The sequence below is a fragment of the Lentibacillus daqui genome (genome assembly GCF_027186265.1).
Classification (GTDB): Bacteria; Bacillota; Bacilli; order Bacillales; family Amphibacillaceae; genus Lentibacillus_C; species Lentibacillus_C daqui.
Map to the genome: position 1 here is coordinate 1325653 of NZ_CP114176.1, position 115343 is coordinate 1440995.

103 protein-coding genes, 3 rRNA genes, 9 pseudogenes, 2 riboswitches and 2 other annotated features (2 of these 119 only partly in view) are annotated in these 115343 nt (G+C 40.5%); of the genes and pseudogenes, 72 read left to right on the top strand and 43 right to left on the bottom strand.

Features of this window, described 5'->3' with window-relative positions; genetic code table 11:
* Positions 1–304, bottom strand: the beginning of a protein-coding gene (deoD, locus tag O2S85_RS06705) for a purine-nucleoside phosphorylase (RefSeq protein WP_269411909.1). 404 nt of this gene lie to the left of the window's left edge; the window shows 304 of its 708 coding nt (coding positions 1–304); the start codon lies at positions 302–304; the stop codon falls past the left edge of the window.
* Positions 305–541: 237 nt separating this feature from the next.
* Between deoD and O2S85_RS06710 the strand changes: the two genes are divergently transcribed.
* The 3 genes from O2S85_RS06710 (at position 542) to O2S85_RS06720 (ending at position 2676) form a co-directional block, all read left to right on the top strand.
* The gene (locus tag O2S85_RS06710) at positions 542–805 is read left to right on the top strand and encodes a phosphocarrier protein HPr (RefSeq protein WP_269411910.1); all 264 of its coding nucleotides are present in this window, start codon (positions 542–544) and stop codon (positions 803–805) included.
* Between the two features lie 197 nt (positions 806–1002).
* Complete coding sequence (locus tag O2S85_RS06715; protein WP_269411911.1) at positions 1003–1491, top strand: cation:proton antiporter regulatory subunit; 489 nt, start codon at positions 1003–1005, stop codon at positions 1489–1491.
* A 6-nt stretch (positions 1492–1497) separates the two neighbouring features.
* The gene (locus O2S85_RS06720) at positions 1498–2676 is read left to right on the top strand and encodes a cation:proton antiporter (protein WP_269411912.1); all 1179 of its coding nucleotides are present in this window, start codon (positions 1498–1500) and stop codon (positions 2674–2676) included.
* Between the two features lie 107 nt (positions 2677–2783).
* On the opposite strand, the gene kapB is transcribed toward O2S85_RS06720, so the two are convergent.
* Positions 2784–3179 (bottom strand): kinase-associated lipoprotein KapB, encoded by a 396-nt coding sequence (gene kapB / locus O2S85_RS06725; RefSeq protein ID WP_367747678.1) that lies wholly within the window; start codon positions 3177–3179, stop codon positions 2784–2786.
* Between the two features lie 153 nt (positions 3180–3332).
* Between kapB and O2S85_RS06730 the strand changes: the two genes are divergently transcribed.
* Both O2S85_RS06730 and O2S85_RS06735 read left to right on the top strand, forming a co-directional pair.
* Positions 3333–3521: a hypothetical protein gene (locus O2S85_RS06730; RefSeq protein ID WP_269411913.1), complete on the top strand. Its 189-nt coding sequence runs from the start codon at positions 3333–3335 to the stop codon at positions 3519–3521.
* A 77-nt stretch (positions 3522–3598) separates the two neighbouring features.
* Positions 3599–4165, top strand: coding sequence for a superoxide dismutase family protein (locus O2S85_RS06735; RefSeq protein ID WP_269411914.1), 567 nt, complete (start codon positions 3599–3601; stop codon positions 4163–4165).
* Between the two features lie 86 nt (positions 4166–4251).
* Here the strand turns inward: O2S85_RS06735 and O2S85_RS06740 are convergent, their stop codons facing one another.
* The 9 genes from O2S85_RS06740 to O2S85_RS06780 all read right to left on the bottom strand — a co-directional run bounded on the left by O2S85_RS06740 (position 4252) and on the right by O2S85_RS06780 (position 12135).
* Positions 4252–5421 (bottom strand): MalY/PatB family protein, encoded by a 1170-nt coding sequence (locus O2S85_RS06740; RefSeq protein ID WP_269411915.1) that lies wholly within the window; start codon positions 5419–5421, stop codon positions 4252–4254.
* Between the two features lie 186 nt (positions 5422–5607).
* Entirely contained in the window at positions 5608–6951 is a 1344-nt protein-coding gene (locus O2S85_RS06745) for a glucose-6-phosphate isomerase (RefSeq protein ID WP_269411916.1), read from the bottom strand.
* Between the two features lie 116 nt (positions 6952–7067).
* On the bottom strand, positions 7068–7463 hold the full coding sequence (gene yugI, locus O2S85_RS06750) for a S1 domain-containing post-transcriptional regulator GSP13 (RefSeq protein ID WP_269411917.1): 396 nt from the start codon (positions 7461–7463) through the stop codon (positions 7068–7070).
* Between the two features lie 104 nt (positions 7464–7567).
* Positions 7568–8569, bottom strand: coding sequence for a potassium channel family protein (locus O2S85_RS06755; protein ID WP_269411918.1), 1002 nt, complete (start codon positions 8567–8569; stop codon positions 7568–7570).
* A 96-nt stretch (positions 8570–8665) separates the two neighbouring features.
* On the bottom strand, positions 8666–9238 hold the full coding sequence (locus tag O2S85_RS06760) for a thioredoxin family protein (RefSeq protein WP_269411919.1): 573 nt from the start codon (positions 9236–9238) through the stop codon (positions 8666–8668).
* 144 nt (positions 9239–9382) lie between these two features.
* Positions 9383–9970, bottom strand: coding sequence for an ECF transporter S component (locus O2S85_RS06765; protein ID WP_269412500.1), 588 nt, complete (start codon positions 9968–9970; stop codon positions 9383–9385).
* A 165-nt stretch (positions 9971–10135) separates the two neighbouring features.
* Positions 10136–10286: riboswitch (FMN riboswitch) on the bottom strand.
* A 142-nt stretch (positions 10287–10428) separates the two neighbouring features.
* Positions 10429–10788: a TraR/DksA C4-type zinc finger protein gene (locus O2S85_RS06770; RefSeq protein ID WP_269411920.1), complete on the bottom strand. Its 360-nt coding sequence runs from the start codon at positions 10786–10788 to the stop codon at positions 10429–10431.
* A complete protein-coding gene (locus tag O2S85_RS06775; protein WP_269411921.1) occupies positions 10763–11182 on the bottom strand; it encodes a hotdog fold thioesterase in 420 nt (139 codons plus the stop codon). Before O2S85_RS06775 ends, O2S85_RS06770 begins: the two co-directional genes overlap by 26 nt.
* A 17-nt stretch (positions 11183–11199) precedes the next feature.
* Positions 11200–12135 carry a 1,4-dihydroxy-2-naphthoate polyprenyltransferase gene (locus O2S85_RS06780; protein WP_269411922.1) on the bottom strand — a complete coding sequence of 312 codons (936 nt, stop codon included), beginning with the start codon at positions 12133–12135 and terminating at the stop codon, positions 11200–11202.
* Positions 12136–12305: 170 nt separating this feature from the next.
* Here O2S85_RS06780 and O2S85_RS06785 point away from each other — a divergent pair, with 170 nt between their 5' ends.
* From O2S85_RS06785 to ytkD, 7 genes are all read left to right on the top strand, one after another.
* Positions 12306–13694: an isochorismate synthase gene (locus O2S85_RS06785; RefSeq protein WP_269411923.1), complete on the top strand. Its 1389-nt coding sequence runs from the start codon at positions 12306–12308 to the stop codon at positions 13692–13694.
* A complete protein-coding gene (gene menD, locus O2S85_RS06790; RefSeq protein ID WP_269411924.1) occupies positions 13694–15436 on the top strand; it encodes a 2-succinyl-5-enolpyruvyl-6-hydroxy-3-cyclohexene-1-carboxylic-acid synthase in 1743 nt (580 codons plus the stop codon). Before O2S85_RS06785 ends, menD begins: the two co-directional genes overlap by 1 nt.
* On the top strand, positions 15426–16247 hold the full coding sequence (gene menH, locus O2S85_RS06795) for a 2-succinyl-6-hydroxy-2,4-cyclohexadiene-1-carboxylate synthase (protein ID WP_269411925.1): 822 nt from the start codon (positions 15426–15428) through the stop codon (positions 16245–16247). Before menD ends, menH begins: the two co-directional genes overlap by 11 nt.
* A gap of 39 nt (positions 16248–16286) precedes the next feature.
* Entirely contained in the window at positions 16287–17105 is an 819-nt protein-coding gene (gene menB / locus O2S85_RS06800) for a 1,4-dihydroxy-2-naphthoyl-CoA synthase (protein ID WP_269411926.1), read from the top strand.
* 124 nt (positions 17106–17229) lie between these two features.
* The gene (locus O2S85_RS06805) at positions 17230–18681 is read left to right on the top strand and encodes an o-succinylbenzoate--CoA ligase (protein WP_269411927.1); all 1452 of its coding nucleotides are present in this window, start codon (positions 17230–17232) and stop codon (positions 18679–18681) included.
* Between the two features lie 107 nt (positions 18682–18788).
* Positions 18789–19109, top strand: a complete 321-nt coding sequence (locus O2S85_RS06810) for a hydrolase (RefSeq protein WP_269411928.1) — start codon at positions 18789–18791, stop codon at positions 19107–19109.
* A gap of 301 nt (positions 19110–19410) precedes the next feature.
* Positions 19411–19884 (top strand): RNA deprotection pyrophosphohydrolase, encoded by a 474-nt coding sequence (gene ytkD / locus O2S85_RS06815; protein WP_269411929.1) that lies wholly within the window; start codon positions 19411–19413, stop codon positions 19882–19884.
* 66 nt (positions 19885–19950) lie between these two features.
* Here ytkD and O2S85_RS06820 read toward each other — a convergent pair whose 3' ends face one another.
* The 4 genes from O2S85_RS06820 to pckA form a co-directional block, all read right to left on the bottom strand.
* Positions 19951–20757 (bottom strand): ABC transporter permease, encoded by an 807-nt coding sequence (locus O2S85_RS06820; protein ID WP_269411930.1) that lies wholly within the window; start codon positions 20755–20757, stop codon positions 19951–19953.
* On the bottom strand, positions 20747–21553 hold the full coding sequence (locus tag O2S85_RS06825) for an ABC transporter ATP-binding protein (protein WP_269412501.1): 807 nt from the start codon (positions 21551–21553) through the stop codon (positions 20747–20749). Before O2S85_RS06825 ends, O2S85_RS06820 begins: the two co-directional genes overlap by 11 nt.
* A 13-nt stretch (positions 21554–21566) precedes the next feature.
* Positions 21567–22565: an ABC transporter substrate-binding protein gene (locus tag O2S85_RS06830; protein ID WP_269411931.1), complete on the bottom strand. Its 999-nt coding sequence runs from the start codon at positions 22563–22565 to the stop codon at positions 21567–21569.
* 252 nt (positions 22566–22817) lie between these two features.
* A complete protein-coding gene (gene pckA / locus O2S85_RS06835) occupies positions 22818–24413 on the bottom strand; it encodes a phosphoenolpyruvate carboxykinase (ATP) (protein ID WP_269411932.1) in 1596 nt (531 codons plus the stop codon).
* Positions 24414–25300: 887 nt separating this feature from the next.
* Here pckA and O2S85_RS06840 point away from each other — a divergent pair.
* From O2S85_RS06840 to asnB, 3 genes are all read left to right on the top strand, one after another.
* Complete coding sequence (locus O2S85_RS06840; RefSeq protein ID WP_269411933.1) at positions 25301–26686, top strand: YdeJ family lipoprotein; 1386 nt, start codon at positions 25301–25303, stop codon at positions 26684–26686.
* A 179-nt stretch (positions 26687–26865) separates the two neighbouring features.
* Positions 26866–26974: riboswitch (SAM riboswitch) on the top strand.
* Between the two features lie 162 nt (positions 26975–27136).
* Positions 27137–28336, top strand: a complete 1200-nt coding sequence (metK, locus tag O2S85_RS06845) for a methionine adenosyltransferase (protein WP_269411934.1) — start codon at positions 27137–27139, stop codon at positions 28334–28336.
* 129 nt (positions 28337–28465) lie between these two features.
* Positions 28466–30376, top strand: a complete 1911-nt coding sequence (gene asnB / locus O2S85_RS06850) for an asparagine synthase (glutamine-hydrolyzing) (protein ID WP_269411935.1) — start codon at positions 28466–28468, stop codon at positions 30374–30376.
* A 25-nt stretch (positions 30377–30401) separates the two neighbouring features.
* Here the strand turns inward: asnB and O2S85_RS06855 are convergent, their stop codons facing one another.
* Together O2S85_RS06855 and O2S85_RS06860 are read right to left on the bottom strand one after the other, a co-directional pair.
* Positions 30402–31250: a C39 family peptidase gene (locus O2S85_RS06855; protein WP_269412502.1), complete on the bottom strand. Its 849-nt coding sequence runs from the start codon at positions 31248–31250 to the stop codon at positions 30402–30404.
* 70 nt (positions 31251–31320) lie between these two features.
* Positions 31321–31848 carry a gamma carbonic anhydrase gene (locus tag O2S85_RS06860; RefSeq protein WP_269411936.1) on the bottom strand — a complete coding sequence of 176 codons (528 nt, stop codon included), beginning with the start codon at positions 31846–31848 and terminating at the stop codon, positions 31321–31323.
* Between the two features lie 121 nt (positions 31849–31969).
* Here O2S85_RS06860 and O2S85_RS06865 point away from each other — a divergent pair, with 121 nt between their 5' ends.
* Complete coding sequence (locus O2S85_RS06865; protein ID WP_269411937.1) at positions 31970–33034, top strand: tetraprenyl-beta-curcumene synthase family protein; 1065 nt, start codon at positions 31970–31972, stop codon at positions 33032–33034.
* Between the two features lie 51 nt (positions 33035–33085).
* On the opposite strand, the gene mnmM is transcribed toward O2S85_RS06865, so the two are convergent.
* Positions 33086–33643 carry a tRNA 5-(aminomethyl)-2-thiouridylate-methyltransferase MnmM gene (gene mnmM / locus O2S85_RS06870; RefSeq protein WP_269411938.1) on the bottom strand — a complete coding sequence of 186 codons (558 nt, stop codon included), beginning with the start codon at positions 33641–33643 and terminating at the stop codon, positions 33086–33088.
* A 338-nt stretch (positions 33644–33981) separates the two neighbouring features.
* Positions 33982–34198, top strand: a binding site (T-box leader).
* 59 nt (positions 34199–34257) lie between these two features.
* On the opposite strand from mnmM, the gene leuS reads away from it, so the two are divergent.
* Positions 34258–36675, top strand: coding sequence for a leucine--tRNA ligase (gene leuS, locus O2S85_RS06875; protein WP_269411939.1), 2418 nt, complete (start codon positions 34258–34260; stop codon positions 36673–36675).
* A 53-nt stretch (positions 36676–36728) separates the two neighbouring features.
* Here leuS and O2S85_RS06880 read toward each other — a convergent pair whose 3' ends face one another.
* Both O2S85_RS06880 and O2S85_RS06885 read right to left on the bottom strand, forming a co-directional pair.
* Positions 36729–37844 carry an NAD(P)/FAD-dependent oxidoreductase gene (locus tag O2S85_RS06880; protein WP_269411940.1) on the bottom strand — a complete coding sequence of 372 codons (1116 nt, stop codon included), beginning with the start codon at positions 37842–37844 and terminating at the stop codon, positions 36729–36731.
* A gap of 121 nt (positions 37845–37965) precedes the next feature.
* A complete protein-coding gene (locus tag O2S85_RS06885; protein WP_269411941.1) occupies positions 37966–38733 on the bottom strand; it encodes a YybI family spore inner coat protein in 768 nt (255 codons plus the stop codon).
* A gap of 328 nt (positions 38734–39061) precedes the next feature.
* Here O2S85_RS06885 and O2S85_RS06890 point away from each other — a divergent pair.
* The 5 genes and pseudogenes from O2S85_RS06890 (at position 39062) to rrf (ending at position 45800) form a co-directional block, all read left to right on the top strand.
* Positions 39062–40359: pseudogene (locus tag O2S85_RS06890) on the top strand (IS91 family transposase).
* Positions 40360–40527: 168 nt separating this feature from the next.
* Positions 40528–40653, top strand: a complete 126-nt coding sequence (locus tag O2S85_RS06895) for a hypothetical protein (protein ID WP_269411942.1) — start codon at positions 40528–40530, stop codon at positions 40651–40653.
* Between the two features lie 243 nt (positions 40654–40896).
* Positions 40897–42462: ribosomal RNA gene (locus O2S85_RS06900) — 16S ribosomal RNA — on the top strand.
* Positions 42463–42614: 152 nt separating this feature from the next.
* Positions 42615–45533, top strand: a 23S ribosomal RNA gene (locus O2S85_RS06905).
* Positions 45534–45684: 151 nt separating this feature from the next.
* Positions 45685–45800, top strand: a 5S ribosomal RNA gene (gene rrf, locus O2S85_RS06910).
* Together the 16S, 23S and 5S rRNA genes form the textbook arrangement of a ribosomal RNA operon.
* Positions 45801–45990: 190 nt before the next feature.
* Here the strand turns inward: rrf and O2S85_RS06915 are convergent.
* From O2S85_RS06915 to O2S85_RS18900, 3 genes and pseudogenes are all read right to left on the bottom strand, one after another.
* Entirely contained in the window at positions 45991–47334 is a 1344-nt protein-coding gene (locus O2S85_RS06915) for an RNA-guided endonuclease InsQ/TnpB family protein (protein ID WP_269411943.1), read from the bottom strand.
* Positions 47321–47946 (bottom strand): annotated as a pseudogene (locus tag O2S85_RS06920) (IS607 family transposase). Before O2S85_RS06920 ends, O2S85_RS06915 begins: the two are co-directional and overlap by 14 nt.
* Before the next feature lie 191 nt (positions 47947–48137).
* Positions 48138–49089 (bottom strand): annotated as a pseudogene (locus O2S85_RS18900) (transposase); the annotation flags it as partial.
* A 152-nt stretch (positions 49090–49241) separates the two neighbouring features.
* Between O2S85_RS18900 and O2S85_RS06930 the strand changes: the two are divergent.
* The 5 genes and pseudogenes from O2S85_RS06930 to O2S85_RS06950 all read left to right on the top strand — a co-directional run bounded on the left by O2S85_RS06930 (position 49242) and on the right by O2S85_RS06950 (position 55295).
* A pseudogene (locus O2S85_RS06930) lies at positions 49242–50003 on the top strand (MerR family transcriptional regulator).
* Between the two features lie 59 nt (positions 50004–50062).
* Positions 50063–51550: an MDR family MFS transporter gene (locus O2S85_RS06935; RefSeq protein ID WP_269411945.1), complete on the top strand. Its 1488-nt coding sequence runs from the start codon at positions 50063–50065 to the stop codon at positions 51548–51550.
* A 111-nt stretch (positions 51551–51661) separates the two neighbouring features.
* A pseudogene (locus O2S85_RS06940) lies at positions 51662–51829 on the top strand (MmcQ/YjbR family DNA-binding protein); the annotation flags it as partial.
* A 151-nt stretch (positions 51830–51980) separates the two neighbouring features.
* Positions 51981–53405: a dipeptidase PepV gene (gene pepV / locus O2S85_RS06945; protein WP_269411946.1), complete on the top strand. Its 1425-nt coding sequence runs from the start codon at positions 51981–51983 to the stop codon at positions 53403–53405.
* A gap of 78 nt (positions 53406–53483) precedes the next feature.
* Entirely contained in the window at positions 53484–55295 is a 1812-nt protein-coding gene (locus O2S85_RS06950; protein WP_269412503.1) for a M3 family oligoendopeptidase, read from the top strand.
* 129 nt (positions 55296–55424) lie between these two features.
* Here O2S85_RS06950 and O2S85_RS06955 read toward each other — a convergent pair whose 3' ends face one another.
* Positions 55425–56198: a MurR/RpiR family transcriptional regulator gene (locus O2S85_RS06955; protein WP_269411947.1), complete on the bottom strand. Its 774-nt coding sequence runs from the start codon at positions 56196–56198 to the stop codon at positions 55425–55427.
* A gap of 130 nt (positions 56199–56328) precedes the next feature.
* Between O2S85_RS06955 and pfkB the strand changes: the two genes are divergently transcribed.
* The 4 genes and pseudogenes from pfkB (at position 56329) to lacD (ending at position 60144) form a co-directional block, all read left to right on the top strand.
* Positions 56329–57252 carry a 1-phosphofructokinase gene (gene pfkB, locus O2S85_RS06960; protein WP_269411948.1) on the top strand — a complete coding sequence of 308 codons (924 nt, stop codon included), beginning with the start codon at positions 56329–56331 and terminating at the stop codon, positions 57250–57252.
* Positions 57253–58629: pseudogene (locus O2S85_RS06965) on the top strand (PTS fructose transporter subunit IIC); the annotation flags it as partial.
* A 105-nt stretch (positions 58630–58734) separates the two neighbouring features.
* Positions 58735–59163: pseudogene (locus tag O2S85_RS18905) on the top strand (PTS sugar transporter subunit IIA); the annotation flags it as partial.
* A 15-nt stretch (positions 59164–59178) separates the two neighbouring features.
* Entirely contained in the window at positions 59179–60144 is a 966-nt protein-coding gene (gene lacD / locus O2S85_RS06970; protein WP_269411950.1) for a tagatose-bisphosphate aldolase, read from the top strand.
* Between the two features lie 115 nt (positions 60145–60259).
* Here the strand turns inward: lacD and hemQ are convergent.
* The 3 genes and pseudogenes from hemQ to O2S85_RS06985 all read right to left on the bottom strand — a co-directional run bounded on the left by hemQ (position 60260) and on the right by O2S85_RS06985 (position 62763).
* Positions 60260–61002, bottom strand: a pseudogene (gene hemQ, locus O2S85_RS06975) (hydrogen peroxide-dependent heme synthase).
* Positions 61003–61155: 153 nt separating this feature from the next.
* A complete protein-coding gene (locus O2S85_RS06980; protein ID WP_269411951.1) occupies positions 61156–61401 on the bottom strand; it encodes a hypothetical protein in 246 nt (81 codons plus the stop codon).
* 99 nt (positions 61402–61500) lie between these two features.
* Entirely contained in the window at positions 61501–62763 is a 1263-nt protein-coding gene (locus O2S85_RS06985; RefSeq protein ID WP_269411952.1) for a BaiN/RdsA family NAD(P)/FAD-dependent oxidoreductase, read from the bottom strand.
* A 168-nt stretch (positions 62764–62931) separates the two neighbouring features.
* Between O2S85_RS06985 and O2S85_RS06990 the strand changes: the two genes are divergently transcribed.
* The gene (locus O2S85_RS06990; RefSeq protein ID WP_269411953.1) at positions 62932–64548 is read left to right on the top strand and encodes a putative polysaccharide biosynthesis protein; all 1617 of its coding nucleotides are present in this window, start codon (positions 62932–62934) and stop codon (positions 64546–64548) included.
* Between the two features lie 10 nt (positions 64549–64558).
* Positions 64559–65284, top strand: coding sequence for a pseudouridine synthase (locus O2S85_RS06995; protein ID WP_269411954.1), 726 nt, complete (start codon positions 64559–64561; stop codon positions 65282–65284).
* 61 nt (positions 65285–65345) lie between these two features.
* Here the strand turns inward: O2S85_RS06995 and O2S85_RS07000 are convergent, their stop codons facing one another.
* Complete coding sequence (locus tag O2S85_RS07000) at positions 65346–65543, bottom strand: DeoR family transcriptional regulator (RefSeq protein WP_439649454.1); 198 nt, start codon at positions 65541–65543, stop codon at positions 65346–65348.
* Positions 65544–65715: 172 nt separating this feature from the next.
* Between O2S85_RS07000 and thpR the strand changes: the two genes are divergently transcribed.
* From thpR to O2S85_RS07015, 3 genes are all read left to right on the top strand, one after another.
* Complete coding sequence (gene thpR, locus O2S85_RS07005) at positions 65716–66300, top strand: RNA 2',3'-cyclic phosphodiesterase (protein WP_269412504.1); 585 nt, start codon at positions 65716–65718, stop codon at positions 66298–66300.
* Complete coding sequence (locus O2S85_RS07010) at positions 66284–66502, top strand: hypothetical protein (RefSeq protein ID WP_269411956.1); 219 nt, start codon at positions 66284–66286, stop codon at positions 66500–66502. Before thpR ends, O2S85_RS07010 begins: the two co-directional genes overlap by 17 nt.
* Positions 66503–66664: 162 nt before the next feature.
* Positions 66665–67489 carry a phosphotransferase family protein gene (locus O2S85_RS07015; RefSeq protein ID WP_269411957.1) on the top strand — a complete coding sequence of 275 codons (825 nt, stop codon included), beginning with the start codon at positions 66665–66667 and terminating at the stop codon, positions 67487–67489.
* On the opposite strand, the gene O2S85_RS07020 is transcribed toward O2S85_RS07015, so the two are convergent.
* The gene (locus tag O2S85_RS07020) at positions 67467–67754 is read right to left on the bottom strand and encodes a YtzH-like family protein (protein WP_269411958.1); all 288 of its coding nucleotides are present in this window, start codon (positions 67752–67754) and stop codon (positions 67467–67469) included. The genes O2S85_RS07015 and O2S85_RS07020 overlap by 23 nt on opposite strands.
* 118 nt (positions 67755–67872) lie before the next feature.
* On the opposite strand from O2S85_RS07020, the gene trmB reads away from it, so the two are divergent.
* A complete protein-coding gene (gene trmB / locus O2S85_RS07025) occupies positions 67873–68511 on the top strand; it encodes a tRNA (guanosine(46)-N7)-methyltransferase TrmB (protein ID WP_269411959.1) in 639 nt (212 codons plus the stop codon).
* 146 nt (positions 68512–68657) lie between these two features.
* On the opposite strand, the gene O2S85_RS07030 is transcribed toward trmB, so the two are convergent.
* Positions 68658–68972, bottom strand: a complete 315-nt coding sequence (locus O2S85_RS07030; RefSeq protein ID WP_269411960.1) for a PepSY domain-containing protein — start codon at positions 68970–68972, stop codon at positions 68658–68660.
* A gap of 178 nt (positions 68973–69150) precedes the next feature.
* Between O2S85_RS07030 and O2S85_RS07035 the strand changes: the two genes are divergently transcribed.
* Positions 69151–70215, top strand: a complete 1065-nt coding sequence (locus O2S85_RS07035) for a M42 family metallopeptidase (protein WP_269411961.1) — start codon at positions 69151–69153, stop codon at positions 70213–70215.
* 100 nt (positions 70216–70315) lie between these two features.
* On the top strand, positions 70316–70834 hold the full coding sequence (locus O2S85_RS07040; protein WP_269411962.1) for a DUF84 family protein: 519 nt from the start codon (positions 70316–70318) through the stop codon (positions 70832–70834).
* 153 nt (positions 70835–70987) lie between these two features.
* Here O2S85_RS07040 and O2S85_RS07045 read toward each other — a convergent pair whose 3' ends face one another.
* On the bottom strand, positions 70988–71428 hold the full coding sequence (locus tag O2S85_RS07045) for a YtoQ family protein (protein ID WP_269411963.1): 441 nt from the start codon (positions 71426–71428) through the stop codon (positions 70988–70990).
* Positions 71429–71608: 180 nt separating this feature from the next.
* Between O2S85_RS07045 and O2S85_RS07050 the strand changes: the two genes are divergently transcribed.
* The 9 genes from O2S85_RS07050 to ccpA all read left to right on the top strand — a co-directional run bounded on the left by O2S85_RS07050 (position 71609) and on the right by ccpA (position 81406).
* A complete protein-coding gene (locus O2S85_RS07050; protein WP_269411964.1) occupies positions 71609–71926 on the top strand; it encodes a thioredoxin family protein in 318 nt (105 codons plus the stop codon).
* Between the two features lie 45 nt (positions 71927–71971).
* Entirely contained in the window at positions 71972–72775 is an 804-nt protein-coding gene (locus O2S85_RS07055; RefSeq protein ID WP_269411965.1) for a DUF1444 domain-containing protein, read from the top strand.
* A 14-nt stretch (positions 72776–72789) separates the two neighbouring features.
* Positions 72790–73392: a YtpR family tRNA-binding protein gene (gene ytpR / locus O2S85_RS07060; protein ID WP_269411966.1), complete on the top strand. Its 603-nt coding sequence runs from the start codon at positions 72790–72792 to the stop codon at positions 73390–73392.
* 487 nt (positions 73393–73879) lie between these two features.
* Positions 73880–76243, top strand: coding sequence for a DNA translocase FtsK (locus O2S85_RS07065; RefSeq protein WP_269412505.1), 2364 nt, complete (start codon positions 73880–73882; stop codon positions 76241–76243).
* A gap of 290 nt (positions 76244–76533) precedes the next feature.
* Positions 76534–77856, top strand: coding sequence for a UDP-N-acetylmuramate--L-alanine ligase (gene murC / locus O2S85_RS07070; RefSeq protein WP_269411967.1), 1323 nt, complete (start codon positions 76534–76536; stop codon positions 77854–77856).
* A 291-nt stretch (positions 77857–78147) separates the two neighbouring features.
* Complete coding sequence (locus O2S85_RS07075; RefSeq protein WP_269411968.1) at positions 78148–78555, top strand: DUF948 domain-containing protein; 408 nt, start codon at positions 78148–78150, stop codon at positions 78553–78555.
* Between the two features lie 19 nt (positions 78556–78574).
* Positions 78575–78937, top strand: a complete 363-nt coding sequence (locus O2S85_RS07080; RefSeq protein ID WP_269411969.1) for a YtxH domain-containing protein — start codon at positions 78575–78577, stop codon at positions 78935–78937.
* Positions 78938–79130: 193 nt separating this feature from the next.
* Positions 79131–80210, top strand: a complete 1080-nt coding sequence (locus O2S85_RS07085) for a bifunctional 3-deoxy-7-phosphoheptulonate synthase/chorismate mutase (RefSeq protein WP_269411970.1) — start codon at positions 79131–79133, stop codon at positions 80208–80210.
* Positions 80211–80404: 194 nt separating this feature from the next.
* A complete protein-coding gene (gene ccpA, locus O2S85_RS07090; protein WP_269411971.1) occupies positions 80405–81406 on the top strand; it encodes a catabolite control protein A in 1002 nt (333 codons plus the stop codon).
* A gap of 372 nt (positions 81407–81778) precedes the next feature.
* Here ccpA and O2S85_RS07095 read toward each other — a convergent pair whose 3' ends face one another.
* The 4 genes from O2S85_RS07095 to O2S85_RS07110 form a co-directional block, all read right to left on the bottom strand.
* Positions 81779–82933: an acetoin utilization protein AcuC gene (locus O2S85_RS07095; RefSeq protein ID WP_269412506.1), complete on the bottom strand. Its 1155-nt coding sequence runs from the start codon at positions 82931–82933 to the stop codon at positions 81779–81781.
* On the bottom strand, positions 82930–83580 hold the full coding sequence (locus tag O2S85_RS07100; RefSeq protein ID WP_269411972.1) for an acetoin utilization AcuB family protein: 651 nt from the start codon (positions 83578–83580) through the stop codon (positions 82930–82932). The genes O2S85_RS07095 and O2S85_RS07100 overlap by 4 nt, the downstream gene beginning before the upstream one ends.
* A complete protein-coding gene (locus tag O2S85_RS07105) occupies positions 83580–84233 on the bottom strand; it encodes a GNAT family N-acetyltransferase (protein ID WP_269411973.1) in 654 nt (217 codons plus the stop codon). Before O2S85_RS07105 ends, O2S85_RS07100 begins: the two co-directional genes overlap by 1 nt.
* A gap of 175 nt (positions 84234–84408) precedes the next feature.
* Positions 84409–86874, bottom strand: coding sequence for a transglycosylase domain-containing protein (locus O2S85_RS07110; RefSeq protein ID WP_269411974.1), 2466 nt, complete (start codon positions 86872–86874; stop codon positions 84409–84411).
* A 202-nt stretch (positions 86875–87076) separates the two neighbouring features.
* Positions 87077–87299, top strand: a binding site (T-box leader).
* Positions 87300–87367: 68 nt separating this feature from the next.
* On the opposite strand from O2S85_RS07110, the gene tyrS reads away from it, so the two are divergent.
* Together tyrS and O2S85_RS07120 are read left to right on the top strand one after the other, a co-directional pair.
* Positions 87368–88639, top strand: coding sequence for a tyrosine--tRNA ligase (gene tyrS, locus O2S85_RS07115; protein WP_269412507.1), 1272 nt, complete (start codon positions 87368–87370; stop codon positions 88637–88639).
* 151 nt (positions 88640–88790) lie between these two features.
* Positions 88791–89033, top strand: coding sequence for a hypothetical protein (locus tag O2S85_RS07120; RefSeq protein WP_269411975.1), 243 nt, complete (start codon positions 88791–88793; stop codon positions 89031–89033).
* A gap of 225 nt (positions 89034–89258) precedes the next feature.
* Here O2S85_RS07120 and rpsD read toward each other — a convergent pair whose 3' ends face one another.
* On the bottom strand, positions 89259–89861 hold the full coding sequence (gene rpsD, locus O2S85_RS07125) for a 30S ribosomal protein S4 (RefSeq protein ID WP_269411976.1): 603 nt from the start codon (positions 89859–89861) through the stop codon (positions 89259–89261).
* A 361-nt stretch (positions 89862–90222) separates the two neighbouring features.
* Positions 90223–90711: a free L-methionine (R)-S-oxide reductase MsrC gene (locus O2S85_RS07130; protein ID WP_269411977.1), complete on the bottom strand. Its 489-nt coding sequence runs from the start codon at positions 90709–90711 to the stop codon at positions 90223–90225.
* A 116-nt stretch (positions 90712–90827) separates the two neighbouring features.
* Between O2S85_RS07130 and refZ the strand changes: the two genes are divergently transcribed.
* The 5 genes from refZ to O2S85_RS07155 all read left to right on the top strand — a co-directional run bounded on the left by refZ (position 90828) and on the right by O2S85_RS07155 (position 96132).
* Positions 90828–91436 carry a forespore capture DNA-binding protein RefZ gene (gene refZ / locus O2S85_RS07135; RefSeq protein ID WP_269411978.1) on the top strand — a complete coding sequence of 203 codons (609 nt, stop codon included), beginning with the start codon at positions 90828–90830 and terminating at the stop codon, positions 91434–91436.
* A 233-nt stretch (positions 91437–91669) separates the two neighbouring features.
* Positions 91670–93364: a septation ring formation regulator EzrA gene (ezrA, locus tag O2S85_RS07140; RefSeq protein ID WP_269411979.1), complete on the top strand. Its 1695-nt coding sequence runs from the start codon at positions 91670–91672 to the stop codon at positions 93362–93364.
* A gap of 91 nt (positions 93365–93455) precedes the next feature.
* The gene (locus O2S85_RS07145) at positions 93456–94595 is read left to right on the top strand and encodes a cysteine desulfurase family protein (RefSeq protein WP_269412508.1); all 1140 of its coding nucleotides are present in this window, start codon (positions 93456–93458) and stop codon (positions 94593–94595) included.
* 6 nt (positions 94596–94601) lie between these two features.
* Positions 94602–95804 (top strand): tRNA uracil 4-sulfurtransferase ThiI, encoded by a 1203-nt coding sequence (gene thiI, locus O2S85_RS07150; RefSeq protein WP_269411980.1) that lies wholly within the window; start codon positions 94602–94604, stop codon positions 95802–95804.
* A gap of 130 nt (positions 95805–95934) precedes the next feature.
* Entirely contained in the window at positions 95935–96132 is a 198-nt protein-coding gene (locus tag O2S85_RS07155) for an alpha/beta-type small acid-soluble spore protein (RefSeq protein WP_269411981.1), read from the top strand.
* Between the two features lie 196 nt (positions 96133–96328).
* Here O2S85_RS07155 and O2S85_RS07160 read toward each other — a convergent pair whose 3' ends face one another.
* Positions 96329–97129 (bottom strand): NAD kinase, encoded by an 801-nt coding sequence (locus tag O2S85_RS07160; RefSeq protein ID WP_269411982.1) that lies wholly within the window; start codon positions 97127–97129, stop codon positions 96329–96331.
* A gap of 247 nt (positions 97130–97376) precedes the next feature.
* Here O2S85_RS07160 and O2S85_RS07165 point away from each other — a divergent pair, with 247 nt between their 5' ends.
* The 6 genes from O2S85_RS07165 (at position 97377) to O2S85_RS07190 (ending at position 102016) form a co-directional block, all read left to right on the top strand.
* Positions 97377–97985, top strand: coding sequence for a DUF2953 domain-containing protein (locus O2S85_RS07165; protein ID WP_269411983.1), 609 nt, complete (start codon positions 97377–97379; stop codon positions 97983–97985).
* Positions 97986–98001: 16 nt separating this feature from the next.
* Positions 98002–98526 (top strand): GerW family sporulation protein, encoded by a 525-nt coding sequence (gene ytfJ / locus O2S85_RS07170; protein ID WP_269411984.1) that lies wholly within the window; start codon positions 98002–98004, stop codon positions 98524–98526.
* Positions 98527–98655: 129 nt separating this feature from the next.
* On the top strand, positions 98656–99156 hold the full coding sequence (gene tpx / locus O2S85_RS07175; protein WP_269411985.1) for a thiol peroxidase: 501 nt from the start codon (positions 98656–98658) through the stop codon (positions 99154–99156).
* A 145-nt stretch (positions 99157–99301) separates the two neighbouring features.
* Positions 99302–100291: a class I SAM-dependent methyltransferase gene (locus O2S85_RS07180; protein ID WP_269411986.1), complete on the top strand. Its 990-nt coding sequence runs from the start codon at positions 99302–99304 to the stop codon at positions 100289–100291.
* A gap of 5 nt (positions 100292–100296) precedes the next feature.
* Positions 100297–101478, top strand: a complete 1182-nt coding sequence (locus O2S85_RS07185; protein WP_269411987.1) for an acetate kinase — start codon at positions 100297–100299, stop codon at positions 101476–101478.
* A 40-nt stretch (positions 101479–101518) separates the two neighbouring features.
* The gene (locus O2S85_RS07190) at positions 101519–102016 is read left to right on the top strand and encodes a MogA/MoaB family molybdenum cofactor biosynthesis protein (RefSeq protein WP_269411988.1); all 498 of its coding nucleotides are present in this window, start codon (positions 101519–101521) and stop codon (positions 102014–102016) included.
* A 94-nt stretch (positions 102017–102110) separates the two neighbouring features.
* Here O2S85_RS07190 and O2S85_RS07195 read toward each other — a convergent pair whose 3' ends face one another.
* Entirely contained in the window at positions 102111–102545 is a 435-nt protein-coding gene (locus O2S85_RS07195; RefSeq protein ID WP_269411989.1) for a universal stress protein, read from the bottom strand.
* Positions 102546–102677: 132 nt separating this feature from the next.
* On the opposite strand from O2S85_RS07195, the gene O2S85_RS07200 reads away from it, so the two are divergent.
* The 8 genes and pseudogenes from O2S85_RS07200 to O2S85_RS07235 all read left to right on the top strand — a co-directional run bounded on the left by O2S85_RS07200 (position 102678) and on the right by O2S85_RS07235 (position 108751).
* Positions 102678–102830: a hypothetical protein gene (locus O2S85_RS07200; RefSeq protein ID WP_269411990.1), complete on the top strand. Its 153-nt coding sequence runs from the start codon at positions 102678–102680 to the stop codon at positions 102828–102830.
* Between the two features lie 144 nt (positions 102831–102974).
* A complete protein-coding gene (locus tag O2S85_RS07205; RefSeq protein ID WP_269411991.1) occupies positions 102975–103733 on the top strand; it encodes an SDR family oxidoreductase in 759 nt (252 codons plus the stop codon).
* A gap of 51 nt (positions 103734–103784) precedes the next feature.
* A pseudogene (locus O2S85_RS07210) lies at positions 103785–104126 on the top strand (alanine dehydrogenase); the annotation flags it as partial.
* A gap of 544 nt (positions 104127–104670) precedes the next feature.
* Entirely contained in the window at positions 104671–105339 is a 669-nt protein-coding gene (locus tag O2S85_RS07215; protein ID WP_269411992.1) for a PspA/IM30 family protein, read from the top strand.
* A 116-nt stretch (positions 105340–105455) separates the two neighbouring features.
* Positions 105456–106136 carry a metal-dependent hydrolase gene (locus tag O2S85_RS07220; RefSeq protein WP_269411993.1) on the top strand — a complete coding sequence of 227 codons (681 nt, stop codon included), beginning with the start codon at positions 105456–105458 and terminating at the stop codon, positions 106134–106136.
* 174 nt (positions 106137–106310) lie between these two features.
* Complete coding sequence (locus O2S85_RS07225; RefSeq protein WP_269411994.1) at positions 106311–107066, top strand: prepilin peptidase; 756 nt, start codon at positions 106311–106313, stop codon at positions 107064–107066.
* A 76-nt stretch (positions 107067–107142) separates the two neighbouring features.
* The gene (locus O2S85_RS07230; protein ID WP_269411995.1) at positions 107143–107373 is read left to right on the top strand and encodes a hypothetical protein; all 231 of its coding nucleotides are present in this window, start codon (positions 107143–107145) and stop codon (positions 107371–107373) included.
* Between the two features lie 70 nt (positions 107374–107443).
* On the top strand, positions 107444–108751 hold the full coding sequence (locus O2S85_RS07235) for a DRTGG domain-containing protein (RefSeq protein ID WP_269411996.1): 1308 nt from the start codon (positions 107444–107446) through the stop codon (positions 108749–108751).
* Positions 108752–108825: 74 nt separating this feature from the next.
* On the opposite strand, the gene O2S85_RS07240 is transcribed toward O2S85_RS07235, so the two are convergent.
* Positions 108826–109131 (bottom strand): YtpI family protein, encoded by a 306-nt coding sequence (locus O2S85_RS07240; protein WP_269411997.1) that lies wholly within the window; start codon positions 109129–109131, stop codon positions 108826–108828.
* A 119-nt stretch (positions 109132–109250) separates the two neighbouring features.
* Between O2S85_RS07240 and O2S85_RS07245 the strand changes: the two genes are divergently transcribed.
* Complete coding sequence (locus O2S85_RS07245; protein WP_269411998.1) at positions 109251–110198, top strand: DHH family phosphoesterase; 948 nt, start codon at positions 109251–109253, stop codon at positions 110196–110198.
* Between the two features lie 80 nt (positions 110199–110278).
* Here O2S85_RS07245 and O2S85_RS07250 read toward each other — a convergent pair whose 3' ends face one another.
* The 3 genes from O2S85_RS07250 to ytrH form a co-directional block, all read right to left on the bottom strand.
* Entirely contained in the window at positions 110279–110476 is a 198-nt protein-coding gene (locus O2S85_RS07250) for a YtzJ family protein (RefSeq protein ID WP_269411999.1), read from the bottom strand.
* A 149-nt stretch (positions 110477–110625) separates the two neighbouring features.
* Entirely contained in the window at positions 110626–111135 is a 510-nt protein-coding gene (gene ytrI, locus O2S85_RS07255) for a sporulation membrane protein YtrI (protein ID WP_269412000.1), read from the bottom strand.
* Complete coding sequence (gene ytrH, locus O2S85_RS07260; RefSeq protein WP_269412001.1) at positions 111135–111467, bottom strand: sporulation membrane protein YtrH; 333 nt, start codon at positions 111465–111467, stop codon at positions 111135–111137. Before ytrH ends, ytrI begins: the two co-directional genes overlap by 1 nt.
* 141 nt (positions 111468–111608) lie before the next feature.
* Here ytrH and dnaE point away from each other — a divergent pair, with 141 nt between their 5' ends.
* Positions 111609–114968 carry a DNA polymerase III subunit alpha gene (dnaE, locus tag O2S85_RS07265; RefSeq protein ID WP_269412002.1) on the top strand — a complete coding sequence of 1120 codons (3360 nt, stop codon included), beginning with the start codon at positions 111609–111611 and terminating at the stop codon, positions 114966–114968.
* 108 nt (positions 114969–115076) lie between these two features.
* A protein-coding gene (ystJ, locus tag O2S85_RS07270; RefSeq protein ID WP_269412003.1) for an NADP-dependent malic enzyme crosses the window boundary here: on the top strand, positions 115077–115343 show its start. The gene runs 969 nt beyond the window's last position; the window shows 267 of its 1236 coding nt (coding positions 1–267); it begins with the start codon at positions 115077–115079; its stop codon lies beyond the right edge, outside the window.

Consider the following 115343-nt stretch of genomic DNA (forward strand, 5'->3'; position numbering starts at 1 on the left):
CACGTACGTGCACATCCTTTTGAATCGCACCACATGTACCAACACGGATGAGTTTTTGTACATCGTAACTCTGGATAAGTTCATTCACATAAATGGAAATGGAAGGAACCCCCATTCCCGTGCCTTGAACCGATACTCTTTCTCCTTGATAGGTTCCAGTAAAGCCAAACATTCCTCTTACCTGGTTATATTGGGTTACATCCTGCAAATATGTCTCGGCAATAAATTTGGCGCGTAAAGGATCGCCAGGCAAGAGAATTTTGTCAGCAATTTCCCCTTGTTGTGCGTTAATATGTACGCTCATTTTTGTCCTCCTCCATAAGATGACCTGTTCAGATCTTCAGCAGATAAGTTTCTTAATATTACAACACAAGATTACCATAACCGATATGGAATGACAAATTTCATTCCCATAGCAGTTTTTTGTTTCATAAAAGTGGATTATTGTATATAATAAGGATGGTGATTATAAGCCCAAAAAGTATGGTATGAAATCATTACATACGAAAAATATTCTATTTGATTGGAAGGATGAGATATAATGCAAGAAAAAACTTTTACAATTACAGCGGATACAGGAGTACATGCGCGTCCGGCAACATTATTGGTAAACAAGGCCGGACAGTTTAAATCCGAAGTCGAAGTGGCCTACAATGGCAAGACAGTTAATTTAAAATCAATTATGGGTGTGATGTCATTGGGGGTTCCTAAAGGCGCTGAAATTAAAATCATCGCAAACGGCAGCGACGAATCCGAAGCAATTGAAGGCATTGAAGAGGTTATTAAAGAACATTTAGGTGAATAGTTAACAATATGGCTAGAGAGGTGACGCTCTAGCTTTTTATTTTTCCTATATACTGAAAAAGATTCCTATTGACTAAAGTTGTATTGCATCATAATGTTTGATTTTTTTGCTCGGTAATTGGCATTTTTGTGCTTTACAATTAATCATAGTCCGGTTAAAGTGAGTTCTATAGAATAATGGGAATTTGGGGTGAAAAAATGAAAGTATCAGTCTCAAAGCTTCCTGGAATTGGGCAGAAGATCTCGTTTAAGACATCTGAAGACAATTTATTGGTAATCATTGTCCATCATACGGGGAAGCGTGAACTTTATTTTTTTGAAAATGCGGATGGTGAAGAGGCAGATTTTGCCATGGACTTGACACCTGATGAAACAAGGGAATTAGCAGCTCAATTACTTGGTGCAACTTACCAGCCTGTTGATGTTGAAAAAATTCGTATGTTCAAAAGCCAGATTATCGTCGATTATATCACGTTAAAAGAAAAATCAATTCTTGCCAATAAGACAATTGAGGAATCAGATATCCGCAACAAAACCGGTGCAACCATCATTGGGATTGTCCATGGAGAAGATGTGATAGCTGTACCTGAAGCGGATACGACATTAAAGCCTGGCGATGTGTTAATGTCCGTTGGAAAAGATGAACAAATTGCTACACTAACCGCTCTATGTAGGGGTGAGGAATGATGCCGTTTGTTTAGTCAGTTTCCACCTTTATTAGATGCTGGTTTAATATTAATTGGAATTTTTATCCTTGCCTATATTGGATTTAAAACCAACTTTCCCAATGTCATTTTGTATATCCTTTTTGGTATTGCACTCGCCGGAATCATGGACCATAATGTGATCTTGCATTTTTCCAGCGAGATAGCAATCGTCTTGTTATTCTTCTTGCTTGGTTTGGAGTTTAATACATCAAGGCTTGGGGAGATTGCCAAGAAAATTTGGAGTTCGGGTCTCCTGGATATCGTGCTCAGTTTAGGGGTTACGATGGTTATCGCTGTTGGTTTTGGCATGGATCTTTTCTCCTCTTTTCTGTTAGGCGGACTTGTTTATGCAACAAGTTCATCCATCACGGCAAAGCTGCTTGATGATAAAGGAAGAATGGCGAATGCGGAAACGGAGTATATGCTTGGTCTGTTAATTTTTGAGGATTTAATCGCGCCGGTAGTGGTTGCTATATTAATTGCACTAAGTACAGGAGAGGCCTTTTCCGGATGGGATTTAGTTATTTTATTAGGAAAAATCATTGGCCTGGCTGCAGTTGCCATTTTGCTTAGTAAAACATTGTTTAAGAACTTCGAACAGTTTTTGCAGAAATTTGAGGATGAAGATTTTAAGATTATTCTTCTGGTTGGTCTTGCGGTTACATATGCAGGGATTGCCATTTATTTAGGTTTATCTGAAGTATTGGGGGCATTTTTGGCAGGTGTCATTCTGTCAGAGGTCAATAAAATTGAACGTGTTGAAGGTGTTGTTACTCCCATCAAAAATCTTATTTTACCAACGTTTTTTGTGTACTTTGGAACCACCATCGATTTTGGTTCCGGGATTCCGATGCCATTATTGTTGGCTGTATTGGTGATCTGGTCCATGCTCGCCAAGATTCTTACTGGTGTAATCGGCGGTAAGTTATATGGTCTGACCAAGCGTGTTTCATTAAGAGCTGGGCTGCAAATTTGTGCACGCGGGGAATTTTCGGTTGTCATCGCTGGCATTGCGACGGGATCCATTAAGGTTTTCGGTGGTATTTACATTGTAGTATCCGCATTTATCGGGATGCTGCTGTTTAACTACGCACCGAAAATTACTACCAAAATTTATGGCAAGCCAACAAAGAAACAACGAAATTTGAAAGTACCGACTCCATAGGTTTACATTTGTGCTGTGAGGTATAGAGCGCACAAGTTCTCTATTCCTTGGGCTGAGGGTATAGGCTATGTCTAAATAAAACAGGATGGTATGGGGGCCATCCTGTTTTATTTATAATAGCTTTTTTGGTAGTCGTTGTTTTCCAGATCGATTAATTTTTTCAATGCTTCTTTACTAAAAGCAGTATCTTTTTGCATTAATTTTTCTTTCATGTTGTTCACAGATGCCTGTAATGACTGGTGATAATCAGGTATTGAATCATCATAAGGATAAACAACAGCTTTGGCCACATTCATTTTTTCGTGGTGTGCCAATGCTTTTCGTGCGTGAAAGAAGACATTACCTTCAGCTACTCCCGGATGGTGCAAATCTCCTTGCATAGGATGCTTGATCACGGCCAATACTTCTACCAAAAAACGATCCCCACGATCTTCTTTTACTTTTCCTATGTAAACACCTGAATTATAATGGGCACGTACTATATCTCCAATATCGACTGTCATGATACCATCTCCTTTATACGTCTCTTTCTATTGTGCCAAAAATAAGAATGAGTTGCTAGTGGGAACTTTCCCCGATTAAAATAAAGGAATCGTTTCCTTGCTTTCATGCCTGGGCAAAGTTTGCTATAATCTAGTTAAAGGACGTGAGGAACGATGATGGAATTTCTCTATTTTCCAGATGATAAAACTGAATATATTCCGGCTATAATCGCATGTGTTATCTTTATGATTCTGGCAACGGTTACCATGTACTTTTTTGTGAAATATTCAAAAAAAGAAAAGCACAGGTTTGAGCAACAGTATGATCAGCTTCGGGAAACCAAAAATGATGACCACTTGTAACGAATCCCTTCTTACCGAATAGAAGGGATTTTTTTTGTCGATACTTGATAAAAAAGCGACAAAAAGGGGATACATATATGCGATATATCGTACTATTACTTATTTTATTTGTTGCCTCGTGCCAGGGGACAGGTGAAAAGACTGTTCGTACTATAGATATGTATAATAAGTCGGCGGATTTAATTGGTACGGCGGTTTTATCGGAACGTCCGGATGGGGTGCATGTAAAATTAAAACTTGCAGGTTTAAAACCTGGATTGCATGGGATTCATGTTCACGAAATGCCAGTCTGCAAGGGACCGGATTTCAAGAGTGCAGGAAGCCATTATAATCCGGAGGGGAAGGAACATGGATTAATGAATCCGGACGGTGCTCACCTGGGTGATATGCCAAATATTGAGGCAAATGGTGATGGTAAGGTAGATTCTGAAATTATGATTCCGGATGCTACGTTATTAGAAGGGAAAAAATCATTGATAAAAGAGGATGGCACGTCACTTGTTATCCACGAAGATCAAGATGATGGTGTCAGTCAACCAAGCGGCAAGTCAGGTTCAAGAATTGCCTGTGGAGAAATTAAAGCAAACCCAAAACCTTCTCACGGAAAGAATCCAACCGATCCAGCAGAAACTAATAAACAATAGGGATAGTAAAAGCGACAGCACCCATTCCTTTGCTGTCGCTTTAATATGTCGGCTATTAACTTCCAGGAAAAGCAATCTAAAAGGTGTTATCTATTCCTTACCGCGTTAATAATCCGCTTGACACCTTCTTCAACAGTCGCCTTTGGACAGGCTATGTTCATGCGCATAAACAGTTTTCCTTCATCACCATATGAAATGCCTGCGTTCAGACCCACTCTGGCCTGCTCGGACATGAATTTCTTCAGTGCGTCACTATCTAATTCCAGTGCTGAACAATCAATCCATAACAGGTATGTCCCTTCAGGCTGGATAACCGTTAGTTCGTTTGCGTGTTCTTTAAACATGTTTGTAACATAATTACAGTTTTCCTGTAAGATGTCCATTAATTCATCCAACCAGGCTTCTCCATGGTTATATGCTGCCTCCAATGCGGTGTTGGCTAATGTATTCAATCCGCTATGTCCCTGTCTATTAAACTGTTCCTCCAATTTTGTTCGCTTTTCTTTATCTGTTGTTATAACGTAAGATCCCTGTAGACCAGCTAAGTTAAATGTTTTGGATGGTGCCATACAAGTTATTGTTTGTTCCGCAATTTCGTCTGACAAGGAGGCGATTGGAATATGATGATATCCCGGGTAAACCAAGTCCGCATGAATTTCATCCGCAATAATAAGTACATCATGTTTTAAACAAAGGCGGGCCATTTCCTGTAATTCCTCTTTCCGCCATACCCGGCCAACCGGATTATGTGGTGAGCAGAGAATAAATGCTTTTACACCTGTATTTAATTTTTCCTCAAAATCGGCGAAATCAATCGTGTAATAGTTGTCTTTTTGTACAAGTGGATTCTTAACGACGATACGATCATGTTGCTCAATTACTTTATAAAATGGAGTATAAACAGGTGTCTGAATTAAAATTTTGTCATTTGGCTCTGTAAAGGTTTTTACCGCCATATGTAAACTTGTTACAACACCCGGGCTAAATGAAAGAAAGTTTGGTTCAATGTGCCACTGATGACGTTTTTCGATCCAATTGACAATGGATGCTTTCACATCGTCATCAATGATCGTGTATCCAAATATGCCATGTTCCGCACGTTTTACAATAGCGTCAATTACCGGCTGTGGTGCTTTAAAGTCCATGTCGGCAACCCACATGGGAAGCACATCAGTGGACTGAAACAATTCATCAGCCGTATCCCATTTGACCGATCGTGTTTGTTTACGATTATGTATCAGATCAAAATTACCCATATAAACCCTCCTGAATTCTATGTTCTTCTTCATCATTATAGCTTAAAATTACATAGAAAAAAAAGCAAAGCGTCTTTACGCCTTGCTTACAGGGGGAATACGAGAAAGTCTTACAATTATATTATTACCACCCCTACAAAAATGTAAACATGATTTTGGAAAAAGTTTTGCCAGATTTACATCAGCTTATTTCAAACGTTTTTCCAGGTTTTCACGCATCTGCTCATAGCCTTGTTTTCCAAGCAGGGCAAACATATTTTGCTTATAAGCTTCGACACCGGGTTGATCAAAAGGATTGACACCTAATAAATATCCACTCATGGCGCACGCTTTTTCGAAAAAGTAAACAAGATAACCAAATGTGTAAGTATCAAGTGCGGGCAGTTCAACAATCAAATTCGGTACTTCTCCATCCGTGTGTGCCAACATTGTCCCTTGCAGTGCCTTCTGGTTGATTTCACTAACCGTTTTGCCGGCCAAATAATTGAGACAGTCCAAATCTTGTTCATCTTTTGCTAAAGTGATATCATGTGTAGCTTTCGTGACGGAAAGAATGGTTTCGAACATGTCGCGCCGGCCTTCCTGAATATACTGCCCCAGTGAGTGAAGGTCCGTTGTGAAATTGGCCGATGACGGGAAAATACCTTTGTGATCTTTTCCTTCACTTTCCCCAAATAATTGTTTCCACCATTCGGCAAAATACTGCAGTTGTGGTTCATAGTTGATAAGCATTTCAATTGTTTTTCCCTTGTTATAAAGGATATTTCGGACGGCAGCATACTGATATGCCGGATTCTTATCAAGTTCAGATTCACTCAGATCATTACGTGCTGCTTTGGCACCATCCATCATTGTATCGATTGACACGCCACTAACTGCAATCGGCAATAAACCGACAGCGGTTAAAACAGAGTAGCGCCCGCCAATATCATCTGGAATAACAAACGTTTCATAACCTTCATTATTGGCCAGGGTCTTTAAAGCGCCTTTTGCTTTATCTGTTGTGGCATAGATGCGTTTTTTTGCTTCTTCCTTGCCATAGCGTTCTTCCAAATAGTTTCGGAAAATGCGAAAAGCAATCGCCGGTTCGGTTGTTGTACCACTCTTGGATATGACATTGATTGATACGTCCTTTCCCTCAAGGACATCGAATAGCTCTTGTATATATGTTGAGCTTAAATGGTGACCAACGAAAATGATTTGTGGCTGCTGCTGACTCGGTAACATATGTCGAAATGAATGGTTGAGCATTTCAATTGCAGCCCGGGCCCCTAGGTAAGACCCACCAATACCGATCACAAGCAGAATGTCGGAGTCTTGCTTAATTTGATCAGCAGCGGTCTTTATCCGGGAAAACTCCACTTTGTCATAGTTTTCTGGTAAATCAACCCATCCGAGAAAATCATTACCTGCCCCTGTTTGATTATGTATCGCATGGTGGGCAGACGCTACGAAGGGGACTAAATTTTCCAATTCATCCTCCTTCATAAATGATAGAGCTTTTTCATATGAAAACGTCACATGTGTCATAGTCTTCCTCCTTGTGATTACTCATCATAACTTTATCGAAAAGAAGTGTGTAAAGCAAGAATATGTAATTAAAAAAGACAGACTCCGTATTGTTATCGAAATCTGTCTTTGTGTTATTATTTCTTTAAAGTGCCTTCGTGTTCTTCTGATTGTTTGATCCATTCTTGCAGCTTGTCTTTTAGCGTGTTAAATCCGCCAGTAGTATTGTCCTGTTCTGTACTAGGCTGCTCTTTGATCGGTTTTTTCGGTTTGTCTTCTTTTTGAGGAGCCTCTTCAGTTGCCCGGATGGATAAGGATACTTTATTATTATCCACATCAACATGCAATACTTTGACAGTTACGTCATCACCTACTGTCAAATAGTCATGAATATCTTTAACAAATCCGTGTGTCACTTCCGAAATATGAACAAGTCCCTGTGTTTCATCGTCTAACGCTACAAATGCACCATATGGCTGTATCCCGGTCACTTTTCCCTGTAATATTTGCCCGCTTTCAAACTTGTCTATCATGCTGAACAACTCCTATATCTTTTCTCTCAGTTTTTTTACACAATAACATATTTTAGCATACATTGTGTTTCCTGGCAAAAAAAATAAGGGGAGGGGGGAGTGAACTATTTTTGACCGGCCATTGTTAATACGATGTCTCCTTGATGTAATTTGAGATTGGCAGGGGGATTGATCTGCCATTTTTGCTTGCGAATGATCCCAAGTGCCATCTGTCCATCAACGAGAAAGTAACCGATTGCTTGCTGATAGGATTTACCGATAAGTGTTTCCGGCAAGTTAACCTGATCAAAATGCTGGCTCGATAACAAATGTAGAATAGTTTCATATGGCTCCGTTTCTTTTCGGTTAAATAATTCATGGTACAACAGCACACTCATAAAATCATTTGAACGAATAATTGTCGACGCACCAGCACGAATAGCATTTTCAATCTGGCTTTTGGAGAGAATCTCAGCAATAATTGGTACATCGTGATTATTACCACGCACTGCGACTGTGGTTAGAATGGTATGATGATCAGCCTGTCGTTCTTTTTTGGTGTGATCGGCAGCAATGATCACGCTTTTGGCAACTTTGATATTTGCTTGATGAAGGGTGACATCTTCAGTTGCATCACCATGGACAAAATGGACTGGAAGCTGTTTGTAAGGTAAATTTGTTAATGTCCGGTCAATGAGAACAATTTCCAGCATGGGATGATTTTCTTTGGTCAAATGGATTAATCGCCTTGTCCGTTCATTCCAGCCGACAAAGATGACGTGATGTTGTGCTTTAAATGCAACCTTTCCCTTGGACAAATCTTGTTCATGCTGAATGGTTGCCGCCGAAATATGGGTAATATAGAAAGTAAGCAGTCCACCACCTGACAGAATTAACAGAATGCCAATCACCCTTCCAATTGTTGTTACTGGAACGACATCGCCATAGCCCACCGTTGCTCCGGTAACAAACGCCCACCAAACGCCGATAAATATGGAAGGGAATTGTTCCGGCTCCACAAAATGAATGACAATCCCGAAGACAATCATGACGAAAAAAATTGTTAATAATAACCTGACAAAAACAGGCAGTCGGAAATAAATATGTTTTAACTGCTCGATATTCATATCTTCACCTGATATCCCCAAATTAGATTAGTATATTTCCATTATGGACATACAACATCAAGGCTTATACAAGGTGAAAATGAAAACTCATCTGTACTAGCGTGAGTTTACAGTGGATTGCAATGTTTGTTTCAGACTGAAATAAACATCATCCCAAAAATCGGAATTGTCACGATATGTTTTGGTCATAAATAATAGCATCTCGTTAAATTTTTCCTGGTAATTAGAGGCATCTTTGTCTGGTAATTGTTCGCGTGCCTGATCAACAAATTGCTGAATTTTGTCCGCCCGTGGCCCCCATTTGGCAACTTGATTTCCTTGTTCATCAATAAAAATAAAAATGGGAATGGATCTTGACTTCCCGTTCGTTAAATATTGATCCATCAGTTCCAGATTCTGATCACGCAGCAGGATTTTAACTGGTGTTTTTGTTTTTTCTGCAAGCCTTAATAAAATGGGCACATTAAGCATCGCATCGCCGCACCAATCTTCAGTTAAAACGATCACACGCAGATTTTTATCGGCTAGCTTTTCAAAAAATACCTCATCCTCATCCGGAACAGTGAAATGATCAAAAATGTGTAATAGATTTTCCTTGTGTTTTTCCATGGATTCAATGTATGTATCTGGTGACATTCCCTGTTCATACCATTGATTTAAATCTACCATAACAACTCCAACTCCTTTGCTCATTTACATTAAATGTACCCAACAAACCTGCATCCGTAAACAAAAGTGCTTCCGGGTGAATGGAAAAAGGAAAGCGTGCAGAAGAACAAATCGTTCCTTTACACGCTTTATTTGACACGTTTTTTATATCATCTTCGTTTGTTTTTGCTCGATCCAGCTTCTTAATTTGACAAACAATGGAACAAATAATAAGCCAATAATGACACCTTTAATCACATTAAATGGAAAAACCAGGAACATGGCTGTGAACCGTTTAACACTTTCGATTTTCATATCTTCCATTCCCATAAACCAGGCATAAACAGGCAAAATGACAAGATAATTTAAAACACTCATGGCAATTGCAGAAATCAATGTTCCGGCAACAAGTCCCGAGATAATGCTCTTCACTCCTTTATATTTATGGTAAAGGATGGCAGTCGGAACAATAAACAGAACACCTGCAATAAAATTTGCTGTAACGCCAACAGGTTCACCGCCACCAACGACCAGGTAGAGTAAATTCTTAATCGCTTCTACAATAACTCCAGCCACTGGTGAAAAAATAAGTGCAGCAATTAAGGCCGGTACTTCGCTAAAATCAATCTTTAAATACCCCGGTAAAAATGGCAGCGGGAAATTCAGGAAAAGCAATAAAAGGGAGATCGTTCCCAATAAGGCCAGAATAATCAGTTTAAGCAATTGTGATGATGATTGATTTTTTGTTTGCATCATCGTATCCTCCTTCATCTGTTATCGATTCCCATCTCGTTGATGAAGGAACTGTCCGTTTTCGTTTTGACACAAAAAACACCCTAAAGCGCCTAATCGGGGCTTTAGGGTGTTTTATTATAACAGAAATAAACATGTGTAATGTTCTACACAAGGAAAACGGCTCGACATCTTCTCCCATCCAGACTATAACTGTCGGTCCCGGATTTACACCAGGTCAACCACTGAACATCTGCTCAGGTGGGTCACGGACTTAAAGCATATATACCTGCTTCTTACCGTCGGTCGGGAATTGCACCCTGCCCCGAAGATGGAATCGATATGTAATTGTTGCATATAGTATACAATGATTTTACTCATTTGAAAAGTAGTTTGTTTTATTTTTTTGCAGTAGAGGGACAGTTTGTTTAAACCAAAAAAAACGACTACCTCCATTTTCAGGCAGTCGTTTTGAACAGTTACTCCTCTTCTACCAGATACCTGGCAGTTGGGTTTGCTTCCAAACGTTCTATTGGGATAGGTTTGCCAGATAATTCACTGACTCCATAAGTACCGTTTTCAATGCGGGCCAAGGCATCATTAATCTCTTGCAGGTGATCTCGTCGCATTTGCTCAAATCCCGCTTCTCGCTCTTGTTCAAATTGTTCTGTTGCCATTTCTGCAGGATGGTTATCATAGTCGGCCAATTCACTGATCGTATTATTTGGGCTTTGATCTTCGTACTTTTTCTTATTTGCAATCAATTCATTTTTCATTGCCAATAATTGATTTTTAAAAAAGTAAAGTTGTTCTTCACTCAGATTTGTATGATTTCCCATGTTCATCACCTTTCTTCTTAGGGACGATTCCAATGGTGCAGCGAGAAATACATATAAGTTTTTCATCTTCATCTGTGATATTAATTTCCCATACCATAGTTGTTTTTCCAATATGTTTGGGAACAGCCTTAGCGGTCACTGTGCCTTCACGTTTACTCCTAATATGGTTGGCATTAATTTCAATCCCAAATACATTGTATTGTTCTCCATCAACATGAAGAAAGGCACCTGCACTAGCAGCAGTTTCAGCCAGGGCGACGTTTGCTCCACCGTGCAAAAATCCTGCTGGCTGGTGTGTGCGATAGTCAACTGGCATGGTCATGATCACAAGATTTTTTTCAAGTGTTATCACTTTCATCCCAAGCGTATCGATTAATGTTTGCGAAAAATCCATAGCTGCCCTCTTTTCAATTAAAATATTTTGCTTAACAGTAACGAAACCCCTAATAACAATCCATAAATGGTATTTGTCTTTCCGGTAGCTACCATTGCCGGCAACATTTCAATTGGTTTGGATTTTCCCTGGAATTTCTTGATTACATCGATTGCCTTGATGCCACTGAAAAACGCAATGATTGACCAAACGGGTAATAATCCATCAATAATGTAATAGGCAGTCAATCCAAATGCAACGACAAACAAGAAGCCTAAAAAGCGGATTGCATTCTTTCTTCCCAGCAGGATCGCAATGGTTTTTCGTCCATTCTCTTTGTCCCCATCAAGATCCCGGATATTATTGGACATCATAATACAACCAATAAGGATAGCAACCGGAATCGATATTAAAACGGTTGAAGCTGTTATGGTCAACGTTTGAATGAAATAGCTGATTCCGATGATAACAGTGCCCATTAGGAATCCGGAAAATAACTCGCCAAGTGGTGTATAGGCGATTGGTAATGGTCCGCCAGTATATAAATAACCGAAAAGCATGCAGCCTAAACCAATGACTGCGATCCACCAGCTTGATACCATACAAATGTATACGCCGAGCAACATGGCGATCCCAAAAAATGATAAGGCCATCCGTAATACTGTTTTCGCTGATATCCCATCGCGTACAATAGTTCCGCCGATGCCTACCGACTCCTCGTTATCCAGTCCACGAGCAAAATCGTAGTATTCATTGAACATATTGGTTGCTGACTGAATCAACATTGAAGCAATCAGCATCGCGATAAACAATGAAATACTTATCGAACCATCAATATAAGCAAGCATGGTTCCGACAAAAACAGGAATAAAGGAGGCTGTCAGTGTATGCGGCCGTAATAGACGCCACCAGATATGCATCCCTTTCTTTTCATTTAAGACGTGTTTTATATTCGTTTGATCAGATGTTTGCATAATATAAGTCCTCCTACAACGGCAATATCATCTTTAGTTTAGGCAAATCGTCATAGGGTGTCAATCATCAATATAGGTTAAAACAGTCCATTCCTTGTGAAAAGGATAAAAAGAGAATAAAATAGAGAGGATAGTTGTGATGATTGTTCGTTTAACGGAGGTAACAAGTAATGATTGAAACGAAGGAAAAGCTGCTGGAAGTTGTGTTGGATGAGGCAATTCACCATGCAAATGAAACAAAGTCAAAGCAGCTTGTCAGTTTTACCAAAAAGATAGATCAAGTGAATCCGCTCCAATTTTTTGAAGCGGCCAAAACGTGTGATATGAATCGGACATTTTGGGCGAGTACAGCGGATGCCTTTTATTTAGTCGGGATTGGTACTGTTTATCCGCTCGTCGCCGGTGAAAATCGGTTAAAAGATATAGAACAGCAATGGAATGAACTAACGGCTAATGCTACTGTTCATAACCCATATCAGGTGCCAGGTACGGGGCTGGTTGCACTTGGTGGCATGTGTTTTGACCCGAAAAAGCAAACAACAGGACTATGGGACAAGTTTAGAAATAGTGAATTCCAAGTTCCGCGGTATACATTGGTGCAAACAAAACAAGCCAGCTATGTAACAATAAACACGTTTGTGACGATGAATGATAGTCCCCGTACACTTGCACAAATGCTAGAGGAAACGGAAAAAAACCTGCTCCATTACACTAAACCATTCCCGGATGAAGCAACCCTGTTGAAAAGGGAGGAAATAGCTCCGCAGCAATGGAAGGAACAGGTGAGACAAGCAACGGAAGAAATTAAGCAACAACATGCTGAAAAAATTGTGCTTGCCCGGGAAATGCGCTTAACTTTTTCCAAACAGGTAGAGGTCACCCCTGTACTAGACAAGTTGTTATCATCGCAAACAAACAGTTATGTCTTTGCTTTCGAACATGGTGATGATTGTTTTGTTGGGGCAACGCCTGAAAGGCTGGTCAAGCTGGAACAAGAGCAGTTGCTTTCCACCTGTCTGGCCGGCACTGCACCACGAGGGACAACACCAGTACAAGACAAAGAGATTGGCAGGACATTGCTTCAAGATACGAAAAATCGTGAGGAGCATGATTTTGTCGTAAAAATGATTGGAAATGCGATAAAACCATATTGTTCAAGGGTCGATATTCCAAACAACCCGGTTATCTATCCGCTGAAAAATTTGCAACATCTGTACACACCTGTAAAAGCAACCTTGAAACAGGGACACAGCATCTTTGAAATTGTAAAAGCACTTCATCCGACACCAGCATTAGGTGGAGTGCCAAGGGAAAAATCATTGACATTTATCCGGGAACACGAATTACTGGAACGTGGTTGGTATGGTGCCCCTGTCGGCTGGCTGGACAGCAATCGAAATGGGGAATTTGCAGTCGCAATTAGATCAGGTCTTGTTCAGGGCAATGAGGCATCAATTTTTGCTGGATGCGGTGTTGTTAAAGATTCGGACCCGGAAGCGGAGTATGAAGAAACGTTAATTAAATTCACACCAATGCTTTCCGTATTGGGGGGATCTTGATGGAACATACAGAGACACTAACACGCTATATTGCGAATTTTGTCGATGAATTGGCAAAGAGTGGTTTAACAGAGGTAGTCATTTCACCTGGTTCGCGTTCGACACCACTGGCTATGACATTCATGGAACATCCGGATATCAGGCAATGGGTGATTATTGACGAACGTTCTGCTGCCTTTTTTGCGCTTGGTATGGCCAAGAAAAACAAGCGGCCGGTTGTTATTGTTTGTACGTCGGGAACGGCAGCTGCTAATTATTTTCCGGCGATTGTGGAGGCACATTATAGTCGGGTACCACTGGTTGTTCTTACTGCTGATCGACCACACGAATTAAGGGATGTTGGTGCACCGCAGGCAATCGAACAGCTAAAATTGTACGGGGATTATGTGAAGTGGTTTAATGAAATGGCGTTACCAGAAGCAGACCAAACCATGCTTGCTTACGTTCGTAGTAAAGCATCACGTGCTGTCCATATGGCAACGGAAGGGAATAGTGGTCCGGTTCATTTGAATTTCCCTTTACGTGAACCACTGATTCCTGATTTTGAGATTAAGGATTTATGGGGAAGCCAAACAACACGTTATCATGCCGTATCAGACGGAAAAAAACGCCTCGACTCAGAGCAAATACAAGCGTTATGCAACAGGCTCAAAGGAAAGGGGAAAGGCGTTATTGTTTGCGGTCCGCAAGATCGGGAGGATTTACCCGAGCGAATTGTGCACCTTGCATCATTATTGAAGATGCCTATTATAGCCGATCCACTATCTGGACTAAGATCTGGAATGCACAGTAAAAAACATGTGATTGAAGGCTACGATGCATTTTTACGCAATGACACCATACGTAAACAACTGAAACCTGACTACATTATTCGCTTTGGTGCGATGCCGGTATCCAAAGCCTATTTATTTTATGCAAAGGAACACCACGATGCGGAGCAATTTGTCATCGAAGAACATATGGGCCATCGGGAGCCAGCGGGGAACAGGACCGAATTTATTTATGCTGATCCGGCATTGCTGTGTGAAGATTTACTACTGGCTTTAGAGGATCGAGATCGGGACGCAACATGGTTCGCGCAATGGGAGAAGATGAACCAAATAACCAAGAAGCATTTACAGGCAAAGACAAATGGACGTTTAACAGAAGGGGAGGCCGTTCGTTGTTTATTTGATGTATTACCGGAAAACAACACGGTGTATGTTGGCAATAGCATGGCGATTCGGGATGTTGATACATTTTTTCTGACGACGGCAAAACAGCTCCGGGTATTGGCAAATCGCGGTGCAAACGGTATTGATGGCGTGGTGTCAAGCGGGCTTGGTGCTGCTGCAGTCAATGGTTCACCAGTTACACTATTGCTCGGAGATTTGTCGTTTTTCCATGATCTAAATGGCTTGCTTGCTGCCAAACAATATCATGTAAACATTACCATTTTATTGATCAATAATAATGGTGGCGGTATTTTTTCTTTTTTACCACAAGTAAATCATCCAGATCATTTTGAAGCGTTATTCGGTACCCCGGTTGATATTGAATTTGAACATGCCATCAAGATGTATGGCGGGAACTATTGTCAGGTAACGCAACAAACCGATTTGCAAAGAGCACTTGAGAAGAGTTATCAGGAAAAAGGCCTGGCCGTTATTGAAGTGAACACGGATCGGGAGCAAAATAGGCAATGGCACCGTGAGAGATGGCAAGCCATTGAAACTGAAATCCTTCATGATCATGAGGAATGATGGTATGTACTATACAATCAATGATGCAGCATATTGGTATGAATTAACGGGTGAAGGGCCGACGGTTGTATTGTTGCATGGTTTTACCGGCAGTTCAGCGACATGGGAGCCGTTTGTCGAAAACCTAGCGCAAGAATTTCAGGTACTGATCGTTGATTTACCAGGACATGGAAAAACCGAAATGGCAACCGGTCGTTCCATGGAAACGTGTTGCAGCGACTTATTTGCCTTATTTTCAATGCTAGAGTTAACGGATATCCGGCTTATCGGGTACTCTATGGGGGGGCGTACAGCACTATCGTTTGCGATGCTGTATCCGGAACTGGTTAAGTCCCTTGTGTTGGAGAGTACTTCCCCAGGACTGGCAACCGAGAGCGAACGGCAAGCACGAATCACCCGTGATGAACAGTTGGCCGAAAAAATAGAGCAGGAAGGTGTCGCGAAATTCGTCGACTTTTGGGAGGACATTCCACTTTTTCAAACGCAAAAAAATCTGCCGGTAGAAGTGAGACAGAAAATACGAAATGAACGACTTGCTCAGAACAAAACAGGCCTTGCCCAATCGCTTCGTTTGATGGGAACAGGCGCTCAAATGTCCTGGTGGGATCGTCTTCATGACCTATCCATTCCCGTTTTATTGCTGGCAGGAGCCAAGGATGATAAGTTTGTCAAATTAAATCGGCGGATGGAACAACTAATGGAAAATGCCCATTTAGTCATTGCTGAACAAGCTGGACATGCAATTCACGTGGAACAAGCTGATTTTTTTGGTAAAATAGTAGTGGAGTTTTTGTTAACCACGAGCCGTTAACAATTACATATCATAGCAAAAATATAAGGAGGAAAATTCATGACTGTACAATGGGAACAAGCAAAAGAGTACAAAGAAATAATCTATGAAAAATATAATGGTGTCGCAAAAGTAACGATGAACCGCCCGCGCGTTCACAATGCATTTACACCATTAACAGTGAATGAAATGATTGATGCGTTTGCAGATGCCCGCGATGATTCATCAATTGGTGTCATCATTTTAACCGGTGCAGGGGATAAGGCATTTTGTTCTGGCGGTGACCAGACTGTTCGCGGACATGGTGGATATGTTGGCGAGGACCAGGTACCACGCCTAAATGTTCTTGATTTACAACGGTTAATGCGGACGATTCCGAAACCGGTTATTGCGATGGTAGCCGGATATGCGATTGGCGGCGGACACGTTCTGCATATATGCTGCGATTTGACCATTGCTGCTGACAATGCCAGATTTGGTCAAACAGGTCCTAAAGTAGGCAGCTTTGACGCCGGTTATGGTGCCGGACTACTGGCAAGTATGGTCGGTCAAAAACGTGCAAGAGAAATTTGGTATTTATGCCGTCAATATAGTGCAGAAGAAGCATATGAAATGGGCATGGTTAACAAGGTCGTACCATTGGAAGAATTGGAATCCGAAACATTGCAGTGGTGTCAGGAAATTCTTGAAAAATCACCAACTGCACTGCGCTTTATGAAAGCATCGTTCAATGCTGCAACAGATGGTCTCGCTGGCCTGCAGCAAATGGGTGGAGACGCGACTCTGCTTTATTATACAACCGATGAGGCAAAAGAAGGTCGCGATGCATTTAAAGAAAAAAGGAAACCGGATTGGGATCAATTTCCACGTTTTCCTTAATTTTAGAAAATGGTATAGAAAACCTTTGCCAATTGTTGGCAAAGGTTTTCCGGTAAAATAGAGACGTTAAAAAAGGTGATTTTACTGGACTTTTTGAACATCCTTGAACAAAGGTGGTTAATGTATGAGTGAAACAATCCCACATTGGTTAACAAAACAAGCTAATATTGCACCAGATCAAACAGCTATCGAACGAGTAAATGGGGATACAATAACTTTTCGACAATTGAAAGAACAAAGTCAACGTTTTGCCAAGCAACTGGCACATGCCGGGGTTAAACGGGGATCACATGTAGCAATTTTATCAAACAATAATACCAAAATGGTTGTTGCACTCCACGCATTAAGTTATCTCGGCGCTGTTTCCGTTATGCTTAATACCCGTCTAACTGCAGATGAATTAGCATTTCAATTGGATGATGCCGCGGTAACGCTTGTATTAACAAGTCTTGAGTATTTAGCTGAAACAAAACAGAAAGCATTTTCCGTACCAACAAAAACATTTGCGGAAATTGATGAACTACCGGAGGCCACTGTTAACCTTGCAACGGAGCTTGATTTAGATGATACATTTACGATCATTTACACATCAGGTACAACCGGCTTCCCCAAAGGTGTCATGCATACATATGGGAACCACTGGTGGAGTGCCATTGGTTCGGTTTTAAACTTGGGGTTGCAGGAAAATGATAAATGGCTTTGTACATTACCCATATTTCATGTGAGTGGGCTGTCTATCTTTATAAAAAGTGTGATCTATGGAATGCCTGTCTACTTTATGGATAAATTTAATGAAAGTATTGTCCATGATGCGATCATGAACCGAGGGGTAACTGCTGTTTCGGTTGTTACGGTTATGTTGCAACGTCTGGTAAAGATGCTGGAAGGGGAAAGGTATCCTGATTCATTTCGCTGTATGCTGCTTGGTGGCGGACCAGCTCCAAAACCACTGTTAGAAAAAGCAAAAGCTTCCTCTGTGCCGGTGTTTCAATCGTACGGTATGACAGAAACTTCATCACAAATTGTGACCTTAAGTCCTCCTGATGCATTGAAGAAGATTGGCTCAGCTGGAAAGCCATTAGTTCCTGCGCAATTACAGATTGATCATCCGGATGACAATCCTGTTGGTGAAATTTATGTCAAAGGTCCAATGGTCACCCATGGGTATTTTAACAATGAAGCCGCAACCGAACAGAAGATACGTAATGGCTGGCTTGCGACCGGAGATCTTGGCTATTTGGATGAAGATGGGTTCTTATATGTAGTGGACCGAAGAAATGATTTAATTATTTCCGGTGGTGAGAATGTTTATCCTTCCGAAGTTGAGAGTGTTCTGTCTGGTATGGAACAAGTGGCCGAAATTGGTGTCGTGGGAAAACGGGATGACAAATGGGGGCAAGTACCTGTCGCGTTTGTGGTTAGAGAAGGACATATTACAGAAGCTGAGATTATGGATTATGCGGCACAGCATCTGGCGAAATATAAGCATCCTAAGGCAATTTATTTTGTGGATTCCTTGCCAAGAAATGCATCCAACAAACTCGTCCGCGGTGAATTGAAAAAGTTGCTGGAGTAAGCCTGGATAATAGGAATCTTTCATTTACTTACAAAACAACACTTCTGCTTTTTTAATACATGAAAATTTATTGGTTAAGCCACATTAATAGCAGGAGGTGTTGCGGTATGGAAAAGAAAAAGTATTTTGTAAATATGGGCAGTCAAGAAATTTCATCAGTTAAATATGGTAACAATGAGGAATTGGTCATTTATGCCACGGAGGATGAAGCCAGGGAATTACGGGGGAAAATGGAAGGGATGAATGATGCGGATATAGGTGCGTTTTGGCGGGCGCACGTACCAATAATGCCTTATCATCACGATCAAGCCAATGATGATTATGATAGCGGAATAACGGAAGCATTAAAAATGATCTATGACCTTGGTAATGAGGAGACAAAGCGGCATATAACAGATATGGGGGTTTTAGGCGACAGACCTTTATAGTACCAATGACTGTGCAATTGGTATAGTATATGCAAGTTAAATTGCTATACGATAAAAGCAGCTCCGGCTTCGTGAAAGAATGGCCGGGGCTTTTTATTACCGTTAAGCCAGCGTGAAATAGTAATAATTATTCGAGTTACTATTTCTTCACGATTCGGATAGAGCCATGTGAAAATATCGACCCTGGTGTGATACAATTGATTAACAACAAGTCCAAATAAACCGGCCATGGCACATAAGTTAGGTCGATTAGGACTGTTAGTGATTTTGAATATAATGTTGAAATGAAGGCAGTTGAACAATGAATATTTTTAGAGATTATTACAATAATCAAGTAAAACTTTCTTTTGCGGACCATCCTTATTCCGAACACCCAAAACATGTGTGGGTGATTTGCAAATTCAAAAACGATTGGCTTTTGACCAATCATAAGGACCGGGGTTACGAATTTCCTGGTGGCAAAGTGGAAAAAGGGGAAACAGCCGAAGAGGCAGCCATTCGTGAAGTGATGGAGGAAACCGGCGGAACAGTCGAGAAAATGACCTATATTGGCCAATATCTAGTTGCCGGAAAAGCAGAAACGATTATCAAAAATGTTTATTTTGCAACCATTAAGGAATTAAAACAGCAGCACACTTATTATGAAACACAAGGTCCTGTATTACTAAACAGTATTCCAGACGATGTCAAACATAACGCCCAATATAGTTTTATTATGAAAGATGACGTATTACCATGCTGTCTTGCATATTTGCGAAAAAATGCGGATATATGAACGAATAACGCTTGATAGGTATACAGGCGTTATTCGTTTGGATGCATCTTTTTTCAACTGTCTCTTTTAAGCTGTATGTTTGATAAGCCATTTTTCAATCCGTTCGACAATTTTATACATAATTCCAGCAACAATAGCGATGACGATCAGACTGGACATCACCAGGGTGAAATCGAATACCTGGAAACCATAGACAATTAAATAGCCGAGCCCTTCTTTCGAGACCAGAAATTCACCTACAATGACCCCAACCCATGACAGACCAACATTGACCTTTAACGTGGATATCATAATGGGCATGGTCGCCGGAAAAATAGCCTCCTTAAAGCATTGCCAGCGACTGGCGCCAAAACTTTTTAATACCTTTTCATAGTTCGGATCGACTTCCCTAAACCCCGAGTAGACAACAAGAGCCGTGACAATTACAGAAATAATCGCGCCCATCGCAATGATTGATACATATCCTGGCCCGAGTGCAACAATGATAATAGGGCCAAGGGCGACTTTAGGCATGGCATTCATAATAACTAAATAGGGATCCATGATTTTGGATAATCGTAATGATGTCCAGAGGATAGTTGCAATAAGTATACCCATAATTGTTCCGATGATAAATCCCAGAACAGTTTCAATTAAGGTTGCCTGAATATGGGGAAGAATCGATCCATCTGCAAACTTATTGATCAGCTGGTGCACAACTTTTGACGGAGAACTAAATAAGAGTGGATCAATCCAATATAATCGGCTGGCAACCTCCCATAGCGCGAGGAAACCAACCAGGATAATAAGTTGCCATGTGAAAACAATCTTTTTTTCACGTTTTAACTTATTCTTATATGCGGCAAATAGTTGCTGATCCGATTTAGGTTGCATGGTAGTTCGTCACCACCTTTTCCTTTTCGGCAGTCTCCCCTTGATTTAATGCCTCCCAAATTTTATCAAACAATGGCTGGTATTTAGGGTGACGGCGAACATAAAATGGTGTTTCGTTACGCAATTCAATGGGAACTTCAAACACATTGGCAACTGCTCCCGGGTTTGCCCTCATTAACAGGATTCGGTCACTCATGGAAATGGCCTCACCGATATCGTGGGTTACCAATACAGCCGTTTTTTTGTATGACCGTAGTAAATCAGCAACAATATCTTCCAATTTTAGTTTTGTTTGATAATCGAGTGCGGAAAAAGGTTCATCCAGTAATAAAATTTTTGGATCGGTCATTAATGTCCGCACCAGGGCAACCCGTTGACGCATTCCACCGGAGAGAGAAGTCGGATAGCTTTTAGCAACATTTGTTAATCCGACCTCATTTAGTAAATCCAATGCCTTCCCTGTTGCTTCATTTGTATTCTTGCGGCTAATTTTCGGCCCGATCAAGACGTTTTCAATAATGGTTTTCCATGGAAATAAGTAATCTTGTTGCAACATATACCCGATAGCCATAGCTGATGGACGTAACGGCTTTCCTTCCAAAAGAACGTCACCGGCTGTTTGTTGAATGATGCCGGCAATAATCGATAGAAGTGTAGATTTACCACAACCACTGGGACCGAGCAAGGCTACAAATTCGCCTTCTTCCATGGAGAATGAAATATCATCCAATGCTTTTGTATAACCAGTTTTTGAAAAATAATGGTGAGAGATATGCTCCAATGTAAGAAATGTCACCATTTACACCTCCTTATTTACCAATCGTATCTTTGGCAAATTCGGTATTAACCAGATCTTTGTATGGCACTTCATCGGGTAATTCGCCCGCTTCGTCCATAATCTCCTGTAAATTATTCCATTCCTCTTCTTCCAGCAAAGGATCAGTAGCATAGGAACCCTGACTTTTATATCGGTCGACAGATGAAGCAATCATATCCAAGTCAGTATCCTCGAAATAAGGCTGAATAACTTTTGCAATATCTTCAGCACTGTTTTCCTGCACCCATTGTTGTGCTTTGTAAATGGCATTGGTAAAGTGTTGGATTGTTTCTTCGTTGTCATTCATAAACCCGCGCTTTGCCATAAACACGGTATATGGAACATGACCGGACTCCTCACCAAAGGAACCAATGATATGTCCTTTTCCTTCCTTTTCAAAAATACTTGCGGTTGGTTCAAATAGCTGTACATATTCCGCATCCCCGGAGGTAAAGGCACCTGGTATATTGGCGAATTCAACATTTTGCAGTAGGTTCAAATCAGCGTGGGGGTCAATATTGTGTTGTTTTAACACATATTCACCTACCATTTGTGGCATCCCGCCTTTTCGTTGACCCAAAAAGGTACTATCCTTTAATTCATCCCAGGAAAAATCAGGATGTTCTCCTTTGGCGACTAAAAACGTTCCATCCGTTTGGGTTAACTGGGCAAAGTTAACAGCATAGTCCTTGGAATCTTGCCCGTAGACATACATGGATGTTTCCGACCCGACAAGAGCGACATCAATACCGTCGGATAATAATGCGGTCATCGTTTTGTCACCGCCCCAAGTTGTTTGTAAATCAACATCCAATCCTTCCTCTTCAAAAAAGCCTTTCTCAATTGCTACATATTGCGGTGCATAAAAAATGGATCTGGTCACTTCGCCTAATTTAATGGATGTCTGCTCTTGTTCAGCATTGGAACCACATGCCGAAAGAAAAACAAATAGGATACATGAAAAGAGCAGGCAATATATTATTTTTTTCATCCAGATCGTTCCTTTCTGCTCAGATGGGGTATTACAAAAATAGTGTATGTTTTAATGAAAAATGTGTGAATGCCTAGATGGCAAAGGAGCGCGGTCGAGGGTTGTCCTGCACAAAAAAGCCGGTCTCTAATTGATAGACCGGCTGTCAGTACATGCTGACAAATGCTTTTTATGATACTCATTCTCTCCCAAGTTGAAGTTCATCACTAACCAATGTAACAGTTTTCCTTCCACAGGATTGGGAAAAATATTTTAGTTGTCCGCTTTATATAATGGACCTGCCTGAACAATTTCATCACTTGCCTCCGTAAACTTGCGGAAATTATCATGGAATTTCATGGCCAGCTCTTTTGCTGCTTTATCATAGGCGGATGGATCAGTCCAGGTCGTTTTCGGTACAAGTACATCATCTGGTACTCCAGGGACATTAACTGGAATATCCAAACCAAAAATATCATCCTTTACTGTTTCAACAGTATTCAGTTCACCTTCCAATGCGGAATGAACCATTGCTCTTGTATAAGAAAGCTTCATACGTTGTCCGACACCGTACGAACCTCCAGTCCAGCCAGTATTGATTAAGAAGACACTTGACTGGAACTGATCAATTTTTTCACCAAGCATTTCTGCATAGGTTGATGGTGCCAATGGTAAAAATGGTGCACCAAAACATGCCGAAAATGTTGCTTGTGGTTCGGTTACACCGCGTTCTGTACCAGCTAGTTTGCTGGTATAACCGCTCAGAAAATGATACATAGCCTGTTCCTTGGTTAATTTGCTAATGGGTGGCAATGTACCAGACGCGTCAGCTGTTAAAAAAATGATTGTATTTGGATGACCAGCAACACTTGGCGTGACAATATTATCGATGTTTTCCAATGGATAGGCTGCCCGTGTATTTTCAGTTAAGATCGTATTATCATAATCTGGCATCCTTGATTCTGCATCAACCATCACATTCTCGAGTACTGTTCCAAATCGAATGGCATTATAAATTTGTGGTTCCTTTTTTTGCGAGAGATTAATGCATTTGGCATAACATCCGCCCTCGATATTAAAGATACCATTTGGGCTCCAGCCATGTTCATCATCACCAATCAGCCGGCGATAGGGATCAGCAGACAGGGTGGTTTTCCCTGTGCCTGATAGCCCAAAGAACAAGGCTACATCACCTTCCTGCCCAACATTTGCTGAACAGTGCATTGACAGAATATTCTTTTGAGGAAGCAAATAATTCATAATGGAAAATACCGATTTTTTAATTTCCCCGGCATACTCGGTTCCACCAATTAAAATGGTACGCCGTTTAAATGAAATCAGAACAAACACCTCCGAACTTGTCCCGTCCACTGCTGGATCCGCTTTGAATTCAGGTGCAGAAATGATCGTGAATTCAGCATGATGCGTGGCAAGTTCCTCTTCGGTTGGTGTGATAAATAATTGTCTGGAAAATAAGTTATGCCAGGCATATTCATTAATCACTTGAATGGGCAAGCGGTACTTTTTATCGGCACCAGCAAAGCCTTTAAAAGAATATAATTCATCCCGGTTTTTTAAATGGACAATAACTTTTTCATATAATTGTTCAAATTTATCCTCATCAATTGCCTGGTTTACAAGGCCCCAGTCAATAAATTGTTTACATGTGTCATCTTTTACAATAAACTTGTCTTGTGGAGAACGCCCGGTGTATTTGCCGGTTGTCGCCTGGATGGCACCGGTTTCAGTTAAGATACCTTCACGTCTGGCAAGAATTTTTTCAACAAGTCTTGGAACAGACAGGTTTTGCAGGATATTTCCTTCTGCCAATAGTTTATCGGCCAGTGTTGATCGTTCCATCGCTTTCATGTGAGCCACCTTCCTTTTGGTGTAAGTTATACTTACGATATGTCAAATTTCAAGTTTGATTATTAGTATAACACATTAATTCATATAGTCCATACTAATGTATTAATTTTCTTTGAAATGTTGAATTAGCGGAAGAACATCAACCAGGAAAAGCAAGTGTCGGTTAGAATCGGAGGGATATCGACCTTAGAAAGCGGGAATCGACCAAAAGTGGTGGGATATCAACCTCAGAAGGCGGATATCAACCAAAAGTGCGGGTGTATCAACCTGAAAAAGACGGAATCAACCGAAAACAGGGGGAGTATCAACCTAAAAAAGCGGATATCAACCTGATGGGAATCGACCAAAAGTTAAAGAACGTTTAATGGTAAATGAACTCCTTTCTTCGGTTTTGGCGGAGGGACAGGATTAAAAAGGGTTGTAAAGGTAAAATGCCTGTTTGATGTCAATATCCTTGAGAGTTAGTTTCAATTACGCGTACATATATTTAGTTAACTTCAGACCAATTCTCCATTAAAAAGGGAGTTGGTTTTTGTTGTTCAAATTTGCTTATTGAGACTTTTTGGAAGATGGGAGATTAAACAAGACAATGGAGAAAAACCATATCTAAATTACATTGGTTTGTAAGGAGAATTTATTGGTTATTGCCATGACTATAATGTTGTGAACGTTTAAGTGATTATATTCATTTGTAAAAAGCTACTAAATTGAATGCCAGAACAAGGGTAACTAGAAGCATGTACATAAAAACAAAGCCTAGATAATTTATTGAAAGTTCTAACCAGGATCATTGACATATGTTCCCTACAATGATAAGGATAAAGTATAAAGACCGGATTGTACTGGAGGAGTTTCACCGAAGCGTAAAATAAAGGGAGATAGGAAAAATGAATAAAAAATTAATGATGATGTTGTTAGCGGGGTTGTTGTCAATGGTATTAGTTGCATGTGGAAATAGTGAAGAAGATAAAGAGGATACAAAATCAGATACAGAAAAACAGGAAGATGAAAAAGAAATTAAAGTAGTAACTGCGGATCTATTCCATAAAAAGTTTTTCAATGATAGCTTTGGTATGGACGCACTTGGGGTATATGGGACTTTAAAAAATGAGGGTGAAACACCTGTAATTATCTCTGATGTGGAAATTACACTGTTTAATGATGAAGATAAGGCTATAGAAGTAAATACTGGTCAGGAAGATATTTTTAATAGTACGGCTATTGCTCCAGTTGTTATGGATGTTGATGAAAAAAGCTTTATTAATTTATATTTAGACTACAAGGACAAATACAAAGAATTAGACCACGTAGAAATTGATTATGAAGCTAAGCCAATATCAGCGGATAAACTAGTAAACATTGAGCTTGATAAAGATTCTATTAATCCAATGGGAGAATTACAGGAACCGGAAGAATGGAAAAAAGAAGATATGTCTGAAGGAACGATTCAGGGGAGGGAAGACATTCCTGTTACTGATGCAGATATTACCTTTAATATTGAAAATAAAGATGACAGAGACGCCAAGTACTATGCAGGTATTGGTGTTTACGATGAAGATGGGGAACTGCTGGGAACAGTTTTAGATACAGAGGATCTAGAAGATGATCATGTTCTTAAATCTGGAAAGGTTAAAAATGTCGAGGCATTAGACTCAGTCCCATTCAATATGGATAATATAGATCATGTAGAAGTTTACGTAGGTGGGATAGAGGCAGACGAAAGTGACTATTTGGAGGATTCAACTGTTGAAGAGGCTATAGAAGGGCACTTTAGTGAAGAAACTGATCAGAAAGAAGATAGTAACAAGTCCAATGATAAGGAGGAGGATTCAGAACTAGATCAAAACGATAAAAAAGAAACAGCTTCTTTAGACAGTTATTCAGAAGAAGAAATTGAATATGCTCGTGTCTGGATGCAGTTTATGGAAGTACAGGATATTACAGAACTAAATGTTAACAAGGTATCAGTGGGGACGCCTATTAATCCTCACGTTGATAAAAGTTCTAATTATCCAGAAGATGTTGTGATTCTAACTTCAGACATGACAGCAAATGGTATTATTACTTATTCAAGTAATGGAGATGGAACCATTAATATTTACCCAATTCCTTCACAATTTCCTCCAGAGGAATTTATTCAAGAGGAGGAAGGAATGGATATGCAGGAATACACTCAGTATTTAACGGATAATACTGAAAAGATGGATGTAGCCCCTTTAGATGATGATAAAGTGGCAGAGTTCCTAGACTCAGTAGATATTAAATATATGTAAACACCGTATATTTTACTATCAAGCCCCTTTGTAAGATTTTTTAATTGTCACTATTATTGTTGGTGACTTAAATATAAATAGATCCCAAAGGCTCATAGGGCTTCTATGATACAACAGAATAACGGATAAAAACATTGACATAAACAGGTGTTTTCGTTACGATAAATGACGAACGGACTCTCTTATTCAGAGTTGGTGGAGGGACAGGCCCGATGAAACCCGGCAACCATCACAAACGTGTGAAAAGGTGCTAATCTGATGCAAGGATAATTCCTTGAACAATAAGAGCGAAAGGCCACGAACCCTTTCCTCCATACGGGAAAGGCTTTTTTTGTTTTTAAGGAAATTGTATTCAATTAAAAACATGCATCATCCAAGATGTTTGAACAACATGTATGATAATCAATAATGATGAGTTCCGTACCAAAATTAAAGGGAGAGATTTGGCCTATGGCTGCAAATCGACGTTTATTCACATCCGAATCGGTCACGGAAGGGCATCCTGATAAAATTTGCGATCAGATTTCGGATGCGATTTTGGATGAAATTTTAGCAAAGGATCCAAACGCCCGTGTCGCTTGTGAAACCACTGTAACAACCGGTTTGGTATTGGTTTCTGGCGAGATAACGACGAGCACATATGTGGATATTCCGGCAATAGTCAGGCAAACGATTAAAGATATCGGTTATACCAGAGCAAAATATGGTTTTGATGCGGAAACATGTGCTGTACTTACAGCGATTGATGAACAATCGCCCGATATTGCCGAGGGTGTAGATACCGCCTGGGAAGCACGGCAAGGCCGAATGTCGGATGAGGAAATCGCGGCGATCGGTGCCGGGGACCAAGGCTTGATGTTTGGGTTTGCCTGTGATGAAACAGAAGAGTTCATGCCAATGCCGATTTCGTTGGCGCATAAAATGGCAAAACGTTTGGCGGACGTGCGAAAAGATGGCACACTTGATTACTTGAGACCGGATGGGAAAACCCAGGTAACAGTAGAATATGATGACCAGGATAATCCGGTAAAAGTGGATACAATCGTTATTTCCACCCAGCATCACCAGGATATTTCAACTGAACGAATTGAAAGGGATTTGCTTGAGTATGTCGTTCGCCCAGTCGTTCCGGCATACCTGCTGGATGAAACAACGAAATATTTCATTAATCCAACAGGCCGCTTTGTTATTGGCGGTCCACAAGGGGATGCCGGATTAACGGGACGGAAAATTATTGTTGACACATACGGAGGATATGCCCGTCATGGCGGCGGTGCATTTAGTGGTAAAGATTCAACCAAAGTGGATCGCTCCGCAGCATATGCCGCCCGTTATGTTGCCAAAAATATAGTTGCTTCCGGGCTTGCCAAAACATGTGAAGTACAGCTTGCGTATGCAATTGGTGTCGCTGAACCAGTATCGATAGCCATTAACACGTTTGACACGGGAACAGTTAATGAAGAAAGATTGGTTGAAGCGGTTCGAGAATTGTTTGATTTACGCCCAGCCGGCATTATTCGTATGCTTGATTTACAACGGCCTATTTTCAAAAAAACAGCTGCCTACGGACATTTTGGCCGAACCGACATCCTATTCCCATGGGAGAAGACGGATAAAGTTGAGGAATTAAAAGCATTGGTACAGATATAAGAACAATTGGTATGACTTTTCGTTATTATTATATATTTTTTGAGCCGATATTCTTATCGAAATAGGTCATCGTTTGTGATATACTCAAAAAGATATGATTACGAGAGCAAGAGAGTGAGGCTAAAGCCAATGTGTGGATTTATCGGAATGATTCGCAATAAGCCGGGGTTGCCAAATGAAACGGCAATACAGGCCTTTGAGCGGCAAAATAACATTATAACCCATCGTGGACCCGATGACGAGGGTTATTTTCACGATCATTATGTATCGTTTGGATTTAGACGTTTAAGCATTATCGATATCGAAAGTGGTCAGCAGCCACTCAGCTATCAAAATGAAAAAATATGGCTTATTTTCAATGGTGAAATCTATAATTATGTTGAACTTCGGGAAGATCTACGTCAAGAAGGCTATACATTTACAACGGAATCAGATACAGAAGTCATTGCCGCACTATTTACCAAACATAAAGAACAGGCATTTCAATATTTACGTGGCATGTTTTCCATATTGATCTGGGATAAGGAAAATGAAACGTTGTATGGTGCACGTGATCCGTTTGGCATTAAACCAATGTTCTATAAAGAAACAGAAGAAGGTACAATTTTTGCTTCTGAGAAGAAAAGTATTTCATTGATGTCGGAAACGGAACAAGTTGATAATGAATCATTGCAACATTATTTAAGCTTTCAGTTTGTACCGGAACCATATACGATGACAGCCGGCATTAAAAAAGCGGAACCAGGACATTATTTTGTGAAAAAACCAGGGCAATCAATCAACTTTACAAGATATTGGCATGCATCGTTTAACCCTGTCTTAATGGACAAACAAGATTGGATTAAGCGGGTTCAAGATGTGATGTATGATTCGGTGAATGTGCATATGCGAAGTGATGTACCGGTTGGATCGTTTTTATCCGGTGGCATTGATTCTACATTAATTGTCGCGATGGCACGGGAGTTTAATCCGAACATTAAAACATTCTCAGTTGGCTTTGAACGGGAAGGTTTTTCTGAAGTGGATGTTGCTAAAGAAACAGCAGATAAACTAAATGTGGAAAATATTTCTTACATTATCTCGCCCGAGGAGTATGTGGAAAAACTGCCAAAAATCATGTGGCATATGGATGATCCACTGGCAGACCCTGCATGTGTACCATTGTATTTTGTCGCCAGGGAGGCACGAAAACATGTAACAGTTGTGCTATCTGGTGAAGGTTCAGATGAGTTATTTGGCGGTTACAATATTTATCGTGAACCAGAATCATTGAAACTATTCCATTCCATACCGAAGCCGGCTAAGAATCTGTTGGCTCGAGTAGCTGAAGTACTGCCAGAAGGTGTAAAAGGAAAAAGCTTCCTCGAACGTGGTACGACACCACTTCGCGAACGATATATAGGTAATGCGAAAATGTTTGAGGAGGAAGAGAAACGGCAAATCCTGAAAAACTACAATGAAAATCTATCATACCGGCAAATTACTGAGAAACTATTTGATCATGTAGCAGATGATGAATTGGTGAATCAAATGCAATATGTCGATATTCATACTTGGATGCGAGGAGATATTTTACTCAAAGCAGACCGGACGACAATGGCCAATTCGTTGGAGCTACGAGTTCCGTTTCTGGACAAGGAAGTCTTCCGTGTTGCCAGCCAAATTCCAGTTGAATTAAAAATTGCCAATGGCACAACAAAGAATTTGCTACGTGAAGCATCACGGGGGATTATTCCTGATCATGTACTTGACCGTAAAAAATTAGGGTTTCCTGTACCAATTCGCCATTGGTTGAAAAATGAACTGAATGGCTGGGCCAAACAATTAATCAAAGAGAGTGAAACGGACCATTTGCTGCATAAGCGTTATATCCTTGATTTGCTTGATGCACACTGTCAGGGTAAAGGCGACTATAGCCGGAAAATTTGGACGGTGTTGATGTTCATGCTGTGGCACCAGATTTTTGTCGAAAACAAATTTGATATAACTGAGTTAAGCAAACCGGATGTATCCGTGGAACCAGCGACAGTTAATAAATAAGCATAGAATAAAGCAGGCGGTAACGTTATAAAATCGTTATCGCCTGCTTTCCCATTTGCTTCCATGCAGCTTTGAATTCCGTTCTTGGTGCTTTATTATTCTGTTCCAGTGGATCATTGAAATAAATATACTTGTCATCATAGCCTGTTACCAATACCGCGTGCTCCCTCATGGTTACTTCAATAGGACCGTCTGGTGTTTGCCATGTGATAAATTGTTCTTTGGGTAGCTTTTTAAATGTGGCATTGATAATCACCAAAACCGGTCGATCCTGATTCAATTGGTGGATTATTTCATCAAAATCCTGCCCGGTAAAATTAAATACACGGTTTCCTGCATAAATCGACGCCAGTTCAGTAATCGGTTGATGATAAACCCCAAGTCCCGGGGTGGCAAAGGAATACATGTCACCAACAAAACCATTATTTGGATGACCGAAATAAATGCCTTCTTTTGTCTTTTGGTATGGCGTCGGATCAATTTTAATTTGTTGTGCCAGTTTCATTTTATCTGCCTGAATATTGTGGTATGCAAGCAACATCGCAAGGCTTGTCACTTCACAACCGCGTGGTAATTCCGGTAATTGGCTAATTTGGGGTGCTTTTAACTGAACCGATTCTTTTTCGTCTATTGGCTGTTCTTGGTTGGACGTTTTTGCTATGGCCGAGTCAATGAATGATTTGGGCAATACATGTGTGATTGATGCGATGATGAAGTTTTTGTGTTCCTTTATGTACATGCCACTAATGACGATTGCTGTAATAGTAAAAATAACACTATATAAAACAAACGAGCGACGAATCCAGCTTGTGGAAATCCTGCGGCGAAAAATTATAAAATAGACTGCGATGACAAAGGTAATAACTGCTAGCATGATGTGCACAATGATACACTCCTAAAATCTGAGCTGTAGTAATCTTAATATCGGCATAATTCCACTAAGTTTAAAATTCCTGGTTTAATTCTGTATGATATTTATAGTATTGACCTTTCTCTACATATGATTTACGCACACGCTCCATTTCTGCATAATCGGCATCGGTTAGTTTTCGCACCACTTTGGCAGGTCTTCCCAAAGCTAATGTTTGCGGCGGGATCGTTTTTCCTGGGGGTACCAGACTTCCAGCTCCAAGAAATGCATGTTCTCCAATCTCGGCTCCATCGAGAATAATGGAGCCCATGCCGATTAACGCATTTTTTCGGATGGTTGCCCCATGCAATGTCACCTGATGGCCAATTGTTACATCATCCTCAACAATAACTGGATTTCCGGGGCTTTGATGAATCATGGAAAGATCCTGGATGCTAACTCGTTTTCCGATCCGGGTTGGTGCGACATCCCCGCGGATAACTGTATGAAACCAAATGCTTGATTGCTCACCAATGATTACATCACCGATAATAGTGGCATCCTTAGCGATAAAGGCTGTTTCATCAATTTTTGGAGTGATATTTTTATAATGGCTTATCAATTTCAAAACCTCCAGTTACTCATGTTAAAAGTTGAATCTAAGGGAAAAATATGATGATATAATTAGTATAGCAAATATTTTTGGATGTTTGGTATCACGGCCATTAAATGGAGGGAGCAAGTTGGGAAACCATGTACCACAAACTGCAGCTACATTAATGATAAAAGTGTATCGTAAAATATTCCCAGCCGTTAAACAAGAGTTGGCTTACTGGACAAAACGTGCCCGGCAAATTCCCGATGAAGAATTACGTGCACAGGCGCTGGCAAGTATTCATACAAAACGGTTTCATTGTCAAGGTGGGGCAGTTTATGCGTTACTTGCAGCTGGTAACTGGAAGGAAGCGATTCGATTTATTGTTGCTTACCAGACCATTAGTGATTATTTGGATAATTTATGTGACCGCAGTACATCATTGGATCCCGCTGATTTTCGTCTGTTACACGAGGCGATGGCGGATGCATTGACCCCGGATAACACAGTGAAAAATTATTATAAACTACGGACGGAACAGGCGGATGGGGCGTATCTAGCTGATCTTGTTCGTACCTGTCAGCAAGTTGTAAAGCAAATCCCAACGTATCACTTCATTCAGCCGAAATTGCTAAAGTTAGAACAATTATACGGAGATTTACAAGTTCATAAACATGTGGCGGTAAACGAGCGCATCCCCAGATTGATGAACTGGTTTAGCCAAAAATACAGTAATGATGACGCTTTGAGCTGGTATGAATTTGCAGCTGCATCTGGTTCCACACTCGGTATCTTCTGTTTTATATCCTATGCACTTGGAGGACAGATGACAGCGGCTCTATCTAAAGATATTTTTTACAGCTACTTTCCTAATATGCAGGCATTACATATTTTGCTTGATTATTACATTGATCAACAAGAGGATGAGCGGGAGGGGGACTTGAATTTTTGCAGTTACTATCCGTCGCGGGAAAAAATGTTAGAGCGGTTTATTTATTTTATTGAACAAACAAATCATTGTGTTCAGTCTTTACCCAATCGAAAATTTCATGAAATGATTCATCATGGGCTGGTTGGGTTGTATCTTGCCGATGGAAAAGTCAGGCGCTTGGATAGCGGGGATATGATGACATCTGTCTTATTAAGAAAAAGTGGAAGACAGGCAAAGTTTTTTTACTGGAATGTCAGGCAATATCACCGCCTGTTTGGTTAAATGATTAGGAAAAGCAGAAGCTGCCCCGTTAGCCACCGGGAGCTCTATTGGTTATTTTTTATCAATGGCAACGATAAACGGCGGGTGATTTCGTTGGTTGATAAAACCATATTGCAATACGTTATAGGATTGTTGGTCAAGGGCTTTGGCATAATTCAAGATTGTCTCTTTTTCTTCGGTTCCACCTTTGTGACCGTGATAAATAACCAAGACGATAACGCCACGTTTTCTAAGAAAGGCTAACATGGAATTCAGGGCCTTAATGGTGGAAGCACCATGGGTAATAACAGTTTTATCACTTCCGGGCAAATAACCTAAATTAAAAATAGCACCACTAATTTGGTCAGTTGTATCTAAGTATGCTGCCACATGCTCATGCGAATCTTGAATGATTTTCGTGTTATGGATGGCGTGTTCAGTTAATTTTTTGTTTGTTGCAGCAATTGCCTGATCTTGAATATCAAAAGCCAGAACTTGACCATTTTCGCCGACAAGCTGACTAAGGAAAATGGTATCATTTCCATTACCGGCAGTGGCGTCAATCACGATATCACCAGGTATTACCGCATCCTGTAGTAATTGATGTGAAAATGCAACAACGGATTTCATATGGATTTATCGTTCCTTTCGTCATAGTACGATCCTTATTTTAGCACATTTTAGTAAGTTTTTGTGGTGCATTTTGGATAGGACGTAACAACGAATCCTCCATTAATACGCGATAGTCTGACAATTTACTTGACAAAGCATGTAGCATTGCTTAAAATTCGATAATAAGTATAAAAGTAGTGTTAAGGCTATAGTTCCATTAAAGTCATTGCTGTACTATGATAAAATATTCTTCCTAAGTGGTGAAACAAACCGGTATAATAGTAATTACGAAGTCTAGATTGACAAGTTTGCGGGTTGAAGACGGACTGCAGTGTTCGGTCGGCCGTTAGAATAGGAAAACGACAATGCGAAGGAATAGTAACAGAATATTTCGGGTTTAGAGAAACAGTGGTTGGTGCAAACTGTTGCTGAATGTTATGTGAACTCACCTTTAAGTTACAGGATTGAAGCAAGTAGGTTCTGTCGTATCATCTGCGTTAAGGATATAAAGTGAACGCTTAAAATGTAGCGTTAATTTGGGTGGCACCGCGGGAGAAGCTTCTCGTCCCTTTACATGGGATGGGCAGCTTTTTTTATGGGGGTCTGAGCCCAAGAGTGAAGGAGGAGTAAAGATGAGTTTTAATCATCGGGAAATTGAAAAGAAATGGCAAACATATTGGCAAGAACATAAAACGTTTAAAACAGACACTTTTTCGGATAAAGACAAGGTATACATATTGGATATGTTTCCTTATCCATCGGGAGCCGGTCTGCATGTTGGACACCCGGAAGGTTATACCGCAACAGATATTCTTTCCCGTATGAAACGAATGCAAGGAAAAGAAGTTCTGCACCCAATGGGCTGGGATGCATTTGGGTTACCGGCAGAACAGTATGCACTTGATACAGGAAATAGTCCGGCCAAATTTACAGAACACAATATCAACACATTTCGCCGGCAAATTAAGGAATTGGGTTTTTCCTATGATTGGGATCGGGAAATCAATACAACCGATCCGAATTACTACAAATGGACCCAATGGATTTTTACAAAACTGTATGAAAAAGGCTTGGCCTATATGGATGAGGTTGCGGTGAATTGGTGTCCGGCGCTTGGCACTGTATTGGCCAATGAAGAAGTAATTGATGGAAAGAGTGAACGCGGCGGACATCCGGTCATTCGCAAACCAATGAAACAATGGATGCTGAAAATCACCGCATATGCTGACCGGCTGCTGGATGATTTGGAAGAATTGGATTGGTCAGAAAGCATAAAGGATATGCAGCGTAATTGGATTGGCCGATCAGAAGGCGCAGAAGTAACATTTGCAGTAGATGGGCACGATGAAACAATCACTGTATTTACGACCCGTCCGGATACTTTGTTCGGTGCAACATATGCCGTACTTGCACCAGAACATCCATTAGTGAAAAAAATCGTCACTGATGAACAGCAGGCTGCGGTTAGCAAATATTTAGATGATGTGCAAAGTAAATCAGATTTGGAACGAACGGATTTGGCCAAGGATAAAACAGGTGTATTTACCGGTGCCTATGTCATTAATCCAGTAAATAACCAAAAAATGCCGATTTGGATTGCGGATTATGTGCTGATGTCTTACGGAACGGGGGCAATCATGGCGGTGCCGGCACATGATGAACGTGACTATGAATTTGCTTCGAAATTTGAATTGCCAATTGTCGAGGTTGTTGCTGGTGGAGATGTAACAAAAGAGGCGTACACCGGTGATGGGGAACACGTAAACTCTGACTTTTTGAATGGACTGGACAAAGAAACAGCCATTACAAAAATGATTGCTTGGCTTGAGGAAAATGGCTTAGGAACGAAAAAAGTGACCTATCGTCTACGTGACTGGCTATTTTCCCGACAACGCTACTGGGGTGAGCCGATTCCGATCATTCATTGGGAAGATGGTACCATGAGTACGGTACCTGAAGCGGATCTGCCGCTGGAATTGCCGGAAATGACTGAAATAAAACCGTCCGGAACTGGTGAATCACCGCTTGCAAATAGTGAGGAATGGGTTAATGTTACTGATCCCAAAACCGGAATGAAAGGACGCCGAGAGACAAATACGATGCCGCAGTGGGCAGGAAGTTGCTGGTATTTCCTTCGCTTTGTTGACCCGAATAACACACAACAACTTGCCGATCCAAAAGCATTGGCAGAATGGATGCCGGTTAATGTTTATATCGGCGGAGCGGAACATGCAGTATTACACCTGTTGTATGCCCGGTTCTGGCACAAATTTTTATACGATATTGGCGTGGTACCAACCAAAGAGCCATTTTTGAAACTGTTTAACCAAGGGATGATTCTTGGGGAAGGCAATGAAAAGATGAGTAAATCGAAGGGGAATGTGGTTAATCCTGATGATATTATTACTTCCCACGGAGCGGACACACTAAGATTGTATGAGATGTTCATGGGGCCGCTTGATGCAGCAGTTGCCTGGTCAACCAATGGATTAGATGGTGCGCGTAGATTTCTTGACCGGGTTTGGCGTTTAATCGTAAATGATGACGGAAATTTGTCTGAACGTATTGTCGTATCAACTAATGATACATCAATGGATAAGGTGTATCATGAAACGGTGAAAAAAGTGACCGAGGATTTTGAACAGCTGCATTTTAATACGGGAATTTCACAAATGATGGTGTTTGTTAACGAAGGCTACAAGGTTAATGAGCTACCAAAAGAATATGTGGAAGGCTTCGTAAAATTGCTTTCTCCAGTGGCACCACATATTGCCGAGGAATTGTGGAATAAATTGGGTCACACGGACACGATCAGTTATGAAGCATGGCCGGCTTTTGATGAAGCAAAACTGGTAGAAGATGAAATTGAAGTAGCGGTACAAGTGATGGGAAAAGTTCGATCAAAGATCAATGTTGCCAAAGACATTTCCAAGGAAGAACTGGAAAAACAAGCACTCGAAGATGAAAAAGTTCGGGAATGGCTAGAAGGAAAAACCATTCGCAAAGTTATCGTTGTACCTGGTAAACTGGTGAATATCGTGGCTAATTAAAACGCACAAAAAAGGATCTCCGCTCATTCTGCGGGGATCCTTTTTATTTGTTCTTATTTAATGGCACCAGATACGGGATAATCATCGGTGTCAATTAAAAGTGTCTTGCCAAGTGCCATTTTGGCCAGCTCTGTACCGATGAACGGACCCATGGTAAGTCCGGAAGCTCCCAAGCCATTTGCCAGAATTATTCCTTGGTAACCAGGTAATGGGCCAATCACAGGCAAAAATCCAGGTGTGAACGGACGAAAGCCAATCCTTGTTTCCAATACGGTTGCATTCGTCAAACCTGGGGAAACATCAAGTGCTTTTGTTAAGATTTCATTGATTCCACCCGCCGTTATCCGGTAGTCGAAGCCAGCCTCGTTTTCATGGGTCGCACCAGCGATAATGCGATTGTTATCAAGCGGTACCAAATATTGGTCATTTGGTGGCATCACAACAGGACGGCCAGCCGTAGTGAAATCGGGAACTTGAAAATGCATAATTTGTGCTTTCTGTGAAGTGACTGCAAATTTAACACCCAATGGTTCAAGCAGCTCACTCATCCAAACGCCATTTGCTGCAATAACCGTGCCAGCATAAATAGTTTTGCGATTTACCATAACGCCGGTAACATGCTTCCCTTCATGAATTAATTGCGCATCACCATGACGTATGATTGCACCATGTTTTATAGCACCATTCAATAAAGCATTTCGCAATTGACGGCCATTAACACGGGCAGCACCGCTTACATGAACAGAGCGGTATCCATCTGCTAGAAGGGGAAACAATGCATGTGTCTGTTCAGCATCCAACATGCGAATTTCACCGATCTCCGGTGCATCCTCTCGTCGCTTAATAGCTCTTTTTTCCATAGCAGCTAGTTTATCCTCATCATGATGGATCGAGATTGCCCCAACCTTATCATAACCTGTATTCGTCTCCCCATCTTCCGCCAGCAGATTGATTAATTCCGGATAAAAACGGGCACCGCCTTTTGCTAATCGGTACCAGACTTTGTTACGGCGTTGGGATAGCCAAGGACAAACAATCCCTGCTGCTGCATCCGTTGCCTGACCATCATCATTTCGATCAATAACTATTACCTCGACATTTGCTCTGGCAAGTTGATATGCGGTTGTCGCACCAAGAATCCCTGCACCAATAATAATAAATTTGCTCATACTCAATCCTTCTTTGGTTCAATGATTTACAAGGTTTAATATAGAGGAGATAGTGCATGTTGTAAAATGAAGCGGGTTGACGAAAGGATAGAAAAAAGCCAGCGTAAATTCCGCTGACTTTTTATTTTGGTTCGCTGCTTGATTTAAATTCTTGTTTCAATTTAATCCACTTTCCATCCTCATAATACCAAAGTGCGCGAATGGATCCCAATTTGTCCTGGTGATTATATCCGTTAACTTGTTGGTAACTCTTTAATCCAAACCCTTTACTTTTACTAATAAATGTTGGTTCAAAATAAGTAATCGGATCAACAGTTAATTGTTTTTGGCGTAACAACTTTCCACTTTTGTCGTATATTCCCTGTTGTATATGTGTTGCTGCATGATCCTTTATATCAATGATAATGGGATCCTTGCTTGGGTCTAGCAGTAATGATGCTTTAAAGTTTTGTTTGAACTCCCCTGTGATAGTGTAAGATTCAGGAACCTCTATTTTTTCAAGCTTTTCATCTTTTAACGTATTGAACTGATAATGATGTAATGCTTTTGTTTCATTCTCTGTATTTTGATACAGCACATCGTTAACTCCATCATGATTTAAATCCTTAAATTGAAGGCTAGGATTATAACCGCCCTCGTATACGATTTTCCACTGCTTTGTTTGCGGTCCTTTTATGTCTGCCCAAACATTGTGGAAGTAATTACTATCTTGGCCAAAACGAATTCCTTTGAGTTTTATTTCCTCTTTCTGACCATCACCTGTTACATCTTCATGATAAGTGGCAATTTCTATTGTCTTTTGGTTGTCTGGCTCGCTTGCTGCCGAAAGAGGTATTGCAAACGTCAGAGTTAATGTTAACAGGATCAGAAGCTGGAAAAATCCTTTCATGATATATCTCCATTCCTTATCGTAAGTGGTTGAACTATGTTTAGTGTGCGATACAGGTTGTTATCTTATGCAGATCGTTCAAGGGCATATTTGGGTAAGGTTGTGATTTTTTTGTGTAGGATTCGGGGCAAATTAGTGTGTTGGACTGGAAATTAGCGTGCTATCGTTGTGTGGAGAAGTATAAAGGCTTTCAGAAACTGACTGATAATATGTTTATGTTTTATGGATGGAATATTTTTTTTGAAAGGATGTATATTTTTTATAAAAAGATAGGAAAGTATAAAATTTGGGTCTACCGCAGTGAGTGTTACTGTGGTATTTTTTATGTATGGGGAAAAACATATTAAAAGAAATCTTCTTTGACGAAAATCAACATTGGGAATCATTCAAAAGGAAATACGGAAAGAGAATCCGTCCTATTGTCATAAAGGAGGTAGAGAAATTTCGTGACTGTGGAGATATGAAAAAAGGATTCAAACTTTTTGTTTGCGAGGGCTGCCATGATGTAAAGCGTATTCCCTTCCGATGTAAGGGACGTTTTTGTACAACCTGTTCTGTTGGAGAAAGCGAAGAATGGAGTCGTCTATTGTCTGAGGACGTATTACAAGTGAATCACCGACATGTGATACTCACAATTGATGAAGGGCTACGGGATATATTCCTTTTACATCGTGAGCTTTTAAAGCCACTTATGGATGAAGCAGCCAAATTACTTACTGACTATTTTCAGAAGAAAGCCAAGGTGATACCGGGGATTATAGTTGGATTGCATACGTTTGGTTCCAAAGTGAATTTCAATCCCCATGTACATATGATGGTAACGATGGGGGAATCACGAAAAAAGGGGAATGGAAAGGATACGATTTTATACCATTCAAGATGCTTCGAAAGCAATGGCAGACGGTAGTGTTGAAGCTCATCCGAAAAAACTTGACGAAGCAAGAAAAGAAAAGGATACAGCCAAGATTACAAAAGGCTTTTTCCGCAAATGGGGAAGGCTTCTATGTGTATGCCCCAAAACAAAGAGGAAAGATAAAAGAGCAGCTTCGCTATATTGGCCGCTATATTCGTCGACCAGCGATTGGAACCAATCGGATCGAGGCATATGATGGTCAAACTGTAACTTTTAAGTATGTGGACAAGACAGATGGGAAAGAAAAACATGAAGTAGTTACAGTAGAAGAGTTTATCATCCGTTTAATACGTCATATTCCGGATGAACAATTTAAAACGATTCGTCATTATGGCATGTACTCAAGAAGGAGCAAGAAGTTAAGTAAAAAGCTGTTGGCTACATGGCAACAAGGAACAAAACGATGGATACTGAAGGTGAAAAAGACATTACGCCGCCAAACATGGAGAGAGCGTATTATTTCAAGTGGACAAAAAGATCCAATGATTTGCCCACATTGCAACAACTATTATGAGTACATGGGTGAAGTCTGTCTTGAGGGAGGACGATTAGAAATAAAAATAGCATTAACGAAAGAAGCAAAAAGCTATCTAGAAAGGGTGATTCATCATCTCGAAGGCAACGGGCAAGAAAAGCAAAAAGAGGAAAAAGGGAACCGACCATCTGCGCCCCAAGAAGACGTTTGTCAATTATCATTGTTTGGTGTGTCATGAGGAGGAGAAGATTCCTTATGATGTCGTACAGGAATTTGATTTGATGGATGGAGGAGATCCAACAACTCCACCCAGATTTAGTTGTGAACAATGTGGGGGAGACATGTATCCGGAGTATTATAAGGGCATACATGGACAGGAATATAAATTATCGGATTTTCTCTAACTATGGTGGATACAAAAGGACCGGGCGGGGTTTGCCCGGTTTTTCTTAAAGATGGGAAATGGGTGTTGACTTTTTTATGGTGGGAGAGTATTATAGATTTTGCTGTTGAAAGAGACACAGCTAAATAAAAAAATGATGGTTTTTGTTGTTGACAATAATCGTTATAAATGATAAAATACTTTTACTGTCGAGAGAGGCAGTGAAAGAAATTTGCTCTTTGAAAACTGAACAAAACAACCAGTATGTAACAGATGTCAGAGGTTGAGGTTAGAAGTTAGATCAATTGATTTGATGGAAAACGCAGACCCTGGAATCAATTTTTGCAGCTAAGAATTTAGATAAAATTAATTAGTGTTAATTTTATCACAAACTTTTTGGAGAGTTTGATCTTGGCTCAGGACGAACGCTGGCGGCGTGCCTAATACATGCAAGTCGAGCGCGGGAAGCAAGTAGATCCTCATCTGAGGTGACACTTGTGGAACGAGCGGCGGACGGGTGAGTAACACGTGGGCAACCTGCCTGTAAGATCGGGATAACTCGCGGAAACGTGAGCTAATACCGGATAATACTTTTTCCTGCATGGGAGGAAGTTGAAAGATGGCTTTGGCTATCACTTACAGATGGGCCCGCGGCGCATTAGCTAGTTGGTGGGGTAAAGGCTCACCAAGGCGACGATGCGTAGCCGACCTGAGAGGGTGATCGGCCACACTGGGACTGAGACACGGCCCAGACTCCTACGGGAGGCAGCAGTAGGGAATCTTCCGCAATGGACGAAAGTCTGACGGAGCAACGCCGCGTGAGTGATGAAGGTCTTCGGATCGTAAAACTCTGTTGTGAGGGAAGAACAAGTATTGTTCGAACAGGGCAGTACCTTGACGGTACCTCGCCAGAAAGCCCCGGCTAACTACGTGCCAGCAGCCGCGGTAATACGTAGGGGGCAAGCGTTGTCCGGAATTATTGGGCGTAAAGCGCGCGCAGGCGGTCTTTTAAGTCTGATGTGAAATCTTGCGGCTTAACCGCAAGCGGTCATTGGAAACTGGAGGACTTGAGTGCAGAAGAGGAGAGTGGAATTCCACGTGTAGCGGTGAAATGCGTAGAGATGTGGAGGAACACCAGTGGCGAAGGCGACTCTCTGGTCTGTAACTGACGCTGAGGCGCGAAAGCGTGGGTAGCGAACAGGATTAGATACCCTGGTAGTCCACGCCGTAAACGATGAGTGCTAGGTGTTAGGGGGTTTCCGCCCCTTAGTGCTGAAGTTAACGCATTAAGCACTCCGCCTGGGGAGTACGGCCGCAAGGCTGAAACTCAAAAGAATTGACGGGGGCCCGCACAAGCGGTGGAGCATGTGGTTTAATTCGAAGCAACGCGAAGAACCTTACCAGGTCTTGACATCCTCTGATGGCGGTAGAGATACCGTGTTCCCTTCGGGGACAGAGTGACAGGTGGTGCATGGTTGTCGTCAGCTCGTGTCGTGAGATGTTGGGTTAAGTCCCGCAACGAGCGCAACCCTTAATCTTAGTTGCCAGCATTAAGTTGGGCACTCTAAGGTGACTGCCGGTGACAAACCGGAGGAAGGTGGGGATGACGTCAAATCATCATGCCCCTTATGACCTGGGCTACACACGTGCTACAATGGATGGAACAAAGGGCAGCGAAGCGGCGACGCATTAGCTAATCCCATAAAACCATTCTCAGTTCGGATTGCAGGCTGCAACTCGCCTGCATGAAGCCGGAATCGCTAGTAATCGCGGATCAGCATGCCGCGGTGAATACGTTCCCGGGCCTTGTACACACCGCCCGTCACACCACGAGAGTTGGCAACACCCGAAGTCGGTGAGGTAACCTTTTGGAGCCAGCCGCCGAAGGTGGGGCCAATGATTGGGGTGAAGTCGTAACAAGGTAGCCGTATCGGAAGGTGCGGCTGGATCACCTCCTTTCTAAGGATTATATTACGGAACGGGAAGTTTATTCCTAAGACATACTCGGTTGTTTGGTTCAGTTTTGAGAGAGTAAATCTCTCTATTTGTACCTTGAAAACTAAATAAGAGCAAGACAAACAACGACATCAACTTTTAAAGTTCTTAAATATAGTTAAGTGAAAAAGAGCGCACGGTGGATGCCTTGGCACTAGGAGCCGATGAAGGACGGGACTAACACCGATATGCCTCGGGGAGTCGTAAGTAGACTGATCCGGGGATTTCCGAATGGGGGAACCCGCTGCTCGTAATGGAGCAGTACACCTATCTGAATACATAGGGTAGGTGAGGCAGACCCGGGGAACTGAAACATCTCAGTACCCGGAGGAAGAGAAAGCAAACGCGATTTCCCAAGTAGCGGCGAGCGAAACGGAAACAGCCCAAACCAACAGGCTTGCCTGTTGGGGTTGTAGGACACTCCAATGGAGTTACCAAGAAATTCTTTAGATGAATCGATCTGGAACGATCAGCCATAGCGGGTAAGAGCCCTGTAATCGAAAGAGAATTTCCTCCGGAGTGGATCCTGAGTACGGCGGAACACGTGGAATTCCGTCGGAATCCGGGAGGACCATCTCCCAAGGCTAAATACTCCCTAGTGACCGATAGTGAACCAGTACCGTGAGGGAAAGGTGAAAAGCACCCCGGGAGGGGAGTGAAAGAGAACCTGAAACCGTGTGCTTACAAGTAGTCGAAGCCCGTTAATGGGTGACGGCGTACCTTTTGTAGAATGGACCGGCGAGTTACGATCGTATGCAAGGTTAAGTGGAAGACACGGAGCCGTAGCGAAAGCGAGTCTGAACAGGGCGTTTGTAGTATACGGTCGTAGACCCGAAACCGTGTGATCTACCCATGTCCAGGGTGAAGGTCAGGTAACACTGACTGGAGGCCCGAACCCACGTATGTTGAAAAATGCGGGGATGAGGTGTGGGTAGGGGTGAAATGCCAATCGAACACGGAGATAGCTGGTTCTCTCCGAAATAGCTTTAGGGCTAGCCTCAAGAAAAGGAAGTACTGGAGGTAGAGCACTGATTGGACGAGGGGCCCTCACCGGGTTACCGAATTCAGTCAAACTCCGAATGCCAGCTACTTGTTCTTGGGAGTCAGACTATGGGTGATAAGGTTCATAGTCGAAAGGGAAACAGCCCAGACCGCCAGCTAAGGTCCCAAAGTATACGTTAAGTGGAAAAGGATGTGGCGTTGCTTAGACAACCAGGATGTTGGCTTAGAAGCAGCCATCATTTAAAGAGTGCGTAATAGCTCACTGGTCGAGTGACGCTGCGCCGAAAATGTACCGGGGCTAAACGTATCACCGAAGCTGCGGATTGTTCTGAAAGAACAATGGTAGGAGAGCGTTCGAAGTGCTGTGAAGTCAGACCGTGAGGACTGGTGGAGCGCTTTGAAGTGAGAATGCCGGTATGAGTAGCGAAAAAGAGTGAGAATCTCTTTCACCGAATGCCTAAGGTTTCCTGAGGAAGGCTCGTCCTCTCAGGGTTAGTCGGGACCTAAGCCGAGGCCGACAGGCGTAGGCGATGGACAACAGGCAGATATTCCTGTACCACCTCATGACCGTTTGAGCAATGGGGAGACGCAGAAGGATAGGGAAAGCGCACCGATGGATGTGTGCGCCCAAGCAGTAAGCGAGTTGGATAGGCAAATCCGTCCAGCAATCGCAAGCTGTGATGGGGAGTGAAAATGGTCACGAAGTTCCCGATTTCACACTGCCAAGAAAAACCTCTAGCGAGGTCACAGGTGCCCGTACCGCAAACCGACACAGGTAGGCGAGGAGAGAATCCTAAGGTGATCGGGAGAACTCTCGTTAAGGAACTCGGCAAAATGACCCCGTAACTTCGGGAGAAGGGGTGCTTCTTGCATGAGAAGCCGCAGTGAATAGGCCCAAGCGACTGTTTAGCAAAAACACAGGTCTCTGCGAAGCCGAAAGGCGAAGTATAGGGGCTGACACCTGCCCGGTGCTGGAAGGTTAAGGGGAAACGTTAGCTCACAGGAGCGAAGCGTTGAACCGAAGCCCCAGTAAACGGCGGCCGTAACTATAACGGTCCTAAGGTAGCGAAATTCCTTGTCGGGTAAGTTCCGACCCGCACGAAAGGTGCAACGACTTGGGCACTGTCTCAACGAGAGACCCGGTGAAATTATACGATGCGTGAAGATGCGCATTACCCGCGACAGGACGGAAAGACCCCGTGGAGCTTTACTGTAGCCTGATATTGCATGTTGGTACAGCTTGTACAGGATAGGTGGGAGCCATCGAAACCGGAGCGCCAGCTTCGGTGGAGGCACCCGTGGGATACCACCCTGGTTGTACGGACATTCTAACCCAGAACCGTGATCCGGTTCGGAGACAGTGTCAGGCGGGCAGTTTGACTGGGGCGGTCGCCTCCTAAAAGGTAACGGAGGCGCCCAAAGGTTCCCTCAGAATGGTTGGAAATCATTCGCAGAGTGTAAAGGCACAAGGGAGCTTGACTGCGAGACCTACAAGTCGAGCAGGGACGAAAGTCGGGCTTAGTGATCCGGTGGTTCCGCATGGAAGGGCCATCGCTCAACGGATAAAAGCTACCCCGGGGATAACAGGCTTATCTCCCCCAAGAGTTCACATCGACGGGGAGGTTTGGCACCTCGATGTCGGCTCATCGCATCCTGGGGCTGTAGTCGGTCCCAAGGGTTGGGCTGTTCGCCCATTAAAGCGGTACGCGAGCTGGGTTCAGAACGTCGTGAGACAGTTCGGTCCCTATCCGTCGTGGGCGTTGGAAGTCTGAGAGGAGCTGTCCTTAGTACGAGAGGACCGGGATGGACACACCGCTGGTGTACCAGTTGTTCCGCCAGGAGCATAGCTGGGTAGCTACGTGTGGCAAGGATAAGTGCTGAAAGCATCTAAGCATGAAGCCTCCCTCAAGATAAGACTTCCCATCACTTCGAGTGAGTAAGATCCCTCAGAGACGATGAGGTTGATAGGTCCGAGGTGGAAGCGTGGTGACACGTGGAGCTGACGGATACTAATCGATCGAGGACTTATCTATATTGTTTGATTCGTTGATACCATCTTCTCTTATTTAGTTTTCAGGATATAAAAACATTTGCATTTTTTATCAGAAATGCATATAATATATCTTGTCCTTGTTTTTAACACTTCTGTAAAGAGAAGATAAACAAGGTGATCATATCTAAAGGTCTGGTAGCCATAGCGGAGAGGTCACACCTGTTCCCATGCCGAACACAGCAGTTAAGCTCTCCAGCGCCGATGGTAGTTGGGGCTTTGCCCCTGCAAGAGTAGGACGCCGCTAGGCAATATAAAAAACCACCAAGTTTTATATCTTGGTGGTTTTTTATATTTGCTGAAATCCGTTAAATGCTAATTGGTAACTTAAGTTTCGCGCCGCACTCCTTTGTCTATTTAAACCTAACCGAAATTAAGCCTAAAATTAATCAAAGACCTCTTCTCTGTTACCAAGAAGAATGTTTATTTCAACCCCGGATTTACTTCCTGAGGCCAGCAGATGGGGTCAAACCACAAGCAATCTTTGCCTGTTTAAAATCCCACCACACTGTATACATAGGGGATTCCACACCTATGTAGCCTGCGCGAGGCAATCGCTTTTTGGCTTTCTTTCCGATATTAACTGCACTGTTGATATCTCTCGAAAGCGTTGTACCGCAGTTTACACATGTAAAGCTGCGAATAGATGGATCCTTTTTCTCCTGATGACCACAGACACAACAGGTTTTGGTTGTATCCCGTTCATCAATCTTTTGATAATGCTTGCCACTTTTCGCTTGCACCCAGTTTAATATACGGCGAAACTGTCCAACTGGTGTTTGATTTAACATGGCCCTTCTCATCGTCCCGTACTTTGCCACATCGGGAGTCGGAGTATAGTCACCAATGTAAATGGCATCGTAACGCTTGGAAAAATAATGCGCATAGCTAAATAACAGCGTCTTCATTTGTTCTCGACGTTTTAATTGCGCCCCTTCCAAAGCATGATTGAGTCTTTTCCAACGTTTGCTTGGCTCAAAATACGTAACATTTGGGGTGCATACCAGCTTATTAAACTTTTCACATTTGTCCCGTTTTGATTTGATTTCATCGATTCGTTTATCCCAATACTTCAACAGTGCATTCATTGATTTCAATTCATATGATTTTCCATCACTGCCTAATCCTATTGCCAAATTCTTATGGTTGGGATCAAATACAATAAACGATTGTTCCTCCACCTTGGTGATTTCCTTGGCATCTTCTATTGTAAAAATGGCATAATACGAATCCAGATCCTTTGTGATGCGAAGGGTTTTGACTCTCTCCGTTTCGCTTAGTTCTACCGCTTCCACAAGTCCAACTTTGATTTTGATGGTCTTCTTAGCCTTTTTATCTTTTTTCTTTAATTCCTTATGTTCTTCATCTGTTAATTTGCCAAAACTTAAGGAAAGCAGATTGGCGTCCAATAATTTAAAGCCTTTTTTTGGTTCATCGTAATATAGCGAAAACCACTTCTTTTTCCATGAACGATATTTTGGTTTCTCATTCATTAATTTTGGATCAAAAAATCGTTCATAGGCATCTTTTAACCGTAATGCCGTATTTTTCAATGGGGAGGAATGGACTTTAAACAAAAATGGGTTTTCCCCTTTTATTTTCGGTACTTCATTCCTCAGGTTTCTACCGGAAAGCAGTTTTTTCTTTTTTCCATTGCGATAATCTTCCTCCACCGCATCAAGCAATTGATTGTACAGCCAGTTGCACATTCTGGATTGAGAATCGAGTAACTGCTTGTTTTCCTTTGTAACCACCAATCGTACCTTTTTATTATACGTAAGCATGGCCGTTGTCCTCAATGACCTGTTTCACCGCTTGTTGCAGTTTCTTTCGCTTGTGACTTCTGCTTCCATACAAGCGGCTGCTGAAGACAGTAATAATGGAAAGCATATCCTCGACTAACTCCTGCTCATATGTTTTATCCTCTGTATGGTTGACGATTTCAATTTTCACATGATGGAAGGCACATATTTGTTCCAACAATTCATACCCAAAACGTAGTAACCTATCCTTGTAGTTGACGACAACTTTCTCCACCTGATTGCTTTGCGCCAGCCGGATTAATTCCTTTAGCCCCTTCTTATCGTCATTCAAACCACTTCCCAGATCTTTTATAATACGAAACTGATATCCATTTGCCGAACAATACTGCGAAACGGTATGGACCTGCCTTTTTAAATCTTCCTTTTGGTCCGATGATGATACACGGCAATACCCAATAACAATTTTGTCTTGAAGTGGTTTCAGATCATGCTTGATAGCACTAAGGTCTTCTACAGCATATCTTCTATGGCCACCGGTGGTTCGAGAGGATGTTATCTCCCCTCTTTCTCCCACCTTCTTAATGTAGTGGGATGAACACCAAGTATGCTGGATGCTTCATCGATGGTATACATTTTAGCGATCCTCCTTATTTTTCTACATAACAAAGTTCGACATAAAATGCGAGAATCCTGCTAAAAAGTAATTAATTTTAAATAATTTAGATTAAACTGTTTTGGAACCCCAAAGTTTGGGGGAATTTCAAGTTAAAAAAACGAACTTCCCCTGTTCTTATAGTATTTTTCAGTCATTCCATTTAGCGCATTCAGGCTGCATGATCTTCTTCCAACAATTGATTTCCCAAAAATGACACCTCAAATAGATCCTCCAGATATTTGTATTCCGGGGATTTTTAAAAAATTGAATATCAATGAGGCCAGATTCAGAAATTGCCACGATGACAACGTCCAATAGCTCATCGAACATTTCCCATAAAAGTTCGGCTATGTTTTTTTCTTCCATTTCATTTCTCATGTCCTTAAAGAGACCGCCCAACGTCTCATAATCATTTATTCTGCGGAAGTACGATAAAAAAGCATATAAAATATACGTTGTTGTAATATGTGCTATTTGGGCATCGAAATCCTGGGATTGGCATTTTCTTTAGCGAAGCAATTTGCTTGTTTTCCTTAAAGAAAACCTCGATTGAACAGCGGACAGCGTAGATTTCCAGCATTTTTAAAAGGGACAGGGGTTCATCTGTGGAAAGATAGAGCTCCCAGTGCTTTTGTGATAGGGATAACGACAAAGTAAACCTCGACTCTTTCTTCAATATCTGAATAATAAACAACAGCTTCAAAATAGCGTACGTTCATTTTGCGGCAGCTTTTTCTCCTTTTTAAGAACTTTGAAAATCTCCTTTGCGTTGAGTTCTTCATTATTATAGCTGTATTTGCTGTGGTAGCGAACAGCACAAATAACGTGCGTTGCCCCGTTCTTGATGCCTCTGACAGTGAATAGGGAATCTTTGGTTGGGAACCAGCTGTCCACAGCACATATCTTGCATGAAAGTCATGTTTGACAGCTCTTTTAAGCATGAAGGGAACTTGTGTACATCCTTAGGTTATCATTTATAAACTTGTAATTTTGTCGATATTTCATTCGTTTTGCTCCATTTGATTTCGGGTTTCTTTCTTTTTTGTATTACTTTTTCTAATACTTGCGTTTCAAAGATTTTTCGCTGTAAGACTAAAATCAAGCGGTGTAAAACTTGTTCCATGCCATCAAAAAGTCGGGGACTCTTGAATTAACGGGGATAGTGCAAAATGGTATTGATTACACATACTATATTATTTTTCAAATTTTCCTCTTGAACCTCCAGTTGCTTGAGGTTTTATAATGAATACATACTTTAATAGGAGGAATTTTGGTGAATAAGAAAAACAAGTTTTCCATTGGAGAATTTTCAGAAAGGACAGGAATACCTATTCCTACTTTGCATTACTATGATGAAATTGGTTTATTACGACCAGAAAAGAAACCTTCTTCAGGGCACCGTATTTACAATTATCAAGATATTATAACCTTACAAAAAATTTTAAGTCTTAAATTCCTAGGGTATAGTCTGGATAGAATCGCTAATTTATTACATGAATCAAGTTTTACCGCTGATTTGAATGAAAGTTTGTCCCTTCATTTGCAAACTTTAGAAAAAGAAAAAGAACAAATCGAGTAATCCATACAATCAATTAAAAGAGTAATTAAGTTAGTCGATGAAGAAGGAAAAGTGGATAGTACCTTATTATTTAGCCTTATTCATGGTATGCGTGCTGAACATATACATGAAGAATGGATGGATCGTCATATGTTAACGGATGTCGTGGAAGAGTTATCAAAGAAATCGGAAGAGGATAAAATCTCTTTAGATAAAACGTTTATTCAATTGTCTAAAGAAGTAAAACAATTATATGGTAAACCAGTAGAGGACCCAAAAGTACAAGAGATGGTTAAGATCTATTTAAAAGCATCTTTTTTATTCTTTGGAGAGGAATTGATGCAAAAACTGGCTGATACTAATATAGAAGAATTAGATATTCAAGAACTTATAACACCTTTTCCTTTCACAAAAGATGAACAAAACTGGCTTAATCAAGCGATGGAATATTATATGAAGCAAGAAGAAATAGAATAGCTTTTCATGAGCATTCTCTTCAATTTAAATTATGTCAAATAAAAAAACGAGGGAAAACCATGACAAACTCAACAGAAACAAAGTATGAATTTTTATCTGAAAATCCGAATGTCAAAACGTTGCCAATTATGGCAGCGTTAATTATTGGTGCTTTTTTTGCATTGTTGAATGAAACGCTTCTAAACATTGCCTTGACAACATTAATGCATGCGTTTGATATTACATTACCGACTGTGCAGTGGGTTGCTACTGGATTTTTGTTGGTTACGGCGATTGTCATTCCAATATCGCCGCTTCTAATGCAATGGCTTACGACAAGACAGCTCTTCATTGGAACGATGACAGTATTTACAATTGGTACAGCAATCGCATCAATCGCACCTACATTTTCTATTCTGCTCGTTGGACGTTTGATTCAAGCTATTGGCACTGGACTATTAATGCCGGTCATATACAATGTATTCTTATTGATATATCCTCCGCATAAAAGAGGGAAGATTATGGGGATTGTCGGGTTAGTAATTATATTTGCTCCGGCAATTGGTCCAACGCTTTCAGGTGTAATTGTCGACTATTTAGGTTGGAGATTTTTATTTATCTCCGTCATCCCTTTTACGCTTTTTTCAATCTTGTTTGCTTTTAAATATTTAATCAATGTCTCTGAAGTTACAAAGCCTAAAATTGATTGGATTTCTATTCTTTTATCAACTGTTGGCTTTGGAGCAACGATATATGGATTCAGTTCTGTCGGGGAAAATGAAGCTGGCTTTTCATCCCCGACAGTATTACTTTCCATTATTATTGGAGGAATAGCTATTATTCTGTTTGCAATCAGACAATTTAAAATTAACGGACCCCTAATGGATTTACGAGTATTCAAATTACCGATGTTTTCACATGCGGTTATTATGTTCATTATTATTGTAATGACAATGTTTGCTTCCGAACTGATCTTACCAGTATTCATGCAGGGTCCGATGGCCTTGGCGCCCGCAGTAGTGGGAATGTTGCTTTTGCCGGGCAGTATTTTAAATGGGATTATGAGTCCGTTTATGGGTGCTTTATTTGATAAAGTTGGGCCCCGTGTGATGATGATTCCAGCAACCATCGTTCTGACAGGAACAATGTTTATGTTTAGCCGACTAACAGCAGATACACCACCGTGGGTCATTATCGTAGGATTTATGCTGATTATGCTTAGTATATCCGCAACGATGATGCCTGCTGAAACAAATGGATTGAACCAGCTTCCTAAGCGTTTATATCCGCACGGTACAGCAGTAATGTCGACATTACAGCCGTTAAGTGGTGCAATCGGTGTCTCGGTATTTATCAGTCTTTTGAATTCTAAACAAGCAAGTTACCTGGAAGGTGTAGCAGTTCCCACGTCAGAGGCTTCCTTGACGGAGGCGGTGGTTGTTGCGGTAGAACATGTCTATTTTATTATCTTTATCTTTGCGATAGTTACAGTGTTATTGTCATTTGTCGTTTATCGAGCACGCCCAGTGGAAGAAGATAAACCGGCGGAAGAAATGCAGGAACCTTAATGTGAACCACCAAAAATTACTTTTAAAATAGCTTCAGGCATTTTATAGAGTAGAGAAACTGGCTAAATCCAATAGTTTACTGTCATAAGGTGAAGAATGTATAATTTAATTATTTTTGGTAGTCTAAGGAAACGACAAGGAATTCCACCCGGATATCATATGAATAAAGAACATTGGATCACACTTGTTTTAAATCGTTTCGATCCAACAGAAAAGATTTATCGTTTAATTGAGATAAGCTTTCATTTAACCAAGAAAACTAAACATTGTTCCTGCTAATAACATTTCAAATTACAAAGTTTGAGGAAAATCAGTCTGTTGGTTAACATTGAAATATTTTCTAAGTCATTACGATAGTTCAAATGGGTAAAATAAAGGAGTATGATGGATACATAGGCATAAAATTGAAACATAGGAGTGAAGATACAATATGGCTAATATCAATTGGATGGATGAAGTGTTAAAACGAAAAGAGGATTTCATCAAGGATCTACAAGGACTTTTGCAAATAAAAAGTGTCTTGGACGAAGAGGATACTACACCAGATGCACCACTTGGTCAAGGCGTTAAAGATGCTTTGCAATACATGTTGGACATTGGGGAGAAAGATGGTTTTACTTCTAAAAATGTAGGAAACTTGGCAGGGCATCTGGAAATGGGAGATGGAGATGAAATGCTCGGTATCTTGGGTCATGTAGATGTTGTACCTGAAGGGGATGGCTGGAGTGTTGATCCATATGGTGCCGTGATAAAGGATGGAAAGATTTATGCCCGTGGGTCCAGCGATGATAAAGGACCGACCATTGCTGCTTATTATGGCATGAAAATTGTAAAAGAGCTTGGGATTCCTCTTGGTAAAAGAGTTCGTTTGATTATTGGAACAGATGAAGAAAGCGACTGGCGTGGTGTTAATCATTATTTTGAAAAGGAAGAAATGCCGAGCATGGGGTTTGTGCCAGATGCAGATTTCCCAATCATTTATGCGGAGAAGGGTATCTCTGATTATGACATGGTACAGTCAGCCTCGACTGAACCATCCGATGCTACATGTGAATTATTGTCGTTTCAGTCGGGACGAAGATATAATATGGTACCTGATTTTGCGGAGGTTCATTTAAAAATGCAAGACGGATCAGATGCAATAAATTTAGAACAAAAATATCAGGAATTTCTCTCCAAATCAGGAGTAGATGGTAATGCCACCACAAATAATGATCAAGTCGTTTTGACATTGGTTGGCGTAAGTGCTCATGGTGCGGAACCGCGAAATGGCAAAAACGCTGGTATTTTTATGGCACAATTTCTGCAAGCAATGGAACTGGATGTACAAGGAAAGAAATTTGTTGACACTGTTGCGCAATTTTTTAATCATTCCCGTGGAGAGATGTTTGGCGTTTCTTATCAGGATGATGTCTCTGGTGAGCTAACCATCAACGTGGGAATCATGGACTACAGCAAGGAAACAGGTGGCCGTATTGGATTAAACATGCGTTATCCAGTTACATTTGACATTGAAAAAGGAAAGCAAAAAATACAAGACACATTACAAAATAGCGGGCTTCAATTAGAGAATTTCACCGATTCCAAGCCGGCTTATGTGGAAAAAAACGATCCACTTATCCAAACACTAAAAAAAGTATATGAGGAACAAACCGGAGAAAAAGCCGAACTGCTTGCTATCGGTGGAGGAACTTATGCGCGGGCGCTTGACCATGGAGTTGCATTTGGAGCTTTATTTCCCGGACGTGAAGATGTCATGCATCAAAAAGATGAATATGCCATTGTAGATGATTTATTAAAGGCAACTGCGATTTATGCACAGGCCATTTATGAATTGGCAAAGACCAATGAATAATCCAATCTGAAAAATCATAGAAGTTTCTAATTATATTCAAAACGTTTAAAATAGAGGAAAAGGAGAGTGAAGAAAGAAATGAAATATGAAGATACGTGGGATTTAGATAGCATTTTTCCCGGGGGTACGAAATCCAAAGAATTACAAACAAAATTGAAAACAATCAAAGAAGAAATCGATGCATACCAAAAATTGTTGAATGATTGGGATTTTGCTACAGATCCATCAGTCAAAACATTCAAGGCGATTTTGCAAAAACAAGAAACAATTGGTAAGGGTCTCGGTCAGTCTGCTACCTTCGTTCAAATGTGGCATGACGCATTCATGGACGACGAACATGCCAATGTGGTGATGGGGCAAGTAATGGATCTGTACAGCGAGATGCAAAAGCTGTCCAACACCTTTACGAAAAAACTTGTGGCTATTTCAGATGATGATTGGCAAAATCTTTTAGCAGATGAAACATTAAAAGAAATTTCCTTTGCATTAAATGAAAGACGTGATCAGGGGAAACGTCTCTTATCGGAGGAAGAAGAAAAGCTGATTTCCGATTTAAACAAAGATGGTTTGACCGCTTGGAGCCATCTATATGACACCATCGTTTCCATTATGACTATTCCATTTACAGATAAAGAGGGAAAAACTACTGAATTATCTGTTGGACAAGCCATGAACCTGATGTATACTGACCCAGATCCCGAAGTTAGGAAACAGCTTTTTGAAAATTGGGAGACGGCATGGGCAAAATATGCACCCATTTTTGCTGATAACATCAATCATTTAGTTGGCTACCGGCTGACACTGCAAAAGGCCCATAAACGGGAGGGTTATTTGGAAGAACCATTGGAATATAATCGTATGACCAAAAAAACGCTCGATGCAATGTGGTCAGCAGTTGCCAACCATAAACAACCTTTTATTGACTTTTTAAACCAAAAGGCAAACCTGTTTGGGATGGAAAAGTTGGGCTGGCAGGATGTCGATGCCCCAGTTGCATTAGGTAATGTCAAACCAACTCGTTTTACATATGATGAGGCATGCGACTTTGTGATTAATCATTTTGCTTCCTTTGGTCCAAAACTATCAGATTTTGCCAAACATGCACTCAGAAATCGCTGGGTGGAAGCAGAGGATCGCCCAAATAAACGCCCGGGCGGATATTGTACAGAACTTCCGGAATTTAAAGAATCCCGGATATTTATGACCTTTACCGGATCACCAAATGATACCAGTACCTTGGCTCATGAATTGGGTCATGCATTTCATAGTCATGTCATGAACGATTTGCCCGATTTAAATCAAGAATATGCTATGAATGTGGCGGAAACAGCAAGTACGTTTGCCGAAACAATTATTGGTAATGCAACCGTAGCAAATGCAAAATCAGAAGCGGAAAAAATTCAACTATTAAGTGCGAAACTGGAAAATGCAACGGCGATGTTTTTAAATATTCATGCACGGTTCTTATTTGAAAATGCTTTTTACGAGGAGCGTTCGAAAGGCATTGTCTCGGAAAAACGGTTGAATGAATTAATGATTGAAGCACAAAAGGAAGCATATTGTGACAGTTTGTCCGGTTATCATCCGCATTTCTGGTGCAGCAAATTGCACTTCTTTATCGATGATGTGCCGTTCTACAATTTCCCGTATACATTCGGCTATTTGTTCAGCTTAGGGATCTATGCGGAATACCTGAAAAACCCTGAAGGCTTTGAGGATAAATATATCGCCTTACTGAGGGATACCGGTTCGATGAAAGTAGAAGACCTTGCTGAAAAACATTTGGGCGTTGATTTAACCAAACAGGAGTTTTGGGCTGCGGGGATTCAATTAATGGCAAAAGATGCCGAAGAATTTATTCGTTTGACCAACGAGGTAGGAAAAAACTAAAGAAGTAATGATGCTCATCCGCCAGTATAGAGAGGTGGGTGAGCATCATTTTGATAATGGAGAAACAACAAAGGAATCTAAAAATGATGAAAGGGCAGTAAACGGACAAAATTCTGTTGTCCTGATTTTTTACATACGAATAGCGTAAGCATCCAGGATGATGCGGGCTATTACCTGTATCGGCAGGCGTGAGCGTACTTCATAATCCGGAAAATAAGATTTTTTCGATTTAAAACCTACCAATGAGATTTCACATAATTCATATAAAGGACTGTTTTGATTTGCGGTCAAGAGAATGGTACTTACAGCATTTTTTTGACAATTGGAAGCTGCTTCAACAAGTTCTTCTGTTTTTCCATTTAAAGAAACAAAAATAACGATGTTTCTCTTATCAATTTTTTTACTAATGGTTCGGATAATATTTGGGTCATCATGCAACTCACAACTTTTCCCCAACAATTGAAATTTAACCATCATTTCCTTTGCTATTAGTTCTGAAAACCCTCGTGCAAAGATTGTAATTTTATTTGAATGAATAATCTTTTGCAGTGCATCTTCAATCGTCCCGCTGTCGAGCAGTTCGATCGTTTTGATGACTTCCTGTTCATTTTTTAAAATAGCCTCTTTTATTTCTTTATCGATTTTCTCCACCGCGGAAAATGCGGGACTGGCATCAAACTCATCCTTTAAATGAATTTTAAATGCAGTAAAACCACTATATCCAAGCTTCTGCATGGTCCTAACAATGGTAGCAGTGGATACATTCGCCTGTTCGCTTAGTTTGACGATGGAAATTTGCGGGATTGCATTTATATGCTGTTTCATATAATCAATTAAATAGCGTTCAGTTTCACTTAAAGATTCATGCTCGTTTTTAACCCTGTTTAAAAATGTCTCTGACACTTAGACCAGCTCCAATAAGTAAAGTTTTACATTGAAAACGCCCTGTTTTGTAAACATTTTCGTCATCTATTGTGCCATAATTAGAATACAAAGTGAATTGCTAAGTAACAAAAGAAAGAGGGAATAACCCATGATATATACTTGTACAATGAATCCTGCCATTGATTTGTTTACGGAATTTGAACATTTCGCCCCATTTGTCGTCAATCGCAGTACCCAGGAAGATTATCAAGCGAATGGAAAAGCTATCAATATATCATTTATATTAAAGAAAATAGGTATTGATAGCACAGCTACAGGATTTTTAGGAGGATTCACTGGAGACTTTATCGAGTCGGAATTACGCAAAAAGTCGATCGGTGTTGACTTTATCAAAGTGGATGGAATAACAAGAATTAATACCTTTATCCGATCAGGTGATAAAGAATATAAAGCAGTTAATAAGGGGCCGGAAATCAGTCAAACGGCACAAGAAAAACTTCTTCAAAATCTGCAAATGTTAACAGAAGAGGATATGCTGTTTGTTTCAGGAAGTTTACCAAAAGGAATAAAAGATGAAATTTTTGTAGAGATTGCCAAATTATCTAGAAAGCAGAGCTTTCAACTAATCCTAGATATTAGTTCAGATCGTTTAATAGATTGTTTGGACTATCAGCCGTTTCTTATTAAACCAAACGATGAGGAATTGGCACAACTATTAGGTGTTCCAGCATTCAAAACAGACGAAGGGTTAGTTGCTGGTGCAAAAAAAATGCTGGATCTAGGAGCAGAGAGGGTATTGGTATCACGTGGTGAGAAGGGGGCGTTATATGTGGATAAGGAAAATATTTTATTCACGACAGCTCCAAAAGGAAAAGTGGTAAATACGGCTTGTGCTGGAGATACGATGCTCGGTGTGTTTGCAGGAAAGATGTTACAAACGAATAATTTGGAAACGGCATTAGTCAGTGCAACGGCTGCCGGCTCGTCAACAGCTTTTTCGGCAGGATTGAGTGATTTAAAGGATGTACCACAGTTAAAAGAACAAATTCAATTAAGAAAGGTGGTAGTCTAGATGAAGACATATAAAATTATTGCGGCTACTGGATGTCCCACAGGAATTGCGCATACGTATATGGCACAAGAGGCCTTAGAAGAAGCTGCGAAACGAAAAGGCATCACCATTAAAGTGGAGACGCATGGTCAGGAAGGCGTCAAAAACGCTTTAACCAATGAAGAAATCAAGGCAGCGGATGGTGTGATTATTGCTGCTGATAAAGATGTGAATGCCGATCGCTTTATTGGTAAACCTGTCATCAATGTTTCTGTCAGCAAGGGAATAAAAGAGCCCGATAAACTCATAGATCAAATGTTATCAGGCAATGTTTCCCGGTATAAAGAAAACCAATCCGTAGAGACGCAGCTAACAAGCCAAGAGAGCCAAAAAAATTCAATTTGGCACAACATTTATGTTTCTCTAATGAATGGTGTATCTCACATGCTGCCACTTGTGGTTGCTGGTGGTGTCATGACGGCTATTTCTTTCATGTTTGGTATTAATTCTGCTGATCCTGACAGCGCAGAGTATAATCAGTTCGCGTATTATTTAAATACAATTGGCGGTATTGCTATGAATCTGATGGTACCCGTGTTATGTGCGTATATCGCTGAATCCATTGCCAAAAGGCCGGGGATAATTATCGGATTCATTGTTGGTATGATTGCGTATGTAAATGGCACCGGATTCTTAGGTGGAATTGTTGGCGGTTTTCTGGCTGGTTATATCATGCTTGGTTTGGCACACCTGTTAAAAGGTATGCCAAAGCAATTGGATGGCCTAAAAGCAATTTTCCTCTTTCCTGTTTTGGGAATCTTTATTGCCGGATTTGCCATGTGGTTCCTTTCCGCACCGATGGAATCCATCAATCAAGGCATGATGTCGTTTTTAACGAGCGTACAAGACTCCAATCCAATTCTGTTGGGATTAATTGTCGGCTGTATGAGTGCATTTGATATGGGCGGTCCTGTCAATAAAGCGGCATATGTTACCGGTACCGCATTGCTGGCTCAGGGAGATTATTTCTTCATGGCAGGTGTATCGGCAGCTTGTATTGCCCCTCCGCTTGCAACTGGGTTTGCTGTGTTGTTTGGGGGTAAGGCTTATTCAACGAATGAGCGCAGTGCTGGATATGTGAATTTCCTGCTGGGTTCTACCCATATTACAGAAGGAGCCATTCCGTTTGCGGCAAAGAAACCAATTAAGGTCATTCCAATGCTTATGTTGGGTTCTTCCATTGCGGCAATATTAACGTATTTATTTAAGGTTCAGGTTCCTGCACCACACGGCGGATTCATTGTTTTGCCGATTGTTACCCATGCTATACTTTGGGTATTGGCAATCATCATTGGTTCGTTTGTCAGCGGATTCTTAATGGCCGCGGATCAAAAAAGAGCAGCTGCAAAAAGTAACGTTGCTGAAAAGCCAGTAAATGTGGTTGACGAGACAAAGCCAACTACGAAGGAAGAATCCGGAAACCTGGCTTCCGTACTTGATGCGAACCATATTTATTGTGATGTGCATGCAGCAAGCCAAAAGGCAGTTTTTGAAAAATTGGCTGATATCGCTATATCGGATGGAATTGGTAATGATAAGGATGCAGTTATAAAAGGGTTTATGGAAAGGGAAAAGCTAGGTTCAACAGGCATGGAACAAGGTATAGCAATTCCGCATACAGAACTGGATAGTATTCACAAAGCCAGTATTGTTATATTAAAACTTAATGAAAGTGTAGACTGGCATGCACTTGACGGGAAGCCTACCAATGTCGTCATTGCCATGTTCATACCGAAAGGAAAAAGCAATGATCATTTGAAGTATTTGTCTGAGGTATCCAAGCTTTTAATTCATCAGGAATTCATCGATCAGTTGCATCAGGCGAAAAATACCAATGAAATATATCACATGTTTATGGAACGTGTACAATAAAAAGGAGAATCATAAATGAAACCTATAAGCGATAAAAAAAGATTAGCTTTGAAAAAAATCATGAACGAAAATGGGATTATCAGTGCACTGGCGATAGACCAGCGAGGTGCATTAAAAAGGATGATGGGTGAGGCAACAACAACAGAGTCAATTGAAGCTTTTAAAGGTCTTGTTTCCGAAGTACTGACACCTTACGCATCTTCCATTTTGTTGGATCCCGAGTATGGACTGCCTGCCACGAAAAAAAGGGCCTCCAGTGCAGGATTGCTTCTTGCATATGAAAAAACCGGCTATGATACAACCAAACCAGGTAGATTGCCGGATCTCTTGCCAATCTGGTCAGCGCGCCGGTTAAAAGAGCAGGGAGCGGATGCAGTGAAATTTCTGCTTTATTATGATATTGATGAGCCTGTCACTATTAATGAACAAAAACATGCATTTGTTGAACGTATTGGCTCCGAATGTGAAGCAGAGGGTATCCCGTTCTTTTTGGAGATTGTTACGTATGATGCAACAATTACGGATGCAAAAAGCAAGGACTATGCAAAAGTGAAGCCACATAAAGTAAATGATGCCATGAAGGAATTTTCCAAACCGGAATATCATGTAGATGTATTAAAAGTGGAGGTTCCAGTCAATATGGAGTATGTAGAAGGATATGGAGCAGAGGCCGTGTATTCCAAACAGGAAGCGCGGGAACATTTTAAATCGCAGAGCAATGCAAGTGATTTACCGTTTATTTTTCTGAGTGCCGGAGTAAGTGCGGAGATGTTTCAGGAGACATTACGTTTCGCACATGAAGCAGGGTCACGTTTTAATGGTGTACTCTGTGGCCGCGCTACTTGGAAAGATGGTGTAAAAATATATTCCGAATCAGGCGCGGATAAAGCAAAGGAATGGCTGCAAACGCAGGGGAAGGAAAATATCGAAACATTGAATAAAGTGATTCAGGAGACAGCTTCTTCAGTCGAAAAAGATTGAATAAAGGTTGTTTTAAAAGGTGATGGAATATATGCCATCACCTTTTAAAGTGTTTATTTGAAATTGGAATCAGAAATTTCCAGCATCTATTTTAACATCCAGTAAATTTTTAAAATCAAACATTAAAATAGTCGGTAAAGTCCCCTTCAGGTAAGTAACACCCAATAAAGAACGAACCAAAAATTCCATATTTGGCACTGACCTCATCAAAACGTGTATCATAAATTAACTTCTTGAATTTTAATACGTCATCGCAAAATAGGCTGACTCCCCATTCATAATCATCAAACCCAATCGATCCAGTAATAATCCGCTTTACTTCATCAGTATATATTTTACACGTATCAATATGTTCGTACATCAAGCGGCCGCGTTCCGCCTTCGATAAGGTAAACCAGTTATTGTTTTCACCGCGTAGTTTACTCATAGGGTAAAAGCACATGTATTCCGTTTTGGGAATCGTGGGATAAAGTTTTGCGCGCATTACCGGATTTTTATATGGATCTGTTTCCAGCTTTGTGTAACTGCTTTTTTCAATAATGGAAACATAGGAGTAAGCAGGCTGCATGTAGTGTGCGAGCGCTGTTTTATTAAATTCATTTTCAAGTTTGTTTAAATCTTTCATGGTTGGACGCAGCAACATAAACATCAAGTCTGCCTTTTGCCCAACAATCGAATGAATGACATGGCTCCCCTCGTGATGGTCCTCCGTTGTCTGCCATTTGTTTTCCAGTTCATGGAATACATTGAGGGCATCGGTACGTTCTGTTTCAGTAGCTAGCTGCCATTTTCCCAATTTATCGTACGAAAATCATGCAATGCATACCATCCATCAAATGTTTCTACTGTTTTTGCCATTATGACCACTCCTAGGAAAATCATTTTACTTACAAGGTTAATGATAATGGGAATGGATCATTTAAACTGTGATGCGTATCACAATAGGATGAATAAAATGTGACGTATATGTCAAAAGACGTGTCCATTTGAATGACACGTCTTTTTACTTTATTAGCTCATCCCGAAGGTCCCCAGGTTTTGGCTATTTTGGTTTTGGTTCTGCATATTACTATTGGCATTCATTTGTTGGTTATTACCCATTCCCATATTTCCACTACCGCTCATTTGCGAAACAAACGGTACCATTTTTTCCATGGTTTGTCCCAATCCTTGCTGGTTCTTTGTCATGGAATAAAACGTTGCTGCCCCAACACCGACAGAAGCGACTAATGGTATCCATATTCCACTCTTTTGCATTTTATACCAAATCCTCTCTCGTTTTTGGTTGTCCCCGTACATGTTTAGGATGAACTTTGTAGGTAGAAATCATACAAGGAATGAGCTGCCAATAAGGTATTACAACAATGCTTTGGCTTCAGATGCAGCATTTGTCCCGGCTAGCCTTCCTGTTACCAGTGCTGAGGTAATATTGTAACCGCCAGTATAGCCGTGAATATCCAAAATTTCACCACAAAAATACAATCCATGCATCTTTTTCGATTTTATCGTACGCGGGTCAACCTCTTTTAAAGACACACCGCCACCAGTTACAAAGGCCTTCTTTAATGGTAATGAACCATGAACGGAAAAAGTGAAATGTTTCATGTTGCTGACAATGGAACGAATAGTATCCTTGCCGATGTTGGCAGCTTTTTCTTCTGGCATGACGCGATGATTGGTCAGGATAAAATCGAGCAAACGCTCAGGGATCAGTCCTTTTAAATTATTTTTTACTGTTTTCTTGGGATGTTGTTCCATTGTTTGCCACACCGATTTTACCAGTTGCTGTTCATTTGCATCAGGCAGTACATCTAACACCATCTTGACCTCGGAATTGCCACGCATCAGTTCTTTTACGACAAATTGCGAACAGCGTAAAACAGCTGGACCGGAAATGCCAAAATGAGTAAATAGCATATCCATTCGGTGAGTAATGATTGCTTTTTGTTTCTTATTTAATACAGTTAGGGACACGTCTCTCAATGATAGCCCTTGCAGCTCCTTTTGTTGAATAAAATCTTCATTGGATGTCAATGCAACTTCTGTCGGGTATAGCGTGGTAATAGTATGTCCAGCTTTTTTCGCCCAAGCATAGCCATCGCCGGTAGAACCTGTATGTGGGACAGCTTTTCCACCAACCGCAATAACGACCGCTTTTGTGTTGAATTTCTCCTGATCCATGATGACCGTGTGACAATCAGTATCATAGTGAATGGCTTGTACCATAGTGTTCATACGAATTTCTACGTTAAGGTCATAAAGCTTGTTAATCAGCGCATTAACCACGGTTTTGGCTGAATTAGAGACAGGGAACATGCGACCATGATCTTCCTCCTTTAGCTTGACTCCCATGTTTTCAAAAAAGTCGATGATATCATAATTATTAAAGACAGAAAACGCACTGTACAGAAATTTTCCATTACCGGGAATATGTCTAATCACTTCTTCCTGTGGCAGACGGTTGGTAACATTACAACGGCCACCACCGGAAATGGCAAGTTTCTTTCCGAGTTTTTTTCCTTTTTCGATTAAAAGTGTTTTGGCGCCTTGTTCTGCGGCAGCGATGGAGGCCATCAATCCGGATGGACCGCCGCCAATCACAACTACATCATATGTCAATGAATCTCAGTCCTTTCACTGCAAACAGCTTATCATGTTTTTCATGAAATGCACATCCATTTTATTACTATTTATTCTGGATTGAAGAGAATTCGTTATCCCACTTTTTGTTTTCTGTGATAAAATAAGCTAATGAAGATGTAATTATGAGAAGACGCAGGTGAAACAATGTCGAATATTGTCAGAGGCACCATGTTATTGACAGGTGCGACGTTTTTATCAAAGTTTTTGGGAATGATCTATATTATCCCGTTTAATGAATTGGTTGGTGAAACAGGGGTCACACTTAATGCCTATGCTTACGCACCATATAACATTTTAATGAGCATTTCCACGGTCGGGGTACCGTTAGCCGTTTCCAAATTTGTTGCAAAATATAATTCACTGGGCGATTACCGGACAGGCATGCGCATGTTTCGTGCAGGTATGTTGCTAATGAGTGTTACCGGACTGATAGCCTTTTTGGTATTATTTTTTAGCGCAGAACCGATTGCTCATTTGATGATCACGAATAAAGATGCGGGAGCTATTTCAGCTGCTGATGTGGCAATAGTGATCCGGATGGTAAGCTTTGCATTAATAATTATTCCGGCGATGAGTCTTGTTCGTGGTTTTTTCCAAGGGTATCAATCCATGGGGCCAACGGCTGTCTCACAAGTTGTAGAACAAATCATTCGTATTGTGTTCTTGTTGGGCGCTGCATTCATCGTACTGAAACTGTTTCATGGTTCCATTACTACCGCAGTTGGTTTTGCCACATTTGCGGCTTTTATTGGGGGATTAGCATCTTGTCTTGTATTATGGGTATACTGGCAAAAACGAAAGACAAGTATTAAACAACAGGTGCAACAGCAGGAACAGGAACACCAGATACCAACAAAGGATTTATTTGTCGAATTATTTCGTTATGCAGGTCCATTTGTGCTAGTTGGCTTAGCAACACCGCTATATCAATTGGTCGATCAATTTACTTTTGAACGGGCCATGGCAGTAGTGGACCACGAAAATTGGATAACTTCCTATGCGGTTATCGGTTCTAACGGACATAAACTCATCCTTATTCCGGTTACCATCGCAACTGGTTTATCGTTAGCGATCTTGCCCGCATTGACGAAAACATTTACCCAGAAGAACTGGCCATTGATGTACCAGCAAATAAACCAGGCCTTGCAAATCGTTATGGTACTTGTCATCCCCGCAGTAGTTGGGCTGTTGATGTTATCCGATGTAGCGTATGGTTCTTTGTTTGGATTAGATCATATTGATATTACCGGTCCGTTACTGGCATGGTATGCACCGATTGCCTTGCTGTTTGCTTTGTTTACGGTATCTGCATCCATATTGCAGGGAATCAACCAGCAGCGCTTTGCGGCCATTAGTTTGTCAGCAGGTCTTTTATTAAAAATACTGTTCAATATCCAACTGATCCATATGTTTGGTGCAAAAGGGGCTATCTTCGGTACGGGATTAGCTGTTGGAACAGCAGTCATCCTTAATTTATGGCGGGTATGTGTGTCTATTCACTTCCCGCTACGACAAACGATCAAGCGTACAGTATTAATCCTGATTTTTTCGTTAATCATGGCAATCGTACTATGGGTTGTAGAATGGGTATGCGGGATGTTCCTTCCGTACAAAACCGACCGTTTAGCCGCAATTGTTGTGCTCGGAATTGGCGTTGTCCTTGGCGGTGGCGTCTATCTGTTGCTTGGTTATTATTCTACATTACTGGAACGGATTTTAGGAAATCGAATTCGGATATTGGATCGCATATTACGCAGATAGGAGAATGTTTGTGCGACTTGATAAATTACTGGCAAATATGGGGATTGGCAGCCGCAAAGATGTAAAGTCCTTATTAAAAAAACGGCAGGTTACGGTTAATGATACGGTTGTTAAAGATGGTGGGCTGCATGTTGACCCGAAAACAGATATTATTAAAGCTTCAGGTAAACAAATAGGATATCAAAAATATCACTATATCATGTTGCACAAGCCCAAAGGAGTGGTGTCAGCAACGACGGACAGCCGGGATACAACGGTGATTGATCTGGTTAGAGATGATTTTCAATATGTTGATTTGTTTCCTGTAGGCAGACTGGATAAAGACACAGAAGGGCTGTTATTGTTAACGAATGACGGGGAACTTGCCCATAAGCTAACCTCACCAAAAAAGGCCATTACCAAAACATATTTTGCAACAATTGATGGTCATGTTACCCAGAGGGATGTTGATTTATTCCGCAATGGCATTCAATTGGATGATGGGTACACAACAAAACCGGCAATATTAAGTATACGCAAGGCTGGAAACACGTCCGAGATCATTATTTCTATTTCAGAAGGCAAGTATCATCAAATTAAACGGATGTTTGCGGCAGTTGAGAAACGCGTAACCTATTTAAAACGTCTGTCAATGGGCAAATTAAAACTTGATCAGCAATTAGCTTTAGGAGCGTATCGGGAACTAACACAAGCAGAACTTGCTTATTGTCAGTCACTAACAAAAGAGCCGACATGAAGTAGTGTCGGCTCAAGCTTTATTTGATATCATGTACTATGTTCTTTTTGTGCATTACTGTTTATGAGATTTTCACTTTTTTATTTGTAATTTTCCATTTTCCGCGAATCGGGCTATTAACGAGACCGTTATAAACTAATACACGCAAATCCCGTTGGATGGTTCTGTCTGTCGTTCCAAATTCATCGGCCAACTCCTGGGTCGTGACTGTTCCATTTTTCCTGATGTAAAGGTAGACAGACTTGACTCTTGTTAGCATTCTTGATGTTGGTTGATTCAAAAAACCACTCCCTAATGTGTCATTAATTATGTGGTGCTGTGAATCTCAGACATATTTGATGTATTTTTCTAATTTTATTTTACACCTAATTTATTGTGGATGAAAGGAAAAAGGTTCAGCACGATGTAAACAAAAAGGAGGGCGGATAGTGATGACATCATTTCCGCATTATTTTATTGGTATACCGATTTCCATGGATATAAGAGATAAACTATCGGATTGGCAGGATGATTTCCGTTTATTATTTCCATACAAGCAATGGACCAATCAACATGACCTGCATATTACTCTGAAATTTTTGGGTGCAGTGGATGATAAAACGATTCAAACCGTTATCAAAACATTACAACCGATCGAGAATCAGGAGAGCTTTACGCTTCATGTCGGTGGTATTGGCACCTTTGGAAAAACGAAAAGCCCCCGCGTGTTATGGGCCGGCGTCGAGAAGCACCCTCAGTTAATATCGTTACACGATTATATTGAGACCAGTTTGACAGCATGTGGATTTTCCCAAGAAAAACGGGCATATCAACCACATATTACACTGGGAAAGAAGTGGATCGGTGCCAGTGATGACGGTGAGTTGGCCAATGTCAAGGAAAAATACCGGCAACAAACGGTAAAAATGCAAGTTACGCGGATTGTATTATTTCAGATTTTTCCCAGTGAAATACCAAAATATAAAGTCATCTCCAGTTATGAATTAAGAGGTGGTATAGATGGCACAGCTCATTAAGCTGAAAAATTATATTTCGCGCTATGAAAGGTATCAGTCATGGTTTTCTGAAAAAAGAAGTCTCGTTTCACCAATGAAGAATCAACAATTAAAAGCCGCCCATGCCCTATTAAAGCATTGTCAAACAACCTCGGTAAAGCGTCCGGAATGGGAGGAGGAGACAGAAGCGTTTGCAATGGATTGGGAAGAATCAAATACATAGGATGATTGATAACGTGTTGAAAGGAAATTTCCGATAAACATATTTGTAATTTTGCCGTCAACGTTATAAAATATATAATTGGACTATTAAAAAGATGCATGTTATTTTTTGAGATTATTAAGAAAAAGTGAACACTTTCATTAAAGATTTGAGGAATGAACGGTGAATTGGTTTAACCATATACTCGGAAATGAATGGAATATAACACCTGCTGGCGGGTTGACCGGTGATGCCTATATTGCCGAAAATCAGGGGAAGCGATTATTTCTTAAACGTAACTCATCACCATTTTTGGCAGTTCTTTCCGCTGAAAAAATTGTTCCAAAACTTATTTGGACAAAGCGGTTGGAAAACGGTGATGTTGTTACGGCCCAGGAATGGATTGAGGGAAGAGAGCTAAAACCTGAAGAAATGCAACATCGTCAAGTTGCTGAATTGTTACGAAGGATTCACCATTCGTCTGAATTGCTGCATATGTTAATGCGGCTGGGAAAAAAACCGATCACACCCGATGCAAGCTATCACTATTTGCAAAGACAACTACATACAAGCGGTCTTTACCAGAGATATGGTGTAGTAAGGGATGCACTGTATTATTTGCATTTATTGTTGCCAGTTACCCGTAAACAGAAACAGGTCGTTTGCCACTGCGACTTAAATCATAATAATCTGTTGCTAACAAAAGAAGGTCAGCTTTATTTAATTGATTGGGATAATGCAATGATAGCTGACCCGGTAATGGATTTTGGGATGGTATTAAAAAGGTATATCCCGATAAATGATTGGGATGATTGGTTACAACAATATGGCGTTAACAATAATAAACAACTTTTTGACCGGATGTATTGGTATCTTATTTCCGATTCCCTGAATTATTTACATTGGCATGAGGAACGGAAAGAACAACTAAAAGTTCAGGAACGTCTTGATGATCTGCATGACTTAAATATGCATATCAACCGTGTTATTCTAAATCGACATTTGTAATGGCGTTCATCCAGTTTTCAATCTTATGTTTGTTGGTTGTGATATGATCAGGCGGGTTTTGAACAGTTTCTCCATCGTGACCATAATTATAAATTTCTGGAAGCAGGTTTAGGAGTTGCTTGTCTGTTATGCTGTTGTTAGCCATCATTGATTTAACCAATCGTTTAATTTGCTGGTATTCCGCCACTTCACCAGAACATTCAGCAGCATGTTCACCTAATATATCATGTAAAACCATTAATTGATCGTGAACAGTTATTGTCATGAGAAAATCACCTCATGCTTAGTGTTCAACATATGTAACCAGATTATGCTTCATTTCAGTGGGTGCTTTTCTTACATGGTAAATTGGTGATATTTAACGAGGAGGAGAGATTTTCAAGATGCGTCAACGTCATAAACCATGGGCTGATGAATTTATAGCTGCCAACAGCAATTTAATTATCCCTGATCCAAAAAACTATAAAGGGGAATGGCAATCCGTCTTTGGTAATAACAATCCCATCCATTTGGAAATAGGTACCGGAAAAGGTCAGTTTTTAACTGGAATGGCAAACCAATACAAAGATGTGAATTTTATCGGGATCGAGTTAAGTAAAAGTGTTATTGTAACAGCTGCTGAAAAAATTATCGATGCAGGGATGTCAAACATATTATTAGTAAATATGAATGCAGCCGATCTATTGGATGTGTTTGCTGATCACGAAATTACGAACATTTATTTGAACTTTTCTGATCCGTGGCCGAAAAATCGACATGAAAAACGGCGCTTAACCTTTTCAGCATTCTTAAAAAAATATCAACAACTTCTCAAACACGATGGAGAAATAATTATGAAAACCGACAATCGCGGATTATTTGAGTATTCACTTGTCAGTTTCTCAACTTTTGGAATGCAACTGCAAGAGGTTAATTTGGATTTGCATCAGTTGCAAGATCCGACAAACATAATGACCGAATATGAAGAGAAGTTTTCCGCCAAGGGACAAGCTATCTATCGTTGCCGTGCGCGCTTTGTATAACAAAGGTGCTGGATACTGAAGAAAATGATGAAGTAAAACGAGAGCGTTATACGTATAAATAAGCCAAAAAGAGCTATCCTTTTTATTTTAGGACAGCTCTTTTTGCTCATTATTGGCTATCAAACGGGTGCTTTTTGGTTTCCCAATCAAGTTGTTGGGACAGCATCTATCACTGCGCCTGTTTCCAGATCGACATGGAATTCATATGGCTTGTTTTCCCCATCAATATTACGGGTGATTCCACCGCGATAAGCTTGATACGTTAACCCGTTTTTCTCGACTGATTCAGGTTTCATATAAATCCATGAACCACTAATGGGTCCTTGTCGCTTAAATGCTTCCTTTGCTTGTTTTAATGCTTTTTCCGGTGTTATTTTTTGGATTTGTTCCATTTGCTGTCTTGCTAAATAACCAACGGCTACACCTAAACCGGTAGCCAATACAGCTTTTTTCATTCCCATTTTTTATCACCCCATAAAGCTAATTTAGACCCGGTAATCTTTACTTTCATAAGATAGTATACCGCAAATAAGACAAAATAGAAAATGAAAAATGGTAGGTGATAGTGGAAAGGACCTCTCTTGTTCCGTTATACTTAGTTTAAAGATTTCAATACATACGAAGGGATGAAGGGAAATCATGAAACAAGAAACATTGGATCTGTTCAAAACGCTAACTGAATTGCAAGGGGCTCCCGGTAATGAGCATCCTGTACGAGCGTTTATGCGCAGCGAATTACAAAAATATGCAGATTCCATTATTCAAGATAATCTAGGTGGGATATTTGGGGTTAAACAAGGAAGCGGACCTAAGGTAATGGTTGCTGGACATATGGATGAAGTAGGCTTTATGGTAACGCAAATCACAAAAAATGGTATGCTTCGTTTTCAAACGCTCGGCGGCTGGTGGAATCAGGTCATGTTGGCACAACGAGTACAAGTGATGACTGATAATGGTCCAGTGACTGGTGTCATCGGTTCCATTCCACCACATAATCTTACACCTGAGCAACGGAAAAAACCGATGGAACCAGAGAATATGTTGATTGACATTGGTGCAGATGATCGTGATGATGCACTAAAAATTGGAATTAAACCTGGGCAAGCCGTTTTGCCAATATGTCCCTTTACACCAATGGCGAACCCTAAAAAAATTCTGGCCAAATCCTGGGACAATCGCTATGGATGCGGGCTCTCCATTGAGCTGTTAAAGGAACTACAACATGAGACGGTACCAAATCAATTGTTTAGTGGGGCTACTGTTCAGGAAGAGGTTGGTACAAGAGGTGCACAGGTGGCTGCCCATATGATTGAGCCAGACATTTTTTATGCGTTGGATGCGTCACCGGCGAATGATATGTCAGGTGATAAAGATGCATTCGGTCAATTGGGAGAAGGGGCATTACTACGCATTTTTGACCGGACGATGATCACTCACACCCAATTGCGTGAATTTGTTTTGGATACAGCAGAATCAAACAACATCCCATATCAATATTTTGTTTCACAAGGTGGTACAGATGCAGGACGGGTTCATCTAACGGGTAATGGGGTTCCGTCTGCGGTCATTGGCATTTGTTCCCGTTACATTCATACCGCGGCCTCGATTATTCATGTCGATGATTATCAGGCAGCCAAGGAACTGTTAGTTAAACTTGTCAAAACCACGGATCAAAATACAGTAGATCAGATATGCGGTAAATAAATTTAATTAGATTGAACATTCTTTCCGGGCTTGCTCTGCCATGAAATAAGAAACTGCTGTTTTATGGTAACAGCTTGCCCATGATTGTGGGGATATGTAGATGAAGATTATGATTGGATCCAATAATCCAGCCAAAATAAATGCCGTTAAAGAAATATTTGCTGGCTATACAGTACTGGAAATAAACGCATCTTCCGGCGTTTCCGCACAGCCATTTTCCGATGAAGAGACAAAAGTAGGTGCCATGAATCGTGCATTGGAATGTACGCGAAACAACCCGGATTCAGTCGGAATTGGTCTGGAAGGCGGTGTGATGTATGTAGAAGACCAACTTTATTTGTGTAATTGGGGTGCGATGGTTGATCAGGATAAACATATGTTTACAGCAAGTGGTGCAAGAATCCCTTTGCCGGATGAAATACATAATGAATTGTGTAAGGGTCATGAACTTGGTGACGTGATGGATCAATATGCCGAAAAACAGGAAGTCCGGAAAAATGAAGGAGCAATTGGTATTTTTACCAATGAAATGATAACAAGAAAGGAAATGTTCAGCCATCTTGTAAAATTATTGCGAGGTCAGTGGGAGTTTTACCATAAACTTATCAACGGGCTGTAATACCTCCCTGCATGTGTGAGTAACCAAAATAAAAAAGTGGGGAAGGTAAACAGCCCTAAAAATAAATGAGATACGCCAAGTCATTCGAAAAACTAACTGAATGAAATCTGCAAATGGGAAGAGATGCCGTCTAATGCCCCGCTACATGTCTCCTTATTCAAAAATATAATTCAGTACATCCAGTGCTTGGTCAACCGTTTCAACCGTAACGTTTGCCTTATTGGATAATTCTTTTAAAGGATGGATCAGGGATTCAGGTCTGACAAGGATGGTTGGTTTATTCATGGTGATTGCAGCACTTAGATCCATCGCTGTATTCCATTGTTTATATTGTTCGCCAAACAATGCAATGACAACATCTGATTTTTGCATTAGTACCTGAGTTCGCAGATTATTAATACTTGATGCAGCATCATCCTTATACACTTTTCCAGGCTGCTCTCCCAACACATCCTCGCCAATATTATCTGACCGGTCATGGTCTGTTTGTGGTGCAACAAATGTTAAGGGAAGCTTTTTCTCACTTGCCTTCTGTTTTAGTTCTTCACGCCAATTTGTGTGAATTTGTCCAGCTAAATAAACGGTTAATTCCATTATTATCCCTCCAATGAAGACTATACTATATACCATTGTAACAATATCTTAACATGTTGCAATAGATTTTGTACCACATCAGTGCCACTTAAAATCGTCAGAAACCAAGGAATGAACTTACACTTTTTTATTTGCCATTCATGAAAAACAAAGATACTATTACACTGGAGGCTGATAACTATGAAAACACTTGAAACAAAAGAACAATTTTCAACATATATCGAAAATGAACCGGTAATTGCCATATTCACTGCAGACTGGTGCCCGGATTGCCGGATAATTGAACCTGTATTACCTGAAATCGAACAGGCTTATCCGGGATTCACATTTGTTATAATTGATCGTGACCAATTTATTGATATCTGCCAAGATTACGATATTTTTGGTATTCCAAGTTTTATTGCCTTTCGTGATGGTGCAGAAATTGGCCGATTTGTCAGCAAGGATCGGAAAACAAAAGAAGAAGTCATTGCTTTTATCGATAATTTACCCGCTTAGTGATGCCGGGTGATTTAAAATTCTCCAAAAAAAGGGGAGAAACACATGAAGATGACAAGTATCAAAATGAAAAAATTGCTGGAAGAACGATTGGCTAATCCGGATTATCAAACATCATATAATCGGGATAAAGATACGCTTCGCATCGAATGGAAAGATACAAAACAGGGAGTAACGATTACCCTTCCCAATGTAGTCGGGAAATATAATGAGCGGGGAAATCAAGCAGTTAACGACATTGTCGACCATATAACAGAGTCATTGCGGATGATGCACCGGAATTATGAGTTAACGGGAATGGAGAAATCAATTTTTCCTGTTATTCGCGCTACGTCTTTCCCGACAGAGACGAAAGCGAAAACCAAGCTTGCTACGAAAGAACACACCGCTGAAACAAGAATTTTTTATGCGTTGGACCTTGGGAAATCGTATCGGTTAATTGATGAGCCGATGCTGGACAAAGAAGGTTGGACCAGCGAGCGGGTTGATGAAATTGCCTCATTTAATGTTCGTTCTTTATCCACCGAAATGAAAAAGGATACGGTTGCTGATAATGACTTTTATTTCCTGGCTACACAGGATGGATATGATGCAAGCAGAATTTTAAATGAAGCATTTTTGGAGGAATTAAAGGCTAATAGTAAAGGGGAATTAGCATTAGCTGTCCCCCATCAAGATGTTCTAATTGCCGCCGATATTCAAAATAAAACAGGCTATGATATACTGGCGCAAATGACAATGAAGTTTTTCGCGGAAGGAAGAATACCAATCACTTCCTTATCGTTTCTTTACGAAGATAAAAAACTGGAACCGATATTTATTTTGGCAAAAAACAAACCCGAGAAATAGAAAGGATGAAATCAGTGGATGTATTTTATAATCCAACAGGTATTGGTGATGTTTTAATTATCCCTCTGCAGGAAGGGAATCGTTATGAACTAAAGCATGAGCAATATGGCGACATTACGAAAATTATCAGTACAGACGGGAATGTGCTTGGTTATAACATTTTTCATGCGTCACAACATTTTGAGCTACCTGCAACAGGAAAAATCATGCTCACAGCGGACATGCTTGATACATTACAGATATTCTTTGAAAAAAATGGGCTGCACGATTCACTTGATTTTGATTTGCGTCCAAAATTTGTTGTCGGCTATGTTCGTGAGAAGACCCCACATGAAAATGCTGATAAATTAAGTGTCTGCCAGGTAGATACGGGCGATGAAACATTGCAGATTGTATGTGGCGCGCCAAACGTTGATGCAGGTCAGAAGGTTGTTGTTGCCAAAGTTGGTGCAACAATGCCGAACGGACTTCAAATCAAACCGACAAAATTACGTGGGGTTCCATCGAATGGTATGATATGTTCGCAAAAAGAATTAGGCTTGCCAAATGCACCAAAAGAAAAAGGTATTTATGTGCTGGAAGACAGTTATACAATTGGTGAACCGTTTAATTTTTAAGCATATTAGCCGCGGGGCACAGGAGACGGACGGAGGGCTACAGGACGTAGGTCAGTTCGGCGTTGCGACAGGACGTCGCGGGCTTAGCCGAACTTCTCCAATCCCGATAACCAAGTTAGCCCACAGCATTTAATTTTTCAAAAGCAACCTATTGTCTTCAGGACTAAGGTTGCTTTTATATTATTTTAACTAACAAACTGGAGGGAAAACTGATAAAATAGAGTAAAGTAAAATATAATAGAGCCCGTTCAAAAGAAGGATAAAAAGGACCGAGAAGTTCAAGGCGGCGTAGCTTTGAGCACCGGAGTGTACATAGAAGGTACATGAGGAGCGGAAAAGCAAGCCAACGAACTTCTTCAAAGGAAGGCCGACTAAAAACGGGCTTTGCGCTCAGGCGTCGGCATACCCCTTTTGCAGGGGCACGTCATTTTTACCGGACTTTTTGAACATCCTCTAATAGAAGATTTTTAAGAAATGAGTGAAAAAAATGTGGGAACGATGGAAGAAAAGAATAGCAAACTTGTTTTTTACAGAGGTAATTGAAGAGGAAGAGGTTGAACGGAAACCACGGGATATCAACAGCTTACATGATCCGGATGTACATACCAAGGTTGTATATAAGTATCCAAATCGAAACTCATTTCATTTTCCAGTGATCCCTGATAATCCAAACCTGAATCGGGAAACGGACAGACCAGCATTTGAACGGAAACCCCAAAGACGGGATAAATATCAGAATCGTGTTAGAGAGCGTCCACTTGAACAAACATACAGGAGAAGAGAGGACCCTGCAGAACAAAAAGAAGAACCAGAAATAGTACAAAAACCAAGCAAACAAGTACAACCCAGGAAAGAGCCATTTCAGCCATCAGAGGTTCCGTCACCAATTTATGGGTTTCATAACCGGCATGAGGAAAAAGAGCTTGAGGATATCCCTGCATTTGTTCGCTACCAGCAACCGGAAATAGTACCAGAAAAATCCGAAACAGAAGAAATATCTGTTTCTGCGGAGAATGAAGTAGCAGCCGGGCAGATGGAATCGATAACTGCAGAGGAGCTTGATCCAGAACCGGCAATTATGGAAACCGAATCATCGGAAATACATGACGCTATTGATACTGGAACAGAAGAGATACAGTCAATTGAACCAACATATGAAAACAATGATTCAATAGTTATTGATCGCAAACCGGAGGAGCAATCTTCTTATAGCGACAGACAAGAACAAGAGATACAGCAACCTAATGAAGAAGCAAACAAGCAAGGTCCTGGTACATCACCTAATCGTGGCAAACAGAGGAACAAACGAAAACAAATGAACCGGCAAAATAATCAAAATACAAATTCAAGTATTCCGTTTAATGTCATGATGAGTGCCAATGATAAACGGCATCATGAGCGAAAACAGCGGGTGGGCAGTATTCACCCCATTGCCACTAAGCAAAAGACAGATATTCCTTATCATTTACTGAATGATCCGGTTCCAACAAACAGTCAGGATCAGATTTGGGTAGCTGAGCAAAAGGAGCTGTTGGAGGAAACACTAAAACATTTTCACGTCAAGGCAAAGGTGGTAAACGCTACGCAAGGGCCATCTGTGACAAGATTTGAAGTGCATCCTGATATGGGTGTTAAGGTTAGCAAGATTAAAAACTTAAGTGATGATCTTAAATTAAACATGGCAGCAAAGGATATTCGCATTGAGGCACCAATACCCGGAAAAAATACGGTGGGAATTGAAATCCCTAATCCGAAGCCGCAAATGGTTGGTTTACAGGAAATTTTTGCGACGGAAGCCTTTAAAAACAGTCAATCCCCATTAACCATTGCATTAGGGTTGACGATTGAGGGATCACCGTTAATAACGAACATTAAAAAAATGCCGCATGGGTTAATTGCCGGTGCAACGGGGGCGGGTAAAAGTGTGTGTATTAACACCATTCTGATCAGCCTTATTTATAAAGCGAACTATAAAGATGTGAAATTTTTGCTGATTGATCCAAAAATGGTTGAACTTGCTCCATTTAATAGCATCCCACATTTGGTAGCACCTGTAATCACAGACGTAAAGGCTGCCACACAATCTTTAAAATGGGCTGTAAATGAAATGGAAGATCGCTACGAAAAGTTTGTCCAGGAAGGTGTTCGGGACATTGAACGATATAATCAAAAAATGAGCAGGGAAAATCGACCGGATGACAAGATGCCGTTTCTTGTGATTGTAATCGATGAGTTGGCAGATCTAATGATGGTTGCTCCACAGGATGTTGAGGATGCGATATGCCGAATTGCCCAAAAGGCAAGAGCTTGTGGAATCCATTTGTTATTGGCTACGCAGCGGCCGTCCGTCGATGTTATTACGGGATTAATCAAGGCAAACATCCCGACAAGAATTGCGTTTAGTGTTTCTTCACAAGTCGATTCACGCACAATTATTGATACAAGCGGTGCAGAAAAATTATTGGGAAAAGGGGATATGCTGTTTGTCGAAAACGGTGCAGGAAAAAGTGTCAGGCTGCAGGGAGCATTTGTCTCGGATGATGAAATCGAGCGGGTAACTAAATATGCACGCTCCATCGCCCCAGCCGAGTATTTATTTGAACAAGACGATTTATTGGAACAAGTTGCGGTTGATGGCGAGGTAGAGGATGATCTTCTGGAGGAGGCCATTAGGTTTGTTGTGCAGCAAAATAGTGCCAGTACATCCTTGTTACAGCGCCACTTTAAAATCGGTTATAACCGTGCTGCCCGTTTAATGGATACAATGGAGTTAAAAGGAATTATTGCCCAGCAAAATGGAAGCAAACCGCGGGAAGTTCTTATTTCTGATTCACAACTATCGATGGAGTGATTTTTTCCAATAAATAAGCCTGCTGCATGCCCTGTGATATTATACTTATCACAGGCGTGTGCTGGCACAAAAAATATACGAAAGAACGTCATTGGCTGAAAAAGTATATAATGCTGTAAAACCAAATTTGATGCAGACGGATCAGGAAAATTGGGTACTGCTATTATATTCTGACGGTAAAGAAAATATATTTTATTTTACTATCAATCAAGTTTTGCTATAATTATTTAATAGCTAGGCAAAAATGGATTAGTTTATCCTTTTAGACATATAGTTGGAGGTACTTGGTTATGACAACTTACCATTTTATTGGTATTAAAGGGACAGGAATGAGTTCCCTTGCCCATATACTTTATGATTCTGGAGAAAAGGTTCAGGGATCTGATGTGGAAAAGCGATTTTTCACACAAGAGGCATTAGAAAAGAAAAATATTCCGATCCTTCCCTTTTCAGAAGATAACATCAAAGATGATTATACAATTATTGCTGGAAATGCTTTTTCTGAAGATCATATTGAAATTAAAACGGCTAAACAAAAAGGGAATACATTTTATCGCTATCATGAATTTTTAGGTGAATGGTTAAAACAATATACAAGTATTGCTGTAACCGGCACTCACGGAAAGACATCGACAACTGGATTGCTGGCCCATGTTTTGGGTGAGACATACCCAATCTCCTTTTTGATTGGTGATGGTACCGGAAAAGGTCATGTGGAAAGTAAGTATTTTGTCTTTGAAGCATGTGAATATCGTCGTCATTTTCTGCAATATGAGCCAAATTATGCAATAATGACAAACATCGATTTTGATCATCCCGATTATTTTACAAGTGTTGAGGATGTATTCAATGCTTTTCAGTCAATGGCTGACAGGGTGAAAAAAGGGATAATTGCCTGTGGAGATGATGAGAAGTTGCAACAAATTCAGGCAAAGGTCCCGGTCGTTTATTACGGTTTTGCCGATACGAATGACTTTCAGGCACAAAATATAAGAGAAACCGAACATGGTACGGAGTTTGATGTGTTTGTTCGCAATACATTTTATGATACATTTAGAATACCATTTTATGGGGATCATAATGTTTTGAACGCACTCTCTGTTATTGCAATTTGTCATTATGAAGGAATGCGTGTAGAGGATATTAAAAAGATTAGTACATTTGAGGGCGTGAAGCGTCGTTTTACTGAAAAACAATGCGGCAGCCAAATTTTAATTGATGATTATGCCCATCATCCAAAGGAAATAGAAGCAACAATTGATTCCGCCCGAAAAAAATATCCGGATAAATCGATTGTCGCCATTTTTCAGCCACACACCTTTACAAGGACAAAAACATTTTTGCAAGAATTTGCAGATAGTTTAAGACTGGCGGATCAAGTGTTTTTATGTGATATATTTGGTTCAGCAAGGGAAGAGAATGGGAAGCTCACCATTAATGATCTGCAAAAACGAATTGACGGAAGTTCTATTTTAAATTTATCCCATACGCAAAATTTATATCATTACCCGGATAGTGTATTGATTTTCATGGGAGCCGGCGATATACAAAAATTTCAAAAGGCGTATGAAGATTATTTACAGTCGTTTCATCACAAATTAAAAAATGCGTAATATGGGAGAGCTGTGGAGTGGTTGCTATTGAATAGTGTCTACCTGTCTGTGATAGTAAAGGTGATCAGGCCAGACACCATTTAAAACATTTCGGACAGGCACTGATGTAAGCAATTCACTTTTATCGAAAATGGTGATACAAACCGGTATAGTTGAGAGATAAAAGTTTAATCGGGAAATTTACGGGTATGATTACTATATAGGTTGGTAATGATGATCCTCATATTCATAACTAATTATCAAAATACCGGTTTATCATAAAATACATACAATTAAAAGGAGTTGACGTAGGTGGGATACTTATTAGCAATTGCTGCATTTGTCTTTGCTGTAGCTTTCTGCGTATTGGTAGCATATGTAGCAGCAACGTTATTAGCAGCACGACGTACACTAAATAATTTGGCCAATACAATGGAAAATGTGGAGAAACAAATGCGTGGCATTACAAAAGAAACTGAGGAATTATTGAATAAAACTAATCAATTAATGGCAGATGTCGAACAAAAATCATCGAAAATGGATGGTCTTTTTGATGGAGTAAAAGGCATTGGGGAAACGGTAAAAGATTTTAGCCAATCATTAAAGCAGGTTTCAAGCAGTATCAGTAAATCCGCTTCAGAAAATCAGGATAAGGCATCTCAAGCAGTGAAGTGGGGATCAGCCATGTTTGACCTTTGGAAGAAAAATAAAAACAAATAGTGTTTTGAGGAGGAAAAGAATGGGAAAAAAACAAGATAATTCTACAATTGACACGAGGGATTTTATCATTGGGGCATTAATCGGAGGTTTTGTCGGTGCATCAGCAGCATTACTATATGCACCAAAATCTGGGAAAGACCTAAGATTTGATATTAATCAGGGGACTTCGCAATTGAGGGATCGGGCAGAAGACTGGAAAGATATTGCCTATGAAAAAGGATCAGAAGTAAAAAACAAGGCTGTCAGTTCTGCTGCCGATTTAACGAAATCAGTACAAAACAAATTGAAAAAACGTACAAAAGAAGATGAAGCATTAGAAGCAGCGGAAGAAGTTGCCGAAGCAATTGAACAAGCTGCGGATGAATTGGAAAAGAAAAAATAATTAACCTTTTTAAGACTAAGGGGGCTGCCTAAACCGGCAGCCCCCTGGTTGTTATAATTGGTAAAATACCATGTTGGCAAGAAAATAATAATTAATATCAACTTTTTACTGACAAAGAGAAAAATTTTAGCTATAATGGTGACTAATTATTAAAATTTTTATCTTATTTAGACTAACTGGGAGGAGATCAACAATGAACAACAACATGGAACAACTGCGTGATTCGATGGATAGCGTTAACCTGGAATTGTTAAAGCTGATTAACCAACGTGCTGACATTGTGAAGCAAATTGGTGAAATAAAAGAACAACAAGGCATGAACCGTTTTGATCCCGTTCGCGAACGGGAGATGCTGAATAAACTGGTTGAAAACAACGATGGTCCATTTGAAAATACTACAGTGGAACATATTTTCAAGGAAATTTTTAAAGCAAGTCTTGAACTGCAAGAGGATGATCATCGTAAAGCATTGCTTGTATCGCGTAAGAAGAAACCGGAAGATACAGTAATTGATATTAAGGGTGAAAAGGTAGGAGATGGACAAACACATTTTGTCTTTGGGCCATGTGCAGTGGAAAGTTATGAACAAACAAGTGAAGTGGCGGCAGCAGTTAAACAAAGGGGTGTTAAGCTGCTTAGAGGTGGGGCATTTAAGCCGAGAACATCGCCATATGATTTCCAAGGGCTTGGAATTGAAGGGTTACAAATCCTTAAACAGGTAGCTGATGAGCATGACTTGGCGGTTATCAGTGAAATCGTTAATCCGGCTCATATCGAACAGGCAGTGGACTACCTTGATGTCATCCAAATCGGTGCTCGAAACATGCAGAACTTCGAATTGCTGAAGGCGGCCGGTGATGTGAATAAACCAATTTTATTAAAACGTGGCTTATCAGCAACGATATCGGAATTTATTAACGCTGCTGAGTATATCATTTCTCGTGGTAATGGTAATATTATACTTTGTGAACGAGGAATTCGAACATATGAAAAAGCGACAAGAAATACGTTGGATATCTCCGCTGTACCAATCTTAAAACAAGAAACCCATTTACCTGTCATGGTCGATGTTACCCATTCTACAGGTCGCAGGGATTTATTACTTCCAACTGCCAAAGCAGCATTGGCAATTGGCGCAGACGGTGTGATGGCTGAGGTACACCCTGATCCTGCTGTTGCCTTGTCCGATTCGGCTCAGCAAATGGATATTCCAACATTTAATTCATTCATGGATGAGCTGGAGAAATTTTCGACACAGGCCGTTCATTCTTAAGCAGCCGCACTTACAATTATTTTGACAGGTTTTTTTGAATGAAGGTTCACTTTATACTTTTTTAGTCTTCAAAAAAGGCTGATCGAGATTTTGATCAGCCTTTTTATTTTTTAAATCTTTATTTTGTGGTAGAGTAAGGTATATACATTTTAGAACGTGACAACGTTAGTTTAATTTCAGGAGGTTTTTAACAAATGAATATTACAATATACGATGTAGCAAGAGAAGCAAACGTATCCATGGCGACTGTTTCACGTGTGGTGAATGGAAATCCGAATGTGAAACCTGTAACACGAAAAAAAGTGTTGGCTACAATTGAACGGCTTGGGTATCGCCCCAATGCTGTTGCCCGTGGATTGGCAAGTAAAAAGACGACAACGGTAGGAGCAATTATTCCGGATATTTCCAGCATCTTTTTTGCGGAGTTGGCAAGGGGAATTGAGGATATTGCGACAATGTACAAGTACAATATGATTTTGAGTAATTCTGACCAAAACAAAGACAAAGAACTGCAGTTAATCAATACGATGCTGGGAAAACAGGTTGACGGGATTTTGTTCATGGGTGGAGATATAACTGAGGAACATGTAAACCAGTTTCAATCCTCATCTGTTCCGGTTGTACTGGCAGGTACATTCGATGAAACAGAAACCATCCCATCAGTAAATATTGACTATGAGGCTGCTTCATACGAAGCGACAAAGTTTTTATTGGATCAGGGTAATCAGCATCCCGCCTTTTTATCAGGACGTGATGGAACACTCATAAACCAACTTAAGCACGACGGTTATGTACGGGCACTAAAGGAATCAGGGGTTACTGTGAACGAGGAGTATGTGGTGGAAGGTGATTTCACCTATGATTCAGGTATTGAAGCTGCGGATCATTTTCTGTCGCTCGACAATAAACCAACCGCAATATTCGTGGCATCGGATGAAATGGCATTAGGAGTTATTCATGGGGTACAGGATAAAGGACTGAACGTTCCTGAGGATGTCGAAGTGTTTGGATTTAATAATACCAGGATTGCGACAATGGTTCGTCCAACTTTATCAACGATTGTTCAGCCAATGTATGATATTGGTGCTGTAGCAATGCGACTGTTAACAAAATATATGAATAAAGAAGAAGTAAGCGAGAAAAAAGTGGTTTTACCACATCGAATTATTCAGCGGGACTCAACAAATCGAAAATAATGCCGATATAATTATTTAGAGGGATGTTATATTTCCGGACATACAAGGAACTGTCCGGAAGATGCCCCTCTAAGATTCATCCAGATTTGGAGAGATAGAGATGAAAAAACGGGATCTATTAACCCCGATCGCATTACACTTGGCTTTATCATGATCATGCTGGCAATATTGACAAATGGAGGAAGCAAGGATGCCGACTGAACGTGGGGTTGTACTGGTTTTACAGGATAGTATTTTATTTGATTCCGGAGAAGCGGTGATTCGTGATTCCGGGAAACCGTTTTTTACATAAAACCTTGATGACAATCAAGAACAATTGGATGAGTGAAAGGGAGGGGGAATATTCCATCTCCCTTTAAATATATTTGTTGATTATTTCTGTTTCGTATATTTCAAGGCACTTAATAAAAATTTTGCGTTTTTTTCGGTGATCTCTGCTCTTCTTGGTATTTCCGGAACAATGGATGGCTCGTCATGCCAGTATTGCGGTAATGTAACCGGTGCTTGTGGCTGCCACTTTCTAAGCCACATATCGGGTATCTTACCTGTCTGCGGCTGGCCTGTTTTCATGACATTCCATACTTGCGCCCATGCTCTGGGGACAGCACGCCACATATCGTAACCGCCACCACCTAAGGCGACCCAGTTTCCATTGCAATATTCGTGAGCCATTTTATGAGCCAACATTGGTATTCTTTCGTAGGCAGTCATTGTCGTACAGAGATGTGTCAATGGATCGTACGCATGCGCATCAGCACCATTCTGTGTGACAATAATATCAGGTTTGAAGAAGGCGCATATTTCCTCAAATGCAGATTCATAAACCTGTAAAAAAGATTCATCTTCTGTAAATGCATCAACAGGAAGATTAAATGAATAGCCATGTCCCGCTTTAATTCCGCGTTCATTAACATTACCAGTGCCGGGAAATAGGTAACGTCCGGTTTCGTGAATGCTTAGTGTGCAAACATTTGGATCCTCATAAAAGGCCCATTGTACTCCATCCCCATGGTGTGCATCTGTATCCACATAGAGGACCTTCACATCGTATTTTTTTCGTAAATATTTAATAGCGATGGCACCATCATTATAAACGCAGAAACCCGATGCCTTTCGTTTTAAACCGTGGTGCAGTCCGCCACCTAAATTAAGGGAGTGGGTTGATTTCCCTTCCAGTACCGCATCCACAGCATTTAAAGATCCGCCGACAAGCATGCTGGAGGCCTCATGCATATTGGTGAACACGGGTGTATCCTCGGTTCCAAGACCAAATTCCAATCCTTTTTCTTCAGGTAATTTACCTGTACTTGCTTGTTTCACCGCCTGAATATATGCTTTATCATGAAATAATTCTAGTTCCGCGTCTGTTGCCTGTCTTGGTTCAATCATATCGGAGGGTTGAAGTGTATTAACGGCTTCCAATAATTCTTTTGCCAATACTACCCGCAGTTGATTAAAAGGATGATCCGAGTGAAAATGATAATTTAAATAGCTATCTGAAAACACAAAAGAAGCGTTGCAAGTCATCGCGTTGGCCCTGCCATATGGTTTGGCCATAACAGCTCATAACCCGCTTTTCGTAAATCCTCAATGACCGGAACCGGGTTCATTGTTTGGATGCGAAAGACAAGTATTTTATAATTCGGATCATCATGATATGGGTATACAAGTACAGATGTAATATTGGTTTTATGTTTGCCAAATATTGCTGTAACTTCGGGTAAGATACCAGGGCGGTGTGGAACCTTTAGTTCAATATGGGAACTTTGTACATTTGTCCCGGTTAGTTGAATTAACGTATGAAGCATATCCTTTTCAGTTACTATTCCGATAAGTTCATTATTGCTTACCACAGGAAGACAGGCAAATTCTTTCTCATAAAAGATACTGGCTATTTCTTCAACAAAATCAAGCGGATGAATGGTAATTACCGGCTGACTCATAATAGATTGCAATTCATGTTGTAATTCCGATTGGACTGCGGATTTACTAAAAACAGATGGACTCGCATCCCGAATATCCCGATCCGATACGATTCCAATGACATGGTTTTTTTCGTTGGTGATCGGAATATGGCGTATATGGTATTGTTGTAATAGCTGTAAAGCTTCGGCAATAGTTGCATCTGGTGGCAGTGTTTGTATATTTTTCGTCATAATACTTTCGACAAGCATTAAAATCCTCCTCTCATTGTACGGTGTTGATGGCGTTGTAAAAAACGTAATGTATCAAATCGGGCAATTGATTCCTCTGGTACATATTTACCAATCCGAACCATTAAACAGTTGGCCGGGTGCGAGATAATCTCAGGATCATCTGTTGGTGCAGGGGAAAGTCCACCGGCTGCCATCATTTTTTCCATAATGTTGCGATATCCCCAGACACTTAGTTTCGTGCCATCCAAATCCCAATGCCAATAATACTCGGTTGAGATAATAATATAATTTTCCATATAATCGTCCATCATGGAAACCTCCAGTAAACTGGAAGCGATTTTTGCTCCACGATATTTTGGGATAACCTCAATTGCCCCCAGCTCAATGAGGTCATCCATATTAAATGTTGACCACCGTTCCAATGGATCAGGATGCAGATAAGTGACATAACCAATAATTGTATCTTCCGTCCTGGCAATGATCAGTCTGCCCTCCAGAAAATCGGCAATCTCCAATATAGCTGCAAATTGTTTATCGGCAGGACGAAATGCGGTTAAATCATTATGAAATTGGTATTTCTTCAATTCTGTTGATGGAAGCGGTCCTTCAATTGTAATCATCCCGTGCGGTGTATCCTTTGTTATGGCATGATATACCTTTGTATGATTCATTTACTCACCACCTTTTTATTGTTTTAAAGAATGCTATAGTTCCAGTATACAGGATTGTTTTATGAATTTTTAGCAAAGTGATCAATGTTTTGACAGATTTGCCGATGCATTTGTCAAAATTGTTACAATGGGGTAGTACAAAAAAAGAATGGGAGGAATGTCCACCCACTCTTTTTTAATCATCATTGTTCTTTTCTTTATTACCGTTTTTACTGCTCGTACCGTGGGTACCAATTTTCTCCCATTTTTCCCGATTTGTCCTTGGATACAAAATAGATAAATCGTTATACACGTCATAACCGTTTCGCTTTAAAAATTCCGGATTAAAGGCAATTCCTCCGCGACTACTGATTAAACTATCATCTGTTTGGCTGGGTACATATTTAGCGTTGTAGATATCCGAATTAACCAGACCGGCTTTTTCGCATGCATCCGATGGCAACATACCGGATGGTTCACAATAACTTTTGGATACAATGTTATTTGGCTTTTTAAAATGGTTTTGTGGTGTAACTAAATCTGGATTAATCTCCGCTGCTTTATTGACAAGCTTTGCCCACAACTTGACATTACGATCACTGTAGCCAAGGGAACAGCCACTGCACTTCAGGCTCTTTGGATGATCATAACCCATCCATGTTCCAAATGTTACATTCGGATTTGTCGCAACAAACCAGGTATCCTCCCAGTTTTGCGATGTACCTGTTTTACCTGCCCAATCTACACCGGGGTTTGCTAATTGGGAATTTAAGTAGGTTGCTGTACCATTTTTAATGACCCCACGCATGAGATCAAGTGTCAGATAGTTTGTTTGCGGTGAAAATACTTTTGTTGGCTTGCTTTTTTTATGTTTATAAATGACATCCCCATCCTTGGTAGTAATGCTATCAATCATATAGGCATCGACAAACTTGCCGTTATTGCCAAATGTTGTATAAGCATTGATATTTTCCTCGATACTAATCCCATCTGTTGGCTGGCCAAGTGCCAATGATTCATATTCGTGATCCCCATCTGTCAAGGTGGTGATTCCCATTTTTTCCAAATATTCACTGGCAGGATCGTCACCAATAATTTTTTGGTAAATTTTCACTGCTGGTATATTATGAGATTGTGCCAATGCTTGACGTGCCGATACGATTCCGTGGTAACCACCTGCATAGTTATTCGGACTGTAACTACCGGACATTTTATAATCCAAAATTGGCGTACCAGGCTGGATAACTCCTTTTTCCATTGCCGGGCCATATACAAGTAATGGTTTCATGGTACTTCCATTTGGCCTTTTAGCTGCTTTGGTTATGTGATTGACTTGGCTATTATCGTAGTCCCGGCCGCCAACGAAACTAATGATTCGGCCAGTTTTATTTTCGATTAACATTCCGCCTACCTGTACTGGTTCCATGATTTGAACTTCTTCGCCATTTTCATCTGTGACGGTTTCCGGTTTGTCCGGTCCATAGGTATCATATTCCTTAACGATTTTTTGGAAGGCATCGTACGTTTTTTTATCAATCGTCGAATGGACTTCATATCCTTTTTGTCGTAAATCGCGGTCAGCCAAAATCATATATTCTTTACGCAGCTTTTTGTCCTTTTGCAGATCCTTGTTTGTGTAACCATCTGACTTGGCTAATTTTTTGGCAATGATTTTTTTTGCTCGTGTCTCAATTTCTACAGTTAAATAAGGATACTTTTCCAGCGATGATTTTTTTGCCTTGGTAAAGTCAGCTGTGATGTCATAATCGATCGCTTTTTCATATTCCTTCTTGGAAATATATTTTTCTTCATACATCCGTTTTAACACTGATTTCATCCGTTTGATTCCAGGCTGTAAGTGTTCCTTCTTTTTTTTCTTCCCATTCGTTAAAAATGGTGTGTAGTAGGAAGGACTTTGTGGCAGCCCGGCTAAATAAGCAGATTGCGGTAAGTTCAGATCTTTGGCATCGATGCCGAAAACCCCCTGTGCAGCCGTTTGAATTCCTGCAATCGTTTGACCGGATGCATCCCTGCCATAGGGAATGATATTTAAATAGGCTTCAAGAATTTGGTCTTTAGTAAAGAAACGCTCCAGGCGCAATGATAATAATATTTCTTTTGCTTTTCGTTCAAATGATACTTCGTTTGTTAATATTTGGTTCTTAATTAGTTGCTGGGTTAACGTGCTGCCACCCGTCTTCACATCGGAATTGGTTGCCTCTTGAACAAGTGCCCGGACTATCGCTTTTGGAACAACCCCTTTATGCTGTTTAAAATTCTCGTCTTCTGTCGCGATAACAGCATTTATTAGTGCATCGGAGACATCTTTTAAATCTACCTCATCCCTATGTATATCTGATTGGATCTCGCCAATATATTTGTTATCGGCAAAGTAAAGTCTGGATGTTTCCTCATAGTTGTTAATATCTTTTTCCATACTTGCATGGCTGCGAATTGGTTCATCTTTCACGAGCGAGGCAAAATATCCTGCGCCAATCCCGAAAGCAAAGAAACCGCCTATTATCCCAACAATAATAAAAAACAAGATAACATTCCAAACAACATCATATGTAACGCGGGAGGATCGTTGGAGCTTTCCCGTCCTCCAATACTCTTTGAATTTTTGATTGTATTTTTGAAGCAATTGTTTGAATTGGTTCACAATATGACCTCCTAAATTTCATTATAGCATAGGTGTATTTTAAGTAGAATAAAGAATAATAGATTTTTCGTAAACACTTATGTTTTTGTGGTAAAATATGAAGTACAAGGGTAACACGAAATATTACAGGATTAAACCAACATGAAAGATCAAATAGTTGCAATTTACCTGCTGATATGATAAAAGTAAATAATAATATATGTATAAAGCTAGGAAAGATCGCAGTAGTGAGGCAAATCCCTGTTTAAGCGAGCCAGTGGTGGTGGGAACTGGTATATATTTGCCAAACGAATTACAATCTGGAGCTTTTTTCCGGTGGATCCTGGTATCCACCTGGAAAACGGTGTATCCATCGTTAACAACCCCAAAGTGGTGCATTTTGTGCAACAAGGGTGGTACCGCGAGTCAAGAGTCTCGTCCCTTATTTTCTAAGGGATGGGATTTTTTTATTTATTCAAAGATCAATATGCACAAAGGAGAATCGATAAATACGATGAATATTTTGGATGATTTACAAAATCGAGGACTCATTCAACAAACAACCGATTTTGAAGGGTTGCAAGACTATTTACAAAACAATCAAGTAACATTATATGCTGGCTTTGACCCAACGGCAGACAGTCTGCACATTGGTCATTTGGTTCCCATCCTGATGTTGAAACGATTTCAGGAAGCAGGGCACAGACCCATAGCTTTAATCGGTGGTGGAACCGGGATGATTGGTGATCCAAGTGGTCGTTCAACTGAGCGCTCATTAAATGAGGCCGCGGTTGTCAAAGGATTTAGCGACCGTATTAAACAGCAATTGGCTCATATCCTTGAGTTTGATCATGGTGATAATGCAGCAGTTGCCCGAAACAATCATGATTGGCTGGCGAGTATGACAGTGATTGATTTCTTACGTGATGCCGGGAAACATTTTGGCATTAATTATATGCTTGCCAAAGAATCGGTTTCAGCGCGAATTGAACAAGGAATATCGTATACAGAATTCAGTTACATGATTTTACAATCGTTGGATTTTCTTAAATTATACGAGCAAGAGGATTGTCGCCTGCAAATTGGTGGCAGTGATCAATGGGGTAATATTACAGCGGGAATGGAATTAATCCGCCGGACAAATGGACAAGCAGATGAGGAGATAAACGTTTTTGGGTTGACAGTACCGCTTATTACGAAAGCGGATGGTACCAAGTTTGGAAAAACGGCGGGTGGAGCGATATGGCTTGATCCGGAAAAAACAACCCCATATGAATTTTATCAGTTCTGGATTAATACCGATGATCGTGATGTCATCAAGTTTTTACAATACTTTACCTTTTTGCAGCAAGATGAGATTGAGCAATTGCAACAGGAGGTTCAGCACCATCCGGAAAATCGTGTAGCACAAAAACGACTGGCTGAAGAAGTCACGAGGATGGTACACAGCCAGGAAGCTCTGGAACAGGCGCAAAAAATCTCAGCATCCTTATTCAGTGGGGATTTAAAACAACTGTCTGCAAAGGATATTGAACAAGGATTCAAAGATGTACCAACATATGATATGGAGAAAGAGGACATCGGGTTAATTGACTTGTTGGTAAATGCATCTATTTCTTCGTCTAAACGGCAGGCAAGGGAAGACATCAAGAATGGTGCGATCTATATTAATGGCGAGCGAAACCAGGATATGCAATACACACTTACTGCGGACGATCGGATTGAGGATACGTTTACGATCATTCGAAGAGGGAAGAAAAAGTACTTTTTGGTTCAGTATCAGTAAAATGGACCTTTATCATTGAATGTAGTTCAGACGCTTTTGTATCACCATTGCCGGTTATATTGAGGTTGGTCTTAACATGATAACAGATTCTGAACTAACAATTACTTGATGAAAAGGATATTGACTAATTTGTTATTTAGAGGTGGTTTTTATGTTATACAGAGCTTTTAATTTTGGACTTTCCTTGACTATAGCTGGTTTTGTAATGATATTTTTTGCAAGAATGATATCGGATGCTGCTCTTTCAGGTGTGGAAACGGATATAGATGATTTTTTTGGTATTTTTGATAGTAGCACGTATCTTATCCCTTTTTCATTTTTAATTATTGGCTTGCCCTTTGTCATTATCATTCCATTAATTTGGCTTTATAAATGGAGTAATAAACGCACATAGTGCCATGAATTTATCACGCATTAATGGGCTCCCCCAACCTCTATCAGTGAGAGTAACTAAAAACAGGGAGTGGGGGGTTACAAACCGCTAATGCATGATTTAATAAAAGCGGGTATCCATAATGGGGTACCCGCTTGATTCATGAAAACTATATTTTTATATTGAATGATAAAAACCCCCTGGGATGCAATGTGCCCAAGGGGGAAAGCTTCTGAGTCCAAATGCTTAACGAGAGTAGAACTCAACGATTAACGCTTCATTGATTTCTGCTGGAAGCTCGGAACGTTCCGGATAACGGGAATACGTACCTTCCAATTTATCTTCATCAAAGGTTAGATATTCCGGTACAAAGTTATTTACTTCGATGGCTTCTTTTACGATGTCGAGGTTACGTGAACGTTCACGTAAGCCGATAACTTGACCTGGTTTTAGACGGTATGATGGGATATCCACACGTTTACCATCGACTGTAACATGACCATGGTTTACCAGCTGACGTGCCTGACTGCGTGTACGAGCTAAACCAAGGCGGAATACAATGTTGTCCAAGCGGGATTCAAGTAATATCATGAAGTTTTCACCATGGACACCTTTCATTTTACCAGCCTGGTTGAATGTATTTTTAAATTGACGCTCATTCAAGCCGTACAGGAAGCGAAGTTTTTGCTTCTCTTGCTGTTGCAAGCCATATTCGGAAACTTTCTTGCGTTGGTTCGGGCCATGTTGCCCAGGAGCGTAAGGGCGTTTATCCAATTCCTTACCAGTTCCAGTTAATGAAATGCCAAGACGACGGGATTTTTTCCATACAGATCCAGTAAATCGTGCCATTAGACATTTCCTCCTTTATATAAATTTTGCATAAAAATAAAAACCGTGTTCCTCCGCCTGCTCATTTTGTTTTCATGTACCATCGCTCCAGCAGCAGAGAGTTACACGATACACCTTTTAGGGGATATATCCCAAAGGAACAAAATGATAACATACGTGGTTCACATAGGCCGCTTTTATTTTACACAAAGCATAGTATATAAGTTTAATCGGTCAAAGTCAATGATTTTCTATTAATTATTTCCTGATAGGAAGGTATTTAAACAATGTACAGGTGGTTATTTAAAAAAGGGAGGAAATAATCCGAGTATTTTAAAAGTAGAATAACTGCAGCTTTATGGAAAGGCTGCAGTTATTGCTTTTATTTCACACTTAAAAATTCCTCTACTATCCTGGCAAATTTTTCAATATATTGTTCGTCTGTTTCGTCAAAACGGTGGGGGATTGGACTGTCAATATCAAGTACCCCATATGGTGCATCATCAATAATCAAGGGTACAACAATCTCCGACCTGCTGGCACTATCACAAGCGATATGTCCAGGGAATTGATTGACATCGGCAACACGCTGGGTGGTACGTTCTTTTAATGCAGTTCCACAAACACCTTTGCCATATGGAATCCGGATACAGGCAGGCAGTCCTTGAAATGGCCCAAGAACCAGTTCATCTTCCTTCCAAAGATAGAATCCGACCCAATTGACATCAGTTAAAAATTGGTTTAACAAAGCGGATGCGTTAGCCATGATTGCGATTGGATCTGTTTCTCCCTCTGATAATGCCTGCAGTTGTTTGAGTACTAATTCGTAATCTTCTTGTTTACTTCCGGAATAAGTTTGTGCTTGAAACATAGGTCATTTTCCTTTCCTCAATAGGTATATTCGACATTATTCAGCGGGAAATGTCGAGAAGAAATTGCAGGATATTCGTTCACTTTGTCGTAAATAGGAAATAAGGAGATGAGTACATGAGTACATTGAAAAATAATCCCTCAAAACAAAAAGTTATGGATGCTGCTTCTTCCTTGTTTTTTCAAAAGGGGTTTCACGGTACTTCAGTTCGGGATATTGCTGATAAGGCCTGTGTTAACGTATCACTCATAAGTTATTATTTTAAAAGTAAACAAGGTCTCCTGGAACATGGAGTAACAACATACTATGAATTATACCTTCAGTTGATAGAAGAAACGTTACAGGCATCCGAGAACGATTCTGCAATAACCAGATTGAAAAAACTTATTGAAACCATTATACAGTATCGGCAAAAGAATCATCAATTTTCTTGTTTTATTTTACGTGAACTCTCTCTTGACTCCGTATTTGTCAGAGAAATGGCGGTTACGTACATCGCTAAAGAAAATCACTATATAAGCAATACCTTCTATTCGATATTGAACAAAAAGCAAAAACCGGATCAGCAATTTTTATTAATGCAGTTAAAGGGAATGCTGATCACTCCGTACGTTTTACAAAACGAATGGAAAAATCAAGTCGTTGGCGAATTCTCACATACCGCGTTTGTCAGAAAATATGTACGAATCATCCACGATTGGCTGGATTATATTGTACAGGATTAAAAACAGAGGATAAAATGAACAAGCCATGTTCTTTTTCCTGCTTTTCAAGAAAAAATTTGTCAAATCATTAATTTATTTGATTTTTTTTAGCCAAAATTGCCGTTTACATGGTATCATAAGTATATTAATAATTGAATGAACCTATATAAATTAAAATAATACCTGTTTTTCAAGATATTTTACTATGGAAATATCCTCTTATACAGGAAAGAATCATGGCTAGGAGGTCTCGTATGGCAGTTATCATTGGAACAATATTGGTTATCATCGCTTTAATTATTGTTGGCCTTATTTTACGAAAACGGGTATATGATGTTGTGGACCAGCAAGAAAGCTGGAAAATGGATATTTTAAACCGGAATGTTGCAGCTGAACTTCAACGAATTAAAAGTTTAAATTTATCAGGTGAAACCCAGGAGAAATTTGAAACATGGAAAGAACGCTGGGAATCGGTTGTAACCAAGGAACTACCTGACATTGAAGAACATTTGCTTGATGCCGAACAAGCTGCTGACAGGTACCGTTTCTCAAAAGCCAAGAAAATTTTACGTGTTTCTGAACAAACATTAACATCGATTGAAGCAAATATTGAACAGATCGTACAGGAATTGGAACAGTTACTTGATTCCGAGGAAACAAGCCGGTTGGAAGTAGAACAAATGGAACCGGAAATAAAGGCACTGCGGAAAAAGCTGTCCCAATATCGTTATCAGTATGGTAAAGCAGAGAACCATTTTGAGCTGGCGTTAGATGAACTGGAAGAAAAGCTGACAAGTTATTACACTTTGACGAATTCCGGCGATTATTATGAAGCACAGCAAGTTGTTGACATGCTGAAACAGGAATTGGCAACGCTAAAAGAACAAATGGAGGCTTTCCCGTCTATTTATAAAGCCTGCAAACAAGAACTGCCTGCCCAGTTAGATGAGTTATATGCCGGTTTAAAGAGTATGAAACAAGATGGCTATCGTGTAGAACATCTCGGGTTTGAAAAAGAAATTTATAATTACCAGCAACGGTTAGCTGACTGTGTTCGTCTGTTGGACAAAGGGAATTTGGAAGAGGCAAAATCGCTAATTCCGGAACTGGAAGAACGTATGAAAGAAATGTATACACTTCTGGAAAAGGAAGCAATCGCAAAAAATTATATCGAGACGCAAGTTCCCAACTATGGACGCTTAATTCAGGAGCTGGATCAATCATTTCTGGAAACAAAGACAGAAGTAGAATCCCTAAAAAAAGCCTATTACTTTGAAGATGATGATATGGAAAAATATTTAACTTTGGCAAATTCCATTACCCAGCTAAAAAACCAACTAAATGAGTTGTCGAATGAAATAGAAAATGATACCAAATCTCATGCCGAGTTACGTGAAATCGTCGAGGCGGGATTCCAACAAATCGACTCAATACAGGCTGCACATGAGGACTTTAAAAAACGCATCCGCAATTTACGAAAGGACGAATTGGAAGCGAAAGAAGAACTCGCGAATATAAAGGCTGAATTGAATGATACGATAAGAAGACTGAATAAAAGTAATGTCCCGGGTGTACCTGCTTTTATTTGGGGAATGGCGGAAACAGCGAATGAAAAAAATATGCAAGTATTAAAGGCATTGGAAAAGCAGCCATTGGATGTCACAGAAGTTCAATATGCCCTGGCAGAAGCAAAGAACGAAATAAATGCACTTGTGGAACAAACAGATCTCATGTTGGATCAAGCATATTTAACAGAGCAGGTCATCCAATATGCGAACCGGTATCGAAGCAAGTATCCGTTGTTGGGAGCGAAATTAGCGGAAGCGGAACGGCTGTTTAGATCGTACGAATATGAATTATCATTGGAGCAGGCTGCAAAAGCTTTGGAAGAAATTGACCCCGATGCGTTAAAGCGAATTGAAGCAAGTCAGGAAGAAGTCACGTATTAATAATACAGAAGGCTGTCTTATGGAATGGAAGATTAAACTTCTTTTCTTTTGAGTCAGCCTTATCTATTTTCCATAAAAAGAGGTTAGAATGATGATTTATTTAGATAATAGTGCAACAACAAAACCCCATCCAGAAGTATTAAAAAGTTTTCAGCAAGTTTCGGAAACCTTTTTTGCCAACCCTTCTTCAATACATCAATTTGGGGGGGAAGCAGAAAAGCTGTTAATGAAAGCAAGGGAGCAGGTGGCACAGTTATTACATGTTGATTCGGGTGAAATTATTTTCACGTCAGGTGGAACAGAAGGGAACAATACGGCGCTAAAAGGAATCGCTTTGCAGCATCATGAAAGAGGCAAACATATCATTACAACAGAAATTGAGCATCCGTCAGTTCTGGAAACATGTCAATCATTGGAAAAATTAGGGTTTGAGGTTACGTATTTACCTGTAAATCAAAATGGTGTAGTATCTATAACGGACGTAAAAGAAGCGATTCGAAATGACACGATTCTCATCACTGTCATGCATGTCAATAATGAGCTTGGATCTATTCAGCCAGTTGAAGAAATTGGGCAGATCGCAAAGCAATATCCCAAATTAATGTTCCATGTGGATGATGTACAAGGGTTGGGCAAACTACCGTTACAGCTTGCGGAGAGTGGAATTGATCTTTGTACCATGTCCGGACATAAAATTCACGGGGTAAAGGGAACGGGTATCCTTTATGTGAATAAGCATGTACGGTTGTTTCCCTTAATTCATGGTGGTAATCAGGAGCACGCTGTCCGATCCGGCACGGAAAATTTGGCCGGTGCTGTTTCGCTTGCCAAAGCACTCCGGTTAATAATGGTTAAACAAAAAAATGATGCTACGAAATTGTACAAGCTAAACAAATATCTTCGCAGCGAGTTAGGTAAACTCAATGGTGTTATCATCAACACACCCGAACAGGCTGCACCACATATTATCAATTTCTCTGTTCCCGGGTTAAAGCCTGAGGTTTTGATTCACATGCTTGGGGAGCAGGAAATCTATATCTCAACCAAATCAGCTTGTTCTTCCAAACTAACGGATGAAAGTAAAATTTTAGCCGCTTGTGATTTGGATAAAGCACGGACAACATCTGCTTTACGGATAAGTATATCGTATGATACGACAATGGAAGAATTGGCCACGTTCGTCAAAACGTTAGATAATGCAATTAAACAACTTAAAGAAGTACTGGAGTAGATATACATGGAGTTTGATCACTTACTAATTCGTTACGGTGAAATGGCTTTAAAAGGAAAAAACATTAAACAATTTATTGTGAAATTGCAGGAGAATATCCAGCAAAAATTGCATGATTATCCCAAAGTAAAGGTGAAACGGACACAAGGAAGAATGTTTGTGCAGTTAAATGGACAGGATCCGGAACCGATTATTGCAAAATGCAAACAAATTTTTGGTATTCAAAGTTTGAGTCTGGCGATTAAAGTGGAAAATGAGGAACAACAAATAAAAGATGCGGCCTTATATGCGTTAGTGAACAGTAATGATGTAAAGACGTTCAAGGTTTCCGTAAAACGAATTGATAAAAATTTCCCGATCCGGTCACAGCAAATGAATCAGGTTATTGGTGGGCACTTGTTAAGCAATACGTCCGGTTATACGGTCGATGTTCATCATCCGGATTTGGAGATCAAGGTCGAAATCCGTACTGAAGCCACCTATATTACATCTAGCGTTGTTCCGGGTTTGGGAGGATTACCAGTTGGCACGTCGGGAAAGACTTTACTGATGTTATCCGGTGGAATTGATAGTCCTGTTGCTGGGTATTTGGCAATGAAACGCGGTGTTGAAATCGAAGCCATTCATTTTCATTCCCCACCATTCACGAGTGAGCGGGCAAAGCAAAAGGTTTTGGATTTGGCAAGCAAATTAACGGAATACGGCAATTCCGTCAAGGTTCATGTTATACCATTTACAAAACTCCAGCAGCATATCTTCCGGGAAATGCCTGATGGATATGCGATGACAATTATGCGGCGTATGATGTTCCGTATTAGCCAAATGCTTTGCGAGCGAGAAAATATTCTTTCGATCACTACAGGGGAAAGTCTTGGACAAGTCGCAAGCCAAACAATGGAAAGTATGCATGCTATTAATGAAGTAACCAGTTTGCCAGTACTGCGGCCGTTAATTGCGATGGATAAGAATGATATCATCCAGATTTCCCGCCGGATTAATACGTATGATATCTCGATTCGACCGTATGAAGATTGCTGCACCATTTTTGTACCGAAATCACCCAAAACAAGACCATCAAGGGAAAAGGTTAATTATTTTGAAGGGCAAATGGATGTTACAGAAATGCTTCATGAAGCTGTTCAGAACTCGGAAACAGTCAGGATGACCGGTAAGTTGGATACAATGCAGGAATTTGATGGATTGCTTTAAGTGTGTATTCCAATCCAAAAGATTAACTCACTGGTAAATTGGTTTGTAACTAACAGGAACTACCAATAGAAAACCTGTATGTTTGCCTTCCTTGTTACACATTCTATAGGTACCAAGGAGGTGAGGAACAATGGCTTCTAACAACTCAAACCAATTGGTTGTACCTGGTGTACAACAAGCATTGGATCAAATGAAGACTGAGATTGCTCAAGAATTTGGTGTAAATCTTGGTGCTGACACTACTTCCCGCGCTAACGGTTCTGTAGGTGGAGAAATTACAAAACGTCTTGTAACAATGGCCGAGCAACAATTTGGGGGTCATCAATAACAACAATTCAATATGATTTGGCTTGAGGGCTGTCCTATTAGGATAGTCCTCTTATTGTTTCTAATGTTTTATTTCGCATGAGACCCTTGCTTCAAGATTTCAAGATCAAATGAGGGCAAATAAGCGAGGAACAACTGCCGGTAAATGTCCGGTTTTCAGTGGGGGCAAGGAAACCCCCACTTAATGAAGTTTCACTTTATAAAAATGTTCGTTTTACACGATCCCAATAGGAATTGTTTTTTAGTTTTACCGTTTTGATTACCTTGTCGCTCAAGGTTACAGTGATATTTTGGATGTTCTTTACAGGAAAAGCCTCATTGTCCAGACCAATAATCGGATAGTCGTTGCCATCTTGTACAATATCCAAGGTTAATTTACGATCACTGTTAAGCACAAATGATGAACCAAGTGTACGATAGCGGTTGTTGTTAAGAGAGGCGAGCTCTGATACTTGAAAACATGGTATTTTGGGATCAATTACCGCACCGTTGGTTGACCTGTTATAACCGGTTGATCCAGTAGGTGTAGCAATAATTAATCCATCTCCGCGAAATGTTTCGAAATAATGGTCATCGATTTGCACGTCGATAACGATTGTTTTAATAATAGTAGAACGTACACTGACCTCGTTTAAACAATGAAATGTCGTCCCTTGGTTAATTTGCACGTCAATGACCGGGAATTTGCGTACTTCCACTTCGGCATTCTCTATGGTATCAAGTATATCGTCAAAGCTATCCAAATTAAAATCACAATAAAGGCCAGATTCATCTGAGCGGGTAATTCCCACATACAAACAATCTTGGCGAAAATCTGTTTTACGTACCCCCTGTAAAAAGCTTCCATCTCCGCCAATACTAATAATAATGCTTGCATCTTTCGGTTCCGTGACAATAGTAAAGCCGTTTTTTTGGGCTAAGTCAAATAATGGTGTTAATGTATCCTCTATATTTGGTGCTTGATTATAATAGAAATAGATGTTTTTACGGTTTGGCATGTTAGTCATTGCCTCCATTTAGAGTAGTTATATGGTTTATATAGTAAATTGCCGACTTAGTTCGTAACAAGCGGTATTCACAATGTAAGTGTATCATGTTGTTGCTGTTATTTCTATTAATAGCTAAAGGCACTCCAGTTTCAAGCGTGTGAGCTGGTTGATTATCGTTTTACTGGTTAAAAACTGTAATGATGTATCAAAATAGAAATAGAATGAATAAAATTTCCATTATGGGGAGTCGATAGCTTTGGTATGGATTATTGTAGGGATATTGTTAGTCATTATTTTTATAATCCTGTTATTTTCACGGGTACATATTACCTGTTCATTAACCTGCAGTAACCAAAAACAGCGATTGACTTTGCAATTTCGGTTTTACGGGATTCGCTTCTTTACCAAAGAAATCGATTTGGCACAATTGGAAACAACTAATCGATGGGAGCAGAAATTAGTTAATAAGGATATCCGTGAAAAACTTGAAATGATCCAATCCGCCATTAGACACTTTTTTGAATCCATTCGAGACATGGTTACGATAGCACAGACATTCCTAGATAAAGTATATTTCCATCAACTCAAGTGGCATACGCGTATTGGGACAGGTGATGCTAGTACGACAGGGATGGCAACTGGAGGTGTATGGGCAACAAAAGGAATGGTGGTCGGTATGTTAGATCAATGGAGCCAACTGAAATGTTCACCGGACTTTGGTGTTGTACCTGAGTTTAATCGGAAATATGTATATTCCGAATTTGATTGTATGGTATCGATTAGAATTGGACAAGCTATACACGCGTTTTTTAAAGCGATCCAAAAGTCATCGTTTCGAAAAAGAGAAAGGGAATCATTCATTTAAGAAGGAGGATTATAAAATGGCGGAACATCCAATTCAAGGCCTAATGACAACAGCAATGGAAAACCTGAAAGATATGGTTGAGGTCAATACAATTATCGGTGATCCGGTCGAGTCACCCGACGGAAGTGTGATTATACCTGTTTCAAAAGTCGGATTTGGTTTTGCTGCAGGTGGTAGTGAATTTAACGGAAAAAGTCAAGGATCCGATCAAGACGACAGTGATAGTGGTGGTGACAGTAGTAGTGGACAAGATAGCCTGCCGTTTGGTGGAGGAAGTGGCGGAGGAGTGTCCATCACACCCGTTGCTTTTTTAATCGTTAGTGCAAAAGGTATCAAGATGGTTCATTTGGATGGGAATACGCATTTGGTTGAAAAAATGCTTGAGTTTGCCCCACAAGTGGTGGAAAAAATTCAGCAAATGATTCGCGAATCCGGTAGTTCAAAAAAATCATCCAAACAAAAAGAACAAAAGGGGCAGAAAGAAGAGAAACAGCAAAAGGAAGAGAAGTCCGAAAAGGAACAATCCATTTATGATATATAAATGCGTATTGTCCTGCTTAATGGTAGGTTCACAAAAATGTTGTTATTTCGACGGGCAAGATAATGGACACCTATCTAAGGATTATCCATAATAAGAAGTGAAGACAATGAATAAGGAGGAATGATTCATATGGCAAATGTCACATTCGCTCAAGATCCTGTCACACTTCTTGGAACGGAAATTAAGGTAGGGGATAGTGCACCAAACTTTACGGTATTATCCAATGATATGCAGGAGGTATCACTGGATAACTATCAGGGAAAAGTTAAATTGATTGCATCCGTACCATCAGTTGATACAGGGGTATGTTCTGCAGAAACCAAACGCTTTAATGAAGAGGCTGATAAAATTCCAGGTGTTCAAGTATTAACGATTAGTATGGATCTGCCTTTTGCACAAAACCGTTGGTGCGCAGCAAACGGTATTAAAAATCTTGACACATTATCAGATCATCGCGATGCTGATTTTGGAGAGAAATATGGCGTATTAATCAAGGAACTTCGGTTATTGGCGCGGGCCATTTTTGTGGTTGATTCAAACAATACGGTTACATATGTTGAATATGTCGACGAAGTAACGAATCATCCCGATTATGACAAGGCATTGGAAGCCGTTAAAGCTGCGAAATAATGAAAAAAGTCTCTCTTGCTGCTAGCTGGAGAGATTTTTTTGAGAAGAGCCCTCAGATCGAAAAAATACCTCCAATTTTTGTACATCCCCCCTCGGATTTTGGTACAATAGGAACGTTTAAGGGCTAGGATCGGAGGAAAAACATATGAAAAAAACAAATATGGAAACACTTTTTGCATTAATCGATGATGCAGTAGAAAATATCCAGCAACAAGAAAATGAACCTTATTTGGACAGCCTGGTAATCGTGCTTGAATGTCTTTTCAATAATGATGTAAACACAAGCGATGATATTCAAAAACAAAAAATACAACAGTTCATTCAAGATATCGAGCTTGATTATTATAAACCAGAGGAAATAAAAACAGCGATCGAGTTTGCTATTTTAAAAGGTATGAGAAATTCCACCCAACAACAACATTTCATGACCCCGGAGACTGTGTCATTATTGATCGCCTATCTGGCTGAAAAGTTGTTTGCGGGTAAGGAGACATTACGTGTTTTTGATCCAGCCTGTGGGACAGGGAGCTTACTGTCCACAGTAATAAAACAGGTAAAGAAAAAAACAACGGCATTCGGCAGTGAAATAGATCCAACTTTAATCAGACTTGCCCTGGTAACTGCAAATCTGTACGAGGAACCGATTGAATTCTTTCATCAGGATAGTTTGCGTCCGTTTTTGCTGGATCCTGTTGACCTGGTTGTTGCCGATTTGCCGGTGGGATATTATCCGGATGATCTGCGGGCAAATGAGTATGAATTACATGCCGAACAGGGTCATTCCTATGCACATCATTTGTTTATTGAACAAAGCATGAACTATACGAAAGAAGCGGGTTATTTAATTTTTGTCATTCCTGATTTTTTGTTTGATAGTGATCAATCAGATAAACTGCATGCGTATCTACAGCAACACGCCCATATTGTTGGGGTGCTGCGTTTACCGGATAGTGCAGTTAAATCAGATAAAAACGGAAAAAGTTTATTGGTTTTACAGAAAAAAGGCCAACAAACAAGCACACCAAAACAGCCGTTGCTTGTTCATTTACCATCATTCAAAAATACCAAAGCAATGAATGATATATTGGATCAAATGAACAGCTGGTTTGCGAATTATTTAAATGTGAGGAGTTAAACAATATGCTTATTTTAGCAATTAATGCAGGAAGTTCATCGTTGAAGTTTCAGTTAATTCAAATGCCGGAGGAACATGTATTGGCCAAAGGGTTATTTGAACGTATTGGGCTTTCTGATTCGATATTCACCTACGAAATTAATGGGGAAAAGGAAAAAATGGCCGGGGATCTACCGGATCATGAGGCCGCAGTTAAATGGTTATTGGAACAATTAAAAACTTCTGGAGTCATTCAGTCACTGGACGAGATTGGTGCAGTTGGTCATAGGGTAGTACACGGTGGGGAACGGTTTACAGACTCGGTGAAAATAACCGATGAAGTAATTCAGCAGATTGAAGCAGTATCTGAATTGGCTCCATTGCATAACCCGGCCAATTTACTGGGAATTCAAGCATTCCGGGAAGTACTGCCAAATGTCCCAATGGTTGCGGTATTTGATACTGCTTTTCATCAAACCATGCCGGAACGGTCGTATTTATATAGTTTGCCATATGAATATTATGAGCAATACGGAATCCGTAAATACGGGTTTCACGGTACATCACACAAATATGTTTCGCAGCGGGCTTCAGAGTTATTGGAAATACCGTTGGATCAGTTGCGTCTTATTTCCTGCCATCTGGGAAATGGTGCAAGTATCACAGCAATTGATAAAGGAAAATCAATTGATACATCGATGGGCTTTACCCCACTTGCTGGTGTTACCATGGGAACTCGTTCCGGTAATATTGACCCGGCGCTTATTCCCTACATCATGGAAAAAACCGGACAAACTGCTGAGGAGGTTATTAACGTTCTCAATAAACAAAGTGGAATGCTTGCATTATCCGGGTTTTCAAGTGATTTACGTGACATTGAGGAAAAAAAGGATGAGAATGATCGGGCGGAACTGGCTTTGGAGGTTTTTGCGGCAAGAATTCATAAATATTTAGGCTCATATGCTGCCAGGATGTCTGGTGTTGATGCAATTATTTTTACTGCAGGAGTTGGTGAAAACAGTACAACAATTCGCGAAAAGGTATTAACCGGATTGGAATTTATGGGAGTATACTGGGATCCGGCACGAAACAATGTACATGGAAAAGAAACCTTTATCAATTATCCGCACTCACCAGTAAAGGTCCTCATCATTCCAACAAACGAAGAGGTAATGATTGCGCGTGATACGGTACGCTTGACAACATGATTCGAAAATATGCAGGGATAATGAATATGGGGGACAGACAATGGTACATCAGGTTGCACATAAAAAAGTAAACTGCATGATTATTACAGTTAGTGATACGCGTACGAAAGAGACGGATAAAAGTGGAAAGCTAATGGCAGAACTGCTTGAACAGGCAGGTCATCATGTGAAGTTTGCGGAAATTGTAACGGATGATGAAATAGCCATTCAAACGATGGTGGAAAGAGGCGTGCAAGATGCCAATATTGAAGTTATCTTGTTGAACGGCGGGACAGGCATTTCAGCGCGTGATGTGACGATTGAAACGGTTAAAGGAATGTTGCATAAAGAAATAAGCGGCTTTGGAGAAATTTTTCGGATGCTAAGTTATCAAGAAGATATCGGATCGCCAGCAATTCTTTCACGGGCAATTGCCGGCACGATTGAAGGTACAGCACTATTTTCCACACCAGGATCGACAGGGGCTGTTAGACTGGCAATGAATAAATTAATCATTCCCGAGCTTCCCCATGTTGTTCACGAACTAAATAAGAATTGAAGAAAAAACGCTGCCTTTAATAAAAGGAGCGTTTTATTTTTGTTTATTATAATAAGAGCGTCCGGGACAGGAAGCATTGTAACAGTACATCCAATTATCGTACCACCAATACATCACAATTGGCATAACGGGTGATGCTTTCAGAAACACTGCCAATAAGAAATCGTTCCACCGCATTTAATCCGGTTGCGCCACAAATGATTAAATCTGCTTCATATGCGGCAGCGACATCTTTTGCGATTTTTACCTTGGGTGAACCATATTCAATGCAATGTGCCAGATTTTCGACACCAGCTGCCCTTGCTTTTTTTGAATAGCCATTCAGTAAATCGTTTGCATAGCGTTCTGCACGCTCAGAAAGGGTTTTATCATATGCCTCCGCTGTGGCGAATGTACGAGAGTCAACAATATGGGTAAGAATGAGCTGGGAATCATTTCGTTTGGCAATATCCAGTGATTTTTTAAACGCTGCATCAGACGCATCGGAACCATCCAGGGCAACAACAATATGCTTATATGCAAAATCCATGAGTAACTCCCCCTTTTTTCATCTATACGTCTATACCCCATTTTTGTGTATGGTAATCTTGTTTAATAATGGATTTAAAAATAACCTATGGATCGTCGCCTTTAACACATACTAATTTTGGAGGTGATTTTATTGGGAAAGAGCAATAAGTTTATTGAGGATAAAAAGGGTATTGAAGCGGTACAAAATCAATTGATTGAAAGTTATCAAAGCGGTGTAATTGAGGATAAGGATAATTTATCCAATAACAGAAGTATCCACACGTTTAACAATCAGAAAAAATAAGTTGATCAAATCCATCCCGCTTTTCGGGGTGGATTTTTACAATGGGACGACAGATGCTGTTTTCAATTTTATTTGATTGGCCGCAATCTTATGGTATAATTCGATTCATAATATAGGTGTTCTTATTGAAAGGGAGGGGAAAATTTGGGGCATGCACTGATAACAGCAGGAACTTCCGGTTTGGGAAGAATGGTAACCGAATTATTCTTGCAACATGGTCATCATGTAACAACAACTTATCATAGCAATAAGGAAAAGGCGATGCAGGTAAAACAGAACCTTTCCTCCTATCAAGATGCATTAAATATTGTGCAAGCCGATGTTACGGATAAACAAAGCATTGAACAGTTGGTGACTAAAGCAGTAAACAAATATGGGGGTGTTGATTATCTGATTAATAATGCCGGCCCATTTATTTTTGAACGTAAAAAATTGCTTGATTATACGGAAGATGAATGGCATGAAATGATGTATGGAAATTTGGATGCCATTTTTTATTTATTAAAATTAACGGTTCCATATATGCGTAAGCAGCGATTTGGGCGTATTGTCAACTACGGATTTCAAGGTGCAAATACAGCTTCAGGCTGGATATACCGCTCGGCGTTTGCGGCCGCTAAAAGTGGCTTGGCTTCATTGACCAAATCGGTAGCTTTTGAGGAAGCGGAGTACCAAATCACGGCAAATATGGTTTGTCCGGGTAATATTGAAGGGGAAATGAAGGAATCAACAATCGCAAAAAGCCGGATGAAATATGATGACCAGACACCAATAGGGAGATCTGGAACCGGTGAAGATATCGCCCGGATGATTTTGTTTTTATGTGATCAGGACTCTGATATGATCACGGGAACTGTTTTTGAAATCACCGGTGGTTTGGATGTAATCAATCGTTTTCGTTAACCGTTGTTACAGGTTGTAGCGATCGCCTAAAAAGTACAGGGAGGTTTTGAGGTGAAAATAGGGGTACCTAAGGAAATAAAAAACAATGAAAACAGGGTAGCAATGACGCCAGCTGGAGTAGTAACATTGAAAAACGCCGGACATGACGTATACGTGGAAACAGGCGCCGGCCTTGGTTCAAGCTTCACGGACGATGAATATGAAGCAGCCGGAGCTATTGTTACACCTACAGCAAAAGAAGCTTGGGCACAAGAAATGGTTATGAAAGTAAAAGAACCACTTCCAGAGGAATACAATTATTTTTATGAAGGGCTAATTTTATTTACATATTTACACTTGGCAAATGAACCTGAGTTAACGAGGACGATGATTGAGAAAAAAGTAAAAGGAATCAACACATTGGATGGCTATGTCACCTATCAGGCTGTAGCTGAGGCACATGGTTTAGATTATAGCTCTACCGATACGCTATTGGAGAAATAAATGATGCTGAAGGAGGCTAATTCCACATTGGATAGTCTCCTTTTTTGACAAGTAAAGAAAATATAAAAATCTAGGCTTTATTCAGCTCGTGACAAAGCAGGCCACGTCTGGCTCCAGCGCCCAGCAACTAGCAAACTTCACACTTCTTCACTACGATAAGTCAACATCGGTTCGCTTCCAGCTCACCGTGTTTCCTTTATCTCATTGCGAAGTGCTCCAGTTTGTACGTTGCTAACCGGGCGCTTACGCCTTTGTTCTAAAAATTGAAACCTTTGCTACATCCGATTCGTATAGATTGATACAATCGCGCTATTTTTCGGTATATTGGTATGTATGTTTCCGGTACACCAGGCCCAACCTAACAAAGATTGGTATTTTGGCAGGGGGTGGCTGTTATATAGCCGTTGAATTTGTGCCGAATAAATGGTGTCAAAATAAAATAGGAGGTCGGCATATGTTTAAATTTTTTAAACGAGTATCTACTTTAGTGCGATCGGAACTGAATGCATCCCTTGACAAGGCAGAAGATCCGGTGAAAATGCTTGACCAGTTTATGCGGGATATGGCAGAGGACATCCGTGAAGTGGAAACTGGTGTTGCCAAGCAGATGGCAAATGAAAAGATGTTAAAGCGTAAAAAAGATGATGTATTGACACTGATTGAAAAACGTCAAAAACAAGCAGAACAAGCAATTGAGGCCGGTAATGATGACATGGCGCGCCGTGCGCTGGAGGATAAGCACGAACATGAACAACAGGCAGAGGCGTTGACTGCATCATGGGAGCAAGCTAATGCTGATACAGAAATATCCCGTGATAAGCTTGCCGAGATGAAGAAGGAATATCAGGAAATGAAATTAAAGAAAGATACATTGCAAGCTCGGGCTGAATCAGCAAAGACAAGGACGAAAATGAATCGAACCATGTCTGCAATTGGCAGTGACGAATCGAAACAGGGTTTTGAGCGTATGGAGGAAAAGGTAATGCAGTATGAGGCCGAAGCAGAAACGAGTGAAGATCTGCGTACTTCCCGTACATTGGAAGATGAATTTGAGGAATTGAACAGCGATAAAAAGATTGATGATGAATTGGCTGCCTTAAAACGGAAGATGGGAAGAGAATAAAATGATACGTTAAAATGTTTTTAATCGACGCATGAAAAAAACATAAAACGGGTAGAGGATATATGTAACTTTTATCGAAATATATAATTGGAGCAAAAAGAGAAGGAGAGATAGACATGAAGTTATCATACCATGGTCAATCCGTTGTACTTGTTGAAACGTCGAAACACAGGATATTATTTGATCCATTTATTTCCGGTAATGACAAGTGTGATCTGGATGCCAGCACAGTTAAAGCAGATGTTATTTTGCTTACACATGGGCATAATGATCATGTTGGCGATACAGTAGATATTGCCAAGCGAAATGATGCCCTGGTTGTAGCACCAAATGAACTGGCCAATTATATGGCTACAAAAGGACTCCGCACCCACGCAATGCATATTGGCGGGGCACATCAATTTGAATTTGGAAAAGTGAAACTAACTCAAGCATTTCACGGTTCTTCCTATACTGAGGATGATGGCAGTATTATATACACGGGAATGCCTGCTGGAATCTTATTAACTGTTGAGGGTAAAACAATCTACCACGTCGGTGACACCGGACTGTTCTCCGATTTGAAGTTGATTGGTGATCGAAATGATATCGATGTTGCCTTTGTACCAATTGGCGATAACTTTACCATGGGTCCGGAAGATGCACTAGTTGCTGCGGATTGGATTCAGGCAAAAACAGTTGTTCCAATACACTATAATACTTTCCCGTTAATTGAACAAGATGCTGGTGCGTTCGCTGACAAGGTTAAAGCCGGAGAGGGAAAAGTGTTGGAGATCGGTGAATCAATGGAACTTTAAAGAAAAACATACAAACGCAGGCCTTATTTGATGGCTTGCGTTTTTTAAATTCCAATTTTGGGTTAAGAGCCCCAATTTTTTATTACTATGCAGTATTTAGTAAAGTTAGTAGATTTTTTGGTCACTATATAGTACTATAGTTATAGTTCTATAGTATTGGATGTGACGCGAAAAATGACTGTACAAATAACGGTCTTATTTTTTACACTGGGTCTTATCTTTGGTTCGTTTTTTAATGTTGTCGGATTACGATTACCGGCAAAACTGTCATTTGCGAACGATCGATCCATGTGTCCGCAATGTAAGCATATACTTTCCTGGTATGAGCTTGTGCCGGTTCTGTCCTACCTGAAGCAATTAGGAAGATGCAGACATTGCCATACAGCTATCTCGCTAATGTATCCGGTCATAGAAGTTCTGACTGGATTGCTCTTTGCATATAGTTATCTCCGGCATGGGTTGGGGTTGGAACTCGTCATTGCCATCTGCTTCATGTCCATGCTTGTCATTATTTTGGTTGCTGATATCAGCTATATGCTCATTCCGGATCGTGTCTTGCTATTTTTTTTACCACTATTTATTATCCTGCGTGTCATTCAACCTCTTCATCCATGGTGGTCCTCTATCGTTGGTGGAATCCTTGCCTTTGTTCTAATTGCTGTTATCATTCTTGTTAGCCGCGGTGGTATGGGCGCTGGCGACATGAAATTATTCGGTGTACTTGGCATTGTACTAGGAGTCAAACAAGTGATGCTGGCTTTCATTTTATCGTGTATGATTGGTGCCATTGTTAGTTTGTTTTTGCTATTATTGAAACGAATTAATCGCCGACAGCCTTTCCCATTTGGTCCATACATTGTTGTAGCAGCGATCATCAGCTATTTTGATGGATATTCCCTTATAAACTGGTATATGCAATTATTTTCATAGTTGGTAACAGCGTATATGGTGTACAAGCATGAAATAATTATCTCCTTCATAAACTATAAGCATATGGAGGTGATTAATGATGCGTCACTATGCAGTTTTGCGTTTATTATTGGCAGGTTTTTTTCTATATTTTGCCTGGCCATATATCCCTGAAGCCTCGTCTCAATTGGAATTCATTTTTTGGGGGCTTTGGCTGCTGTTTTTCTTGCTGGTAGTTGGTGCGAACCTTGCTGTGCTTTTACAAATGAACAATCCGCCGGTTATGGAACAGGAACGTGTTAGAGAGCGGCAAACGCTAAAATATTGAGGTGAAACCAAATCAACTGTATAATAAAGAAAAATCATAATGGTTAGTACAGTTGAAAGTCGGTGAACAAATGGCAACAAAGCATGAGCAGATATTACAACATATTATGGCGTTAGGAGTAGGCAATAAAATATCCGTACGACAAATTGCCAAAGACTTAAATGTAAGTGAAGGCACCGCATACCGGGCGATAAAAGAAGCGGAAAATCAAGGGCTGGTAAGTACCATCGAACGCGTTGGAACCATAAGAATCGAGCGAAAGAGAAAAGAAAACTTTGAGCGATTAACATTTGCCGAAGTGATCAATATTGTAGATGGACAGGTTTTGGGGGGAAAGGAAGGCCTGCACAAAACCTTGAATAAATTTTTGATCGGGGCAATGCAGCTGGAAGCAATGATGCGCTACACGGAAGCAGATTCCCTTTTGATTGTTGGTAATCGGGTTAAAGCCCATGAATTGGCCATCAAAGCGGGTGCCTCCGTGTTAATAACAGGCGGGTTTGACACGGCTGATCATATCAAGGCATTGGCAGATGAAAAGCAAATTCCAATCATGTCAACAAGTTATGACACGTTTACGGTGGCCTCCATGATTAATCGGGCCATCTATGACCAGTTAATTAAAAAAGAAATCGTTTTTGTAGAAGACATCTCAACACCGCTTGAACAATCTTTCTATTTAAATACGAAGGATCCTTTACAACGATGGTACGAATTGAATGAACTGTCGGAGCACTCCAGATTTCCGGTTGTGGGGGAAAAGAACCGTGTGGCTGGAATGGTAACCTCAAGAGACATTATCGGCAAAAGTCCGGACACATTGATCGAAAAAGTAATGACCAAAAACCCTACCGTAGTACAGGCAAAAACCTCGCTTGCCTATGTCGCACATATGATGGTTTGGGAAGGCATTGAACTGGTCCCTGTCGTCAACCAATCCCATGAACTGCGGGGAATTATCTCCCGGCAGGACGTTTTAAAGGCGCTGCAGCAAATCCAGCGGCAGCCACAAATTGGCGACACCATCGATGATATTGTATCGTCAACCATTAGCACTGTTGAGGGGGAAGAGTCGGTTTTTCAAGCTGAAGTAACCCCGCAAATGACAAACCAGCTTGGTACGTTATCGAACGGGGTATTTACATCATTGATCACTGAAGCAAGCAGTCGTTTGCTGTTGCAGGCGAAACGGGGTGAACTGGTTGTGGAGAATATAACGGTATACTTTCTGAAACCAGTACAAATTGACAGCAAGGTTATGATTAAACCGCGATTGGTTGATGTAGGAAGAATTTATGCAAAAATCGATGTCGAAGTGTATAATGATCAGCAGTTAATCGGGAAAGGGTTATTAATGGCGCAGCTTATTGACCGTTAATCGGGCTTGGAAACGGATTTTGCCTTGCAGTTATTTAGTGTATTACATGAAAAAAGCTGACTATCGGATGATAATCAGCTTTCATTCCCGTTAGGGTACAGACGTTTCCATTCGTTGCGGTAGTGTTTGGATTCCTTTATTCCCAAATTAAGCTGCATGCCCCCTAGAATCAGAAAAATTATCCCAATGAACAGGGAGAGCTTGGTTTGATAATATAAGTATTGGTTAATGCCAAATACAAGCACAAATATACCAAGACATATCCGGGATTTTGCGTTAAAATAGGCTTGTGTTAGCTTATCCTTGTTTCGTATAACGGCAACCTTGTAATAAATATATAAAACAAGTGCAATCGCAACAATAATTGGTAGAATGACCATCAGAATTTTCGCTCCTGTATTAGTTTTGCAGACATGAGTAACTGCGATAACTAACATCTATTGTAGCTTGTTTTTATGAATTAAGCCAGAATAAACTTAAAACAGAAGGAGAACTTACGATGAATTTTGACGCAATCATCCAGGCGATTGAGGATTATGGGATCATTATCATTCACCGTCATGTCCGACCGGATCCCGATGCATACGGATCACAAGCTGGATTAGGACAGTTGATCAAACAAACGTATCCAAATAAGCAAGTTTATTTAGCTGGGGAAGAAGACCCGTCACTTACATTTCTTGCACGAATGGATACGATCGATGACAATGTCTACCAAGGGGCATTGGTAATTGTATGTGATACTGCCAATACTGAACGAATTGATGATACCCGCTATGATAAAGGTGATAAATTGATCAAAATCGACCATCACCCAAATGTTGATCCATACGGTGATATTGTCTTGGTGGATACCGAGGCAAGCTCAACTAGTGAAATTATTTACGATTTATATGTCCACGCAAAAGCAGCGGGTTATCAAATGAACAATGAAGCTGCCAGATTGATTTATGGCGGGATTGTCGGAGATACAGGGAGATTTCTGTTTCCAAGTACAACGAAGAAAACCTTTCAATATGCGGCTGAACTTGTAACCTATTCATTTGATCGGACACAACTCTACGATGGCATGTATCAGATGGATGAAAACATTGCCCGCCTACAGGGATACATATTACAAAACTATACCCTGACACCTTCAGGAATGTGCAGTATTAAAATAACCAGTCAATTATTGAGTGAATACCGCATAAAACCGGAGGAAACAAGTCAAATTGTTGGTACATTGGGCGATATTTCGGGGATTAAGGCTTGGGTTATATTTATTGAAGAAGCGAACGATATTCGTGTTCGACTAAGATCAAAAGGTCCGGTCGTGAATACCGTTGCTGCAAAGTTTGGCGGCGGTGGTCATCCAATGGCTGCAGGGGCTACCGTTGCCAATTGGGAAGAGACAGAGCGGGTTGTCCGTGATTTGGAAAGGGTATGTAAAAACTACCAGGGATAGGTAATATAAATCTAAAGAAGTGCTGGTTTCCATAGTGGGAAATCAGCACAGTTTATTGATTCGCTCTTTGGACTTTACGATTAGCTGCTCACTTTTTCCTGAAGTGGTAAAAACCAGCATCCTGCGTCCGTTTGGTCATAAACAACTTGTAACTGTTGTTTAATGATTTGACGCTTGATCAGGCGAATTAACTCACTGGATTCAGCATAGACCGTTTGCCCGGATTTAAGTTGCTTAATCTTTTCATCGCGAATTTGATTTTCTGGCATGATAAGCATGCTTACCACTCCTTTCCATAAAGGTAGTATATGAAGCTGGTAAAATAAATGAAACCCTTTTCGCGATTTTTTGTGGATGATTTCTATATGTTCATTATACAAAAAGCGGGAAACTTACGCTATAAATTTTTATAAATTTCACAAAACATTCACGCAGGACTATTGTTTTTTGCTGTCACGGTTATTTTTAACGTTCTGGCAAATGTTATTTTTGTTACGGTAAAATAATAGTTGAAATCCTCAATGGCGAATTCTTTGTTTTCGATCGTACTGGTTAGAAGTTGGTCACTCTCTGAAACAATACTTACTTTTTGGCCGATTACATGTTTTAGTTCTTCTTTGATCATTTCCTCCATTTGATAGACGACCAATTGGCTAAGCTTTAAGGTTTTAGCATTTGCAATGGTGACCTCCATGGATTCGATGGTTAATTGCTCTTCGTTTTTCTCATCCAAATCCTTTTTATCCTCCAATAATGCTTCATTCTGGTTTTTAAGTTCGGTCACTTGTGATTGTAATTCCAGGTTGGTTTCAAACAGACGCTGGTACATGGAATTATACATGTAGGCAAAAACACAATAGGCAATAACCCCACCAATCAGCGCCCCTACGAAAAATCGCTGCCAAACTGCCTTTTTGTGATAAGGTGGGATATGCATCAGTCTACATCCTCCTGAATGAACCAGCTAATAAGGATAATTGCTGTTTTGACGCCTCCCATTGCAGACAGGATTAATAGTACTTGCTTGAATACGTCTATTGTATGACCGTCAAGCAGCCCTTTTTCAAAATTGGCGATCGCATCAAACGTTCCGCCAATTGCTGCTACAATTGCCCAGATTCTTAATCGTTTGGCTATATGACTCATCGCAGTAAACGGGGCATCCCCAGTAGCAAATGATCCGATGCTACCGATAATTGTACCGCCAATTAGCACACCGAACGCGATAAAATAACAATGAATGAATGAAGCGATGAAACGTTCCTCCATTGATATGCTCTCCCTTATCCTATGCTTTTCCCATTATATGTTTGGGCAGGACAAGATATGTTAAGCGGAAAATACTTGGGACATGCATACCGGCGATATGTTCGCTATAATAATTCTTAGAGATAGAAAAGGCGGGATTGTATGTCATCTTTTACACATTTACAAGTGAGAAGCGGATATAGTTTGATGAATAGCACCATAACGATCGACAAATTGGTCAATAGGGCAAAGGAGCTTTCATTTTCTGCGCTTGCATTGACCGATGAACAGGTATTGTATGGAGCAATCCCATTTTATCAGGCGTGTAAAAAAGCAGGGATTAAGCCGATAATTGGCATGACTGTTTACGTGACGACTGATGAACAAACAACGGAAACCTGCATTCTGCTGGCGAAAAACAATCAAGGTTATCAGCAGCTTGTTGCATTATCTACTTACCTCCAAACAAACCAATACACGAAGATCGAACAACATGAATTACACCATTACACATATGACATGATTGGCATTTTGCCTGCCAAAGATTCGCAGCTTGCCAGACTGCTGCAAACGAAATCACTAACTGATGTGCACCAATATATCGCATCATGGAAAACGTGTTTTTCACAAGGTGATTTTTATTTGGGTGTTGCTGGTTATGGTTATGTGTCCGAAAAAGAAATTCACCTTGCCTTAAAAACATATATGGGGCAATATTCAACACCTGTTGTTGCTATCAATGATGTCCGATATTTACATGAAAAAGACGATATTGCCCTTGATTGTTTACAAGCAATCAAACGTGGTGAATCATGGCCATTTTATGTAACGGACCCAAACTTGAAGGGCCACCATTTACGTTCATCATCCGAAATGGAAAAGGCTTTTTCCGATTGGCCGGAGGTATTAACTGCGACGAAACGAATTAGTGACCAGTGTACAGTAACCCTTGATTTTACCACTAGAATGCTTCCGTCGTATCCAGTCCCGGAACAAATGGATGCACATACCTATTTGGAAAAGGTGTGCTGGCGGAATGTTGAAAATAAATATTCCACGGTTACAAACAAGGTTGCTGACCGTTTGCATTACGAATTGCATGTGATTCAATCGATGCAGTTTAGTGATTATTTCCTGATTGTTGCTGATTTTATTGCATTTGCAAAGGAAAATCATATTATGGTGGGCCCGGGACGAGGATCTGCTGCGGGGTCACTTGTTGCTTATGTGCTAGGAATTACCGAGATAGATCCGCTTGAATACAATTTATTATTTGAGCGATTCCTTAATCCGGAACGTGTAACAATGCCAGACATTGACGTTGATTTTTCCGACCATAGACGTGAAGAGGTGATTGAGTATGTGCGGAACAAATATGGCAGTGAACATGTGGCTCAGATCATTACGTTTGGCACATTTGCTGCCCGTTCGCTGCTGAGGGAATTAATCAAAACCATGAAGATTGATAAAGAGGATGCCCAATTTATTTTAAGGGAGGTACCTGTCCACCCTCATAAATCGCTAGTAGCATATGTACGGGAATCGGTAGAATTAAAACAATATATTAAGCAATCGGAGACACTAAAAGTATTATTCGCTATCGCAACTGTATTAGAGGGCTTGCCGCGACATATTTCAACCCATGCTGCCGGGATCGTGATCAGCGAGCAACCACTTGTGAGACATGTCCCGTTAACAATCGGGGCGAATGATACCCGATTGACCCAATATCCGATGAACGATCTGGAAGCAATCGGATTGTTAAAAATGGATTTTTTGGGCTTGCGTAATTTAACTTTATTAGAGCGAATCGTACAAACGATTCATTATACGGCGAAACAAACCATTCGCTTAAATGAATTACCGGAAAATGATCCAAAGACATTTACATTATTACAAAAAGGAATGACAAATGGCGTTTTCCAATTAGAATCACAAGGTATGAAAGAAGTTCTAATGAAATTAAAACCGACATCGTTTGAGGATATTGTCGCTGTTAATGCGCTTTATCGTCCGGGTCCGATGGAATACATTCCAACCTACATTGCCCGTAAGCATCATAAGGAAAAAATAACCTATCCACATCCGGATTTGGCGACAATATTAGCGGATACATATGGGGTTTTGGTATATCAGGAACAGATTATGCAAATCGCCCATAAAATTGCTGGATTCACACTTGGTCAAGCAGATATTTTGCGACGTGCTGTCAGTAAAAAACAAGAAACGGTAATGGAGAAACAAAAAGAGGCCTTTATCCAAGGCTGTCTGACAAATGGATACAACCAGAATGTTGCTGAGGAAATTTTTGCATGGATCGTCAAATTTTCCAACTATGGTTTTAATCGAAGTCATGCGGTCGCATATAGTATGATTGCCTATCAACTTGCGTATTTAAAAGCGCATTACCCTGTTAGTTTTTTTTCCGAACTCTTAAGCTCAGTTACCAATCAGCAGGATAAAGTGATGGCGTATGTCAAGGAAGCAAAAATGTATGGTTTGGAAATATTGCCACCCTCTGTAAATGCCAGTTTCGGGAAATATACCGTGGAATCGAACAACATCCGTATGGGGCTATTATCGATCAAAGGAATCGGCAATCAAGTAGTCAAAGAAATTATTCGGGTAAGGAAACACGGCCGATTTAAAAATATATTTGATTTCTGTATGCGGATTTCTTCTCATAGCGTAAATCGTCAAATATTGGAATTGCTAATATTGGCGGGTGCGTTCGATGACACTTATGACAATCGTGCCAGTTTGTTGGCATCGATTGATCAGGCGTTGGAACAAGGAGAGTTATTTCATGAATTTCAGGATCAGCCGTCATTATTCCAAAGTGAAATTGAGCTGGAGGCAGGCTACGTGGAGATGGAGGATCTTTCTACAATAACTAAGTTGGCAAATGAGAAGGAATTGCTGGGAATCTATGTAACCAGCCACCCGCTTGCAGCCTATCGTCGCGCCTTAAAAAGTCATGGGTATGCTACATTGGCAGATGTTTACCAAATGATTGGGAAACGCGGGGTGAAAAGCGCAGTTATTATCCAATCAATAAAGATCATCCGGACAAAGCGGGGAGACCCGATGGCTTTTTTAACGGTTGGTGATGAAACAAGTGATATGGATGCTGTTGTGTTTCCAGATGTATTCCGCTTGAACCGGTCATTGTTAGAGGAAGAAAAATTAATTGCAATCAAAGGAAAAATTGAATCGAGAAATAATCGGATTCAATGGCTTGTATCTGAAGTGTATCCGTTTGACGAAACAATAGCAGTTATCAATCAGCCTGAACGTCTTTTTATCAAGGTAAGTGCGCGAAACAGCGAGGAGGCTTTAAACAAAATGGCTGAGATAGCTCAGTCTTTTCCAGGTAACACACCAATCATTCTTTATACAGTTGAAACAAAGCAAACCTACCAATTGCAAAACACGTACAATATTAACCCGATAAGTGCTTGTATGACAAAGATACGTGCTTTTTTTGGCGAGGAAAACGTTGTATTGGAAAAACGGAACTGATTGTACTTTCCATTATGCTTTACACGATATCACCATCTGTTATAATTAAATAATCGAATGGTCAGACCACTATATCATAAAAATCAAGGCAAAAGGAGCGGATAATCTGTGGCTAATTTAAGAGAGGAAGCACTGCATTTGCATAAGAATAACAAAGGGAAATTGGCTACCACGCCCAAGGTACCAGTACAAAACGCCAGAGATTTAAGCCTGGCGTATTCTCCGTGGGTTGCCGAACCATGTAAAGAAATTCACGATCGAGAAGAATCTGTCTATGATTATACAATGAAAGGTAATATGGTTGCAGTTGTCAGTAATGGTTCCGCTGTTTTGGGACTTGGTAATATCGGTCCGGAAGCAGCTCTCCCCGTTATG

Excerpts from the sequence above, each read along its gene's own strand:
- O2S85_RS06710 (WP_269411910.1), top strand. The coding sequence starts at position 542 with ATGCAAGAAAAAACTTTTACAATTACAGCGGATACAGGAGTACATGCG.
- O2S85_RS06715 (WP_269411911.1), top strand. The coding sequence starts at position 1,003 with ATGAAAGTATCAGTCTCAAAGCTTCCTGGAATTGGGCAGAAGATCTCG.
- kapB (WP_367747678.1), bottom strand. The coding sequence starts at position 3,179 with ATGACAGTCGATATTGGAGATATAGTACGTGCCCATTATAATTCAGGT.
- O2S85_RS06730 (WP_269411913.1), top strand. The coding sequence starts at position 3,333 with ATGATGGAATTTCTCTATTTTCCAGATGATAAAACTGAATATATTCCG.
- O2S85_RS06735 (WP_269411914.1), top strand. The coding sequence starts at position 3,599 with ATGCGATATATCGTACTATTACTTATTTTATTTGTTGCCTCGTGCCAG.
- O2S85_RS06740 (WP_269411915.1), bottom strand. The coding sequence starts at position 5,421 with ATGGGTAATTTTGATCTGATACATAATCGTAAACAAACACGATCGGTC.
- O2S85_RS06745 (WP_269411916.1), bottom strand. The coding sequence starts at position 6,951 with ATGACACATGTGACGTTTTCATATGAAAAAGCTCTATCATTTATGAAG.
- yugI (WP_269411917.1), bottom strand. The coding sequence starts at position 7,463 with ATGATAGACAAGTTTGAAAGCGGGCAAATATTACAGGGAAAAGTGACC.
- O2S85_RS06755 (WP_269411918.1), bottom strand. The coding sequence starts at position 8,569 with ATGAATATCGAGCAGTTAAAACATATTTATTTCCGACTGCCTGTTTTT.
- O2S85_RS06760 (WP_269411919.1), bottom strand. The coding sequence starts at position 9,238 with ATGGTAGATTTAAATCAATGGTATGAACAGGGAATGTCACCAGATACA.
- O2S85_RS06765 (WP_269412500.1), bottom strand. The coding sequence starts at position 9,970 with ATGCAAACAAAAAATCAATCATCATCACAATTGCTTAAACTGATTATT.
- O2S85_RS06770 (WP_269411920.1), bottom strand. The coding sequence starts at position 10,788 with ATGGGAAATCATACAAATCTGAGTGAAGAACAACTTTACTTTTTTAAA.
- O2S85_RS06775 (WP_269411921.1), bottom strand. The coding sequence starts at position 11,182 with ATGGATTTTTCGCAAACATTAATCGATACGCTTGGGATGAAAGTGATA.
- O2S85_RS06780 (WP_269411922.1), bottom strand. The coding sequence starts at position 12,135 with ATGCAAACATCTGATCAAACGAATATAAAACACGTCTTAAATGAAAAG.
- O2S85_RS06785 (WP_269411923.1), top strand. The coding sequence starts at position 12,306 with ATGATTGAAACGAAGGAAAAGCTGCTGGAAGTTGTGTTGGATGAGGCA.
- menD (WP_269411924.1), top strand. The coding sequence starts at position 13,694 with ATGGAACATACAGAGACACTAACACGCTATATTGCGAATTTTGTCGAT.
- menH (WP_269411925.1), top strand. The coding sequence starts at position 15,426 with ATGAGGAATGATGGTATGTACTATACAATCAATGATGCAGCATATTGG.
- menB (WP_269411926.1), top strand. The coding sequence starts at position 16,287 with ATGACTGTACAATGGGAACAAGCAAAAGAGTACAAAGAAATAATCTAT.
- O2S85_RS06805 (WP_269411927.1), top strand. The coding sequence starts at position 17,230 with ATGAGTGAAACAATCCCACATTGGTTAACAAAACAAGCTAATATTGCA.
- O2S85_RS06810 (WP_269411928.1), top strand. The coding sequence starts at position 18,789 with ATGGAAAAGAAAAAGTATTTTGTAAATATGGGCAGTCAAGAAATTTCA.
- ytkD (WP_269411929.1), top strand. The coding sequence starts at position 19,411 with ATGAATATTTTTAGAGATTATTACAATAATCAAGTAAAACTTTCTTTT.
- O2S85_RS06820 (WP_269411930.1), bottom strand. The coding sequence starts at position 20,757 with ATGCAACCTAAATCGGATCAGCAACTATTTGCCGCATATAAGAATAAG.
- O2S85_RS06830 (WP_269411931.1), bottom strand. The coding sequence starts at position 22,565 with ATGAAAAAAATAATATATTGCCTGCTCTTTTCATGTATCCTATTTGTT.
- pckA (WP_269411932.1), bottom strand. The coding sequence starts at position 24,413 with ATGAAAGCGATGGAACGATCAACACTGGCCGATAAACTATTGGCAGAA.
- O2S85_RS06840 (WP_269411933.1), top strand. The coding sequence starts at position 25,301 with ATGAATAAAAAATTAATGATGATGTTGTTAGCGGGGTTGTTGTCAATG.
- metK (WP_269411934.1), top strand. The coding sequence starts at position 27,137 with ATGGCTGCAAATCGACGTTTATTCACATCCGAATCGGTCACGGAAGGG.
- asnB (WP_269411935.1), top strand. The coding sequence starts at position 28,466 with ATGTGTGGATTTATCGGAATGATTCGCAATAAGCCGGGGTTGCCAAAT.
- O2S85_RS06855 (WP_269412502.1), bottom strand. The coding sequence starts at position 31,250 with ATGCTAGCAGTTATTACCTTTGTCATCGCAGTCTATTTTATAATTTTT.
- mnmM (WP_269411938.1), bottom strand. The coding sequence starts at position 33,643 with ATGAAATCCGTTGTTGCATTTTCACATCAATTACTACAGGATGCGGTA.
- leuS (WP_269411939.1), top strand. The coding sequence starts at position 34,258 with ATGAGTTTTAATCATCGGGAAATTGAAAAGAAATGGCAAACATATTGG.
- O2S85_RS06880 (WP_269411940.1), bottom strand. The coding sequence starts at position 37,844 with ATGAGCAAATTTATTATTATTGGTGCAGGGATTCTTGGTGCGACAACC.
- O2S85_RS06885 (WP_269411941.1), bottom strand. The coding sequence starts at position 38,733 with ATGAAAGGATTTTTCCAGCTTCTGATCCTGTTAACATTAACTCTGACG.
- O2S85_RS06895 (WP_269411942.1), top strand. The coding sequence starts at position 40,528 with ATGGTGGATACAAAAGGACCGGGCGGGGTTTGCCCGGTTTTTCTTAAA.
- O2S85_RS06915 (WP_269411943.1), bottom strand. The coding sequence starts at position 47,334 with ATGCTTACGTATAATAAAAAGGTACGATTGGTGGTTACAAAGGAAAAC.
- O2S85_RS06935 (WP_269411945.1), top strand. The coding sequence starts at position 50,063 with ATGACAAACTCAACAGAAACAAAGTATGAATTTTTATCTGAAAATCCG.
- pepV (WP_269411946.1), top strand. The coding sequence starts at position 51,981 with ATGGCTAATATCAATTGGATGGATGAAGTGTTAAAACGAAAAGAGGAT.
- O2S85_RS06950 (WP_269412503.1), top strand. The coding sequence starts at position 53,484 with ATGAAATATGAAGATACGTGGGATTTAGATAGCATTTTTCCCGGGGGT.
- pfkB (WP_269411948.1), top strand. The coding sequence starts at position 56,329 with ATGATATATACTTGTACAATGAATCCTGCCATTGATTTGTTTACGGAA.
- lacD (WP_269411950.1), top strand. The coding sequence starts at position 59,179 with ATGAAACCTATAAGCGATAAAAAAAGATTAGCTTTGAAAAAAATCATG.
- O2S85_RS06980 (WP_269411951.1), bottom strand. The coding sequence starts at position 61,401 with ATGCAAAAGAGTGGAATATGGATACCATTAGTCGCTTCTGTCGGTGTT.
- O2S85_RS06990 (WP_269411953.1), top strand. The coding sequence starts at position 62,932 with ATGTCGAATATTGTCAGAGGCACCATGTTATTGACAGGTGCGACGTTT.
- O2S85_RS07000 (WP_439649454.1), bottom strand. The coding sequence starts at position 65,543 with ATGCTAACAAGAGTCAAGTCTGTCTACCTTTACATCAGGAAAAATGGA.
- thpR (WP_269412504.1), top strand. The coding sequence starts at position 65,716 with ATGACATCATTTCCGCATTATTTTATTGGTATACCGATTTCCATGGAT.
- O2S85_RS07010 (WP_269411956.1), top strand. The coding sequence starts at position 66,284 with ATGGCACAGCTCATTAAGCTGAAAAATTATATTTCGCGCTATGAAAGG.
- O2S85_RS07020 (WP_269411958.1), bottom strand. The coding sequence starts at position 67,754 with ATGACAATAACTGTTCACGATCAATTAATGGTTTTACATGATATATTA.
- trmB (WP_269411959.1), top strand. The coding sequence starts at position 67,873 with ATGCGTCAACGTCATAAACCATGGGCTGATGAATTTATAGCTGCCAAC.
- O2S85_RS07030 (WP_269411960.1), bottom strand. The coding sequence starts at position 68,972 with ATGGGAATGAAAAAAGCTGTATTGGCTACCGGTTTAGGTGTAGCCGTT.
- O2S85_RS07035 (WP_269411961.1), top strand. The coding sequence starts at position 69,151 with ATGAAACAAGAAACATTGGATCTGTTCAAAACGCTAACTGAATTGCAA.
- O2S85_RS07040 (WP_269411962.1), top strand. The coding sequence starts at position 70,316 with ATGAAGATTATGATTGGATCCAATAATCCAGCCAAAATAAATGCCGTT.
- O2S85_RS07045 (WP_269411963.1), bottom strand. The coding sequence starts at position 71,428 with ATGGAATTAACCGTTTATTTAGCTGGACAAATTCACACAAATTGGCGT.
- O2S85_RS07050 (WP_269411964.1), top strand. The coding sequence starts at position 71,609 with ATGAAAACACTTGAAACAAAAGAACAATTTTCAACATATATCGAAAAT.
- O2S85_RS07055 (WP_269411965.1), top strand. The coding sequence starts at position 71,972 with ATGAAGATGACAAGTATCAAAATGAAAAAATTGCTGGAAGAACGATTG.
- O2S85_RS07065 (WP_269412505.1), top strand. The coding sequence starts at position 73,880 with ATGTGGGAACGATGGAAGAAAAGAATAGCAAACTTGTTTTTTACAGAG.
- murC (WP_269411967.1), top strand. The coding sequence starts at position 76,534 with ATGACAACTTACCATTTTATTGGTATTAAAGGGACAGGAATGAGTTCC.
- O2S85_RS07080 (WP_269411969.1), top strand. The coding sequence starts at position 78,575 with ATGGGAAAAAAACAAGATAATTCTACAATTGACACGAGGGATTTTATC.
- O2S85_RS07085 (WP_269411970.1), top strand. The coding sequence starts at position 79,131 with ATGAACAACAACATGGAACAACTGCGTGATTCGATGGATAGCGTTAAC.
- ccpA (WP_269411971.1), top strand. The coding sequence starts at position 80,405 with ATGAATATTACAATATACGATGTAGCAAGAGAAGCAAACGTATCCATG.
- O2S85_RS07095 (WP_269412506.1), bottom strand. The coding sequence starts at position 82,933 with ATGACTTGCAACGCTTCTTTTGTGTTTTCAGATAGCTATTTAAATTAT.
- O2S85_RS07100 (WP_269411972.1), bottom strand. The coding sequence starts at position 83,580 with ATGCTTGTCGAAAGTATTATGACGAAAAATATACAAACACTGCCACCA.
- O2S85_RS07105 (WP_269411973.1), bottom strand. The coding sequence starts at position 84,233 with ATGAATCATACAAAGGTATATCATGCCATAACAAAGGATACACCGCAC.
- tyrS (WP_269412507.1), top strand. The coding sequence starts at position 87,368 with ATGAATATTTTGGATGATTTACAAAATCGAGGACTCATTCAACAAACA.
- O2S85_RS07120 (WP_269411975.1), top strand. The coding sequence starts at position 88,791 with ATGTTATACAGAGCTTTTAATTTTGGACTTTCCTTGACTATAGCTGGT.
- rpsD (WP_269411976.1), bottom strand. The coding sequence starts at position 89,861 with ATGGCACGATTTACTGGATCTGTATGGAAAAAATCCCGTCGTCTTGGC.
- O2S85_RS07130 (WP_269411977.1), bottom strand. The coding sequence starts at position 90,711 with ATGTTTCAAGCACAAACTTATTCCGGAAGTAAACAAGAAGATTACGAA.
- refZ (WP_269411978.1), top strand. The coding sequence starts at position 90,828 with ATGAGTACATTGAAAAATAATCCCTCAAAACAAAAAGTTATGGATGCT.
- ezrA (WP_269411979.1), top strand. The coding sequence starts at position 91,670 with ATGGCAGTTATCATTGGAACAATATTGGTTATCATCGCTTTAATTATT.
- O2S85_RS07145 (WP_269412508.1), top strand. The coding sequence starts at position 93,456 with ATGATTTATTTAGATAATAGTGCAACAACAAAACCCCATCCAGAAGTA.
- thiI (WP_269411980.1), top strand. The coding sequence starts at position 94,602 with ATGGAGTTTGATCACTTACTAATTCGTTACGGTGAAATGGCTTTAAAA.
- O2S85_RS07155 (WP_269411981.1), top strand. The coding sequence starts at position 95,935 with ATGGCTTCTAACAACTCAAACCAATTGGTTGTACCTGGTGTACAACAA.
- O2S85_RS07160 (WP_269411982.1), bottom strand. The coding sequence starts at position 97,129 with ATGCCAAACCGTAAAAACATCTATTTCTATTATAATCAAGCACCAAAT.
- ytfJ (WP_269411984.1), top strand. The coding sequence starts at position 98,002 with ATGGCGGAACATCCAATTCAAGGCCTAATGACAACAGCAATGGAAAAC.
- tpx (WP_269411985.1), top strand. The coding sequence starts at position 98,656 with ATGGCAAATGTCACATTCGCTCAAGATCCTGTCACACTTCTTGGAACG.
- O2S85_RS07180 (WP_269411986.1), top strand. The coding sequence starts at position 99,302 with ATGAAAAAAACAAATATGGAAACACTTTTTGCATTAATCGATGATGCA.
- O2S85_RS07185 (WP_269411987.1), top strand. The coding sequence starts at position 100,297 with ATGCTTATTTTAGCAATTAATGCAGGAAGTTCATCGTTGAAGTTTCAG.
- O2S85_RS07190 (WP_269411988.1), top strand. The coding sequence starts at position 101,519 with ATGGTACATCAGGTTGCACATAAAAAAGTAAACTGCATGATTATTACA.
- O2S85_RS07195 (WP_269411989.1), bottom strand. The coding sequence starts at position 102,545 with ATGGATTTTGCATATAAGCATATTGTTGTTGCCCTGGATGGTTCCGAT.
- O2S85_RS07215 (WP_269411992.1), top strand. The coding sequence starts at position 104,671 with ATGTTTAAATTTTTTAAACGAGTATCTACTTTAGTGCGATCGGAACTG.
- O2S85_RS07220 (WP_269411993.1), top strand. The coding sequence starts at position 105,456 with ATGAAGTTATCATACCATGGTCAATCCGTTGTACTTGTTGAAACGTCG.
- O2S85_RS07225 (WP_269411994.1), top strand. The coding sequence starts at position 106,311 with ATGACTGTACAAATAACGGTCTTATTTTTTACACTGGGTCTTATCTTT.
- O2S85_RS07230 (WP_269411995.1), top strand. The coding sequence starts at position 107,143 with ATGATGCGTCACTATGCAGTTTTGCGTTTATTATTGGCAGGTTTTTTT.
- O2S85_RS07235 (WP_269411996.1), top strand. The coding sequence starts at position 107,444 with ATGGCAACAAAGCATGAGCAGATATTACAACATATTATGGCGTTAGGA.
- O2S85_RS07240 (WP_269411997.1), bottom strand. The coding sequence starts at position 109,131 with ATGGTCATTCTACCAATTATTGTTGCGATTGCACTTGTTTTATATATT.
- O2S85_RS07245 (WP_269411998.1), top strand. The coding sequence starts at position 109,251 with ATGAATTTTGACGCAATCATCCAGGCGATTGAGGATTATGGGATCATT.
- O2S85_RS07250 (WP_269411999.1), bottom strand. The coding sequence starts at position 110,476 with ATGCTTATCATGCCAGAAAATCAAATTCGCGATGAAAAGATTAAGCAA.
- ytrI (WP_269412000.1), bottom strand. The coding sequence starts at position 111,135 with ATGCATATCCCACCTTATCACAAAAAGGCAGTTTGGCAGCGATTTTTC.
- ytrH (WP_269412001.1), bottom strand. The coding sequence starts at position 111,467 with ATGGAGGAACGTTTCATCGCTTCATTCATTCATTGTTATTTTATCGCG.
- dnaE (WP_269412002.1), top strand. The coding sequence starts at position 111,609 with ATGTCATCTTTTACACATTTACAAGTGAGAAGCGGATATAGTTTGATG.